Below are 115,343 nucleotides of genomic sequence, written 5' to 3' on the forward strand. Positions count from 1 at the left end.
TTCAAAGACACTGGGGAATGTCTTAAATTAGGGAGGAACAGCTTCGATACATATACTATAAAAGATAGATGTGACCCTCGTGTGAACATAGAGTGAAAGAGAGAGGGAGTTTAAAAAAGGATAGAAAGACAAAAAAATAAGACCATCGTATAAAAGATGGTCAAAGGAAGGGGACAATTTATGTCAATTTAATTAGGGATGGAAGCTATTCAAAGACACTGGGGAATGTCTTAAATTAGGGAGGAACAGCTTCGATACATATACTATAAAAGATAGATGTGACCCCCATGTGAACATAGAGTGAAAGGTATGGGGATTTGAAAAATAGTACATATAAAATTATTGTTGCAAGAGTTGTAGAGTTAAGAGAAAGATAATAGAAAGTTTTTCTGTCATAAAATGAAGTAAAGTTCGAATATAAATAAAAGTTGAAATCTATGAAAAAAAGGATTATGCTCAACTATGTTATGAGAATATAAGGTTTATCCCGCTACTTGTAGGTTCTTAAAAACCTGTATTTATGTGAGGATAGAAGCTTCACTTAATAAAGGGAGTTAGTGATATGAAAGTAACAAAAAGACAAAGTTTGTATAATCGTTTTATACAATTAAACCCACCACAAATATTAGCATTAGGTTTTTTCTGCTTAATTGTGGCCGGAGGTTTGTTATTAAAGTTACCATTCGCAACGAAAGTACATATTAGTTGGGTAGATGCTTTTTTTACAGCAACGTCGGCAGCGACTGTAACGGGTTTAGGAGTAGTAGATACTGCAAGTACGTTTACGATGTTTGGTGAAATTGTTATTATGTTTCTAATTCAAACAGGTGGTTTAGGTCTTATGACAATTGCCATTTTAATTGTTTGGGTACTAGGTAAAAAAATTGGCTTACGCCATCGATTATTAATTGGAGAAGCATTTAATCAAACAAATATAGGTGGTCTTGTAAAATTAGTAAAACGTGTCTTTATTTTTTCTATTTGTATTGAATTCATTGGAGTCATCTTTTTATCGTTTCGCTTTATTCCAGATTTTGGTTTTGGGAAAGGTTTATACTATAGTATTTTCCATGTAATTGCTTCCTATAATAATGCGGGGTTTGCTCTTTGGCCAGATAATTTAACAAGGTATGTAGGAGACCCTATTATTAATATTGGAATTTGTTCCTTAATTGTAATAGGAGGACTCGGTTTTACCGTATTAATTGATATATGGTATAGTCGTAGTTTTCGAAAATTATCACTTCACTCAAAAATAATGATTATTGGAACAGTAGCGCTAAATGTTATAGCAATGATTGTGATTTTTGTATTGGAATATAATAATGTGAAGACGTTAGGGAATTTATCTTTAAATGAAAAGTTATGGGCGTCTTTCTTTCAAGGTATTACACCTCGTACAGCTGGTTTTAATACAGTTGACTATGGAGGGATGGAAGAATCATCTATATTATTTACGATGGTTTTAATGTTTATCGGTGCAGGAAGTGTATCGACGGGTGGAGGTATTAAATTAACGACGTTTGTTATTTTAATTACATCTGTCCTTTCTTTCTTTAGAAAGAAGGAGGAAATTGTTTTATTTCAGCGTACAATTAAAATGTCGACAGTAACGAGAGCGTTAGCAATTGTCGTTGCCAGTCAAATACTTATTTTTACAGCAGTATTTGTATTAATGCTTACAGAAGACTTTAGCTTTATTCAGCTACTATTTGAGACAATTTCAGCATTTGGCACAGTTGGATTAACGATGGGGATTACTGCGAAGCTATCAGCATTTGGAAAATGTATTATTATGTTTGTTATGTTTTGTGGATTAATTGGACCGCTAACACTTGTGTTTTCTTTAGCACGCCCAGCAAAACAAAAAATAAAATATCCATCAGAAGATGTATTTACAGGATAAGGTATCTCGCATAAAGCGAGATACCTTTTTCTTTTTAAAAAAGGGAGAACAATAAACCGATAAGTGCTACACGGAATAAAATCGCGATGAGTGCAGCAATTCCACCAACAATGGCAGCGATACCACCAGTTACAGTAGCTCCGCGATTATAAGCGTAAATTCCTAGTAACACAGAAACAAGACCAAATAGTGTTGGGAAGGTGAAGAGTGATAATATAGATAAGGCAAGAGCGATAAAACCGGCAGTTGATCCAGCGGCAGACGATCTTACATCATCTTTATCTTCTTTCTTATCGTAATCATAATCAATGCGCTGTGGTGCAACTTCAGCTGCATATTCTTCTTTATAGTCACTATAATCACTATCTATTCTATCTCTTTTTTTGTAATCATCAAATTTCTCAGTCAAAGTCATGACTCCTTTCATAACAAGGTTCAATAGTAGTATGTATCTCTTTTTCTTTTTTATCCGAGGATAGGCAGGGAGTAATATCCATGTAGAAGAAAATTGTTTTTTTGAAATAGGAAAAGTTAGTATGACTTCCTCTATTTTGGAAAGTATAAAAAGGAATAATGAGGAAAGGGTGCAGTACATAATGGAACATCCAATTGAAAATTTAATGAAAACAGCGATGACAAATTTAAAAGAGATGGTAGATGTAAATACGATTGTTGGAAGTCCGGTTTCGACAGCTGACGGAAATGTAGTATTAACAGTATCTCAAGTGGCGTTTGGTTTTGGAGCTGGTGGAAGTGACTTTAAAGGGGATTTCATTACTGAAAAACATAATGGTGGACAAGGTCAGCATAAAGAGAATAAGCCAGGGCATCCATTTGGAGGCGGAAGTGGGGCTGGGGTTTCCATTAGTCCCGTTGCTTTTTTAGTAGTTGGTTCTAACGGAGTACAAGTATTGCATCTTAACAGTAGTACACATTTAATTGAAAAAGCTTTAAACACTGTACCAAGTACTGTAGATAAATTTGTGAATGGTCGTCAAAAGTGAACTTGCAATTTTTAGGAATTGTGATATATTAGAAAAAGTGCGCTTTAGGATGATCGGAATAATTGAAATGTAAATATATAATAAGATGTGTGGAATAAGGGAGAGGAATGTATGATTAATATTAAAAACTTAGTAGTTGGCTTATTTATGTTAGTAAGCGGCTTTGTTGTATATGTAATAAAAGAAAAAGCTCCATTCTAAAACAGACAAACCGTTACTGTCTGTTTTTAATTTGTAAAAAATATTGACAAGTTACTGTATTGGTGTTAAAATTTTAATTCGTGTCTCGGTTACAGCTAGTGTAAAGTAAATATCTCTTATGAATACAATACGAAAAGTTTGCGAAAGATCGGGTAATTTTATCAACAACTTTTGTGAACAAACCCTATAAATTGTATTTGTAAGCCATATATGTATACTAGTGAATCAAGGAGCGGTCATTGGAACCGTAATGATGAGAGAGAGGTAGGGCTTTCATCCAGTATATGTTACTTTCCCGTTAGGTGAATATAAAAAAGAGGACTCCTTTTTAAAAGGAGTCCTCTTTCTTTTGTGTGTTATACCATAATGAGAAATGACTTTTAAATACGGTTCTCAACTTGCTGACAAATTTCATCTGTTGTTAAACCATGAGCTGTAATTACCGATCCTTTTATTGATGTATCTGCAATCCCCATCACATTAGAATCTTGCCCAGTTACAACACAACAATCGCAGCCTTGTGCATCATTTTCTGAGTTAAGTGTAACGACTTCATGTCCTTGTTGCTGAAGAGCTTGTTGAACATCTGTTAATGAGTTTTCAACGCCAATTCTAGCCATAATTTTCACCTCCTACCATCTAGTTGCTAGTATGCTCAAGTCTATAGCATATATTTATGAAAAGATGGTAGGAAGTATATATTTGTTTAGTCGTTATAAACACCAGTAAGCATTTGACTAACGAATTGATCGTTTAATGTATCCTGTGCGGAAGAAGGATTAGATTGAATATCGATTGAAGCGATAAAATTATTATGTTCTTTGTTATTCGGTTCTACCTCTACATAATTATCGAATTTACAAAAACCTTTCGTATCCATTAGATCAAATAGTTGTAGCATTTCAACTACCTCTTGTCTCGTTCCTTTAATTTGTACACACGCCATATTTATTTCCTCCTTCATTTTGACAAATTGTTTTTTAAAAATAGGATTATGATTTCGAAATGAAAATTATGAATGTTATTTTTACACAGCACTAATTTTTTTATTTTCCCCCTTTTTCAGCAAAAGTCGTTATATATTCCCGAATTTATAAAATCGGACGTCCGTTTATTGAATACAATAGATTCGTACCTCTTAGAGAAAATCCTTCTTTTAAACAAATATTTTTTTTAGTGGAAATTGGCGAAAAAATTTTTTGACTTTTTGTAAACGTTAACAATGTTGTTAAATCAATATAATTAAAGATGTACGTACGATTAAAAATTAAAAATTTTCTAAAAATTAACTTGATTTATTTAGAAAGGAGAGTAAACTAGGAAACAATAAAAAATTCATAGAACATAGGAGGCGCTTTCCAGTGAACGAACAATGGATTTTCTTAAATGGAGAATTTGTTCCAAAAGACGAAGCAAAAGTTTCAGTATATGATCATGGCTATTTATATGGCGATGGAGTGTTTGAAGGCATTAGAGTTTATAGTGGTAATGTTTTCCGTTTGAGAGAGCATCTTGTCCGGTTATATGAATCAGCGAAATCCATCATGTTAGAAATTCCATATTCGTTAGATGAAGTAACGAATATTGTTGTTGAGACGATTCGACAAAATAAATTATCTAATGGATACATTCGCCTTGTTGTATCGAGAGGAGCAGGAAATCTTGGGTTAGATCCTGATTCTTGTAAGACACCGAATGTAGTAGTAATTGCAGAACAACTATCTTTATTCCCACAAGAATATTATGAAAAGGGGATTCCAGTTGTAACAGTTGCAACGCGCCGAAATCGACCAGATGTTTTATCACCTCAAGTAAAATCTTTAAATTATTTAAACAATATTTTAGTTCGTATTGAAGCGAAATTAGCTGGAGTACAAGAAGCACTTATGTTAAATGACCAAGGATACGTAGCTGAAGGTTCAGGAGATAACGTATTTATTGTAAAAGGAAATAAATTAATTACACCACCAAGTTCTGCTGGAGCGTTAGAAGGTATTACACGAAACGCCATTTTAGAAATCGGCGAAAAACTTGGGTATGACGTAAGAGAAGAGTTATTTACAAGGCACGATGTATATGTAGCTGATGAAGTATTTTTAACAGGAACAGCTGCTGAAGTTATTGCTGTTACGACAGTAGATGGTAGGACGATTGGTTTAGGAAAAACGGGACTACATACGAATCGTTTACTAGAAGAATTCCGTAAATTAGTTGTAGAAGATGGAGAGAAAATTTACGAAGAAAATAAAGTTGGATAATAACTCTTTATGAAATGAGAAAGCGTTGATAGGGAGGAGTAGTTGATTGTGAAGCCTCACAGAGAGTCGGTGGTTGCTGGAAACCGATGGTTCACGTCGACGAACATCGCCCTTGAGTGCTAAGCTGAAGCATTTGGTTAGGCTTAGACGGTAGCTCCGTTATTAGCTAGACTCATTTATGGGTCACTGAGGCAAGAGTATTCTTGCGAAGAAGGGTGGTACCGCGAAATCTTTCGTCCCTTCAGCACATAGCTGGAGTGTGGACGTAGGATTTTTTTTATTTATAAATTTTTTTTAAAGGGGGCTTATAAGAACAATGTCTTCAAAAACGGAAGAGAAACTGGCAACTGGTGCACAGCTATTGTTAGAAGCGCTAGAAAAGGAAGGCGTAGAAGTGATTTTCGGTTATCCGGGTGGTGCCGTTTTACCTCTTTATGATGCGCTTTATGACTGTGAAATTCCGCATATTTTAACAAGGCATGAGCAAGGGGCCATTCATGCAGCTGAAGGGTATGCCAGAATTACTGGAAATCCAGGGGTTGTAATTGCAACAAGCGGGCCTGGTGCTACAAATGTTATTACTGGTCTAGCTGATGCGATGATTGATTCATTGCCACTTGTTGTATTTACAGGGCAAGTAGCAACAACGTTAATTGGAAGTGATGCTTTCCAAGAAGCGGATATTATGGGGCTTACGATGCCAGTGACAAAACATAATTATCAAGTGCGAAAGGCCTCGGATTTACCTCGAATTATTAAAGAAGCATTTCATATCGCTAGAACAGGAAGACCAGGTCCAGTCGTAATTGATCTTCCGAAAGATATGGTAGTAGAACAAGGAGAACGATGTAGTGACGTGCAAATGGATTTACCAGGGTACAACCCTAATTATGAACCGAATCTACTCCAAATAAACAAATTATTACAAGCAATTGAGATTTCAAAAAAACCGTTAATTTTAGCTGGAGCAGGTGTATTGCATGCGAAAGCTTCGAAAGAATTAACAAGTTTTGCTCGTAAATATGAAATTCCTGTTGTGCATACGTTACTTGGTCTTGGTGGTTTTCCGCCAGATGATGGACTATTTCTAGGGATGGGAGGAATGCATGGTTCTTACACAGCCAATATGGCGCTATATGAATGCGACTTACTGATTAATATTGGTGCGAGATTTGATGATCGTCTTACTGGGAATTTAGCTTATTTTGCTAAAGAGGCGACTGTTGCACATATCGATATTGATCCAGCAGAAATCGGAAAAAATGTGCCGACTGAAATTCCTATTGTTGCAAGTGCTAAGCGAGCTTTGAAAGTATTACTTCAACCAGAAGGGAAGAAAGAAAATCATCATGAATGGCTCATTTTATTAAAGGGTAGAAAAGAAAAATATCCACTCTCTTACAAACGAAATTCTGAAAGTATTAAACCTCAATACGCAATTGATATGCTATATGAAATTACGAAAGGAGAAGCGATTGTAACAACAGACGTTGGGCAACATCAAATGTGGGCAGCGCAATATTATTCGTTGAAAAATCCAGATAAATGGGTAACTTCTGGAGGATTAGGAACGATGGGATTCGGATTTCCAGCAGCAATTGGTGCACAAATTGCAAAGCCAGAAGAACTAGTTATTGCAATTGTAGGTGACGCTGGGTTTCAAATGACTCTGCAAGAATTAAGTGTCTTAAAAGAACATTCTTTGCCTGTTAAAGTTTTTATTTTAAATAATGAAGCTTTAGGAATGGTAAGACAATGGCAAGATGAATTTTATAATCAAAGATATTCGCACTCTTTACTATCGTGCCAACCAGATTTCGTCGCTCTTGCGAATGCGTATGGCATAAAAGGAATTCGCATAGATGATCCACTTCTTGCAAAGAAGCAAATACAGCATGCGATTGAATTACAAGAGCCAGTCGTAATTGATTGCCGTGTACTTCAATCAGAAAAGGTAATGCCGATGGTTGCGCCAGGGAAAGGTGTTCACCAAATGGAGGGAGTGGAAAAAAGGTGAAGAGAATTGTTACAGCAACAGTTCGAAATCAAAGTGGTGTGTTAAACCGAATTACAGGTGTTATGACACGAAGACATTTTAATATTGAAAGTATTTCAGTAGGTCATACGGAATCATCGGACATATCGCGGATGACGATTGTTGTACACGTTGAAAATGAACAGCAAGTGGAGCAGTTAATTAAACAACTTCATAAACAAATTGATGTTTTGAAAGTATCAGATATTACAGAAGAAGCAATGATTGCTAGAGAATTGGCACTTATTAAAGTCGCAACGTCTGTAGCAAGAGCAGAATTATATAGTTTAATTGAGCCATTTCGAGCCGCTGTAATAGATGTTGGGAAGGATTCCATAGTTGTGCAAGTAACAGGTACGCAGGAGAAGGTAGAAGCGTTAATTGAATTACTTCGTCCATACGGTTTGAAAGAAATTGCTAGAACAGGTGTAACAGCATTTACGCGTAGTATGAAAAAACAAGATAAGCAAGTTATGTTAATTCAATAATCATTTAAATATAGGGGGAAATGAAAATGGCAAAGGTTTATTATGAGAAAGATGTAACGGTAAATGTATTAAAAGAAAAGAAAGTAGCAATCATCGGATATGGCTCGCAAGGTCATGCGCATGCGCAAAACTTACGTGATAACGGATTTGATGTAGTAGTAGGTTTAAGAAAAGGGAAGTCTTGGGATAAAGCGAAAGAAGATGGATTTTCTGTATATACAGTAGCAGAAGCAGCAAAGCAGGCGGATGTAGTAATGATTTTATTACCTGATGAACTGCAGCCAGAAGTATATGAAGCGGAAATTGCACCAAATTTACAGGCAGGAAATTCTCTCGTTTTTGCACACGGATTTAATGTTCACTTTGATCAAGTGAAACCACCAGCTAATGTAGATGTATTTCTAGTAGCACCAAAAGGTCCAGGACATTTAGTGCGCCGTACGTTTAGTGAGGGCGGTGCGGTTCCAGCACTGTTTGCAGTATATCAAGATGCAACAGGAGTAGCTACTGAAAAGGCACTTTCTTATGCAGATGGAATTGGAGCGACGAGAGCTGGAGTATTAGAAACGACGTTTAAAGAAGAAACAGAAACAGATTTATTTGGCGAGCAAGCAGTACTTTGTGGTGGAGTGACTGCACTTGTAAAAGCAGGGTTTGAAACGCTAGTTGATGCAGGATACCAACCTGAACTTGCATATTTTGAATGTTTACATGAACTGAAACTTATTGTTGATCTTATGTACGAAGGTGGTCTTGAAAATATGAGATATTCTGTTTCAGATACAGCGCAGTGGGGAGACTTCGTATCAGGACCACGTGTTGTTACGGAAGATACGAAGAAAGCGATGGGTGAAGTACTAGCTGAAATTCAAGATGGTACTTTTGCAAGAGGATGGATTGCAGAGCATAAAGCAGGAAGACCAAATTTCCATGCGACAAATGAGAAAGAAAATGAACATGAAATTGAAGTAGTTGGACGTAAATTACGTGAAATGATGCCTTTCGTACAACCGCGTGTAAAGGTAGGGATTAAATAATATGAAGCAGGTTTTGTTCATGGATACGACGCTACGTGATGGCGAACAATCACCAGGAGTGAATTTAAATGAACAAGAGAAATTGCAAATTGCAAGGCAATTAGAGAGACTAGGTATTAATGTCATGGAAGCTGGCTTTGCAGCAGCTTCCGAAGGCGATTTTCAATCGGTAAAGCGCATCGCAAATACCATTCAAAATGCTACAGTTATGAGTTTAGCTAGAGCGAAAGAAAGTGATATTCGAAGAGCATATGAAGCTGTGAAAGGTGCCGTATCTCCTCGTTTACATGTATTTTTAGCTACGAGTGATATTCATATGAAATATAAACTTTGTATGTCAAAAGAAGATGTGTTAGATAGTATTTATCGCTCGGTTACGCTTGGGAGATCTTTATTTCCGACAGTGCAATTTTCTGCAGAAGATGCGACAAGAACATCAAGAGATTTTTTAGCTGAAGCAGTAGAAGTTGCGATTCGTGCAGGAGCGAATGTAATTAATATTCCGGATACAGTTGGATATACGAACCCAGAAGAATACTATTCCTTATTTAAATACTTACAAGAATCCGTTCCTTCATATGAAAAAGCGATTTTCTCTTGTCATTGCCACGATGATCTTGGGATGGCGGTGGCAAATTCGTTAGCTGCGGTTGAAGGTGGAGCACTGCAAGTAGAAGGAACGATTAATGGCATTGGAGAAAGAGCAGGGAATGCCGCACTAGAGGAGGTCGCAGTTGCTCTTCATATTAGAAAAGATTTCTATAAGGCGGAGCCTTCGATGACGCTAAAAGAGATTAAATCGACAAGTACATTAGTAAGTAGGTTAACGGGTATGGTTGTACCGAAAAATAAAGCGATTGTGGGAGCAAATGCTTTCGCTCACGAATCAGGCATTCATCAAGATGGTGTTTTAAAAGAAGTGACAACATATGAAATCATTGAACCAGCACTTATAGGAGAATCTCAAAACCTATTTGTACTTGGCAAACATTCTGGGCGTCACGCATTTACAGAAAAAATGAAAGAACTAGGCTATGAATTTACAAACGAAGAACGCGATGTGGTGTTTGAAGCGTTTAAAAAATTAGCTGATCGTAAAAAGGAAATTACGGAAGAAGATCTACGTGCACTTATGCTTGGCGAAGCAGCTTTTGCAGCGCAGCAATATAACATTACGCAATTGCAAGTACACTTCGTATCGAATAGTACACAGTGTGCGACAGTTGTATTGAAAGATGAGGCGGGAACTATATACGAAGATGCAGCGACTGGTTCTGGAAGTATTGAAGCGATATACAATGCGATTCAAAGAATTTTAGGATTAGAATGTGAATTGGCAGATTATCGCATACAATCTATTACACAAGGTCAAGATGCACTTGCTCATGTTCATGTTGAATTAAAAGAAGGAACGCATCAAGTATCAGGTTTTGGTGTTGCGCAAGACGTATTGGAAGCATCGGCGAGAGCATATGTTCATGCAGCTGGAAAATTGAAATCGTTTATAGCGCTTGTAAAATAAGGGTTTGATAGGTGAGTAAAGCTTTCCTCACCTATCAAAATAAAGTTCTGAAAATTCAGTTAAAAGGAGTGTTAAAATTGGAAAAACGTATCGTTTGTTTAGCTGGTGATGGTGTCGGCCCGGAAATTATGGAAAGTGCAAAGGAAGTATTGCGTATGGTAGAGAGACTATATGGGCATCATTTTCATTTGCAAGATGAGCACTTTGGTGGTGTTGCTATTGATTTAACGGGGCAACCATTACCACAGCGAACACTTGCCGCTTGTTTAGCGAGTGATGCGGTTTTACTTGGGGCAGTTGGTGGACCTCGTTGGGATGGTGCGAAAGAAAGACCGGAGAAAGGATTATTAGCTTTAAGAAAAGGACTTGGTGTATTTGCGAATGTTCGCCCTGTAACGGTAGAAAGCTCAACTTCGCATTTATCCCCATTAAAAAATGCTGATGAAATTGACTTCGTTGTCGTTCGTGAATTAACAGGTGGTATTTATTTTTCTTATCCGAAAGAGCGAACGGAAGAAGTCGCAACGGATACACTTACGTATCATCGTCATGAAATTGAACGTATCGTTTCTTATGCTTTTCAATTAGCGAGTAAGAGATCGAAAAAAGTAACGTCTATTGATAAGGCGAATGTTTTAGAATCTAGTAAATTATGGAGAACTGTTACGGAAGAAGTCGCTCTTCGTTATCCTCATGTTGAGTTAGAGCATATTTTAGTAGATGCAGCTGCTATGGAGTTAATTCGGAACCCAAAGAGATTTGATGTTATCGTAACAGAGAATTTGTTTGGTGATATTTTAAGTGATGAGGCTTCTGTATTAGCAGGGTCATTAGGAATGCTTCCATCAGCGAGTCATGCGGAAAACGGGCCATCTTTATATGAGCCTATTCACGGTTCAGCACCGGATATTGCAGGGAAAAATAAAGTAAATCCAATTGCGATGATGCGTTCGGTTGCGATGATGCTTGGGCAATCATTTGGATTAACGAGAGAAGGATATGCGATTGAAGAGGCAATTTCTGCAGTTCTTCAATCTGGAAAATGTACAGTTGATATTGGGGGAGATGAGACGACAACTTCATTTACGAAGGCGGTTGTTCAAGAGATGGAAGAGCAGGCACTAGTAGGGAGAGGAAGATAATGGGGAAAAGGTTGCTAGATAAACTTTGGGAAAGACATGTAGTTACAACAAATGAAAATGGATTGGATTTATTATATATTGATCTTCATCTCGTTCATGAAGTAACTTCACCGCAAGCCTTTGAAGGCTTGCGGCTTGCAAATCGAACTGTTCGGAGACCGGAATTAACGTTTGCAACGATGGATCATAATATTCCAACGAAAGATGTTTGGAATATTACCGATCGCATTGCGAAGCAGCAATTGGATACACTTCGTGAAAATTGTAAACAATTTGAGGTGCGATTAGCTGATATTGGTGATGAAGAGCAAGGAATCGTTCATGTTATCGGGCCGGAACTTGGACTCACACAACCAGGGAAAACGATTGTTTGTGGTGATAGCCATACAGCAACTCACGGTGCTTTCGGTGCGCTAGCGTTTGGTATTGGTACGAGTGAAGTAGAACATGTATTAGCAACTCAAACGTTGTGGCAACGAAAACCGAAAGCGATGGGGATTGAATTAACAGGAAAGTTACCGAAAGGCGTTTATGCAAAGGATATTATTTTACATCTTCTCTCAAAGTACGGTGTAGCGGTTGGGACTGGGTATGTAATGGAATTCTACGGAGAGACGATTCGTGATATGGGAATGGAGGAGAGAATGACACTTTGTAATATGGCAATTGAAGGAGGAGCGAAAGCAGGCATTATTGCACCGGATGAAAAAACATTTTCTTATGTAAAAGGGCGTAAATATGCACCAAAAGACTATGAATCTTTCACGGAAAAATGTTCGGAGCTTTATACAGATTCAGATGCGATTTATGATTTACATATTTCAATAGATGTTACGAATCTAGCTCCATACGTAACTTGGGGAACAAATCCTAGTATGGGTGTTCCTATTGATGAAAAATTACCAGAAAAGCATAACGAAAATGATGAAAGAGCATTTTCATATATGGGATTGAGCCCTGGACAAAATACGTTTGAAATTCCTGTTAAGCATGTCTTTATTGGTTCTTGTACAAATTCACGTTTATCTGACTTAGAAATTGCTGCATCCGTTGTAAAAGGGAAAAAGGTAAAAGAAGGTGTGCGGGCACTCGTTGTACCAGGATCAAAAAGTGTGAGAGAGCGGGCAATGCAAAAAGGCTTACATCACATATTTGAAGAAGCGGGGTTTGAATGGAGAGAGCCTGGCTGCTCAATGTGCCTTGGGATGAATCCAGATCAAGTACCTGAAGGAGAACATTGTGCGTCTACTTCAAATCGTAATTTTGAAGGAAGGCAAGGGAAAGGGGCAAGAACACATTTAGTAAGTCCAGCTATGGCAGCAGCTGCTGCATTATATGGGCATTTTGTTGATATTAGAAAGGAGAGTTACGATGGAGCCATTTCGTATTCATAAAGGTACTGCCGCAGTACTTATGAATGATAACATTGATACAGATCAAATTATTCCGAAACAATACTTAAAGAGAATTGAAAGGACAGGATTTGGAAAGTATTTATTTGATGAGTGGCGTTACGATAATGAGCGCCATGAAAATCCTAATTTTCCCCTTAATGCACAAGAACGAAAGGGAGCAAGTATATTAATTACAGGTGATAATTTTGGATGCGGTTCTTCAAGAGAGCATGCTCCGTGGGCCCTTGCTGATTATGGTTTCCGCGTTATTATCGCAGGGGGATTTGCAGATATTTTTTATATGAATTGTATGAAAAATGGTATGTTACCGATTGTAATGGATAAAGAGATGCGTGAACAACTTGCTAAAACAAATGCGAGAGATCAAATGGAAGTCGATTTAGAGAATGAAGTCATTACTACAAATATGCACAGGTTTCATTTTACAATCGAGAAAATGTGGAAAGAAAAATTATTAAATGGTCTAGATGAAATTGCCATTACGATGCAATATGAACAAGAAATTGAAGAGTATGAAAGAAAAGTAGCTTTATATTAAGAAATAACGGAATGTTAAAAATGTATTTACATTCAGAATTAACTGTTATATACTATGGAAAAATCAGAGGAGAAAGGGAGTAAGTATTATGAATATCGTACAATCTATTAAAATGCTTACACAACTACATCATCATACATGAAACCCTTGAACCTAACGTGAAAACGTGTAGGCACAAGGGTTATTCCCGTTGTACCTACACTCTACTAAAGAGCCTTGTAGGTATTTTGTCTACAAGGCTCTTTTTATTTTCGGTTTGGGTGAATGGAATGGGCATACATTAGAAAGGGAAGGGCGTGTGAATTCAGATGACAAAGTGGAAGCGGGCAAATCCGAATGGAACGAGAGATTACTTATTTGAAGAATGTACGTTAATTGAAGAAGTGGAACAAAAATTAAGACGTACATTTTTAGAGAGAGGCTATGAGGAAATAAGGACACCTACAATTGAATTTTATGATGTGTTTGCTTTTCAAAATCGGCCGATAGATGAAGAGAAGATGTATAAATTTTTTGATGAAAAGGGACGGATTATCGTGTTACGTCCAGATATGACGATTCCTTTAGCGAGAGTAATTGGAACGCAAAGGTGGGATACGCCTCTTAAGGTGACATATAGTGGAAATGTATTTCGGGCGAATGAGTCTCTGTCTGGAAAATATAATGAAATTGTACAAAGTGGTATTGAAATTATCGGGATTGATAATGTAAGAGCTGAAATTGAATGTGTGATAAGTGTAATGCAAGCACTACAAAGGTTGAAGGTACAATCTTTTACAATCGAAATTGGGCAGGTAGAGTTATATAAATGTATTGTAAAAAAGCTCTCTATTCATGATGAAGAAGAGAGAGTACTTAGAACGTATATAGAAAGCAAAAATTATGCTGCTCTCTCAAATTTTATCGGAGAAAAGAAATTAGATCGGTGCGATGAAACAGTAAAATTACTTGAGAAATTACCAAGGTTATTTGGGAATTTAGAGGTTATTGAGGAAGCAGAAAAACTCGCCTCAAGTAATGAAATGAAAATGGCCATTGCAAGAGTGAAAGAAATATATGAAGCGGTTGAAAGGCTAGGCTATGGGCCTTACATATCCATTGATTTAGGCATGATTCAACATTTGGACTATTATACGGGTATTATTTTCAAAGGGTATATATATGAAATTGGAGAAGAGATTGTTAGTGGTGGAAGATACGATGAGTTAATTGGGAATTTTGGAGAGATGGTGTCAGCGGTTGGCCTCGCGGTGCAAGTAAATCAAATAGTCAAGGCACTTCAAGAGCAACAAGAATCTTATGAACGAGAGCCAATAGATATGATGATACATTATGAATTAAATAGATTAGCGGAAGCTGAAAGGTTAAGAAACTTACTTCGAAAGGACGGGAAGAATGCCCAGTTATCTTTATTCTCTAATTTAAACGACACATTTCAATTTGCAAGAAACAATAAAATAGTAACGGTCGTTGAGGCAAGGAATGAATCATTGGTGGAATATGTATGGAAAGAGAAATGGGTCGTTCAGAAAGAAGGGGAGACTTCATGCGTAACATTCAAATTGCGTTAACGAAAGGAAGATTAGAGAAACATGTTATTCCGCTGTTTGAGAAAATTGGAATTGATTGTTCAGAGCTTAAAGATAAAGGGAGAAAGCTTGTCTTTCAAAGTAAAAATACAAACATTTCATTTATTTTAGTAAAAGCGGTTGATGTTGCTACTTATGTAGAACATGGAGTAGCTGATATTGGGATCGTTGGAAAAGATATTTTAATGGAAAACGAGAAAGATATATATGAAATGTTGGATTTAGGAGTGGGTATGTGTAAATTTTGTGTCGCTTCTATTCCTACGTATAATCCGAAGAGTTACCGAAAGAAACGAATTGCTACGAAATATCCACACATCACTTCCAATTATTTTCACGAAAAGGGAGAAGATGTAGAAATCATAAAAATAGAAGGTTCTGTAGAAATTGCTCCGCTTCTTGGATTAGTAGATGCGATTGTTGATATTGTTGAAACAGGAAAAACACTACAAGAGAATGGGCTCATTGTATTTGAGGAAATGTATTCTATATCCGCTCGAATGATTGTAAATAAGGCAGCTTTAAAAACTAAAAAAGACGAAATATTCAGTATTATAAATATGATGGAGCAAGAAATTTTATCAGGGAAATAGGAGGGCTTACAATGGAGATCATTTATGAAGACTTCAAGGAGGCATTATCCAAAATAAAAGTGTTGCGAGAAAACGCTAATATAATAGAAGAAACTGTTCAAAGAAGTGTAAGGGAAATCGTTCAAAACGTAAGAGAAAGTAAAGATGAGGCTTTATCTTTCTATACAAAAAAGCTTGATGGTGCGGATGTTAAAAATTTTCGTGTAAGTGAAGAAGAAATAAAACAAGCAAGTGCGTTTGTAGAACTTTCTTTTTTAGAGGCGCTACAAGAGGCGAAGAAAAACATTATCTCATATCATGAAAAGCAAAAGAGGCAATCTATGTTTGATTGCGAAAGTGATGGGATAATTAGAGGGCAGCTCATTAGACCGTTAGAAAATGTAGGTGTATATGTGCCAGGCGGGAAGGCATCGTATCCCTCTTCAGTATTAATGAATGTATTGCCAGCCAAACTGGCAGGTGTGAAAAAAATTGTAATGGTAACACCGCCAAGGCAAGGAGGAATTGACCCGCATATATTAACTGCCGCAGGTCTTGCAGGTGTAGATGAAGTTTATATGGCTGGTGGTGCCCAGGCAATCGCTGCTTTAGCGTATGGGACGGAATCGATTCCGAAAGTGGATAAAATAGTTGGACCGGGAAATTTGTACGTCACTTTAGCGAAGCGAGAAGTATACGGAATAGTAAATATCGATATGATTGCTGGGCCATCAGAAATTGTAGTTATCGCTGATGAAACAGGCAATGCCAAATATATCGCTGCTGATTTATTATCGCAAGCAGAACATGACGAGAGGGCAACAGCGATTTGTATTACAACGAATATAGAACTAGCTAAAGAAGTAGGAAGAGAGATAGAAAGACAGTTAGAAACATTACCAAGAAGTGAAATCGCTCGTGAATCAATCAAAAGAAATGGAGCCATTTTTATCGTTTCTTCTTTAGATGAGGCACTAAAGTTATCAAATGAAATTGCTCCAGAACATTTAGAGTTACATATAAAAGAGCCAATGAATGCTCTAGCTTATGTGAAACATGCAGGCTCTATTTTCCTTGGGCCATATGCACCAGAGCCGCTCGGCGATTATTTGGCAGGACCGAATCACGTTTTACCGACAAGTGGAACAGCAAGATTCTTCTCCCCATTATCAGTCGATGATTTCGTAAAAAAATCAAGCTTTCTTTCTTATACAGAGGAAGCGTTAAAAAATGTACAACATCATATTGTAGAACTGGCAAATAAAGAAGGTTTATATGCACACGCAAGAGCAGTCCAAATGAGATTTGAGGAGGAAGAATAATGCGACAGTCGAGTCAAGTACGTGAAACGACAGAAACAAAAATTAAATTAAGTTTGCAGCTTGATGAAAGTGCGAATGTTTCTATTCAAACAGGAGTAGGTTTTTTTGATCATATGCTAACTTTATTTGCAAGGCATGGACGATTTGGTTTACAAATTGAAGCTGAAGGTGACGTGTTTGTCGATGCACATCACACGGTTGAAGATGTTGGAATTGTACTCGGAAATTGCTTGAAAGAAGCATTGCAAAATAAAGAGAGTATTAATAGGTACGGTTCCGCATATGTACCGATGGATGAATCTTTAGGTTTTGTCGCAATTGATATAAGTGGACGTTCCTATAGTGTGTTTCAAGGCGAGTTAACAAATCCGAAATTAGGCGATTTTGACACAGAATTAACGGAAGAGTTTTTTAGAGCAGTTGCTCATGCAGCAAATATTACGTTACACGCTCGTATTTTATACGGGAGTAATACACATCACAAAATTGAAGCTTTATTTAAGGCATTTGGTCGAGCGCTTAGAGAGGCAGTCGAAAAAAATGACAACATTACTGGTGTAAATTCAACGAAGGGGATGTTGTAATTGATTGCTATTGTAGATTATGGGATGGGAAATATTCGTAGTGTGGAACAGGCATTAAAATATATTGGAGCAGAGTATATCGTAACGGATGATAGAGAGGAAATATTGAGAAGTGATGGCGTTATTTTACCAGGAGTAGGGGCATTTCCGAAAGCGATGGACGTTCTAGAAGAAAAAAAATTAGTATTTGTGCTAAAAGAGGTTGGAAATTTAGGGAAACCGTTCCTTGGTATATGTTTAGGTATGCAACTTTTATTTGAAAAAAGTGAGGAATTAAAAGACTGTAGCGGATTAAGTTTATTGCCAGGTGTTATTCGGAAATTAAAAGTGCCTTATAAAATTCCACATATGGGATGGAATGAATTGAAGAAAGAAGGAGAAATACCACTTTGGAATGGAATAGAAGACGGTTCTTTCGTATATTATGTCCACTCTTATTATGCAGATTGTCCAAAGGGAATTGTGTATGGGGCAAGCGAGTATGGGGTGCAAGTACCTGGTTTTGTAGCGAAAGGAAATGTATTTGGAGCGCAGTTTCACCCTGAAAAAAGTGGGGAAGTCGGAATACAAATTTTAAAGAATTTTAAAGGGGTGGTAGAAGCATGGAAATTTTCCCAGCTATCGATTTAAAAGAAGGGCGATGTGTCAGACTTTATCAAGGAGAGTTTAGTAAAGAAACGGTTATGAATGAAGATCCGGTTGCGCAAGCGATCATATTTGAAAAGCTTGGAGCGAAAATATTACACATTGTTGATTTAGACGGTGCAATTGCTGGAGAGTCTTTAAATTTGTTTATCATTGAAAGAATATGCAGGGCGGTACGTATTCCTGTGCAAGTTGGAGGAGGGATTCGATCGCTTGTAGCAGTGGAAAAGTTATTGTTAGCAGGTGTAAAAAAAGTCATTTTAGGAACAGCTGCTCTTTATGATAAGTCATTTTTAGAGGAAGCAGTTCGGCTATATAAAGAGAAAATAATTGTTGGAATTGATGCGAAAAATGGTTTCGTAGCAACGAGAGGTTGGCTTGATGTGTCTGAAATTTCTTATATTCATTTAGCGAAGCAAATGGAGAGTGTAGGTGTTCAAACGATTGTATTTACAGACATCTCGAGAGATGGGACACTTGCAGGACCAAATTTTGAGCAATTAGGGTTACTGCAAAAAAGTGTGGGTATTCGTCTCATTGCCTCTGGAGGAGTGGCGTCTATTCAAGATGTGAAAAGGTTAAATGATATGAATATACATGGTGTTATCATTGGTAAGGCTCTTTACGAGAATACAATTGATTTAGAAGAAGTGCTAGAGGTAACAAAGCTATGTTAGCGAAACGAATTATTCCATGTCTAGATGTGAAAGAAGGGCGAGTCGTAAAGGGTGTAAATTTTATAGGATTACAAGATGTCGGCAATCCTGTTGAAATAGCGGCTTTATATAATAGTGCGGGAGCAGATGAAATTGTATTTTTAGATATTACTGCGACACATGAAGGGCGAAAAACGATGATAGATGTTGTAGAAAAAACTGCCTCAAAAATATTTATTCCTCTTACAGTAGGTGGGGGGATTTCTAATGTTCAAGATATATACAATCTGCTACGAGCCGGTGCGGATAAAATTTCAATTAATTCAGCAGCAGTACGGAATCCAAAACTAATTCAGGAAGGTGCAGAACATTTTGGCTCGCAATGTATTGTTGTAGCAATCGATGCTAGAAAAGTAGCAGAAGGTAAATGGAATGTATACGTAAATGGCGGGAGGGTTGATACAGGAATGGATGCAATCGAATGGGCGAAGCACGCCGTACAATTAGGGGCAGGAGAAATTTTGCTAACGAGTATGGATGCAGATGGAACGAAGGATGGATACGATCTTCAGTTAACAGAAGCAATTTCAAGTAGCGTTTCCGTCCCGGTAATTGCATCAGGAGGATGTGGTCATGCGGATCACATTATAGAGGTATTTAAAAAGACAACAGTCGACGCAGCGCTAGCAGCATCAATCTTTCATTATGGTGAAGAGACTGTGCAGGATGTAAAGAGAAAATTAAGAGAAGCAAACGTTGAGGTGCGACTATGAAGCCTAACTTCTCAAAAGGGTTATTACCAGCAGTGGTGATAGAGGAAGATACAAAAGAAGTTTTAATGCTCGCTTACATGAATGAAGAAGCGTATGAAAAGACGTTAGAAACAAAAAGGACGTGGTTTTATTCTCGCTCAAGACAATCGTTATGGAATAAAGGAGAAACATCGGGCAATATGCAGTATGTTCAATCACTTTATTTAGATTGTGATCAAGATTCAATTGTAGTTGTTGTAAAGCAAGTAGGACCTGCTTGTCATACGGGAGAGAAAACATGTTTTCATTATAAAGTTATATAGGGGGATGAAGATGGAAGATGTCCTTAAATTATTATTTGAAACAATTGAAGACCGAAAGGAAAATCCATTGCCAGAATCATATACAAATTATTTATTTTCAAAAGGAGAAGATAAAATTTTAAAGAAAATTGGGGAAGAGTGCTCTGAAGTGATCATTGCTTCTAAAAATAATGATAAAAAAGAACTAGTAAAAGAAATGGTTGATGTGTTTTATCACTGTTTTGTTCTATTAGCCGAAAAAAACATTTCACTAGAAGATGTTATGGAAGAAGTGAAAGAAAGAAATGGAAAGCTTTCGAGAGTAGGAGAACGAAAAGAAATAGATACGTTATAAGGGGGAATATGTATGAAAGTGGATTATCATCTTCATTTAGAAGAAGGGCCTTATTCAATAGGTTGGCTTGCCAAAATAAATGAAACGCTACAATATTATGAGCCGCTTCAAGAAGAAAGCCATTCTATCGAATGGCTTATGAAGACGCAAGAACGACTGCAAAGACGTGTGAAGGAAGGACCATTTACAGCGAAATGGATTGATTTATATTTAGAAGAGGCATTGCGAAAAGGTATAAAAGAAGTTGGGATTGTGGATCATTTATACCGCTTTCATGAGTCGAAAGTATATTATGAAAAATATGTGAATATTAGTGATTCGAAGCTTGGGCGTTTACAGAAGGAATGGTTAGACCAAGTAAGAGTAGTTTCACTATACGATTTTACAAAGTCGATTGAAGAGGCGAAAGAACGATGGAGTAAAAGAGGCGTTACACTTAAACTTGGAATTGAAGCGGATTATTTTATTGGCTGTGAAGAAGAGCTAAAAGAATTGTTAGCACTAGGAGACTTTGATTATGTAATTGGGTCTGTTCATTTTTTAAACGGCTGGGGGTTTGATAATCCAGATACGAAAGAATATTTTGAGGAGCATGATTTACATATACTATATGATACGTTTTTCAAAACAGTTGAGAGTGCAGTTCGTTCCGAATTATTTGATATTATAGCCCACCTTGATAACATAAAAGTATTTAATTACAGGTTGGATGAGAATGAACAGCTTTCTTATTATAAGAAAATAGCCCGTGCATTAGTAGAAACTAATACCGCAACAGAAATAAATGCGGGATTGTACTATCGTTATCCTGTACGGGAAATGTGCCCGAGTCCACTGTATTTACAAGTGTTAGCTAAACATGGTGTTCCCATTACTATTTCTTCAGATGCTCATTATCCGAATGATTTAGGGAAATACGTAAAAGAAAATGTGCAAACATTACGAAATCATGGTATTACTCATATCGCAACATTTACGAAACGAGCAAGAGTAATGAGACTACTTGAAGAAGAAGTAACAATTATAAAATGACCCACGATTTTTTGATGAAAACCTTCCTTTTTGTTCAAAATAAGAAAGAAAAAAAGGAGGGTAAGAAATGGCGAAACAACAAAATAAACAAAATGTACAAGGTGCACAGCAACAAGCTTATACTTCTGAAACGAATGCTGCATCTCAATCAGTTATTGAGGAGCAAATTAGCGATACAGTTGCAGAAGGAACAATTGATGTAAAGCTCGGAAAAGAATCGCAGGAAAAAGCGTAAGAAGAGGGGGGAGTTGCATCTCCTCTTTTTTCATGGAAAAGTGTCGATTTTCAAAACTATAATCAAATTCCTTGGTTTTTATAAGTGGATTTCTTACAATGAAATATAAGAGATATCTTATTTTCTATAGAAGAGGTGTTAGTAGTGGCAAAAATATTAGTAGCAGGGAAAATTCCAGAAATCGGATTAGAACTATTAAAAGATCATGATGTAGAAATGTATGATAAAGAAGAGTTAATTTCTTTAGATGAATTAACAGAGCGTGTAAAAGATAAAGATGCATTGTTAAGCTTACTTTCTACAAAGGTGACGAAAGAAGTTATAGATGCGGCACCTAATTTAAAGATTGTTGCAAACTATGGTGCTGGCTACGATAATATTGATTACTTGCATGCAGGAGAAAAAGGGATTACGGTAACGAATACACCGAAAGTATCAACTGAAGCGACAGCAGAATTAACATTTGCACTTCTTTTAGCAGCAGCACGTAGAATTCCTGAAGGAGATACGTTATGTCGTACAACTGGATTTAACGGATGGGCGCCATTATTTTTCTTGGGCCGCGAAGTACACGGTAAGACAATTGGAGTTATCGGTCTTGGCGAAATCGGGAAGGCAGTTGCAAAGCGTGCGAAAGCATTTGGAATGAACGTTTTATATACAGGACCGAATCGTAAGCTTGAAGCTGAAGTTGAACTAGAAGCGACATATGTAACATTAGAAGAGCTGTTACAAACGGCAGATTTTATTACAATTAACTGTGCCTATAATCCAAAATTACATCATATGATCGATGAAGAACAGTTTAAAATGATGAAGAAGACAGCATATATTATAAATGCTTCGCGTGGACCAATTATGAATGAATTAGCACTTGCTTATGCATTAAAAACGGAAGGAATTGAAGGAGCGGCTCTTGACGTATTTGAATTTGAACCGAAAATTACGGAAGAACTAAAAGGATTAAAGAATGTGGTGCTTGCTCCTCACGTAGGGAATGCAACATTCGAAACTCGTGATGCGATGGCTGAAATGGCAGTAAGAAATATTTTAGCTGTATTAAACGGTGAAGCCCCTGTAACACCTGTAAATCCAAAAGTATTAGTTACAAAATAAAGTGAGACTTTCATTTGTAAGGCCTCCTGATTAATCAGGTTGTCCGCAAATAGCGGGATAAAAAGAAACCTTCCGAATACGGAAGGTTTTTGTTTTTCTTATTTTTCTTTATTCGCTTTTTTAGACGGTCTTTGTCTAATAAATTGAGATAGCATATACAAAATATATAGTGGAATAGCAATGAATAAGAAAACAGAAAAATTACCGATCCCTGTTTGATACATTGTGATAATGATTCCAACTAAAAATAATGTAATAATGATGCTATATCTTGGAATTGGTACATCTTTTAAACTTGGGATACGAATACGACTCACCATTAAAAATGCGAACGTTACAAAGACTGTAATAAGAACGATTTTGGGAATGGTATGTGAAAATAATGTTAAGAAAGCAACAAGCCCTCCCGCTGCTGTAATCGGTACTCCAGTGAAATATTTCATTGAAGTAGAAGATGGTGTTACATTAAATCGTGCTAAACGATATGCTCCGAAAAGAGGGAATAATCCCGCTATGTATAATCCGATGATTCCGTAGTTTGAGAAAGATGTGTAATACATTAAAACAGCTGGTGCTGCACCAAATGTTACGACATCTGCGAGTGAATCAAGCTCTTTTCCCATTTGTGAATCAACGCGTAATAAACGAGCAACACGACCATCAAGACTATCTAACATCATCCCGATAAGTACTAAAATAGCAGCTGATTTATAATATCCTAAAGATGCATAGCCGATTGATAAAAATCCGCTATATAAATTTCCGAGCGTAAATAAGTTTGGAATAGCTGCTCTATACAAAATCTGATCCCTTGCTTTCTGTAATAAATTCTTAATTAGTGTATGAAAGTTTACTTATTTTATCATACCATAAATTTCTTCCTCATACGAAAGAAATTACCAATTTGTGAAAGATTTCATGGGAGAATGATTTGGAAAATAAGTAGAAAAAGAAGCAACTTTTATAAAGTTGCTTCTTGCACTATTCAAATTTTGTTGTCATCGTTCCGGTTTTATATCGATTGTTAGGATCGAAACGTAATAAATCTCCATAAATGAGTTTATCGGATAATTTTAATTCTGTTTTTGCTTTTTCAATATACGGCTGACATAGTGATATAGCAGCTTCTTCACCTGTATTTCGTTTATAGCACATGTTTTTTGTATAAACATAATCTTCCGAAACAAAACTACCATCACGCATTACCATAAGTGGATCTTTTTCTTTAATAAATAAGTCCGTTCCAAATTCAACGGATTGATTTGTTTTAATCCCAAGTAAATGAAGGAGCGTTGGTTTAATATCAAGTTGACCGGATACTTTAGAAATCGTTTTTCCTTCTTGACCTGGCACATGAATAATGAGAGGGACGCGTTGTAATTGCATAGAATCAAACGGTGTAATAGCGTCTTTCCCAAGGAACTGGGCCATAGCTGCGTTATGGTTTTCAGAAATACCGTAATGATCACCATAAATGACAATAACTGAATTATCATACAGTCCTTCATCTTTTAACTGTTTAATAAATAATTTAAGAGCTTCATCCGTGTAACGAACAGTTGGAAAGTAACGGTTTAAAACACCACTGTCCGAATTAAACTCATCAACATATTGATCTTCTGGATTTAGAAGAAATGGAAAATGGTTTGTTAAAGTGATAAATTTTGTATAGAACGGTTGCGGTAAAGATTTTAACTTTGGAATAGATTGTTCAAAGAACTCTTTATCTTTTAATCCCCAACCAACAGACATTTGTTCCGTACCTACGTAATCATTTAAATTAAAGTAACGGTCATAACCAAGCGCAGGATACATTACGTCACGATTCCAAAACGTTTTATCGTTTGAATGGAACACAGCAGAAGAATATCCGTATTTCTTTAATTGTTCTGGTGTGGCAGTATACTCATTTGTTGCATGAGTAAAGAATACAGAACCACGGTCTAACGGATAAAGTGAATTTTCAACGATAAATTCAGCATCAGAAGTTTTACCTTGTCCCGTTTGATGATAGAAGTTATCGAAATAAAAACTATCTTTAATAAATTCATTTAAAAATGGAGTAATTTCTTTTCCATTTATTTTTTTATTAATAACAAAACTTTGTGTAGATTCCATTGAAATTAAAATTACATTTTTACCTTTTGCAGCTCCAAATAAGTTTTTATCAACTTGCTTATCTTTTGCATCTGTATAGTTTTTAATTTCAGAGAATCCGTCGCCACTTGCGAATACACGTTCAGCCGAAGACTTAGATTGAAGCGTAATATCAAATAGATGATATGTGTATAACCCTAAATTTTTCACGACAGTTTGACGGTCAAATGAGCGTGAGAACATTTGTGGCTTATAAATAACTGAAACAACAATTTGTAGTGCTAATAACGCAGTGACACCGCTAAAGAAAGTTCTCTTCTCAGATCGTGAAAGTGGTGTTTTATCACCAAATGATGGGAATTTACGTGAAATAAACATTAAAATAATTGCATCTGCAAATAAAAGTAATGTTTTGTACGTAAAGAGCTCTTTTATGCTCGTCCCTAAATCAGCCATATTATTTGTTTGGAATAAAACCGGGAAGGTAACGAAATCGTTATAAAACCCATAAAACATTGCATTTCCAAATAAAATAAATGACAGTATAAAACTAATTCCAATTATAATTCGATTTCGATGCTTAGATGCAAATAAAGCTAAACCGAAAAATAAAAGTAACGCAGCTAGTGGATTAATAAACAGCATAAATTCTTCAAAGAAGTTATCAATTTTAATATCAAACGCTAGCTTGTACACAATATATGTTTTAATCCATAATAAAACGACTGCAACGAGTGCAAATCGTAATTTTGGAAACAGATGTTGTAGCATAATATACTCCTCTCCTAGAAAGCATGACAGTTCTTGCGAGCCGTTTTCATTAGCGTCTCACTTTATATATACGAACAGTCTTTTGTTATTATGATTATTATACTATGAGTATCATTATACGAAAATTAAAGAGGGTTGTGGGCTTTTTTTGCAACAATTGAGTAGAAAAAGAGAAGTAGGAGACAATAAAATAGAATTTCTATGCGCGATTATTGTAATTCATTAAATATAGAAAGTATCGCGTAATGGTGCGGAGGTTATAATGCGAAAATTATTTTATCTTATAATGTGCAGTATTTTTATACTCTTTGCTTCACCGATTGTATCAGTAGCTCAGTATGATGCACCTCTTATGGAAGATGCACTTTATTCTGTTTTATTTCCAAAAATAAATAAAGCAATTGAAAAACAATATGGGAGTTTGAAACCTTATCAATGTCCTAAAATTATTAGTTTAAAAAAAGTGTATAGTGGTACATATTTATTTCAAACGGTTATTGAAGTGACGAAGTACGAACAGATTGGTGGGAAAATTGTTCCACCATTTGAAAAAGTAACTATTACGTTTAATAATGAAGAAGGCGAATGGGAAGTAACGAAGATAATAGTAAAGCGCTTACCAAATGATACGAAATTAAACTGTAAAAAAACAATATAAAAAATTGTTTGACAAATAAAATGATCCTTTGGTATTGTTAATAGCAACAATTAGATGTTTGAAAATTAAATAGACTTACCTCATCTACTCTCAAAGGTAGAGGCCGCGATAGGAAAGAGTAAGCTATGGGAGATTTAGTGGAATCTGTGACCATGGGTTGAAAGGGACTATTGCCGAAATATAAGAATAACCACCTTATTCATATATTGGGACTGCATTGAATAAATGTAGTACTGTCATAAGATTTATTTTATGGAGAGCTATTTGGAGATGTTGATGCGGTTTCTTATTTTGAGAAGATAACAACTTGTTTATTTTTTCAATATATATTTTTCCTAATAAGAAACGCGTGTGAACATTGTTCCGCGCGTTTTTTGTCTATCTAAAAGCGTGCTGCAATGAATAGAAGATTGGGGTTATGAGTTTTAGAGGAAATAAGGGAGGAATTCAAATGTATTTACACGGCACAAGCCGAATCAATGGGCAAGGACACTTAGAAATTGGAGGGTGCGATACGACGCAGCTAGCAAAACAATACGGAACACCACTTTATGTATACGATGAAGAGTCTATTCGAGGGAAATGTCGTGCGTTTCATCGTGCTTTTAAAGAAAGTGGTTTCTCTTATCAAGTAGCATATGCAAGCAAGGCGTTCTTGTGCATGGAGATGTGCCGAGTAGCTCGTGAAGAGAACATGTCATTAGATGTTGTTTCGGGTGGGGAATTATATACTGCGCTCCAAGCAGGATTTCCAGCATCACGTATTCATTTTCATGGAAACAATAAAACAGAAGAAGAGATAGTGATGGCTCTTCAGGCGAATATCGGTTGTTTTGTAGTAGATAATTTCTTGGAATTAGAAGTTTTACACGATTTAGCAATGCAACATGGGAAATTTGTAAACATATTAATTCGTGTAACGCCTGGAGTAGAGGCGCACACACATGAATATATTACGACAGGCCAAGAGGATTCAAAATTTGGATTTGGTGTTTCAAATGGTCAAGCGATGCAGGCAATTGGGCTTGCTTTACAAAAATCAAATTATAATGTGTTAGGGATTCATTCACATATCGGATCACAAATATTTGAAACGGCTGGTTTTGTTCGAGCGATTGAAGTTCTTCGTAAATTTTTGGAAGAGGTGAGAGAGCAAACGAACTATGTAGTAAAAGTATTAAATGTAGGCGGAGGATTTGGAATACGCTATACAGAGTCAGATACACCATTAACTCTTGAGACATATGTGCGAGCTGTAACAAGTGCAGTGAGAGAACAATTTACAGTATGTGAATATCCATTGCCAGAAATATGGGTTGAACCAGGTCGTAGTATTGTAGGTGATGCGGGAACGACAATTTATACAGTTGGATCTGTGAAAGAAATTCCTGGCATCCGGAAATATGTATCCGTCGATGGTGGAATGACAGATAACTTAAGACCGGCTTTATATAGCGCTCGTTACGAAGCGATGTTAGCGAATCGAGGAAATGATGAGAATGAGGAACTCGTTTCAATTGCTGGGAAATGCTGTGAGAGTGGAGATATGCTAATTTGGGATATTAATCTACCGAAAGTTGCTTCTTCTGATTTACTAGCAATTTCTTGTACGGGAGCATATGGGTACTCGATGGCGAATAATTATAATCGAATTCGGAGACCAGCCGTCGTCTTTGCGAAATGTGGCACATCGCAAATTGTTGTGGAACGTGAAACGTACGAAAATATCATTGGGAACGATCGCATACGTATTAAAGAGCTTGTTTAAATAAGGAAAAGGAGTTGTTCGAATGGGCAATTCCTTTTTTATAAAGTGAAACTATAATCAGTGGAGGGGGATTGCCCGCAAATAGCGGGATAAAATAAAATAATTAAAATATATCGGAAAACTAGGATTGAAAAAAATCAGAATTGTGATAAAATACAAATACAAAGCTTATCAAGAGAAGCGGAGGGAACTGGCCCGAAGAAGCTCGGCAACCTGCTTATAGAAAGCAAGGTGCTAAATCCAGCAAAATGGAATCCATTTTGAAAGATAAGGTAAAATATATTACCGAACAGTCTTTTCGAAATGGGAAAGATTTTTTTTATGAATAAAAAGGGGGGGCTGTTCGCGTGAGCGTACGGGAACATTTTGATGAAGTATCTGAGAAAATTCAAGCGATGCTTGCTGATATGAAATATGGTTCAATTACAATTGTGGTGCAAGATGGAAAAGTAATTCAATTAGAGAAAAGTGAAAAAGTACGTTTAAAGTGAAAAGCGCTGACTAGAAAAACTAGAGGCGGTTTTAATCTATTTTAATAGATTAAAACCGTCTTTTTGCTTTTACAGGGGGAAAAAACATGTTGACGTATGAAACGTGGGAAGAAAATCGTGTTTCATTTTCAGAGGAAGATGAAACGAAAGGCGCGCTATCCGTATTAAGTTGGGCTTATAAAGAATATAAAGATGAAATTGTATACGCGTGTAGCTTCGGAGTGGAAGGCATGGTTTTACTGCATCTTATAAACCAAGTAAATCCATCTGCTAAAGTTGTATTTTTGGATACAAATGTTCATTTTCAAGAAACGTATGAATTAATTCAAAAAGTAAGAGAACGATTTCCTTCATTAAATATTATAGAAAAACAGCCGGAACTTACACTCGATGAACAAGCGAAGTTGCACGGTGAGAAACTATGGGAAAGCAATCCGAATCTCTGTTGTAAGATTAGGAAGATTTTGCCGTTAGAAAAATCACTTACAGAGGAAAAAGCGTGGATATCGGGCTTAAGAAGGGAACAATCAGAAACGCGTAAGCATACAAAGTTTATAAATCAAGATCATCGTTTTCAATCTATTAAAGTTTGTCCGCTTATTCATTGGACGTGGAAAGAAGTATGGCGATATGTATACAAACATAACTTGCCATACAACCCATTACATGATATTGGATATCCAAGTATCGGGTGTGAGAAGTGTACGTTACCTGTAGGTGCCGGTGGTGATTCAAGAGATGGTAGGTGGACCGGGAAAATGAAAACCGAATGCGGTCTTCATTACCAATAAGATGTATCTTGAAATAAAGCTAAGAGGGGATATAGAAAATGACTACAAGAAACGAATTAATAAATCGTGTAGATGAGACATACGACGTATCACAAATTGAAAAAGAAATTGAATTAGACAACATTGCATTAAGTGATTTAGAACTGCTAGCGACAGGGGGATATAGTCCGCTTACTGGTTTTTTAGGGAAAAAAGACTATGATTCGGTCGTAGAAACGCTTCGTTTAGCAGATGGAAGCGTATGGAGTATACCGATTACATTGTCAGTAACAGAAGAAGTAGCAGAGGGACTGAAAGCTGGAGAGGAAGTAAAACTTGTTAATGACAGAAATATATATGGTGTCATTCAAATAGAAGATATTTTTGCACCTGATAAAGAAAAAGAAGCTTTACTTGTATATAAAACGACGGATGAGGCTCATCCAGGCGTGAAAAAATTATATGAACGACCAGATGTTTATGTTGGAGGAGCTATTACGCTTATAAAACGCTTGGAAAATAAGCAATTTCCTTCTTATCATTTAGACCCAATTGAAACGAGAGAAGAATTTAAAAAACGTGGCTGGAAAACAGTAGTTGGATTTCAAACGAGAAATCCGGTACATCGTGCCCATGAGTATATTCAAAAATCTGCTCTTGAAATTGTAGATGGTCTCTTTTTAAATCCGCTCGTTGGGGAAACAAAGTCAGATGATATTCCTGCTGATGTAAGGATGGAAAGCTACGAAGTGTTGCTTCAAAACTATTATCCGAAAAATTGTGTCTTTTTAGGTGTATTTCCTGCAGCGATGCGCTACGCAGGACCAAGGGAAGCGATATTTCATGCATTGGTAAGAAAGAATTTTGGGTGTACCCACTTTATTGTAGGACGTGATCATGCTGGGGTAGGAGACTATTACGGAACATACGAAGCGCAGGAAATCTTTACGAACTTTACAGTGGAAGAGTTAGGGATTACGCCGCTATTTTTTGAACATAGCTTTTACTGTACGAGATGTGAAGCGATGGCTTCAACGAAAACGTGTCCGCATGGAAAAGAGGACCGTGTCATTTTATCAGGTACAAAAGTAAGAGAAATGTTAAGAAATGGTGAGATTCCGCCAAGTACATTTAGTCGTAAAGAAGTAGTGGAAGTGTTAATTAAAGGTTTGAAAAAAGAAGTAGTAACAGAATAGGGAGAGAACGAGATGGATACGAATATTACTTGGCACACAGCTTCTGTTTCGAAAAATGAGAGAAGAGTGAAGAATGGGCATCATAGTTTTGTAATTTGGTTTACTGGTTTATCAGCTTCGGGTAAATCTACAGTAGCGAATGCGGTTGCTCGTAAACTATTTGAAAAGAATATTGGAAATTATGTGTTAGATGGGGATAATATTCGCCATGGTTTAAATAAAGACTTAGGTTTTTCTGAAAGTGATCGTATGGAGAATATAAGGCGTATTGGCGAAGTGGCGAAGCTATTTGTAGATCAAGGTACTGTTGTTCTTACAGCGTTCATTTCACCATTTCGAGTAGATCGAAAACAAGTTAGGGATCTATTAGCGGCAGATGAGTTTATAGAAGTGTTTGTAAAATGTCCAATTGAAGAGTGTGAAAAACGTGATCCAAAAGGGTTATACAAAAAAGCGAGACAAGGTGATATTAAAGATTTTACAGGTATTGATTCACCGTATGAGGAACCAGATCGAGCGGAATTAATTGTAGAAACGCACAAGTATTCTATTGAAGAATGTGCAGAACAAATCGTGAAGTACTTACAAGAGCGTAGTTTTGTCCCGTTGTTTGCTGGGAAGTAAAACGCCCACCTCAAAATTCGGCTGGAGCAGGCTGTAAATGCCCGATTGGTGAGGGTTGATTAAAGTTTCACTTTATATAGGGGGATTTAAAAATGAGTTATGAAAAAGTATGGGCTAATAATGAAAAATTAAATCAGACTGAGAAAAATAAATTAGCAAAAGATGGTTTGGAAATTTTTAATGATATTCCTTACTATGCGGAAAATGGATTCGAATCTATTCCGAAAGAAGAGTGGGACGCATTTAAATGGGCAGGATTGTATTTGCAAAGACCGAAAGAAGCTGGCTATTTTATGATGCGTGTAAATATTCCTTCAGGGATTATTACAAATGCGCAGGCGGAAGTGCTTGCTTCTATCGCTGAGGATTATGGACGTGATGTAATAGATATTACGACAAGACAGGCGATTCAGTTTCACTGGTTAGAAATTCAGCAAATGCCAGATATTTTTAAAAGATTAGCAAGAGTTGGGTTATCTTCAGCAGGGGCGTGTGGTGATATAACACGTAATATTACAGGTAATCCACTTGCAGGGATTGATGCGAATGAACTGTTTGATACAACGCATATTGTGAAGGAGGTATATGACTATTTCCAACATAATGAAGAGTTTTCTAACTTACCACGTAAATTTAAAATGTCTATTAGTTCTAACGTTTATAACTCGGCAAACGCAGAGATTAACTGTGTTGCATTTACACCTGCTACGAAAGAAATAGATGGTGAGAAAAAAGTTGGTTTTCATATAAAAGTAGGCGGTGGATTATCAGCCCGTCCATATTTAGCTGATGAATTAGATGTGTTCGTTTTACCAGAAGAAGTGAAGGCGGTAGCAATTGGGATTGCTACTATATTCCGTGATTTTGGATATCGCGAGAAACGTCATTTAGCTCGTTTGAAATTTCTTGTTGCAGACTGGGGAGCAGAGAAATTTAAAGAGAAACTAATAGAGTATACAGGACCATTGCAAAGTAAAGGAGAAAGTGCACTTAAAGGATGGAATGCAGGCTATTTTTATGGTGTTCAAGATCAAAAACAAGATGGATTAAAATATGTCGGTTTTAATGTGCCGGTAGGTCGTTTACATGCAAAAGAAATGTTTGAGATTGCAAGAATTGCAAAGCAGTATGGAAATGGACAAATTCGTACGTGTAACTCACAAAACTTCATCATTCCGAATGTTCCACCAGAAAATGTAACGGGTTTATTAAGTGAACCGTTGTTTGAAGCGATATCTGCAAGTCCGAAATCATTTATTGGTCATGCGGTTTCATGTACTGGTATTGAATATTGCAATCTTGCTCTAGTAGAAACGAAAGAAAGATTACGGAAAATTGCAGAATACTTAGATACAGAAATTGCACTTGATGTTCCAGTTCGAATTCATATGGTAGGATGCCCAAATTCATGTGGTCAACGTCAAATTGCTGACATCGGATTACAAGGGGTAAAAATGAAAACGAAGGAAAAAGGGATTGTTGAAGCATTTGAAATATATGTAGGTGGAACGTTGTTAGATGGCGGTGCCTATAATCAAAAGTTAAAAGGGAAAATAGATGGCGAGGATTTACCGGATGTACTCGCATCATTTATAAGTTATTTTAAAGAGAATAAGTTACCTGCCGAAACATTTTATGATTTTGTCGGACGTATTGGTGTAGATACATTGCAAATAGCTTTAAATAACGTGTTAGAAGAAGTAATAGCGTCTTAGGAGGGGCAATATGGATTTATATCGATTTGAAGCTGTGTTAGCGAATAATATCGTTCCGATTGTTGTTGTTGCTCAAAGTGAAGAGCAGGCATTTAAGCTTGCGGAGATTGAGCTTGAAAAGCATTTTTTACCGTTGCCAGAAGTAAAGGAAATCTCCTTATTTGAAAAAAAGAAGATTCGAAAAGGTGCGGCATTTGTTGTTCATGAGTAAATAACATTGAAATACGAACGTATACTAACTTCCATTCATGCATAAGGATGGAAGTTTCATTTTAATAGTAGAAATGAGGAGAGATGATGGGGAAGGTGTATATAGTTGGAGCGGGTCCTGGCGATCCGGATTTAATTACTGTTAAAGGATTGAAATGTATTGAGAAGGCAGATGTTATTTTATATGACCGTCTCGTGAATAAAGAATTGCTTTCATATGCAAAGCCTGAAGCGGATTTAATTTATTGCGGGAAACTCCCGAATTATCACACGATGAAGCAAGAGACAATTAACACATTTCTTATTAAATATGCGAAAAAAGGAAAAGTTGTAACGAGGTTAAAGGGCGGTGATCCATTTGTATTTGGTAGAGGGGGGGAAGAAGCTGAAGCGTTAGCAAAGCAGGGTGTACCATTTGAAATCGTTCCTGGTATTTCAGCTGGAATAGCTGCACCTGCTTATGCCGGTATTCCGGTGACGCATCGTGATGCAAGTGCGAGTTTTGCGGTTGTGACAGGGCATAGAAAAGAAGGTGCTGAAGAGGAAGTGAAGTGGGAAAATTTAGCGAAAGGTGTAGAGACCTTGGCAGTATATATGGGAGTTAGTAATTTGTCCTACATATGCGAACAACTTATGAAGCATGGAAAAGATAAAGGTACACCTGCTGCTATTATTGAACGGGGAACGACGTCTATGCAGCGTACAGTTGTCGGGACGTTAGGGACAATTGTAGATGTTGCGAGAAAAGAACAAATTCAAAATCCGAGTATGATTGTAATTGGAGAAGTTGTCCGTTTTAGAGAGAAAATTCATTGGTTTGAAAAACAAACGGAACAGACTTATCAAGTAAGCGGAGTGTTATAAAATGAAAGCCATCTTATATATATGTCATGGAAGTCGTTTGAGGGCAGCGAAAGAAGAGGCAATTCAATTTATTACGACATGTATGAGCCGTATAGAAGCGACTATTCAAGAAGTGTGTTTTTTAGAGCTGGCGAATCCTTCTATTGAAGAAGGATTTCGTACATGTGCGAAGCGTGGTGCGACAGAGATTATTGCTATTCCTGTTTTCTTATTAGCAGCAGGCCATGTGAAGAATGATATTCCTTTTGAATTACAAAAGTTAAATAATCAATACCCTAATATTAAAGTGACGTATGGTAATCCGTTTGGTGTATCAGAGACACTTATAAAGTCGGTATATAACGGAAGTGGTATTGAAGAATATAAAGATGAAGTAACACTTTTACTCGTTGCAAGGGGTAGTAGCGATCCTGAAACTTTACAAGATATAAATCGGATCGCTACTTTATTTCAAGCAGAAGAAAAAATTGCTAAAGTAGAAGTTTGTTTTTTAGCAGCTGCGGAGCCGAAATTTGAGGAGAAATTAAAGGAAGTTGTAGAGCGAAAAGAAGGGTGTATTATTGTATTACCTTATTTGTTATTTACAGGCTTACTTATGAAACATATTGAGAAAGAAGTGCGTCAATATGAGTTGGATGAGATAAAAATAAGTCCGTATTTAGGAAAAAATGAAGTGGTTCAAGATATGTTAATTCAGAAAACGAAGGAGTTATTGAAGGGAGATTCATATGTATCCACTTACAGTGCAAGTTAATAAGAAACGGGTTGTTGTCATTGGTGGAGGAAAAGTTGCCGGATTTAAAATAATTCCTTTACTCAAACAAGGTGCGGATATAGTAGTAGTAAGTCCAGAATTAGATGTAAATTTAGTGAAACTTGTGGAGGAGAAGAAAATTCGTTGGTATCAAAGAGAGTATGAAAAAAGTGATATTAAAGATGCTTTTTTAGTTGTTGCGGCGAGTAGTGATTCTATATTAAATGAACAAGTTGCTGAAGATGCTGCAAAGAATCAATTGGTAAATGTTATTACGAACCCGGAAAGTGGCAATGTTCACTTTCCGGCAGCGATTCATCGTGGGTTACTTAATATAGCGGTTTCTACCGGAGGAGCAAGTCCAAAACTCGCAAAAAAAATTCGAGATGATATCGCGAATAAATACGATGAAACATACGAAATATATTTAGATTTTTTATATGAAGTAAGGGTGAAGTTAAAAGACTTACAGTTAGAAAAGAAAGAACGGCATATATTACTACAAGAAGTATTGAAATCAGCATATGTGCAAAATGAGGGGAAAAGAGAACAGTTTTTACAAGAATTAGAGGAGAGAGTTCTAAAGAGATAAAAAGTAAATAGCGCTTTACAAGTATAAAAATATAATTTATAATCACAAGTAACTTCAATAGATGAAATCGATGAGCAAGAAGAGTACGTATATTTGATGCGTTCAGAGAGCTGGGATAAGGTGTGAGCCCGGTACGATAAAATATACAGAATGGGCTTGCGAGAGGTATGTTGAACATTGTAGTAGGCAACCCGGGTTCCGCCGTTAAAAGGATAGAGTATCGGAATTATTCCTGTACTTGAACAAGTGGGATTTATCAGTCCAATTGAGGTGGTACCACGGTATTTACATTACATATATCGTCCTCTACATGCATATTTGCGTGTAGGGGACTTTTTTATTTTCTAAAGGAGGTGTGCGAGTATGAAATGAAAGTGTATAATTGTTAAAAGTTTAAATATTCAGAAAAGGGGAATTTATGATGAAAGAAACACAGCAATGGACGTCGAAAATAGGCTTTGTACTCGCAGCAGCCGGAGCAGCAGTAGGTCTTGGTGCGATATGGAAATTTCCATATGTTGCAGGTAATGGCGGGGGAGGCGCATTCTTCCTAGTCTTCTTACTATTAACTTTATTTATTGGGATGCCGCTATTACTAGCAGAATTTGTTATTGGTCGTAGTACACAAAAAGAGGCAGTTACAGCGTATAAAGTATTAGTGCCAAATAGTAAAGTATATCCTTGGATTGGTCGTATGGGAGTTGTAACATGTTTTAGTGTACTCTCTTTCTATAGTGTTGTAGGTGGATGGATTTTACTGTATTTATACTACAGTGTTACAGGTAGTTTCTGGAATGGTGTTGTCGATTATGCGAGTGTGTTTGGTGAGGCGATTTCAAATCCAGTAAGTGCGATTGGAGCGCAATTTATCTTTATGCTTTGTACTATTTTTGTCGTAAGTAAAGGTGTAGAGAAAGGTATAGAAAAGGCAAGTAAGTATATGATGCCATTATTATTTATTTTATTTATCGCGATTATTATTCGTGCGTTGACACTTGATGGTGCTTTTGCTGGAGTAGAGTTCTTCTTAAAACCTGACTTTTCAAAGCTTACAGCAGATACGATTTTATATGCGATGGGACAATCTTTCTTCTCACTAACAGTAGGTGCCTCGGTAATGGTAACGTATAGTTCGTATTTAAAGAAAGAAGAACATTTAGCGAAATCAGCAACATCTATTGTAAGTTTAACTGTTTTCGTTACAGTACTTGCGGGATTAGCGATTTTCCCAGCGATTTTCGCATTAGGAGTTAAACCGACGGAAGGACCGGGATTACTGTTTATCGTCCTTCCAGCCGTATTTGCAAAAATACCATTTGGACAATTTTTCTTTATTATGTTTTTAATTTTATTCTTCTTTGCGACTTTAACATCAGCTATTTCAATGCTTGAAATTGTAGTAGCATCTGTTGCGAAAGGTAATGAAAAGAAGCGTCCTTCAGCATCATTATTAATTGGTATTCTTATTTTTGCAGTTGGAATTCCGTCAGCATTATCGTTTGGAATTATGAGTGATGTGAAAATATTTGGGAAAACATTCTTTGATTTCGTCGACTTCTCGGTAAGTAATGTTTTGCTGCCGCTAGGGGTACTAGCTATTTCGCTATTTGTACCAAATAAAATGAGTAAAGAGTTATTAATGAAAGAATTAGAAGTTACGGAAACGAAAGGGAAGACGTTATTTAACATTTGGTTCTTCTTGCTTCGTTATGTTATTCCAGTAACTGTAATTATCGTATTTTTAAATGCGATAGGTGTATTTAAAATGTTTGCATAATAAAAAGACGGAGATTTCTCCGTCTTTTTATTATGTTGTAGAAGTATTTAATAAGCGATTATATGCTTTATAAGCTGTGACAACTGCGATGAAAGAACCGATTAAAAACAATGCTGAGCCGCCAAATGTAAATAACCGGCCAATATACGTTTCTCTAGCTTCTTCTATTTTTTGTTGTAATTGTGTATCCATCTTTGATCACCCCGTAAACGATAGGCATTTAGTTATAGTCTATGTAGAATGCCTATAGTGTGTGAAGTGTAAAGAAAAAACTCGGTATGCACCGAGTTTTTTATAATCCGATATATGAAGATGGATCAACTGCGTTTGTCTTGCCGACATTCCATTCTCCAAGGTGAAGTTCGAAGTGTAAATGTTGCCCGTATGATTGGCCAGTATTCCCCATGAATCCAAGTTGAGTGCCTTGTTTTACAGTTTGTCCATTTGATACAGAACGGCTACTCATATGTGCATATACTGTCGTGTATGTCTTTCCGTTTATACGGTGAGATAAGTACACAACATTTCCGTAACTAGATGAGAATTCCGAGCGGATAACTACACCATCTGCAGCAGCAATAATTGGAACCGTTCCTGAAGCGGCAATATCGATACCTTTATGGTTATCTAAAGAACGTGTACCAAACCCAGAAGTTTTTGATCCAGCTGCTGGTTTAATAAAGCCGCCAGTATTTGTATCGTGTGGCGGTGAAGCTGCTTGAGCTTTTTGAGCAGATGTAGTAGCTTGTTTAGCTTCTTCTGCCTTGCGGGCTTCCTCGGCTTTACGAGCCTCTTCTGCACGTTTTTCTTCTTCAATTGCTTTTTGAACAGCTTGACGCTGATTTTCTAAAATGCCTTTTGCTTCTTCTAGTCCTTCAATCTCTGAATCTACTTTTGCTACTTTCGTATGTAGATCATTAATAAATGATTGTTGCTGTTGCTGGTTTGTTTGTAGCTCTTGTTGTTTTTGGATTAATTTTTGTTCGGCCTCTTTTAGTTGTTGTTCTTTTTTCTCAACAGCCTCTTTTTCTGTCGCCACAGCATTTTGATCAGTTGTTTGTTTTTTCACAATATCTGTATCATTGTTTAAAATTAAACTGACGGAGTACATATTATCAATAAGGTCAGCAATGTTTGCAGAGTTTGTTAATACCTCTGTAATGATGTTTGTACGTGGTTTTTCTTGCATAGATTGTAATCGTTGTTTAATAACTTCCTGACGCGTATCTATGTTTGTTTGTAATTGTTCTATATGTTTCTTTTTGTCAGCAATTACTTGTTGTGTTTTGCTAATTTCTTTTTTTGTATCGTTTAATTCAGCCTCGTTTTTATTAATAGAAGTAGTTAATTCGTCGATTTTTTTCTGTAATTCTTGAATTTCTTTTTCTATTTGTTCTTTCTCAGCTGATTTATTTTGTAAGTCATTTTGTTTGCCGTCTAATTCTGATTGTATATTAGATAATTTATCTTGATTTGTTTCAGCGTATACGGGTGAAAGTAATGGGGAAGCAAAAATCGTTCCTGCTGCTAAAACACTAAACGCTGCAAATTTCTTTTTCATGGTTGTCTGGCTCCTTTCCCTATGAATGTTATATATCATAAGAAGAAGTGTGTCTATCGTTGTAATCATAATGTAAAGAAAATTTTATAAAATTGCTAAGTTTTGTCGGAATTTATCATTTTTCAACAGTAATTGTCATGAAAGTTATATTTTATTACATACGAAATAAAGGTATATTTAGGTATTTTTATAAAATAAAGGAATAAACAGAATTGTTGTATATAGCGAAAAATTATGTAGGGAGTCAATTAAACACTAGTAAGGAATCGTTCTCATGTTAGGTTTTCTGACATGGGTTTTATTTTTGTCAAGAAAATTATTTGCGTTCGGGAAAAGTTATTTTGTTGTCAGATTTAATTTTTTGATTTATGATTTTTAACAGGGACAAAATGTAGTGAATTGTCGAATAATATATAATACTCTTAATTTCTTAGTTTTATAGAGATAGAATGAGGGATAGAGTGATACATCGAAGAGGGGGTTACAACAAATATGAAAAGAATAGGACTTGCATGGCAAATATTAATAGGTCTTGCGTTAGGTATTGCAGTTGGTGCGATTTTCTTTGATAATCCAGCAGTTGCGAAGTACTTACAACCAATTGGTGATGTTTTCATCCGATTAATTAAAATGATCGTTGTACCGATTGTTGTAGCAAGTATTGTTGTTGGGGTTGCTGGTGTTGGCGATGTTAAGAAGTTAGGTCGACTAGGCGGAAAAACAATTATTTACTTTGAAATTATTACAACACTTGCAATTGTAGTGGGTCTATTAATAGCGAACATTTTCCAACCTGGAAAAGGCGTTGATATGGATAAGTTAACAAAAACAGATATTTCTAAATATACACATACGACAGAGCAAGTACAAAGTCATTCGTTTGCGGATACGTTTGTAAATATTGTTCCGACGAACATTATGAAATCATTAGCTGATGGTGATATGCTTGCTATTATTTTCTTCTCTGTATTATTTGGTTTAGGTGTAGCAGCAATTGGTGAACGTGGTAAACCAGTTCTACAATTTTTCCAAGGTGTAGCAGACGCAATGTTTTACGTAACGAACCAAGTTATGAAGTTTGCACCATTTGGTGTATTCGCATTAATTGGTGTTACAGTTTCTACATTCGGTTTAGCTTCATTAATTCCGTTAGGGAAATTACTAATTGTAGTATACGGAGCGATGATCTTCTTCGTTGTAGTTGTCTTAGGACTTACAGCGAAAATATTTGGAATTAACATTTTCCAATTCTTTAAGATTTTAAAAGACGAGCTGATCTTAGCGTATTCTACAGCAAGTTCAGAAACAGTTTTACCGAAAATCATGGAGAAAATGGAAAAGTTCGGTTGTCCGAAAGCAATTACATCTTTCGTTATTCCGACAGGTTATTCATTTAACTTAGATGGATCAACTTTATATCAAGCAATTGCGGCTATTTTCTTAGCACAAATGTACGGTATTGATTTATCTATTTCTCAACAAATTACATTATTACTTGTATTAATGGTTACATCAAAAGGTATCGCAGGTGTACCGGGCGTATCATTCGTTGTATTATTAGCAACGCTTGGTACAGTAGGTATTCCAGCAGAAGGTTTAGCCTTTATTGCAGGTATTGACCGTATTCTAGATATGGCTCGTACAGCAGTTAACGTTGTAGGTAACTCTTTAGCAGCTGTAGTTATGTCTAAGTGGGAAGGTCAATATGACGCTGAAAAAGGACAAGCCTATTTAAAAGAGATATCTGAAAAGGGTCAAGCAGCTTAATTATAATATGAACAAGCTCTCACATAATATATGTGGGAGCTTTTCTATATATAGAAGAGGAGCGGGCGTAATGAAACGTAAATATGGTGACGGTTCTTCGTGGAAGCGACTAATAGAGAAGGATTATATGGTTAAGCAGGTAGAAGAGGGCATGCTAGGAATACTGGACATAAAAAAGGTGAGAGAACCTAGTTATAAAGAATATGATGGTAAAGAAATTTGTATCGCAGGTAATGAGTATACGTGGATTCAGTATTTCATAAAAGGGAAAAACTTTGCGATTACAGCTATGTTAGATAATAAGGGGAATTTAGTACAATATTATATTGATGTGACGAAAGAATACGAAATAGACGACCGGGGTTTACCGTATTTTGATGATTTATATTTAGATGTAGTGCTATTGCCGAATGGTAAGATGTATGTATTGGATGAAGATGAGTTAGAGGACGCTTATAAAAATAGTGATGTTACAAAGGAAGAATATGAATTAGCCTGGCAAACAACGAAATGGATCATGGAAGCGATAAACAATAGTGAATTTTATTGGATTTCAATATTAGATAAAGAAATCGAAAAGTTAAAATGATTGGTGTATTCATATTTTTGTATAATTACCAAAAAAATCTATACAAAAAATAATTGACTTTTGTTTTGTAAGCGAGTAAAGTTAGGGAAGAAATTATTATTTAAAAATAAATATGAAACCTTCTTATAAAGAGAGGCGGAGGGACTGGCCCTACGATGCCTCGGCAGCGGACTCGATTTTAGAGTGCTGTGCCAAATCCAGCAAGCATGTGCTTGAAAGATGAGAAGAGCGTTCCTTATAGATGTATAAGACCTCTTCTCGTTGGAAGAGGTCTTTTGTTATTCATTAGAAAAAAGGTTGAAACTAGGGAGAGATGGTACTTTGAAAGAAACGAGAGGAAATGGTTTAGCTTTATTACCACTTGGGATATTTTTAGCGCTATTTATTGGTTCTGGAATTATTACGGGTGATTTCTATAAATTGCCGATACTTGTAGCGATTTCAATTGCTGTAGGAATTGCTTTGGTGATGAATCGTAAAGAAAGTTTTAATGTGAAAGTAGAAAGATTCGCTAAAGGTGCAGGAAATCCGGATATTATGATTATGGTATTAATTTTTGTACTTGCAGGTGCATTTTCTGAAACAGCAAAAGGAATGGGCGGAGTAGACTCAACTGTTAATTTAGCGTTAACTATTTTGCCACCAGGATTTATCGTAGCTGGAATTTTTGTTATAGGTGCATTTATTTCATTAGCGATGGGAACTTCAATGGGAACAATTGCAGCGTTAGCACCGATTGCTGTAGGTATTAGTGGACAAACAGATATCTCAATTGCACTTACGATGGCTACTGTTGTTGGTGGAGCGATGTTTGGTGATAATTTATCATTTATTTCAGATACAACAATCGCAGCTGTTCGTTCGCAAGGAACAGAAATGAAAGATAAGTTTAAAACGAACTTTTTAATTGTATTGCCAGCTGCTATTATTACAATTGTACTATTAGTAATAATTACTTCAGGAAGTGATACGCAGGTTAAAGCTCATAGTTTTGATTGGATAAAGATTTTACCGTATGCAGGAGTACTTATTACCGCGCTACTTGGCTGGAATGTACTTATTGTGTTAACTGGTGGAACTGTATTATCTGGCGCTATCGGTCTTATAGATGGAAGTTACACGTTGGAGAGTTTCTTTAAAAGTGTAACGACTGGAATGGGCGGTATGATGGAGTTAGTATTACTTGCTATTTTAATCGGAGGTATGGTTGAACTAATTCAATATAATGGTGGGATTCAATATTTAATGAATCTTTTAACGCGTAATATTCGTTCGAAAAAAGGCGCAGAGTTCGGTATTGCTGGTTTAGTGAGTATGACGAATATGTGTACAGCGAATAATACGATTTCAATTATCTTTACAGGCCCGCTTGCGAAAAACATTGCAGATCAATATGAAATTGATCCCCGTAAATCAGCAAGTGTATTAGACCTTTTCTCATGTTGTGTGCAAGGATTAATTCCGTATGGTGCTCAAATGTTAACTGCGGCAGGGTTTGCTGCTTTATCTCCGATTGAACTGTTACCGTATGCATTTTATCCAATTTTAGTTGGGGTATGTGGAATTGTTTCGATTTTGATTGGATTTCCGAAGTTTTCGAAAGTGGCGGAGAAAAAAGAGTATCATAAAACAGCATAATTTAATATGAATGATAACTTTAGTAATTGAAACCGTGCAGAGAATATTCTCTGCACGGTTTTTTTATGTGTGGTAAAAGAGTGAATCATCCTATTCTACCTTATGTTTTTTACAGAAGGCTGAATGTATCTCGGTCTTAAGTCTGAGTTGAAAACGGTTCTTAAGCTCGTTATGGAAAAATGAAAAAATAGTTAAGATAAGAGTATCAAATCGAAGGGAGGCAAGCACAAGATGAAACAATTTCTAGCGTTTATCGCGGCCGGTATTTTGGCTTTAATTGCTCTTGGTAGTCTTGCTGGTATTGTAGGATTCGCAATCGGAGCAGGAGTTGTGTACTGGAGCTATAAATCATTTGTGCGAGCTAAATCATTTTTTGGAAAGCTAGCTTGGGGCATTGTTGGTTTAATCGGTTTATCCATTGCACTTTCTCATTCACCAGCATTAATTGGTATCGCTGCATTGGTAGTTTTGTACTACGGATACCGTGAATGGAAAAAAGAAAAAGATGTAGTTGTTGATTCAGCTTCAGAAAGTTCTAAACCATATAGCAACTTTGAAGATGAGTGGAATAAATTAATGAAAAACTAAAACAATAAACCAATAAAACAATAAATTATAAATAAAGTAGAAGAGAGGAAGATTTATAATGAAACAATCTTTATTCGGACGTGTACGCGATGCAATTTTAGCTGATTTTCATAATGTGTTAGATGAGAAAGAAAGAAAAAATCCAATTGCAATGTTAAACCAATATTTACGCGATAGTGAGCGTGAAATAACAAAAATTGAGAAGTTAATTCAGCGTCATAAAACATTAAAATCTAACTTCGCTCGTGAGCTTGAGCAAGCACGCTATTTTGTTAACAAAAGATCAAAGCAAGCTATCATTGCTCAAGAAGCAGGCGAATTACAACTGCATGAACGTGCATTAGAAGAAGTGGCGTATTATGAAGGGCAAGTAACTCGCTTAGAAGAAATGTATGCTGGTGTTGTAGAGCAAATTGATGAGTTAGAGCGTCGTCTTTCAGAAATGAAAAATAAATTAAAAGAAATGAACGCAAAGCGTATGGAATTAATGGCTCGTGAAAATATGGCGCATGCAAACCGCCGTATGAATACTGCTATTCATAAAATGGATGAAAATAATCCGTTCTTACGATTCGAAGAAATTGAAGATCACATTCGTGACATAGAGCTTCGTATAAATGAAGAGCATGAGCGTGATACATTTGATATGAAAATTGCAAAGCTTGAGCGTGAAATGAAAGAGAAAAATGAAGTATCGTTAACGAAAGAAGTAACAAAATAATTGTAGTATATTATAAAACAGGCTTATGATATAGTGATAGGAGAAAAGGTGTTGGAAAGCAATGCCTTTTCTTCTATGTATATGTGACAAGGAGGGGGGAGCTGAAATGAAGAAGCGCTTTTCAAAAACACAATTAATGGGGATGCTCCTCATCATATTTGGATTCGGTCTATTTCTTGATATGATACTTGGACATTTTGAACCAGGTGGTCTAATTTTTGCATTTATTATGCTTATGTTTGGAAGACATTATCGAAAGAAGAATCGTTACGTAAGAGGGAATGTATTTTTATTTGTCGGTGGTATAGTATTCTTATTCTTCTTATTTTCATCAGCAGCGTTTGTACTTGTCGTATTTGCTTGTTTAGCTTTAATTGGTTATCAACTGATTCAACAAGGACATCAGCAAAAAGTAATGAAAGTTGAAATTAAAGAAAAGGGATATATAGATGAAGAAAAACAAATATATCGTACAGAACCGTATATAAAAAATATGTTCGTAGGTAATGTACGAATGATGGATCATATTTATGAACTTGAAGATATTAATGTCCAATATGGTGCTTGTGATGTCGAGATTGATTTAACAACTGCTATGATTCCGGAGGGGGAAACGGTAATTGTTATTCGAGGTGTCGTTGGTAACATTCGTTTATATGTACCGTATGATATTGAATTGTCTTTAAATCATTCTGTAATTGTTGGGCGAGTACTCCTGCCAGGGCATGAAGAAACAGGTTTTAATCGTAATGTTACATTTAGAACAGAACAGTATAAAGAAGCTCCTCGTCGTATAAAAATCATTTCTTCACTTGTAGTAGGTGATACGGAAGTGAGGAAAGTATAATGAAAAAACAAAAAAATATTTCGTGGATGTATATTCGTTATTCGATGTTATCCTCAGTGAGTATCGCACTTATTTGTACAATTGTGTACGTATGGAAAAGCGAGCAACAAGTTTATGATTTATTATGGGAAGAATCCATCGCTTCTGTTCCAATTGGCTTGTTTATTATGAGCACAAGTCTCCTTATCGGGGGGATTATAGGATATGCAATCGGCTATTATATTGAGCAGCGTATACAAGGATTAAATACGTTTCTATTTGAAGTAGAACGAGGGAATTTTCCGAACGATGTTTCATTTACTGCGGATGATGAATTCCATGAAGTGGAACGAAAAGTAATCGGCCTTGCTCGTCGATTAGAGGAGCAAGCGGGATTATTTCAAAAAGTAACGAATGAACGAGCCCATTGGAATGAAGAGATGAGGCAAGAGGCGATTTCTCAAGAAAGGCATAGATTAGCAAGGGAACTGCATGATTCAGTAAGTCAGCAGCTTTTTGCAATGTCGATGATGATGTCAGCCATTAATGAACAAGTAGCTGAAATTCCAGACACGACAAAAAAACAATTACAACTTGTTGAAAATATGGTCGTAAATGCACAATCAGAAATGAGAGCATTGCTCTTACATCTACGCCCAGTACAGTTAGAAGGTAAGAAGTTAACAGAGGGTATAGAAGAATTATTAACAGAACTGTCTAGAAAGCAACATATGAAAATTGAATGGTTAATTGAGCCAATTGAATTAAAAAAAGGTGTAGAAGATCATTTATTCCGTATTGTACAAGAAGCTCTATCAAACACGTTACGACATGCGAAGGCAAAGAAAACGGAAGTACGTCTTCGTAAAATAGATCAATATGCGATTTTAAAAATTATTGATGACGGTGTTGGCTTTGAAGTGGGAGTGAATAAAGCGGGTTCATACGGTTTACGATCAATGCAAGAGCGTGTTCATGAAATTGGTGGAACATTAAAAGTACTTAGCTTTCCGGCAAAAGGTACGCAAATTGAAGTGAAAGTGCCAATTATGATTGAGAAAGGGGGAGAATCATGATAAAAGTATTACTAGTTGATGATCATGAAATGGTTCGAATGGGAGTATCAGCATATTTATCAACGCAGCCAGATATTGAAGTAGTTGGTGAAGCTGAAAATGGAAGAAAAGGTTCAGAGCTAGCGTTGCAATTAAGACCAGATATTATTTTAATGGATCTTGTTATGGATGAAATGGACGGGGTTGAAGCGACACGTGCTATTATTCAAGAATGGCCAGAAGCGAAAATTGTAGTTGTAACGAGCTTTTTAGATGATGAAAAGCTATATCCTGTTATCGAGGCAGGAGCGACAAGTTATTTATTAAAAACATCCCGAGCAAGTGATATTGCAGACGCTGTAAGAGCTACTTATGATGGAGAAACGGTATTAGAGCCGAAAGTTACTGGCAAAATGATGTCTCGTATGCGCCAGAAAAAAGAACAACCTTTACATGAGGAGTTAACAGAAAGAGAGTCTGAAATTTTGTTATTAATTGCAGAGGGGAAAAGTAATCAAGAGATTGCAGATGAGTTATTTATTGCCCTCAAAACAGTAAAGACACATGTGAGTAACATATTAAATAAGCTAAATGTAAGTGATCGTACACAGGCGGTTATTTATGCATTTAGACATCAATTAACGAAATGATAAAGTGAAACTTTAATCAGTGGGGGTTATTCCTACTGATTATTGGCCTTCACCAATCGGGCTTTTACGGGCAGTTATCTCCCGCTTACCTTCCTCGTATTCGCTGAATTTTGAGGGGGGAGTCTTACTGCCCGTTAATGCGGGGGAAAGTGAAATTTTAATCAGCGGGGGAGATTCCTCGCTGATTATTAGCTTGCATCAATTTGGATTTGGCAGTAAAATCGTTGCATCTTTTTATTGACGATAAATAATGTAAGCGTTATCATAAAGTTGTTAACAGTACATACAGAGGGGAGAATGTATATGTTAGTTCAAACTATATTCGGAATGGATAAGTCTAAAAAATTAGGGGACTATGTGAACGCATTACAAGCGCTTTGTGAACAATATAATGTTGAAACAGATAAAATTGCAATTATTGAGGCGACAGAAGAGTATTATTTATTTTTAGTAAAGCAAGAAGATTGCTATGATGTTGTCAAAGTAGAAACAGTTGATACAAATATTGAATATTATACGAAAGCGTATAAAATAAGCAGTTTTAATCATACTGCTTATCAAATGTAAAAAAACTCCCTTTCGGGAGTTTTTTTAGGATGCTTTTGCTTCGCTGGATTCCGTTAGTAGGGGAACTTTTTTCGCACCGCTTAGCTTAGCGATAGTAAGGCCGATAAGAGCTCCGGCTAATGCTGGTACTAGCCAGCCTATTCCTTCATTATATAAAGGGATAAATTCAAAATAGGGTGTGATAAATGAAACTGGAATACCGCCTTGTTTTAATCCGTCAAATACGCTCACAACTGCTGCCCCGAATAAAGCACCTACATAAACAGATCGATAACCGCCGAAATATTTATGTAGTAACGATAGGAGAACGAGTACAATCGCAATTGGATATACAACAAGTAGAATTGGAATAGAGATGGCGATAATTTTTGTTAAACCTAAGTTAGCAACTAGTAACCCTAATGCGCAAATGATACTCGCGAATGCTTTATATGAGAATGTAGTCAATAATGTTGCGAAATATTGACTGCATGCAGATACGAGTCCAACGCATGTCGTTAAGCAAGCGAGTGTAACGATAAGAGACAATAGAAGAAGACCATATGGACCGAATAGTTGTTGTACGATAACAGTAAGTAGCTGTCCACCATTTTTTGCGTATCCGAGAGAGACGCTAGTCGCACCGAGCCAGCCAAGTGCACCATATACAAGTACGAGTCCGGTAGCGGCAATAAATCCTGCTTTTGCTGTTGCAATGGCAATGGTTTTACGATCATTCACACCTTTAGAGCGAATGGCATTTACAACGATAATTCCGAATGCAAGTGCTGAAATAGTGTCCATTGTTAAGTAGCCTTCCATAAAGCCTTTGAAGATTGGAGAAGTTTGATACTCTTGCATTGCTGGTCCTGATTGCCCAAGTGGTGTAAATACGCTTTTAACAAACAATAAGAAAATAGAGAGTAATAAAATAGGTGTTAATACATTTCCAATACGATCAACAAGTTTAGATGGATTCAAACTCAGCCAAAATACGATAGTAAAGAAGATGATTGTATATACAAATAGCACTAGGCTGCTAGAGCGGATTGTTTCTGGCAAGAAAGAACTAACCCCCATTTCATAAGCGACATTTGCAACACGTGGGATGCCCATGGATGGACCGATGGCAATGTATACAACTACTGTAAAGAAAATTCCGAATAATGGATGAACATGACTTGCAAGTTGCTGCATTCCATTTCCTGATAGAGAAATTGCGATAACAGTAAGTAGTGGTAAGCCAACTCCTGTTAGTAAAAATCCAATCATTGCAGGCCAAAAGTTTTCACCTGCATTTTGTCCAAGCATGGGAGGGAAAATTAAATTACCTGCCCCAAAAAATAAAGAAAATAGCATAAGACCTGTGAAAAAAATATGTTTTTTTGATACAGTGTTCATTGTTTTTTTTCCTCCTTTTTTAAAATTCATTTGTAAGAACACAAAAAACTCGCCCCTAAAGAAAGGGACGAGTTATATTTACCCGCGATACCACCCTAATTTATACATGTAGAAATAAATCTATATGTATACGGCTTTGCAACGTACAACATGATACGTGTTCCTTGTAACGGGGGACAGCCGGTAAGAACTTACTGTAACATTCGGTTCTACTTCTCGGAGATGATTTTCGGCTACGCACTGAACGTTGGCTTTCAGCAAATCGCCAACTCTCTGGGGAACAGTCCTATAACGTACTCGTTCTCGTCAATGAATTTTAGTTCAAGTATTCTGACAGTATTGTCACATGTTTTTTTTTGAAAGTCAATATGTTTTTTTGAAAGATATATGTATATGCGGAAATATCGAAGATGATATTTGTTATTGTGAAGGAAATGATGAAGTGTAAAACAGGCGTGAATAGTTGTAGAGAAATGTAAAATTTGTAGAGAAAGTTGATATTTATAGGAGTAAAGAAGGTATTAATAGAATTTACAGAGAATAATAAAACAATCCACTTGCTGGAAAGAACAAACCAAAAGAGGTGACTGAAATGCTTGCGATGGGAGTATTATTTGGCATTATTGCTATAATTGGTTTTATGTGGTTATATTATTCGCGTTCGTTTAAACAAGCAGAAGTTTTACTCTTTCAAAAAGGTAGTTTGTTGACAAATCAGTCTAGATATTTAGTATGTCCGAAGTGTGGGAGTGCACAGGCCAGAAGTGGAGGATATCAAGAGTGTTGCAAAATTAGATTATGAAAGAAGGAAGCCTCACATTCATTTGTGAGGCTTCCTTCCTTACAATTTCCTGCCGCTCCAAATTGTCCACCGATCTCTTTCAATAATAGGAGAGATGTTTTGTAATGCGATTTGGATATGATGTAGAAGTTGAGCAAGCTCATGATCTGTTAATTCGTATAGAATGGATCGTCCGGTTCGAGGAGATAAGTCTTGTAGTAATGCTTCTACAGAATCGTGTATTTTTCGTACTTCCCATTGTGTTTGCGAAGGGAACACGTGAAGAGAATGCTTTTGTAATTCTTGCTGTATAGTAGCAGTTTTTGGTCTTCTTTTTGATTCGATTTCAATGAGTTTTGGAAATACCGAGAAAAAATATCCGCGAATGTGTTCAGGGCTTCCTGGAATTGTACAATCTTCAATGGTTCGATCTTGTAAAATAAGTACACCGTTTTTCTTTAATATACGAGAAGCTTCACGTAAAAATGTAGGAATGTCTTGTAAATGATGAATAACTGCGCGCGAAATAACTATGTCGAATGTTTCATTAGGATATGGGATGCTATGTGCATCACCGTGAATGAATGAAATGTTTGGGAAGCCGCTACAATTTTCTTTTGCTGCTTGTAATATCTCTTTTGAAAAATCAAGTCCAACAACATTTTTGGCTCCCATAAAAGCAAGTTCTTTCGTGTAAATACCACCGCCGCAGCCTATGTCAATTATTTGTTTGTTTTGTATATCTGTAATGCTTTTTATCATTTCCTCCCAAGAAACATGGGCATTTCTAGTTGCATATGTGTACTTATTATTTGCATCATGAAAATTAATGGACATTGTAAAATCCTCCCTTCAGTGTATAGTATAGCTTATTTAATATGATCTCATGTTTTTGTTTCTTATATGAAGGTTATAAGGATTTCTTATTAGAAAAGAGGGATTGAGTTGAAAGTGAAGTATGTAATGGTTTTATGTTTGATTTTATTAGCATCGTGTGGTCAAGCAGAGCAAAAGAAAGAAACGAAACAAGTAGAGGAGACGGTGAATGAAGTGGAAGAAACAATAGGGATAACTGTTATACAAAAAAAACATAAAGAGAAAAAGTTACAGGAGTCAGAAGTTAAGGCCGTAATAGATATTATAAATAATGCGGAAAAACAAGAAATAACAGGTAGCTTTGGTGAACCTGAATATGAAATACAAATTAGTAGAGATGGGAAAAAAGAAACGTATTATGCATGGTTAAGAGGAGAAGAGCGACGAGGGTGGCTACAATATAAGAAGGCAATGTACATGTTGAACGAAAAAGATACGGAAAAACTTTTGTCTATATTTCCAAAGATTCTAGAACAAAAAGAAGATGAGATACAGGTTGATCCTTTAACAGAAGTAACGAAAAAAGATTTGCAGATTACAGCGTTTCATATTAAAGCAGGGGATCAAAAAATGAATTATAAGGTACGTTATACAATTTCGCAATCACTTTACAACAAGTTAGCAAAGGAACAAGAATATTATTTGCAATTGATTTTCCCGGAAAAGGTTCAAAAATTAATTGGAGCAAAAGAGAGTGAAATGATTTCAGGTGAAAAAGTAAAGGAAGGGTATAAACAGTATGAATTGAATGTTACTGTTCCGATGAAAGATGCTTCATTATCACAATTAAAAGCATTAGAAACATATTATGAAAATTATGATTTGAAAATATTAAATAATAAAAAAGAAAAAATAGGCGTTTTTCAAAATATCATTCAAATTGTTAAAGAGTATGGTGAAAAAATGGATTTACAAAGATAAAGTGAATAGGAAAGTCTATATGGACTTTCCTAGGAAATGATAATAGAGAGGGGAGAGAATCCCCTCTCTATTACTTTGCTTTTGCAGATGGCTCATTTATGGATTTTCGTGTAATAAGAAATGAAATCATAAGAGCGGATAGAATAATAAGAGCGATGAATAAGTGATTTGGCAACCAATCTAATAATAATAGGTAGCTAACGGTATAAAAAATAAGAGTTGAGGCTAAGAAAGAGAGAGCACCTATAATGAGAGATTGTAATTTCATTTGTATCTACCTCCTTTCATTTGTATTTTTGTCTAAAAATGGATGATATAAACATTATTTCTAAGAAAAGAAAAAAATGTGTCATAATAGAGAATAGAATAAACTGAAATGGGTGCATATAGCCCATTTCAATAAGATAAAGGAGAGGGACATGAGAAATAATAAAAAAGGATTATGGGGAATTATTGTTGCAATAGGGTTATTTTTACTATCTAAGCTAAAGTGGGTATTCGCAATCTTTAAATTAGCAAAGTTTTCAACTGTATTTAGTATGTTTCTATCACTTGGTGCATACGCAGTTATATATGGTTGGAAATTTGGAGTAGCACTTGTTTATTTGTTATTTGTTCATGAAATGGGTCATTTATGGGCGGCAAGAAGAAAAGGGATACCTACATCACCGGCAATCTTCATTCCATTTATGGGGGCTCTTATTGGAATGAAAGAGATGCCGAAAAACGCAAAAGATGAAGCGTATATTGCTTATATGGGGCCTCTTTTCGGATTACTTTCATTTTTACCAGCTATTCCACTTTATATGATCACAAAAGAGCCGTTTTGGGCACTTGTTATTTTGCTTGGAAGTATGATTAATTTCTTTAATTTAATTCCCGTTTCACCGCTAGATGGTGGCCGAATTATTTCAGTGGTAAGTACGAAAATTTGGGGGGCAGGGCTTGTTTTATTGCTAGGCTATTCAATTTACTTTAAAAGTATTTTGGGAGGATTTATTTTCATTATCGGCTGTATGGAACTATATAGAGTAATAAAGAGAGATGAGCCGATTAAAGAATTAGGTTATAGAATTGATGGAATGAAAGAATATGTTGCTAAGCTTGAAGAGGAACTAAAAGAAACTGGTGCTGTGCATCGGACTATATACATGATGCATCATGAGATGAATGTATTAAGACAAAGAGAGCATGAAAAAGAATTAAAAACAGGGGAACTTCAAAGAATGGAAGTGCTAGAGCATCTTTTTCCGAAGTTTGAGCCGCTAGATTATGTTCCATATGAGGATGAAAAAGACGAGTATACAATTCACATCAGAGAGGCATTTGAAGTAGCGGAAAGACAATTAAATGAATGGGAAAAAGAAAAAGTACAAAAAGAAAACTATTATAAAGTTGATGCGAAAACGAAATGGACAGTATTCGCTTGTTATATCGGATTAATAGCTATACTTGGTTATACAGCTTATGAAGGTTATATTGTTTTACAGGAGCATTTGCCAAGGCGAAATGTGTAGAAAAATAGTGTCGAAATGATAGGAAGAATTTAAACAGGAATTGTATTTCTACGAGCGAATGATACAAGTGAAACACTCTATTGTAATATTCATAGTAGAAAAGGAGTTCTGTATATGAGGAAATTGCTAAGTGTGTTCAGCATTATAATCGTGATGATCATTGCGAGTTATAGTCTTATGAAAGTGCTATTACATTATGCGAATAAGCCCGCTGGGGTAAATACAATAGCTCAAATAGAAGCGGTACAAGAAGAGACAAAAGTGCTTGATTTTATTCGTACGACACATGAAAGTTATAATAATTTCTTAAATCATGGTAAGGCAGAGAATTATACAGACGGGGACTGGAACCATTTAAAGAAATGGTTTCAAGAACAAGAATCATCTTTAAAAAACATACATACAGAAATAAAAAATGAAAAGATCAAACGTGATGTAAATAGAAGTTATGAAATTGTAAAAAAAGGTGTGGAGCTTCAAAATATTGAGTATGTAGTTTATGCCCATCGTGTATACCATGACTTAGATATTATCGTAAATAAATATAGAGGTGAAACGAATATCTGGGGGTATACAGAATTTGGAGATGGGAAATATATAAGGGGAATTGAACAAGCAATACAGTCCAAATAATAAGCTAGCTAGCATTCTAGTTGGCTTATTTTCTTTTTGTAAGTGCAATGTTCATATATTTTTCACAAAAACACCGTGTTAATAGTGATTAAAATCACAATGTGTATAATACAATTCAGTTAAACTAAAAACAGTTAAGGAAATAGAGGAGTGGGATACAATGTTAAGTGCAAAAACAATTGAAATCGTAAAATCAACAGTACCATTATTACAAGAAAAAGGCGTTGAAATTACAACGAGATTTTATCAAATTTTATTTGAGGAACATCCGGAGTTATTGAATATTTTCAACCACACGAATCAGAAAAAGGGAAGACAACAACAAGCGTTAGCAAATGCTGTTTATGCAGCTGCGATGTACATTGATAATTTAGAAGCAATTATTCCAGTTGTAAAACAAATTGGTCATAAGCATAGAAGTTTAGGTATTAAAGCGGAACATTATCCGATTGTGGGTACATGTTTACTACGAGCGATTAAAGAGGTCGCAGGTGCACCTGATGAAGTTTTAAATGCATGGGGAGAAGCGTATGGAGTCATTGCTGATGCATTCATTAGCATTGAAGCAGAGATGTATGAAGAGGCTGCACATAAAGAAGGTGGATGGAAAGATTTCCGAAACTTTGTAGTTGTTAAAAAAGTGAAAGAAAGTGACGTTATTACATCATTTTATTTAAAACCTGAAGATGGCGGGAAAGTTTCTTCATTCATCCCAGGACAATATGTAACAATTCAAATAAATATTGAAGGTGAAACATATACACATAATCGTCAATATAGCTTATCTGATGCTCCTGGAAAAGAATATTATCGGATTAGTGTAAAAAAAGAAGAAGGTGTAGATACACCAGGTGGTAAAGTATCTAATTACTTACATGATCATGTAGGGGAAGGAGATATTCTGCCAGTAAGTGCACCAGCGGGAGATTTCGTATTAAATATGGATTCAACAGTACCAGTTGTACTAATTAGTGGTGGAGTAGGTATTACACCGATGATGAGTATGCTAAATACGTTAATTGAACAAGACTCAAAACGTAATGTATATTTTGTTCATGCAGCGATAAATAGTACTACACATGCGATGAAAGAACACGTTAAGGCAGTAGACAATGAATACGAACAAGTTAAAGCATACACTTGCTATTCTGCGCCGACTGAAAAAGATTTGGAAATGAAAAACTTTGATAAAGAAGGATTCATTGAAGGTGAATGGTTACAAACCATTATTCCGACAACTGAAGCAGAATTTTATTTCTGTGGTCCAGTGCCATTTATGAAGCATATAAATACTGCACTAATTGATTTAGGTGTGAAACAAGAGCATATTCATTATGAATTTTTTGGTCCAGCAGTAAGCTTACAATAGGGTGAGCTTGAATAAGCAAAAAACGAGGTATTATTTTACCTCGTTTTTTATTTGTTCTCTTAACAGCCGATTTACTGTTTCACGGCGTATACCTATCAGTTGACCAATTTCAGTTTGCGTTAATATTTCATATATAGGAATGTCACCTAAATATAGTGTGAACCACTCTTGTAAACGATGAAGACGTTCTTTCGGAGAGACAGTAGACAATTGGTCAATCCGCTGTTGCATCATTCTTAGTTTCGATTGTAATTGCATAGCGATGTCGGCATATGATTTAGGGTTTGCTTGAAGTCTATCGTACCATTCGCTACTAGTAATCGGTTCAACTTCTGTTTTTATTAAAGCAATAGCGGTACCGTGATATTCCTTCGGTGAAATTAAAGAATGGTGAGGTATCGTTTCACCTGGAACGATAATGTTGAATAGAAATGGTGTTCCGTCTTCTTCTAGCCGAACCACTTTTAATAAACCTGTTTTTATAAAATATAAAGGACCATCCTCGCCTTGACGGAATAGTACATCTCCTTTGTGTAGAATCAATGTTAGCCCCCCATTTAAACATTTCTATTTCTTCTATTTTAGCGTATATGTATAAAGATAATATGCTATTTGAACAGCAATTTCATTGACGAAATGTATGCTATTACAGTAGTATACTATTTAGTGTGTAATAGTACTAGCAATGAATACGCTGTAGGGGGTTTAGTATATTGTTAGATGCGATGAAGATGACGGATGTGAGAATACCAGCGAATGCTATCATTCATGTAGAAGAGATGAAAGGTGGAGTCGTTCTATCCGTTGAAATAGACGGCCAAATTATTTATACGATGGCCTATGATGAAGAAACAGATAGTTATGCTGAATTATATGATCGAAACGATAAGAGGGCGTGCCAAGTACATGAAGACTTTATGGGATGGTCACTTCTTCACTAAAAAGATGTCAATATGACATCTTTTTTTATTGAATCGATAGATTATACAAGGAAATGAAATAAAAGGATAAAATTTGTAATAAATGATTTTGCATTGTTAGCACTTTGTAACTGCATGCGAACTGTTTTTTCGCTATCATAAAGATAACAGTCGCAGCTATAGGAGTGATCAACTTGAAGAAGGTACATATTTCAAATTTTATGCTATTAAGTGTTTGTTTAGTTTTATTTGTTCTCCTAGGAGCTTTTTTATATTCATGTGTATAAAAAAACGCATTCTAGAAAGAACGCGTTATAAAAGTGAAGTAATGATTAATCTAGTTCCAAGAATTATTAATGTGATACGTAATAAATTAATTACGGCATTACCGCTTAATTTTGTATTAATATAAGCCCCGATTTTTCCGCCAATCCATGCACCAGGAATAAGAATTAATGCATAAGTCCAGCTAACATTTCCAAGAGAGATGTGAGTTGCAGAACTTACAATTGCTGATAAAAATACGATAAACATCGAAGTTGCCACAGCAATGTGTGCTGGGAATGCAAAAAGAAGCATCATCGCTGGAACAAGTAAGGCACCGCCACCAATTCCAAATAATCCAGATATAAACCCAACTATAAAGGCGATAAAGATAGCAAGAAACGGTGGGAATTGATAGTGTACAGTATTTCCTTTGTTATCTGTAAAAGACCGCTTAATGACAGACATATTTGATAAGGAAAGAGGTTTTAATTTGTCTCGTAGCATAAGAAGAATGGATACGAAAATAAGGAAAATCCCAAAATATAAAGAAAATGTATCTTGGTTTAAAAATTTATTTGCCCATGATCCGATAATACCACCAGGGCCACTCCCGATAAATAAAATAAGTCCACTTTTATAATCCACCCGTTTATGCTTCATATACGTAAGGGTAGAAGCCAGTCCTGTAAAAACGACTGTTACCATAGAAGTTCCTACTGCGAGTTGTGGTGATAAACTGTGTAATCCAATTAATAACGGAACGATAATAATTCCGCCCCCAAGCCCTACTAGGCTCCCAACGGTCCCAGCGATTAATCCGATGAAAAGTAACATGATGTATTCCAAAATTGCCAACTCCTCTATATAACTTATCCATCAATCATTATACACGCTTTTTAATAAGAAATAGGCTTGTTCACAAAAAAGTCGTCTTCCTAGAAAAATAAGGAAGACGACTTTTGATTAAAAGATTAAGTGTAATAAGTAGTAAAATAACGCAGCTAATGAAGCTGAAATAGGAAGTGTAATAACCCAAGTAATTAACATGCGTTTTGCAGTTCCCCATTTTACACCTTTCACACGATGAGAAGCACCAACCCCTAAAATAGAAGAAGAGATAACGTGCGTTGTACTAACTGGCAAGTGAATGAATGTTGCACCGAAAATAACAAGTGATGATGATAAATCAGCAGCTACACCATTTACAGGACGAATTTTCATAATTTGTCCACCGACAGTTTTAATAATTTTCCATCCACCGACAGAAGTACCAAGACCCATTGCAATTGCACAAGATAATTGTACCCAGAACGGGATGTCGCTAGAAGTATGATAGTTATTGGCCATAAGAGCCATCGTAATGATTCCCATTGCTTTTTGTGCATCATTTGTACCATGTGTATAAGCTTGTAATGCTGCAGTGAAAATCTGGAATATACGGAAGTTTTTATTCGTTTTCGTTAAGTTAAAGTTTTTAAAGACCACTTTAAAAATACTGTATACGATATAACCAATAACAAAAGCGATAATCGGTGAAATGATTAAAGCTTCAAGAATTTTAATGAATCCTTTAAGGTTTAATGAACTAATACCAGCAGCAGCAATAGCTGCACCTGCGATTGAGCCAATAATTGCATGCGAAGAACTACTTGGGATACCGTAGTACCAAGTAATTAAGTTCCAAGCTATCGCCGCAAGTAAAGCAGCTAAAATTACAAGAGAACCATTTTGTAAAGCAAATGGGTCAACGATATCTTTTGTAATCGTTTTTGCTACACCTGTAAATGTCATTGCACCTAAAAAGTTCATAATAGCTGCCATAATAATTGCATGTCTAGGCTTTAGAGCTTTCGTTGAAACAGCCGTTGCAATAGCGTTTGCTGTATCGTGAAATCCATTGATAAAGTCAAAAGCTAAAGCGCAAATGACTACTAAAACGGTCAGTATCAAGAGTGTATCCATGATCAAACTCCTTACGCGTTCTTCATAATAATTGTTTCTAATACGTTTGCAACGCTTTGGCAGCTATCAGCTACTTCTTCAAGCTCTTCGTAAATCTCTTTGTATTGAATAATCTTAATCGGATCTTTTTCACGAGAGAATAAGTGTTTAATCGCATGACGACGAATATCATCGCATTGTGATTCGTAATCCTTAATCTTAATCGCGTTCGTACGAATGTCGACCAACTTCTTTTTAGACAGTAGTTCAACAGAGTTTGCAATTTCAATTGCACATTGATTAATTGCTTCTACGAATTTAATCATGTATTCATCAGCTTCTGTAATAGAATACATTTCGAACAGACCAGCACTGTGATCTAATCCGTCTAATACATCATCCATACTCATTGCAAGTTGTAGGATGTCCTCACGTTCAATAGGAGTAATAAACGCTTTGTTTAGCTCCATAATGATTTCGTGAATAAATGAGTCACCTTTTGACTCATATTCTTTCATGCGCATAGAAAACTCTTTTAAATCGCTAGCATTTTTAATTTTATACTCCACGAAAAATTGCGCGCCTTCTTTTAAATTTTCAGAAACATTCATTAACATTTCAGAAAATTTATCTTTTTTTGATTTAAAGACCATTATTAGTTACCCCCACAAAAGTAATATATGTAAAATATATTGGCTAGTCAATTCTAACAAAAAACTGTCGTTTTTTAAAACATTTTATCGAAAAGTTTACAAAAACTTAACATAACTCTCATTGTTGTATTAATAATATTAATAATCGATATTGAATATCTTACTTGTAGAATGTCCTTTTCTTGCAAAAAGTATGAATGTGAAAGAAAAGCTTTACACTATAGGAAGGACTACGTTATTATAATAAATTTAAAAGGAGGTATATTCTTCCTTTTGAAAAGAAGAGTGTAAACAAACGAAGGAAGTGAACGAATGAAATTGAAGAACACTCACTTAAAAAAAACGCTTGAGTGGTTCAATAAGAGGAAGAAACTACGCAATTCATTAATTGTATTGGGCAGTTTACTCGTTACTCTATTTATTGCTATAAATATAATAATTTCCATTCAAGACATATCTGAATTAAAACAAGCTGTTCCGCAACCGACTTTAATTTATGATGCAAACAATGAAGTTGCGACTAAATTGGCTTCTTCTAAAACAGAAGGCGTAAAAAGGAAAGATATTCCTAACATTATGGTTCAGGCAATTGTTGCAGTAGAAGATAAGGAGTTTTTTAACCATCACGGTATTTACTATAGTGGAATTATAAGTGCGGTTTTTAAAAATATTACAGCAGGAGAAGTTGTAGCAGGGGGAAGTACAATTACACAACAACTTGCGAAAAATGTATTTTTGACACAAGACCGCACGTTCTCACGTAAAATAAAAGAATATTTTCTAACTAAAAAAATAGAACGTACTTATACAAAAGATGAAATTATTGAAATGTATATGAATCAAATTTATTTTGGTGAAGGGGCTTGGGGTATAAAAAGAGCAGCTAAATCTTATTTTGATAAAGATGTAAAAGATTTATCAATTTCAGAAGCTGCAACGATTGCGGGCTTGATTAAAGCGCCGTCTGCGTATTCGCCTTATAAAAACTTTAATAAATCAATTGAACGACGTAATGTCGTATTAAGTTTAATGAAAGAGCAAGGGTATATTTCTGAAGAACAGTACAATAAAGAAAAAGAGTCCGGTCTTGTATTAAAACGTGGTGTTGATGATAAATACAAAGGTAAATATTCTCAATATGTAGACTATATTGTTAGAGAAGCAATGGACAAGTACGAATTAACACAAAATGAGATTTTAGCAGGTGGTTATCGTATTTATACAGAGCTTGATTCGAAAAAACAACAGGCTGTAGAAGATGTTGTGAATAATGATAACTATTTTAAAGATAGTGGTTCAGATCAGCTCATGCAAACAGGAGTGGTCCTTGTGAATCCAAAAACTGGTGGTGTTCCAGCTTTAGTTGGAGGCAGAGGGCCGTATCAGTTTTTACAATTTAACCATGCTACTCAATTAAAAAGGCAACCAGGTTCAACGTTAAAGCCTCTTGCTGTATATGTACCAGCGTTAGAACAAGGGTATGAAGTATACGATATATTAAAAGATGAACCATTTAGTATTAAAGAATACGAACCGAAAAATAGTGATCTTACCTTCCATGGTAATGTGACAATGTATGAAGCGGTGGCAAAGTCGTATAATGTTTCAGCAGTTTGGCTGTTAGAACAAATAGGATTAGATAAAGGATTGAAATCTTTAGAGAGATTTGGTATTCCAATAGTGCCAGAAGATCGTACGTATCCGATTGCTTTAGGCGGAATGCATGTAGGTACATCTCCATTTGTAATGGCCCAAGCATATAGTACATTTGCAAATGATGGTGTTCAAGTGGAGGCTCATGCAATTAGAGAAATTCAAAACGCTGAAGGTGAAACGATTGGGAAATGGTATAAGAAAGAGACGCGGGTGACGAGTGAAAAAATTGCTCAAAAGATGACATATTTATTAAAAGGTGTTGTCGAAAAGGGAACAGGTGAAAAAGCGAAAGTTAATAATGTTGATACGGCGGGTAAGACAGGTACTACTCAAATTGTAAATGGTCCAAGCAATGGTGCAAAGGATTCATGGTTTGTTGGATATACGCCAGATTTAGTAGGTGCGATTTGGGTAGGATATGATAAAACAGATAGCGAGCATTATGTTCCAGGAGGGAGTCAAATTACGACGACGATGTTCCGGGATATCATGAAAAAAGCAAATGCAAATCCAGCTCAAAAAGCATTCCAGTTATCGCTAATACCAGAGGCTGACTACAAAAAACAATTGCAAACAATCGAAGAGGAAAAACGAAGAAAAGAAGAAGAGAAGAGAAGGAAAGAACAGGAACAACAAAGAAAACAAGAGCAGCAAGAGTGGTTTGATAAAGTGAAAGAGTGGATTCCATCACTTTGGTAAAAGAAGAAAGAGGCGAATAACGAAATCCGCCTCTTTTTCGTATGAAAAATAAAGTGAAACTTCAATCATTAAGGGATGTTTATTCACCGCTAATGATTAGCCCATACCAATTGGGAAATGATATTACTCGTTTAGTATAATGTTCGTACTGCCAGAGGATTGAGAATCATATGTGATAATGATTTTGCCTTTACTAATAGGTTCGTAAGGTAATTCTTCTTCATAACTACCATTATTTTCATTATGGATAGAAAGCGTGATTTCATCAATTTCTTTATTTATATACTGATCTTTAATCGTTTCAGCAATTTGAAGTAGCGTTTCGTAACTAGAAGCTTTCGTAATAAGCATTCCTTTTATAACCTTTTTTTCATTATTTGCTGCATTGGAATAAGGGATGTTACTTTGTTTTGTATACAAAAGCTTGTATGGAACTGTTTTTCTCTCTGCTTTTGATATAGTGGAATATTTTAGAGTTAAAAAAAATCCTACACATAAAATAATGCATACCATAAGAGCAACCCAGATGCGTATCAGTGACATAACTCTCATTTTCATCCCTCTTTCATATCTTTGACTTCACTATTTATCATACAAAATGAGGATTAAGATAGAGTAAATTTGAGGTAAAGAAACGTAAAGAAGGAGCACTTATCCTCCCAAATAAGTGCTCCTTTCTATATAAAAAGAGAAATTTAATTTACAGTCAAATGATGCATATTATTATAAATACGCTTATTTAGTGAAAATTAGTAAATTCGGAAAACAGATAGTGTTGCTGTTGTATCACCTGTGTTAGGAATAGAAATAGTATTTGCTGTAGGTTGTACAGCGATTGTTGTACCAGCTTGTAAAGTAACGATTGTAGAGAAAGAAACAGCACTACCGATAACGTTAGTTGAAAAATTACGAGTAGGTGGTTGACCATTGAAGGAAATACCGAATCCAAACGGTGAAGAGCCTGGGAAAGTTGTAGACGCTGAGAAATTAATATCATATACGCCTGTTTCTAAAACTGTTAAAGTATCTGCAGTATCGTTGAAAGTGATATTATTTAATTCAAAAACTTGATTGAATTGGATGTTTGTTCCAGGAAATATAGTTTGTGCGTTGGAGTTTCCGATGGACGCGATAGGTACAGGAATTGGAGTACCCGCTGGACCTGTCGCACCAGTAGCACCTTGAGAGCCTGCTGGCCCTTGAGAGCCCGCCGGTCCTTGGGCACCAGTAAGCCCCTTGAGTCCTACTAGCACCTCCTCCAAGGCAATCTGATCCGTATTGAACTAGGAATAGTTTGGATCTCTGTTATGAGTTTAACTAATTTGTCGATAGTACAACAATCTACTTTAAATAACTTAGCAAGCTTTGTAGCTCAACGTACAATGCTCCGCATGAGAAAGGTGTTGTTCTTAAAATAGTTAATAGATTAGCGATAATAGAATTTCCAATTTGTTTTTGTGCTGGAGACAAATCTAAGCAATTGAGGAATTTTTGTAGGTTATTTAGGGCAGCAATCAAGTTATCGATATTATTTTGAGAAGGTTTTTGAAAGACAGCTTGAATAGCTTGACTAAGAGCTTGAAGAAGTCTAACGAATTCTGTAAGTTCGGACTTAGAGATGTTAATATGACTACAGGCTCTGACTTCGCAACAATCATTACCATAAAATACTTTTCCTTTATTTATATTGTTTATCCTTTCATTCCTTTCTTTCATAGAATCAATAGTCGTTACTATATATTAAGATGAGATTTATACTAAATTCGTGATGGACAAACTACTATTTCTAAAAAAATAAGAAGTTTGCCTACCGAGCAAGAACAATTAAGAAATAGAGAAAAATTCATATCATTTCAAGAAGATTAAGTGAAAATAAAAAACTACAAACCAATTGTTATATATTACGTAACAATTGGTTTGCAGTTTGTAGAACAGTCCATCATTTGTATTGTTTCATTCTTTCATGGTTTGTTTTAGATAAAGTTGGAATAGAAATAGTGAAAGTTGTACCGGCTTGATTACTAGTCATTTTTAATGTACCGTTATGATTTTGAATAATTTTCTTTGTTACTGATAGGCCCAGTCCTGTTCCTGAATCTTTTGTTGAGAAGAATGGATCAAAGATATATTCTTGAATAGCTGGAGGAATACCAGTTCCATTATCTGTGAAAGTAATCCGAACGAAGTTATCTAGGCGATAACTAGTGATTTGAATAGAAAGAGGTTTTTCACCTTGAGCATCAACGGCGTTTTGAAATAGGTTTAAAAACACTTGAACAAGTTCATGGCGATCAATATGGACTAAAATATCATCTAATTCATTAGAAAAATTATAATCAATTGAAATGTTATGCAAAAAGACCTCACTTGCTAGTAGCTGTTGAATATATTCACGTAAAAATGTATTAATGGGAAACGGTTCTCTTTTAAATTCGCGTGTTTTCGATATAGATAAAAATTGTGTAATAATACTATTTGCACGATCTAATTCAGGAATAAGTAAGTGTTTAAATAATTCTTTATTGGATGGAGATACACTCTCTTGTAAAAACTGTAAGTATCCCCGTACTGTTGTAAGTGGGTTGCGTACTTCATGTGCAATCCCGGCGGCAATTCGTCCTGCTAATGAAAATTTCTCTGCATCACGTTCTGTGTTTAAATAATGAAAAACGCTAATAACTCTAAAAATCTCTCCATTATAATCGCGAATAATTCGATTATTAATAATGCCATAGTTTTTGTCTAAAACCTCTTCATTATATATTTCGGTTCCTGTTTTTAAGGTTTCAATAGCTTTAATTTTTTCTTCAGGTAAGTTAAGTAATTGTTGAATTGGCTTTCCAATTATTTCGTTTCGTATTACACCAAAATCATCTGCAGCAGCTTGATTACATAATGTAATATTCCCTTTATTATCAATAAAGGTTACATGATGTGAAAAAGCATCAAAAATATGAACAAAGTGTTTTTCAAGTTGTTCAAATAAAAATAATGAATCGCAAGTAAGTTGAAAATCAGCTTCTTTATTCTCTTTTCGTATGTTTTGAATGGAATGATTTGTTCTTGTTTTCTTTATTTGCAAACCAATATGTGGATTTTTATATGTGAAATGATGCGGCAATTGATTCACAAGTTCTTCATAAAAACGTACTTTATTTTCTAGTTCTTCTATTCGTTTTTCATGAGATAAAATATCATCGGTTGGAAGCATAAATAAATAACCCCTCAATTTAAAAATTCTTCCATTTAGTATATCATATTTTTATACGGATACTCTTAAAGAAAGAGTTACTTAATGAATTTGATTGTCCAAGATGATTGGGAAATCAGTAGAATGAATATAAGATGAAAACTGAAAGGGAGGAATATGATTGTTTTTCATTGGAGTGACAGGGTGGGGAGATCATGATTCTTTATATATAGATCCCTATGAAAATAAAAATAAATTACGAACATACAGTGAACATTTTCCTATTGTCGAAGTGGATAGTTCATTTTATGCGATGCAACCGGCACGAAATTATACGAAATGGGCGATGGAAACACCGACAGACTTTTCTTTTGTCGTAAAAGCGTATCAAGGAATGACAGGGCATATGAAAGGAGAAACTCCTTTTTCTACGTTTGATGAGATGTTTGATGTGTATAAACAATCGATTCTTCCTTTAATAGAAGCGAATAAATTAAAAATAATTTTATTTCAATATCCACCATGGTTTGATTGCAAAAAGAAAAATGTAGATTTCCTTCGATATACGAAAGAGAAAATGGAAGGTTTACCGTGTGCGATAGAGTTTCGAAATCAAACATGGTTTTATCCAGAAATGAGAGATAAAACGCTACAATTTTTAGAGAAAGAAAAATGGATTCATACAATTTGTGATGAACCGCAAGCGGGAATTGGTTCGGTTCCACTCGTATTAGAGGCGACGGATTCGGATATAACATTAATCCGCTTTCATGGTCGAAACGTTCATGGCTGGCTGGATAAAGGGGAAAATTGGAGGGCGGTTCGCTGTTTATATCGCTACAACAATAAAGAATTGGAAGAATGGGTAGAACGACTAGAGCAACTAAAAAAGAAGACAAAGGACATATACGTATTATTTAATAATAATTCGGGCGGGGATGCAGCGGATAATGCGAAACAACTTATGAAAATGATGAACATTACATATGGTGAGCCAAAGCCTGAGCAATTAAATTTATTTGAACGATGATAAAACAAGAAAGGCACTGTACAAACAGGGGGAATGTACAGTGCCTTTCTATATGAAAAAGAGGGGTAACAATGTTACTGAGCGTTTGGTTGATTCATCAATTGTTGGCTTCATAATAAATGATAATGGTTATCATTATCATTGTCAATGGTTTTTCGGAAAATAAGTAAAATTTTTTTGTATTTTAAATAGCAATAAAAAAAGAACAGCATTAATGCTGTTCTTTTCCGTTAATAAATTGTTGTAAATCAAAAGGAGTTATCGCTTGGATAAATTCTTTTGAGATAAGTGTTTGAACGAGAGTGCTCTCAGAAATGCTAGCACCTGTTTTCTTTTCATAAGCTTGTTTTAATAAATCGAGTTTTTCAGCCGTTTCTTGCGGTAATTCAATTGTAAGTGTGTTCATAATTTCTCCCCCTTATTATTAGAGTACCATTACAATATAAGAGAGACAAGAAAAGAAAAGAGAATATGAAACATAAAAAAGGTTACCATTTTTTAAATGGTAACCTTTTTTATGTATAAGAGGTATTAAGCGATACCGATATACTTTAAAGTTTTTGATGGAGTACTATGATCAAAGAAGTGTTGTAAAAATGCAATGTCAACACCTGATTTGTATGCACAATAGCCCCAAGTTTTTCGAAGTGTATGTGAGCTAATCCCTTCTAATCCAACTTCTTTTGCAGCTTTGTTTAAAATGTACCATGCATGTTGTCTCGTAATAGATTTTGTTCCTTTTTGAGACTTTAATAATGGCTCATTGCGTTTCCAAGTTTTACGTTCTTTCATGTAGTCTTCGATTGCGTGCTGTAAGTCTTCATTTACAGCAAACCATTTATGTTTCTTTACTTTTTCATTGTAAAATAAAATGGAATGGCGAACATTTTCGTTTTCATCGATGACATCGCTAACTTTTAATTGTAAGATTTCGCTTACTTTTAAGCCAGAATTTACGGCTAATACGAATAATAAGCCATCACGTTTCGAAGATTGTAAAAGTATATTTTTGATAGTTTCTAATTGTTTTTCACTTTGAATAGGTTGTCCTGCTTGTTTCATTTCACGCACTCTCCTCTTTTATATGTGTAAAGGAAAGGATTAACTTGTTTCTTACTATAAAGGGAGAGTGTGAATTTCATGTGAACTCCTAGTGAAATTAAGACAAATTATTTGACTTCTTTTACATTTGGTAAATTAAAATAGAATACAACGCTATTATTCGTATTATATACACCGTACTTGGCATGATGGAGATCTAAAATGTTTTTTACAATAGATAACCCGAGACCGGTACCACCAGTATGACGACTACGTGATGCATCTAAACGATAGAAGCGATCCCAAATTTTTTCAAGACTTTCTTCTGGGATAGGATTTCCTGTATTCTCGATTTCGACTTTTACTGTATCTTTGGTTTCTATAACAGAGACTTTTATTCTTTCTCCATCGGGCGTATAGCGAATTGCATTGCTAAGTAAGTTCACAACTACTTGCTCAATACGACTACGATTCGCTTTAACAAATATAGAAGTGTCTGCATCGACGTCCACTTGTAACTGCTTTTCCTCCATACTAAATAATAACTTTGTATGGATTTGCTGAATTAATTCACCGATTGAGAATGTTGTCATTTCTAGTTTGTACGTACCCGATTCTAGTTTTGCTAATTCTAACATTTCAACAATAAGTCTGTTCATATTTTCTGTTTCTTCTAAAATAACATCTGTATAATACGTTGTATCTTTACTAACACCATCTTGAATCCCTTCTGCGAAACTTCTAATTACACTAAGTGGTGTTTTTAATTCGTGGGATACACCAGAAATGAATTCTTTCCTCGTCTTCTCTAATTGACGTTCACGTTCAATATCTTGTTGTAATTTTGTATTGGCAACATTTAATCGATCAATTCTGTCTTTTAAGTTTACAGATAATGTATTGATACTGCCGGAAAGTCCGCCAATTTCATCGTCTGCTGTAACAGGTAGTTTCTCGCTAAAATCAAAATTAGCCATTTTCTTTGTAACGCGATTAATCTTAATTAATGGTTTCACAATAATTTTTGAATAGTAGAAGGATAATAAAATAATCACGAGAAACACAATGATTAAGGCATAGACATAATAATCTTTTAAAACGAGCATCGCTTCATTAACAGGTTGCAAAGATACTATCGCAAAGGCGTACTCTGTAATTTTTCCGTTTTCAATAATAGGTTTTACAAAGATACGATTTTTTAAATTTTCGCCAGCATCTATGGGATATATGATTAGTTGATTTGAATTGAAAATCCCTTGTCTAATAGTGTTTGCAAAGGATTGAACAGCTTGTAATGTTTCAAAATCATTTGCAAGACGGACCTCGGCCTTGGAAGGAAGCTGTAATTTAGATATTACACCCTCAAAGTCCACCGTAGTAAATCCTTGTTGTTTATATCGGTTTGTAAGTCTGTTTTTAGATGGATTTTCACCAATTAATTGCATATCGGAAGTAATATTTCCATTGCTCCACTGATTATAATTTGTTTTTAATAATATTGGTGTAATTATATTACCGTGTAAGAATCCAAAGACGGATAGTATTCCATCTTTTTTTAAACCTAAATTTTCAAATTTATTATATTCTTCAGGTGTTAAAATATTGTTGAGTGGAATGGAATACGTTGTATCGTTAGGACCAATTACATCAATGTAGTAATTGGTGTCACTTTTAATAATGCCATTAGAATCTAAAAATTGCATTTCAGCATTTGTTTTATCATGAAATTCTTGTTTTAGTTTTCTAATTTCCTCATAACTTTTGCCGCTTTTTTCGTAATTATCTACGAATTTTTCAAAGGCAGTTTGAACGGTTTTTACTTTTTTATTAATATAAAATTTCTCTAAAAATAGAGACTGTCCTAGGAAAAAGAGGAGGAATATGATTGTAAATAATGTTGATGTTAATAAAAATAGTTTAAAGACGATACTTCTGTTTTTCACTGCTTCACCTCTTATGAGAAATACTGTAAATGATTTCACTTTATTATAACAAACGTGACAAGAAAGTAGAGGGAGAAATCTGTCTCTTTCTAAAGTAGTTTTTTATAAAAAGTCACATAAAAAGAACTCGACAGACGTATGACGAGTTCTTTAATGTATTATTGTTGAATTGCTGCATCTAAAGCGATTTCAATCATCTCGTTAAATGTAGTTTGACGTTCTTCAGATGTTGTTTCTTCACCAGTGAAGATGTGATCGCTTACTGTTAATACAGATAATGCATTTACACCATATTTCGCTGCTAATGTGTAAAGAGCAGTTGTTTCCATCTCTACTGCTAATACACCGTAATCTGCAAGTTTTTTAACCATGTCCATGCTTTCACGATAAAAAACATCTGCTGTTAAAACGTTACCAACACGAACGTGTAATCCTTTTTCAGTTCCTGCATCGTAAGCTTTCTTTAAAAGGTCAAAGTTTGCAGCTGGTGCAAAATCAAAACCTGGGAATGTTAAACGGTTCATATTCGAATCAGTACAAGCTGTCATTGCAATAATAACGTCACGTACTTTTACGTCCTTTTGAATTGCACCGCAAGTCCCAACACGAATTAAATTTTTAACTCCGTAGCTTTGGATTAGTTCGTTTACATAAATAGAAATAGAAGGAACACCCATACCTGTACCTTGAACAGATACACGTTTTCCTTTATAAGTTCCAGTGAAACCTAACATACCACGCACGTTATTATAGCAAGTAACGTCCTCTAGAAATGTTTCAGCGATATATTTTGCGCGTAATGGATCACCAGGTAATAGAATAGATTCAGCGATTTCGCCTTGTTTTGCTTCAATATGTACACTCATGAAAAGTCCTCCTTATAATGTATTGATAGAAATCAATATCATTTGCATTATACACTACGAATCCGTTCAATTAAAATCTTTTTAATTATTTGTAATATGTGCAAAAGAGGAGGATTTCATAAATCATAATCTAGAATATATATGAAAGAAGTTTTGTATAAACAGAGACAATAAAAATGGTAGGTGATTTTTTGAAAAATCTTGTCATTGGACTTGTAGCTTTGGTACTTATTGTGGCGGGAGGATTTTACATAAAAAAGTATCAGGAAACCGTAGAGACGGTAGGAGGTGTTCAAGAAGTAAAATGGGATGTATCAAATGGAAAAGGAAATGATAAAGTAGATATTTTGTTTCAATTACTAAATAAAAAGAATAATGAGGTTCGTGGTGTAAATGATCAAATTCGGGCAGTTATTGTAGATGAACAGTTAAAACATATACAACAGATTAAACCTACATTTGCAGGGAATGGATCATATAAGTTATCTTCCAAAATAGCGAAAGATGAAGCGTATACAATATTTTTATATGAAGACAAAAATAAGTCAGTAGAATCATTCGCGAAGACAGATTTTGGGAGAGAAAAAGAAGAAAAAAATAAGAAGAAGGTGAACCTGCCAGTCGATAGTGTACTTACAAAAAAAATTGGAGAGCATGAAGTTTCTCTTTTATTCGGTGCATTACATCCGAATGAGCCGGTGACGTTAACATTTCAGTTTCAAGCAAAAAAGGGTGAAAAATTGAAATTACATTCAGAGAGAGGAGAAGAGGAAACTCTTTATATCGTAGATGAAACGAGGGAAAACTTTTTATACGCTATGCCTGTTGATACGGATGAGCAATTACAGTATCGTATTACATTTCCTGCCCAAGGCACGTATAAACTGTGGGGAACTTTTTATATAAATGGTAAGAAATATGAGAAGGATTTTATCGTACAAGTTCAAAAAAGAAAAAACAGCTAAATTTTTAGCTGTTTTTTCTTTTTCCTATTAGTTTTGTTACAGAGAGCATCGTAATTGGTAAAGAATGATTCTTCCTAAATGCTAAATATTTACCGCTCCATGCTGGTTTGTATTTCTCTTTAAAATGTCGTAATCCGCTGAAACTATACGTATAACGAACGTTATTAAAGATTGCAGCAGCAACTCTTTCAGACCAAAATGATTGTGTTGATAACCCAACATTGGAAAGTGGCGCCATACCAATATTAAAGGAGTGATATTCATTTTCTTTTGCCCATTGGAATAAGTGGATGAAAATTGCGTCCATAATTCCACTAGGTGCATCTGGATAATAGCGCATTAAATCAACAGACAATGATCCGTTTTGATATACGGGCATAAAGGTTGTGAATGCGATAATCTTTCCATCCGCATCAGATAATGTAGCGATAGGAGCACGGCTAATATATTCACGATCGAAGTATCCGAGTGAAAAACCTTTCTCTTTTTTTCCACCGAGCCATGCATCAGAAACTTTCCGTAACTCTTCGAATAATTCGTCTGAGAATGGCGGCTGATGAATAGAGAATGTATAGCCTTCTCTTTCAAAACGATTGAAAGTCGCTCGCATACCAGCGCGTTTCTTTCCTGTTATTGTAAATGTATTTAAATCAACGACAGCTTCTTCACCAAGTTTAAAGAAGTTATAACCAAAATCATGATATAAACTCATCCATTTACTTTCGATTTGATAAAATACACAAATGTATCCAAATCGATCAGCTTCAGCTAAAAACTCTTGCAACACATTACGATAGGAGGAAGGGTCACCAATTGGATCACCTAATACAACAAGACGTTTTCCAGTTATGGAGAAGAGAAGGAGCGCTTTCCCATCACTGCTAAAGAAGAATTGTTTATCTCCTAAATAACCTAAATGACTAAGTACATTTCCACCGTGTTCATCTAAGAAGTTTTGTAACCTTTTATCATTTGCTGGTTGCCCGGGAAATTCATTTCGATAACGATTGGCAATGAGTGAGCCAATTAGTAAAAAAGTAGGAACGAAAAAGGCAGCTGCTAATGCACTTCGTTTCACTTGGGTAATATTACGAACGACGAAATCAGGTTTAAAAGCTTCTTTTGCACCTGCAAATAAAATACCTAAGTTTTTATATAAATATAACGTTACAAGTAAGAATATAAAAACTTTTACGATATCAGAAAGTGAGACTTCCATTTTCTCGCGTACGAATCTTTTACGAAGCATATATAATACAGCGAGTACGATTAACAAAATAAATGTTTCTTCAATATCAATTCCTTTTAGCGTATTAAAGATAGCGGCTCCAATTAAAGAAATAATTGTCATATAATAAGAACGTTTTGTTCCGTAATATATTCCCCTTGAAAGGATTAGAAGGAGAATACCGAATGTTAGCGATAAGCTAAAAGAAAACTGAATCAGATGCTTTGGAGCTAAAATATGTAAGGCGTGTGCCCGGTTTATACTTGTTGGTAAAATAGTCGATAAAATAACCATTAAGCCAGCAAATACTGTTAAAGCAGCAGATGCCCATGAACCTAATTTCCCTAGAAAGTCACGCTGCAAAGTCCATATAACGCCAGTGGTTTCTAATGCAGGCGCAATAAAAGGTTTATCTTCAAACTTTTTAATGGCCACTCCTGTCATTTCGAAAGCCGCAAAAATGAGACCAAGGCAGAATGGTAAAATGTAATAGACGAGGCGATATAATAACATAGCAGGCAGTAAAACACCTGTATCAATGCCGTATTGTCCTAGTCCAGTTAAGAAGACAAGGTCAAATGAACCAAGCCCACCAGGGACAAGACTAACGACGCCAGCTAAGGCAGCAATTACATATACACCTAAAAACTTTTGAAAGTCAACTTCAATTCCAAACAGTATTAAAATGACGTACATAACGATACCAGCAGATACCCATTCGACTAATGAAACTAATGAGTATAAAACAGTTGGATTTTTCTCTTCCTCTTCTTGTCCTTCGGTTTGCGTTGTTTTTCTATTTTTAAGTTTAGAAAAGCCGATGTATATAGGGACGAAAAGGGCAAAGAAGATAAGGACAGGCCATAACCACGGTTTTTCATGCAAAATAAATCTTGTGTCTAATATTCCGATAAGACCGAGGAATGAAAGTATGGCTAATCCGTTAATAAAGGCAGTCGTCATCCAGGCAATACTTTTAATAAGCTTGCTATTTTCTTTTATGTATGGACGATAAAGCATTGTTCGTACACCAGCTCCAACGAGGCCACCAAATCCAATAAAACCATTTAAAGTATTCGCAATCCATGAGATACGGAAAATCTTTTGGACAGGTATATCAGCTTTTAAGTAACGAAGCATAACATAATCATAAAAGAACATCGTTGATACAGCGAATGCACCAAGTGTAATTGCTAAAAAGACTCCTCCAGTTGGAATGTTTTTAATTGTATCAATCGCTTCTAAAAAAGAAATGCCCGCTAATTCTTTTTTTGCTTGAAAGAATACAATTGTTAATACAACAAATGGGAAGATAATTTTCCCGATTTGTAAGAAACGTTTCCATGAAAACGACATAAATACAACTCTCCTTGTATAAGAAAACTGAGACAATAATATTATTATGACAAACTTCAAGAAAAATAAAAAGGTAAATTCCTGTATAGGTAAGCTATTTTTTATATAGGTATATTTAAAAGAATATTTCGTTTATCAGAAAGTTAAGTTAAAATGGAGTGAAAGAAGGAAGAGAGGGGAAGTATATGATTATAATAGGTTATGCGGGGCATGAGTTAGAGAAAGCAAAACCTAATACATCAGAAGATTTTTTTAACAGATCTGAAGTGACATATATATTAAATGATAAAGAGAAAACTTTTTCAGTTTTATACGTTCGCTATTTTGAAGAAGTTATACAAGAAATTACTCCTTTTGAAGGAAATCCAGTGTGTAAAGTAGAAGAACAAGACATATATTTACGGGATATTGTAGCGATATGTTGTTTAGTGAAAGATAAGGAGCTCCGTGCGCAAAAACGTTTATATTTAAATAATATAGAAGAATTTCAACAATATTTTGATGAGAGAACAGTGTTGAAAGTACAAGAAATATTGGCTGAATTACATAAAAATAAAAGAATAGAAATAGCGTGAAATGGAAAGGGAGAGGGAAGAAATGTCTAATTTGATGGTTGAAAATCAAACAGAACAAGTTTCTATATTTTTAGAAGATGCGATTACTTTGATAACCAATTATGTAAATTATCATACGTTGCCTTTTTTATTAGAAGAGACACCAGCTGGGAACGAGCAATATTATAAAGGGTTATTAGCATCAATGAGACGTCTTCTCGTTTTTTGCGAAGAAGGACATGATGCATGTTTTGTTTTGCTGAATAGCCAGCCATTTCGAAAAACAGCAGCTGAAAAAATTTTATATAAGATATATCATCAAGTAATTGCAGAGTTTTTTTCCCCGAAGAGTGATCATTGGTATGAAAATAGTCGATCTGCATATACAGGAAAAAATTCTATCGTTTTTCAACAAACACCACCTTCATCTATAGAGCAAGTGATGAAGAATTTAGAAGGTAAATTTCAATTGATGCGTGAAGAACTAGAATATTATGAGACAGATTACCAAACGAAGATGTTACACAAATACTAATTAAGGAAAAGAAGCTAAGGAGACTTAGCTTCTTTTCCTTTTGTACAGTTATATAAGGGATTTTCATTGAATATATTTAAGTGGATAGCAATAAGGAGGTGTAACATGAGTCAGCAAGGTGTATTTACAGATTACTTTCATGAAGTAGAAAGTTGGTGTGAAAGTGTTCTTCACGTATTAGATAGCCGCGCAATGGAAGTGTATGATGTCCATATGCTTGCTTATAAAATTCAGACATTATTAGAGCGTATGAAAGAGCATGAGTACGAAACGGATGCGGAGTTTATGTATGAAATAAGCGATGATGTAGAACATATTCAACATCATCTGCAGGAAGTATTTATGCAAGAAGAGGAATATGAACTATATGAAAGAGGGGATAGTGAACGAGCTGTTCCAATTGGAGGGCATACACTCCCGCCATTACCTTATCCATATAACGCGTTAGAGCCGTATATTTCTAGAGAAATTATGATGTTACACCATGATAAACATCATCGTAGTTATGTAGAAGGGTTAAATAAAGCAGAGAAGATGATGGAGGAAGCGAGAAAAACCAATCAATTTGATTTAATTAAGCATTGGGAACGAGAAGCGGCTTTTCATGGATCAGGACATTATTTACACACGATATTTTGGAATAACATGAAAAAAGATGGTGGTGGAAGTCCAAGAGGGGTTTTTTCACAACAAATTGAACAAGATTTTGGGAGCTTTTTACGTTTTCAAAAACATTTTACGGAAGCAGCCTCTAAAGTAGAAGGTTCAGGCTGGGCGATTCTCGTTTGGGTCCCCCGATCTGGAAGGTTAGAAATTTTGCAGAGTACACTTCATCAATTGTTTACACAATGGGATACGATACCGCTCCTTGTACTAGATGTATGGGAACATGCGTATTATTTACAATACCAAAATCGAAAAGATGAATATATTAAAAACTGGTGGAATGTTGTGAATTGGCCTGATGTAGAAAAAAGATTTGAAACTGCGAAACAAATTGAATGGACACCATATTAGACGCAAATTTCTTGCGTCTTTTTTAATGGGAGCAGAAGGAAGATTTCGTTCATATTTTAAAAGGCCAAGCATACACTTGTACAAAAAGTGCCAAAAGGACGTGGGGGGAAATATGAGACGAATTTGTGTAATCATTACGCTTCTTATTATGTACGCAAGCGTTATGCTGATTCCTACATATGCAAAGATGAACAGTAATGTTAGCGCTCGAAATGCTGTATTAATGGAGCAAAGTTCTGGTCGTGTATTATACGGAAAAGCAGAACATGAGCCACAAAAAATTGCTAGTATAACAAAAATTATGACAGCCTTGTTAGCTGCTGAATCAGGAAAAATGAAAGAAATGGTATCAGTTAGTAATGAAGCAGTCAGGGTGGAAGGATCGGCGATTTATTTAAAACCTGGACAAAAAGTGAAGCTAGAGGATTTAGTATACGGACTTATGCTTAGATCAGGTAATGACGCAGCGCAAGTAATTGCTGAAAATGTAGGAGGGAGTATAGAGGGGTTCGTATATTTAATGAATGAAAAGGCGAAACAAATTGGAATGAAAGATACTCACTTCTCAAATCCTCATGGTTTGGATGGAGATGGCTCTCATTATTCTTCGGCTTATGATATGGCACTGTTAACGAAATATGCAATGGGGAACGAGACCTTTAAGAAAATTTTTGGCACAAAAACGTATAAATCAAATTCATGGGATTATCCGTGGAAAAATAAACATAAGCTTGTGACATCCTATTATGAATTTGCAACAGGTGGGAAAACAGGTTTTACGAAAAAAGCAGGACGAACGCTTGTTACAACGGCATCAAAAGATGGACTAGATTTAATTGTCGTGACTTTGAGTGCTTCTAGTGATTGGGATGATCATATGAATCTATTTGACAAAGGGTTTGAACGTTTTAAGCAAACAAAAGTTTTAGGACAAGGAGCGCTTGCTGAAATAAATGAAAAGAAATATGCCAATCATGTTTATACGAAAAATAGTTTTTCGGTACCGTTAACTGAAGAAGAAAAAAAGAACGTAGTATTAAAAGTTGAACTCGATAAAAGTGCAAAACTTACGGATGGAGTAAAGGTTGGGAAGACAGACATTTATGTTGGTAATGAAAAAGTCGGAGAACGGAATTTATTTTATAGTAAACGGAAGTTAGTAGCTGCAACGGGTATGTACTGGAACAATGTGAAGGAAATTTTTTCTTACATGATAGGTGTTGGGAACGATGGTTAATCTCGTCTGGGCAGCGATGGCGGTCATAGGGATTGTGTATGCCATGATAAACGGAACGATGGAAGAAGTAACGAAAGCTGTATTTGACGGGTCAAAAGATGCGGTAACGATTTGCATAGGGCTTATTAGCGTTTTAGTATTTTGGCTTGGCTTAATGAAAATTGCAGAGGAAGCAGGGTTGTTAAAAAAGTTAGTTACACTTTTTATGCCGATAGTAAAAAGGTTGTTTCCAGAAATACCGAAGGATCATCCGTCAATGGGATTTATTCTATCGAATATGATGGCGAACTTTTTTGGACTAGGTAATGCAGCAACCCCTCTTGGTATTAAAGCGATGGAACAACTGAAAGAATTAAATGGAGGGAAGGATTCGGCCAGTCGCTCTATGGTGACGTTTCTAGCATTAAATACATCAGCTATTACTTTAATTCCTACTACCGTCATTTCGATTCGAATGACTTATGAATCAGCAAATCCTACTGAAATTGTTGGGGTAACATTCATTGCACAAGTGCTCTCTATGATTGGGGCAATTTGGATTGACCGCTATTTTTACCGAAGAAGGAGTAGAAAGGGGCGGAAAAAATGAGTATTGTAAATACAATTTCATTATGGGTAATCCCTTGTGTAATTGGTTTTATCCTTTTATATGGCACGATAAAGAAAGTCCCAACGTATGAATCGTTCGTTGAGGGAGGAAAAGAAGGGATTCAAATTGCAGTTTCCATTTTACCGTTTATGGTTGGAATGCTTGTATCCATTTCTATTTTTCGGGCATCAGGTGCTTTAGATGCGATGATATCTGTAATGAAGCCGATGTTAGATTTAATTCATGTCCCAGCAGAAATCGTTCCACTTGCGCTTATACGTCCAATTTCGGGTTCTGCTGGTTTAAGTATTACGACTGATTTAATTGCAACATATGGACCAGATTCGTTTATTGGGAGATTAGCTTCTACGATGCAAGGGAGTACAGATACGACTTTTTATATTTTAACAGTATACTTCGGAGCTGTTGGGATTAGAAAAATGGGGGATGCATTAAAAGTAGGCCTTTTTGCAGATTTAATCGGGATTATTTGCTCAATTGTGTTTGTTTCTTTATTGTTTCAGTAATACTATTCATTTTTTAGGCTATTTCGCTTATAATACGTATACGACCACTATTAAGGTGTAGCTTAATAGTGGTTTTTTTATGCAGTATTTTTGACAAAATGATGAACTTTTATTGTGAGAAATATGAAAAATATGGACAATAATAAAGGATAAAAACATGATTTGCCCTTTATATGTTTAATATCATCGCTATGTTGTTTAAGTGAGACGAGGCGAACAGTCGTAAAACGTATGCGGTTGCCAAGTCTTTCTAATGTAAGGTAAGATAAATTCGAGGTGAAAAAAAGAAATGGAACGATTACAAAAAGTGATTGCACAAGCAGGTATTGCATCGAGAAGAAAGGCTGAGGAATTAATTCAGCAAGGAAAAGTGAAAGTTAATGGAAAAATAGTGAAGGAGTTAGGAACAAAAGTAACTCCTCAAGATAAAGTAGAAGTAAATAACATCCCTCTTGAAAAAGAAGAACCTGTTTATTTTTTACTATATAAACCAACTGGCGTAATTTCAAGTGTATCAGATGATAAAGGAAGAAATGTTGTAACAGACTTTTTCCCTGAAATTACACAACGTTTATTCCCAATCGGACGCTTAGATTATGATACGTCTGGCGTATTATTAATGACAAACGATGGGGACTTCGCTAATGTATTAATGCACCCGAGATATAAAGTTGAAAAAACATATGTTGCAAAAATAAAAGGGCCATTAACAGGTGAGAAAATTCGCATGTTAGAACGAGGTGTTACATTAGAAGACGGGAAGACAGCACCAGCAAATGTGAAAATTATTTCTTGGGACAAGCGTAAAGAGATGGCGATTGTACAATTAACAATTCACGAAGGCCGTAACCGTCAAGTACGTCGTATGTTTGAAGCGTTAGACTGTAAAGTAGTGAAATTAAAACGTGAACGTTATGCCTTTTTAGAAGTGGGTAGTTTGCGACCTGGTGATGCAAGAGAATTGACACCACATGAGGTAAAACAATTACGCGCGCTTGCATCTACAAAGCCAAGATAAGCTATAGAGTTAAAATTTCACCAGTGGAGTGCTCTGCTGGTGATTTATTCAATATAATATTTACAGAAAAGAATACATACCATTTACCGAGGAGAGGGGAGACAAGATGAAGAAAAATCGCTTATTATTTCGTGTTATCATTCTGCTCATTTTAAGCGGTGCTGTAGGATTTACCCTTTATCAAGGGTTTTTCACTGATAAAGAGAAAATGCAAATTGGGAAAGAAGCACCTAATTTTGTTGTGACGGATTTGGAAGGAAAGAAAATTGAATTAAAGGACTTAAAGGGTAAAGGTGTATTTTTAAACTTTTGGGGAACTTGGTGTAAACCTTGTGAAAAAGAAATGCCTTATATGAATGAATTATATCCAAAGTATAAAGAAAAAGGCGTTGAAATTATTGCGTTAGATGCAGATGAAACAGATATTGCTGTTAAGAACTTTGTGAAACAATATGATTTGAAATTCCCAGTTGCCATTGATAAAGGAACAAAAATCATAGGCACATATGGAGTAGGTCCATTACCGACAAGCTTTTTGATTGATAAAGATGGAAAAGTAGTGGAGCAAATTATAGGTGAACAAACGAAAGAACAGTTAGAAGGCTATTTAAAGAAAATTACTCCGTAATAAAGAAAGCCTTTACATAAGAGGTGCATGTCTATAGCGCCTCTGATTTAAAAATTCTGAGTATTGCGGTAACTTGAGGTTAGAATATACAATAGTACATATAGATACAGGGGCGGTGAGAGTGTTGAAAGAAATTAAATGTGAGTGTGGACATGTTAATCCGATAGGAACCATTTTTTGTGAAGCTTGTGGGAAACCATTTGAAAGCAATGAAAATGTAAAACTATTGGATATGCGCTATGAGGGGAGTGCGCGGAGATCTCTCACGCAAACAAAAACGATAGTCGATAAAATTTGGAGCTTTTTCTCTTCTGTAAAAGTAGGTGTATGGCTAATCGTAATAACTTTAGCTGCATCAGCGATAGGAACAATTTTTCCGCAAGAAATGTACATAACGCCAGGAATTGCACCAGCTGAATATTATAAACAGGAATACGGATTTTTAGGGCAATTATACTATCAATTAGGATTTAATAATTTATACGGTTCATGGTGGTACATGATTTTAATTGCTTCTATCGGTACTTCACTTGTGATATGTAGTTTAGACCGTGTTATTCCCCTTTATAAAGCTTTAAAAAAACAAGGGGTAAAAAGACATCCTAGCTTTTTAAAGAGACAAAGATTATACGGGACTGGTACTCCGCAAGATGGTGACTTGGAAAGAGTGCAAAAGAATTTAAAGAAAAGAAACTATAACGTGAAAGTGGAAGACGGAAACGTTTTAGCGGAAAAGGGACGTTTCTCACGTTGGGGTCCATATGTAAATCATATCGGCCTTATTATCTTTTTATTCGGTGCGATGCTTCGTTTTTTACCGAGTATGTACGTAGACGAAGCTCTTTGGTTACGTGATGGTGAAACGAAAGAAGTACCAGGGACGGATGGTCAATACTATTTAAAAAATGAGAAGTTTATAAAAGAAGTTTATGATAAAAGTAAGGATAAGGAAGTTTTTGATGAAGCGATAGACCGTGTTGGGGATAAAATGATTGCGAAAAACTTCCAAACGAATGCAGTATTATATAAAGCGGTAGGCGAAAATATAGCAGGGCAAAAACCGAAATTAGAAAAAGTAAAAGAAGCGGAAATTCGCGTGAATGAGCCATTGAAATTTGATCAATTTGCAGTGTATCAAGTGGATTATAAAGAAAGTGAATTTAAAAGTATGTCCTTCCACTTGCAAAACAAAGAAAATAATCAAAAGTGGGGACCAATTAAAGTAGATTTAGCGAATCCAACAGAAAAATACGATTTAGGAAATGGTTATTCTTTAGAACTATTAAGCTATTTTCCAGATTTTTATTTTGATGAGAATGGAAAACCGAATACAAAAACAAAATTACCAAACAACCCTGCATTCGTATTTAAAATGTTTACGCCTGAGACGCCAGATGGTGAAGTGAGTTTCGTTGGTATTCAGCAAAATATAGAAGCAGATGGAAACAACAAATATAAAATGTCATTTGCAGGTGTTGAAATGCAAAATGCGACAGCTCTAACGGTTAGGAAAGATTTAACGCTTTGGATTCTTGGTATTGGAGGATTTATATTTATGGTTGGTGTCATTCAAGGTATGTATTGGAATCATCGCCGTATTTGGATACAACGTGTTAATGATGAATGGTGGATTGCAGGACATACGAATAAAAATTGGTTCGGTTTAAAGAAAGATATTGAAAGAATACTAGAAGGTACAGCAATTCCACAGCCAAATGATAAAGTAATTGATAAAAAAATTAGTTAAGGTGGGGAAACGATATGGTGCAAATAAGTAGTAACTTTCTCTTTACCGCATTTATTTTATATTTAATAGCAACTCTATTTTTTGGGGGAGCAATTAAAGAAAAGGGTCATAAATGGGCAAATGTAGGAATAACGATTACAATTTTAGGATTTATAGCACAAACAGTATATTTTGTTACAAGGTGGATTGCATCAGGTCATGCGCCAGTTAGTAACTTTTTCGAATTCGGTACGTTTTTCGGTATGATGCTTGTCGGAGCATTTATTGTAATGTATTTTATGTACCGCGTAAGTATAATTGGACTATTTGCATTACCAGTTGCTCTTTTATTAATTGCCTATGCAAGTATGTTCCCGAGGGAAATATCCCCGCTTATCCCATCTTTAAAAAGTAACTGGTTACACATTCACGTGACGACTGCAGCAGCAGGACAAGCAATTTTAGCAATTAGTTTTATTACGGGCGTTATGTATTTATTGAAAAATGTAGATCAATCAACGAGAAGTAAACGTACATTTTGGTTAGAAACGGTAGTGTTCACACTTGTTTGTACAGTTGGATTTATTGCGGTAACGACAGTATTCTCCAGTATGAAATATGAAGCTAAGTTTCAATGGATTGATAAAAATGAACAACAAGTCGAGATGAAGTATAATCTCCCAGCTTTAGTTGGACCACATGAAGGGAAGTTACTGACAGAAAATAAATTAGAACCGACAGTCGAAGTTCCAGCGATTGTAAATGCGAAAAAATTAAATACTGTTATTTGGTCAGTAATAGTTGGAACACTACTTTATGTTGTATTAAGACTTGTTTTACGTAAACGAGTATCAGCGGCACTTCAGCCACTAGTAAAGAATACGAATAGTGATTTATTAGATGAAATTGGATATCGATCTATTGCAATTGGATTCCCAGTTTTCACATTAGGTGCGCTAATTTTTGCGATGATTTGGGCTCAAATAGCATGGACGCGTTTTTGGGGGTGGGATCCGAAAGAGGTTTGGGCACTTATAACGTGGCTCTTTTATGCGGCAGTATTACATTTACGATTATCTAAAGGATGGCATGGGGAAAAATCAGCGTGGCTTGCAGTAATTGGTTTTGCGATCATTATGTTTAACTTTATTGTAGTGAACTTAATCATTGCGGGTTTACATTCATATGCATAGAGAAATAAAATAGGAGAGTGTATGTCACTTTCCTATTTTATTTTTGTCAAATTTTCTTCTTTTTTGAGAAAAACATGACAAAGTAGCGGTTGATTTTGTAAAATGATGTCGAGGACATAATATACTGTTCAAATAAAATACATAGTTTTGGAAAAAAATTGAACAAACTTTATTATTCTTGTGAAGCATAATAGTGGGAAGTGAAACATTTAGAGGAGTGCTTAAATAACCGAGAATAGCGCAACATAATAGTGTAGAAGGGTAGGTGTGAACCGCTGATGTGAAAATATGCAGCGGGTAGAAATGGAAAATGAATTTAGAATTTTAATTGTAGACGATGAGGATCGCATTCGTCGTTTATTGAAAATGTACTTAGAAAGAGAGCAATACACAATTGAGGAAGCAGATAATGGTGATACAGCTTTAGAAATGGCGTTGCAAAATGATTATGATTTAATCTTATTGGATCTTATGATGCCTGGTAAAGATGGTATCGAAGTGTGCAAAGGGGTTCGTGAGAAAAAAGCGACACCAATTATTATGTTGACGGCAAAAGGTGAAGAAGTAAATCGGGTACAAGGATTTGAAGTTGGAACGGATGATTATATTGTAAAACCATTTAGCCCACGTGAAGTAGTGCTTCGTGTGAAAGCGGTGTTACGTCGTGCTGTACCAACAACATTCTTTACACAAGATACAACGACGAAAGATGTTACTGTGTTCCCGCACTTAACAATTGATAACGATGCACATCGTGTTACTGCAGATGGTAATGAAGTGAACTTAACGCCGAAAGAATATGAATTACTATTATTCTTAGCGAAAGCTCCTGATAAGGTATTCGATCGAGAGCAATTGTTGAAAGAAGTATGGCAATATGAATTCTTCGGAGATTTACGTACAGTGGATACGCATGTAAAGCGTTTACGTGAGAAATTAAGTAAAAAATCACCAGATGCTGCGAAGATGATTGTTACCGTTTGGGGCGTAGGTTACAAGTTTGAGGTTGTGAACGACTGATGCTTTGGAGAAGTGTAGTAGGGAAGTTATGGATGACCATATTACTTCTCGTTTCGTTTGTTCTTGGATTTGTTGCGATTTTACTTTCACAGTTTTTTAGAACGTATTATGTTGATATGAGTGAAGCTAGGCTTCAGAAAGTTGCAACAAGTGTTTCAGAGTTAATTGAAGAAGGTGCTGATGTAAAAACGATTGAGAATATCGCGTATAAATTCTCTGACCCACTTTCAAGAATCATTATTGTAGAAGATGGTAAGGAGATTTCATCTTCTCCGAAACAAGAAGGATTAGTTACGCTAACAATAGATGATTTAAAAGAAGATAAAGAATTAGCTGCTGTTTTTAAAGATAAAAAAGAAATTAAAAACAACATAAGAAAAGCTTCTAATAGTAGGAAGAATAAAAATACTGAAAATGATATTATGATTGTCGGAAAACCGGTGCAATCAAAAAATCAAAGTGCAGTGTTCGTATATGAATCTTTACAAGTACCAATACAAGGTATGGAGAGAACGACTGATTTTATTTTCTTATCGGCTGGGATTGCGATTATATTAACAACCTTCTTTGCGTTCTTCTTATCTACTCGAATTACCGCACCGCTTCGTAAAATGCGTGAGGTTGCTTTTGAGGTGGCACGTGGGAAGTTTGATGCAAAGGCCCCTATGGTATCTCAGGATGAAATTGGTGAGCTTGCAACGGCCTTAAATCAAATGGGTAAACAGTTGAAGTTTAATATGAATGCTTTGCAGCAAGAAAAAGAACAGTTAGCTAGTATTTTGAGTAGTATGGCAGATGGAGTTATTACGTTAAATCAAGAAGGTGAAGTCGTAGTTATTAATCCACCGGCTGAAAATTTCTTACAAGTTTGGCAAGAAGAAAAAGAGATAGAGCTAAGTAAAAAACTACCTTCTGAACTTGTGGAACTATTCCATCGCGTTGTAGAAAGTGAGCAACAACAAGTTGTTGAAATTAATTTGCAAAAAGGTAACTACGTAGTTCTTATGACGCCGCTTTACAATCAAACGAAAATTCGTGGGGCTGTAGCAGTGTTGCGTGATATGACGGAAGAACGCCGTCTTGAGAAGATGCGTCAAGACTTTATTGCCAATGTATCACATGAACTTCGTACACCAATGGTCATGCTTCAAGGGTATAGTGAAGCGATTTTAGATGATATTGTGCAAACGAAAGAGGAAATTAATGAGTTTGTTCAAATCATTTATGATGAATCCGTTCGTTTAGGTAAACTTGTAAATGAATTATTAGATTTAGCTCGTATGGAAAGTGGCCACGTAGAGTTACATATTGGTGAAGTAGATATTCATCCATTTGTCGAAAAGATTGGCCGTAAATTCCAAGGGATTGCAAAGGATAAAGAAGTTGAACTAACAGTAGATTTCCAAAGTCCAATTGAACAATATCCGTTTGATGCAGACCGCATGGAACAGGTGTTGACGAATTTAATTGATAATGCAATTCGTCATACGAATGCAGGTGGACATGTTGCACTTGTAATTCATACGGAAAATAATGGTCTTACTTTCGAAGTGCAAGATTCAGGTGCTGGTATTCCAGAAGAAGATATTCCATTCTTGTTTGATCGTTTTTACAAAGCTGATAAAGCAAGAACACGCGGGAAAAAGGGTGGAACAGGACTCGGGCTTGCGATTGCTAAAAATATTGTTCAAGGCCATGATGGGAAAATTTCTGTCTCAAGTGTTGTTGGAGAAGGAACTACATTCTCTGTATATTTGCCGAATCGTATAATTTAGATATATGTTTTTAAAGTTAATAATAAATAAAGTTCTACTGTTTTTTATTTTTTTGTAAAATCAATTAAATAAATTATAGTAGAACTTTTTTCTATCTTAGTCGAATTAAGAATAACGAGAGAGGTGCTGTGAAGAAATGAAATTATATACGAAAACAGGAGATAAAGGGAAAACAAGTGTAATAGGTGGCAGGGTGGATAAAGATAATATTCGTGTAGAAGCATATGGCACGATAGATGAGGCGAATTCTCATATTGGATATGCGATGACTAAGCTACAAGGCGGGGCATTTGGAGATATTTACAATGAACTTGAAAATATTCAACATGAACTATTTGATTGCGGGGGAGATTTGGCGATAGTGGAGGAGAAAATCCCTTATAAAGTAACGATCGAAATGGTCGAAAGCTTAGAAAGAAGGATTGATTTGTATATAGAAGAAGCGCCACCATTAGAACGCTTTATTTTACCAGGTGGTAGCGAGGCATCGGCTACTATTCATATTGCACGTACTGTTGTAAGAAGAGCAGAGCGCTCTATCGTGTCGTTGAAAAAAGAAGTGGAAATAAATGAAGTTGTTCTAAAGTATGTAAATAGATTATCTGATTATTTGTTTGCAGTAGCTAGAGTAATAAATACTCGATTACAAGTAAAAGATGTGGAGTATAACCGTAGCGCATTAGTTTTTCGTGATAAGAAAGAGAAGGAAGTGGAGTAATTCACTTTCTTTTTTTGTATACTTTTTTCTGTAATATACCAAAATAGAGAAGGTATGGTGGTAATTAGAAAACGGAGGATGTATATGAAAGTGTTAAAATGTAGCGTCATGTTATTGACTGTACTGTTTTTATCTCAATTACATGTTTACGCAGAAGAAAATCGATGGACATGGCCTGTGGAAGGACAGATAAGTGATTATTTTGGGACAAGGCATGGAAAACACTACGGTATTGATATAGCTGCACCGATCGGAGCACCTGTGGCAGCTATTCAAGATGGTAAGGTGACAAAGTCTTATTATTCAAATAGTTATGGGAACGTTGTATTTATTAAACATGGAGAATATGAGGCTGTGTATGCACATTTAAATAAGAGACACGTAGTTCAAGGGGATTATATTTCAAAAGGAGAAATAATTGGAGAAGTAGGAAACACAGGAGAATCACGAGGTGCACATTTACATTTAGAACTTCATCAAGGAAGATGGACGATGGCGAAAAAGAATGCAATGAATCCATTACTTGTTTTAAATGAACAAAGAAATGAAGTTGTTTCTTCCTCATTATATGTCGTACAAAAAGGGGATACTTTAGTTAATATTGCACGGAAATTTAGTATGACACTTAAGGAAATAAAAGCAAAAAATGGATTGCAGCAAGAGCGAATTTATCCAAATCAACAATTATACGTAAAGTAAAGAAGAGCTAGTTTAACTAGCTCTTCTTTTACCAAAAAATAAAGACACATATAAATCCAGAAATAGCTAAGTAGCTATATAAGTAAAAAACTTTTGTTCTTGTTTTTTCTTTTGTTCGAAACAGTACAATAGTCGGTTCAATTAAACCGATTGTCAAACAAAGTAAGCCAAGAAGCATACAACCAATCGAAAGAGAGTACAGGGCGATTTGTGGTGCTTGAAATGGAATCATCCATTTTAATAAAAATGCAATAAGTGCAGTGTAACAAATGCTGCCGATGTATTTATTCAACGGTGTATTAGAACGAAAACCAGGAAGTTTTTTTAAGAAAGAGCGAGAAACAACTTCTGTTTGTAAAGATGTATGCTCTTCGATAATTTTTTGAGCTTCTTTTCCTTTTTGGAAAAGGGATAATATCCAGTTACGCTCACCTTGAAAAATAAATTGAGAAGTTGTCAAATAGTGATCAACCTTCACTTTATTCCAACTCTTCCATGGATGACGCTCGCACAATTTTAATTTACTTTCTGTTTTTTTATCATACTGATAAATACTGATGCCATCTTCATCGAAAGCAGCATAGTATGTCTCGCTTGAGAATGTGCCTAAATCAATTGGACAGTAGAAAAGTAATTCTTTTTTTAAGTAAAAGTATTCTTTTCTTAAGTTTTTTTTCATTGCTTCTCGAATAGAGTGTCTTTTATCTTTCTTCATGACATTTCCTCCATAACTCAGAAAATGTTCTTATCTTAACAATTCAACATCTTATCACTTTTCATTATATATGACTAGGGAATTCAAAAGAGAAATGCCTAATAATAAAAAATATGGGGTGTATTGTAAAATATTTTGCAATTATTAATAGGTTATAAAAAATAAATAACTAATTTTAAATAAGTTACAATTTTTTAGTTCACAATGTTATTAGGTTGTTGTATAATGAAGGGGAAAATAGAATATCGGTCTATCTTCGGGGCAGGGTGAAAATCCCGACCGGCGGTGATGAACTATTTATGATTTCGTTCTAAGCCCGCGAGCCGTTAAGGCAGGATTTGGTGTGATTCCAAAGCCGACAGTATAGTCTGGATGGGAGAAGATGGAGGTTCAAGCGTTCAAAAAAGATAGGAATTTGAACGTCTGTTTGATGTGCCTTAAATTCTCCCTTTGTGTAAAACACAAAGGGTTTTTTCATTCTATGAAAAAATAGGCATAGCAGAACCTTTCCACTTTCCATGAGATGATCGATGGAAAAGGAGAGAGAACGATGAAACAAAAAAACAGTGTAGTACAGATGGTGAGTGTAGCAATGCTAAGTAGTATTGCATATTTACTAATGATGTTGGATTTCCCGTTCCCAGGGCTTCCGCCATTTTTAAAAATTGATTTTAGTGATGTGCCAGCTCTAATTGCTGCAATTATTTTTGGACCAATTGCGGGGATAATTGTAGAGGGAATAAAGAATATTTTACATTACGGGATTCAAGGAAGTTTAATAGGAGTACCAGTTGGAGAAATTGCAAACTTTATTGCAGGATGTTTATTTATTGGACCAGCAGCTTTCTTATTTAGAAAGTATCGTACTGTAAAGAGTTTAACGACAGGACTAATGTTAGGGACAATTACAATGGCGCTAATTATGAGTGTATTAAACTATATCATCATATTCCCAGCTTACACTTGGTTTTTAAATGCACCTGCTATGTCTAGTGAGGCTATAAGAACGACTGTTGTAACAGCGATCTTACCGTTTAATTTAATTAAAGGAATTGTAGTAACAATTGTATTTGTAGCATTATTCTCACGCCTGAAAGTATGGGTGTTTGCAAAAATGAAAAATGCATAACATATAAAATAAAACCATTAGTAGTGTGAAACTACTAATGGTTTTTTGTTAAGTAGAATGAAAATAGGGAACAAAAAATGCCCCTCATCAATATGAGGGGCATTTTTTGAAGTTAATAAAAGACTATTCGAATTTTAAAGCGTCGCCGTCAAATGATTCGTCAGCAACTTTAATTGAGTCAGTTGGACAACCTTCGAATGCGTCCATCATATCTTCAATTAATACATCTGGAATTTCAACGATACCTTGGTTATCATCTAATGTTACAAATGCAATACCTTCATCATCATAGTCATAAATGTCTGGTGCAGCAGCGCCGCAAGCACCACATGCGATACAAGTATCTTTATCAACGATTGTATATTTTGCCATCTTTTTTCCCTCCTGATAATATGTATGTGAAAAGCTCGCCATAAAAATTATAACCTTATTGTAAAACGGTTTGTAAAACTTTTCAACATAAAATTATAATGATAATGCTTATCAATTAGAGTGTCAACTTATTTTTGAATTATGTCATAAGATTTTCAAAATATGTAAATGTTATTTCGTTTGGTACAATAGAGTATGTACAAGCATATGGTACCGATATGATAAGGTTAATGAGTAACAGTAGACGTTGTAATCATATTGAAAAAGAATTAAGTTAAATTGGAAAGGGGAAGCGGTAATGCAACTACAATATACTTTATTGTATTGTTTAAAACAATTGAATGGCGAAAGGACCGTTTCTTCTATTTATTATTTATTAAAAGGAAAGAGGTCATCGCAAACATTACAAGATGGGAATATGTTTCAAATTTCTTTTTTGTTTGGGATTTATAAATCTTTGAATAGAGCTGATTATGATCAAGAAGTTGCAAAGTTGGTACAAACGGATTTAGTTCAATCTATACATGAAAATACATACGTAGTAACGACTGCTGGTAACATGCAATTAAACAAATGGAAAGATGACTTTGCTTTTCCGACGTGTTTACATGGTTTACACTATGGTGAGATAGGTGAAACGTTTTGGAAGAGATTATCATTAATCGTTCAAACCATTTCGAATTTACAACAGGTGAATACGAAATTTATTCCAATTCAGCAAGATACAGAAATAATGATGTGGGTGAAACGTTTTCTCACTGGAATACCATATATGAGAAGTGAATTGGCTAAAAGGTTGTGGAAGGAGATGTATACTCTTTTACAAAAAAATAAACCATTAGAGGCGACAATCGTAACATATCGCTTAACGGGCTATAAACGCATCGGTTGTACGTTGCAACAATTAGCAGAAATTACGAAACAAGATGTATTTCGAGTGTATTTTTTATTTTGGGGTACAATTCATTTCATTATTCAAGAAGTTCGTAATAAAGAAAGTGAGTTTCCGTTATTAGCTGAAATTATATCTTATCCAAATGAGAAGGCTGATTTATTTAGCATATCTACGAAAAAAACATATAATCTTTGGAGACAAGGACGCTTTCTGGAAGAAATAGCAACAATTCGGAATTTGAAGGTTGCAACGATAGAAGATCATTTTGTAGAAATCGCTTTACGAGAAAAAGAATTTTCAATTGAGATGTTTATGGAGAAAGACAAAATAGATAAAGTAAAAGAAGTAATTGAGACATTACAAACACGTAAGTTACGTGTCTTGAAACAAGCGGTTGGGGAAGAGATATCTTATTTTGAAGTCCGTCTTGTATTGGCACGGATGGAGGGTATAAATGAAACTTGAGGAATATTTATATAAGTGGTTTGGATATTCTGAATTTCGTCAAGGACAAAAAGAAGTTATTACAGACTTATTAGAAGGAAAAGATGTTATAGCGATGCTTCCGACTGGAAGAGGGAAATCTATGTGCTATCAACTCCCAGGGCTAATGCAAGAAGGAACAGTGCTTGTTGTATCACCACTATTATCTTTAATGGAAGATCAAGTTACACAATTAAAGTATGTTGTGAAAAATCGAGTGATTGCATTTAATAGTTTTCGGACATTAAGTGAAAAAAGAGAAGCGATGAAAAAATTGGCTTTTTATAAATTTATTTTTGTGTCTCCAGAAATGTTGCAATCGGATTTATTAATAAGAGAATTGAAGAAAATTCATATTTCAATGTTTGTTGTGGATGAGGCCCATTGTATTTCGCAGTGGGGGTATGATTTTAGACCGGATTATAAAAAATTAAACGTAGTAATCGAGAACATTGGATCTCCTACGGTACTAGCATTAACAGCGACAGCGACAAAGGATGTACTGCAAGATATAGCAGAGAGTTTAAGTTTAAAGAATGTCTCGCAGCATGCATACTCTATTGATCGTCCAAATATTGCAATGGAAGTGCAATTTGTAGAGACGATAGAAGAGAAGAAAGAAGCACTTTTGGAACATGTGATGTATTTACAGGGGCCAGGGATTGTATATTGTTCAAGTAGAGCATGGACAGAACGTTTAACGGAATATTTAAGAGGAAAAGGCTGTACTGGTGTGGCTTTTTATCATGGTGGTATGGAACATGAAGAGCGTATGTTAATTCAACAGCAATTTATGAATGACCAATTGCAAATTGTAATATGCACAAGTGCTTTTGGTATGGGAGTAAATAAGTCGAATACGAGATATATTATTCATTTCCATTATCCGACTAATATAGCTTCCTACTTACAAGAAATCGGAAGAGCTGGAAGAGATGGCGAACCGAGTATAGCCTTTTTATTATGTAGTCCGTTGGATCACGATTTGCCAATTTCAATTATTGAAGATGAATTGCCAAGTAAGTCGCAAATACAATTTTTATTTTCTTTACTACAAGAAAGAATGTTTCAAACGAAAGAATTACCAATAGAAGATGTAGAAGAAATTTGTTATAATGCAGCAAGATTTAATGAACAATATTGGCGTTTCATCCGCTATCATCTCGAACGGCTTGGGATCATACAACGGCGAAAACTAATATTAGAGAGCTTGTCAGATGAAATCATGAACAGATTAATAGCTGAAGTAGAAATAAGATTGCGTAATAAATATAGTGAGCTAGAAAACATGAAGTCATGGATACAAGTTAAAGGATGTAGGCGTGAATATGTACTTCAACAGTTCGGTTATAGAAAAGAGACAGAGTTGAAAAATTGCTGCGATTATTGTGGTATTACAAAAACGGAGTATAAAAAAAGACGAGCGCAACAATCCGATTTCGACTATAATTGGGAAACAGAGTTACAAAAGCTTTTCGGCCTAGAGAAGATGGAGGAATGATGAACATTCAAAGGCATAATGTTGAAGATATGAGTCCGAAAGAAATAAGGCTGAATCTGTATATAACACAGCTAATTATTATTGGTATTGGTTGTTTGCTAGCATATATATTATTTCGAGATACAAAAGAAGTTTTTAGTCTTTGGAAGTGGGAACCTGTACGAATACTTATAGTAGGTAGTTTATTAGCGATTGGTATTGTGTTATTAGATTATGTTGCAATGCGAGTATTTCCAGAGTCTTGGTTTGATGATGGTGGTATTAACGATAAGATGTTTCAAGGAATGTCAGTTATGCATTTACTCGTTATTACGTTCGTTATTGGCTTTGCAGAAGAATTTTTATTTAGAGGTGTAATGCAGACTCATTTCGGAATTATAATAGCAAGTTTAGTATTTGCAGTCTTACATATTCGGTATATAACAAAGCCATTTTTGTTTTGTTTCGTATGTTTTATTAGTTTTGTCTTTGGTTATGTATTTGAATGGACAGGGAATTTATTTATAACAATCTTTGCACACTTTCTTGTTGATTTTATAATGGGACTCCAACTAAGAAAATAAATGGAAGGTGGTGGTGAACAACATGAGGAAACGAATTCCTGATTTTGAAGAGGAATTAGAAGTTGAGCAAGTGGAAGAAGATGAAAGTTTACCGCCGCGAAGTGAACTTCATAGAAATAAAGAGAAAAAGCAAAAGTTTAAAATGAATCACATTTTTGTCCGAGTATTAACGTGTCTATTCATATTACTACCAATTAGTATTTTATGGTATACGGATAAATATATTCAGGTGAAAAGTGATAGTAGTAATGCTGGTAAAAGTGCGTTTGAAGTAATTTTTTTTGATTCAGCCAAATCTGAAACTCAGAAACAATCTGAGAAGGTGGTAACGCATACTGTGAAAAAGGGAGAAACTTTAGAAAGTATAGCGAAGCAATATTTTTCAGATGAAAGTGGGATTGAAGTTATTAAAAAGTATAATAACTTAGAAGAAGATGAAGTGAGTGCAGGTCAAGAATTAAAAATTCCGATAAAAGATAAGTCCGTAAAACAAGAGAGCTAGTAAACTAAGCAATTCGTAGCTTGTTATAAAAACTGAGGATTATCTTTATGAGTAGGGAAGTAAAAATATGATATGGATTACAATATTAAGTACTCTCATATGTATAGGTATAATATTTCTTCTTGTAATGTATAAAGAAGCGATGCGTAATACGGTATTGGAACATACTTTAGAATTTAAAGAATTTCCGCAAAGTTTTCAACAGATGAATATGTTTTTTATTTCTGATATTCATAGAAGAGTCGTTTCAGATTCGTTAATTGAGCGAATAAAGGGAAAAGTAGATCTCGTTATTATTGGTGGTGATTTAGCGGAAAAGGGCGTACCTTTATCAAAAATCTCTGCAAACATTCAAAAGTTAAGAGCGATAGCTCCTGTATATTTTGTATGGGGAAATAATGACTATGAGATTGAATACCATGAATTAGATGCGTTGCTATTAGAAAATAATGTGAAAGTTTTAGATAATACAAGAGTTGTATTTGAATCTGAGTTAGGAGAGAAAATTTGCTTACTCGGTGTAGATGATGTTGGATTGGAACGTGATCGTTTAGACTTAGCATTGGCTGATTGTAAAGAAGAGGGATTTCGTATTTTAATTAGTCACAACCCTGATATAATAAAAAAAATGTCTGGAAAAGAACAAATTTCACTTGTGTTAAGTGGACATACACATGGAGGACAGATTCGATTATTCCCATCTGAAAAATATTTAAAAGGTGGCGTATATAATCATTCAAATACGACTCTCTTTGTTAGTAATGGATACGGAACAACATTGATTCCACTTCGTTTTCGAGCACCTGCTCAAACACATATTATTACGTTATGTGGAGGGAAATGATGCCAACTCTAAATGGAAAATATAATATAAAAGCTGTTTCGAATATTATTGGAGTTCAACCGAGTACGCTTCGTGCATGGGAAAGGCGATATCAGATTATTGCCCCAAAGCGGAATCAAGCTGGGCATCGATTATATACAGAAGAGCATATTCGAATTTTGAAATGGTTAATGGAGAAGGTTTCTTCCGGTATGATGATTGGACAAGCAGTGCAGTTATTAGAAGGGAATCGTTTGCAGAGTAATGCCCAAAAAGAAATACATTACGATAAAGAAGTTGTTTTAGTGGACGATTTACTACAAGCTTTGTTAGAATTTGATGAAATTACAACTTCTGCATTAATAAATGAGGCTTTTAGTATTTATTCAACAGAAAAAGTTATCACCGGTATTATTCTTCAAGTGACAAACAAATTGTTGACACTAAAAAATAACAATGAGATTGCAATGACGCAATTCCAATATGCCGTATCATTTTTACAAACTCGTCTAGGAATGGTGTATCATAATGCTTCAACGTTTTCTTCCATACACAAAGTAATTGTGTTAGAAAATAATACATTGAAAGGATTTATTTTCTCAATGTATTTACGTTTAAAAGGATATGAGGCGATACATATTAGGACAAGTTTAGAGGGAGATGGCATGTTATTAGCGGTTGAGCAAATACAGCCAAAATATTTATTTGTCTCTTTTGAAAATGGCCTAGAACTGAAAAGGGCGATGAATGTTGGGGATTTATTGCAAGAAAAAAATGAGAACCTTTCTGTTGGGGTTATAGGGGAAATAAGCGCTCGAGATCAGTTGAACATTCAAACAATCCTAATCGGCGATACGAAAGAAGAATGGGATGAATGGTTAAAAATGTTAGAATAGTTGTTCGGAAAGAACCATCTATTTTCTATTTCATATAATAAAAATTAGATTCAATGGTTACGTAGGGAGGGTATGAGATGAGGCTGGAACGATTAAATTATAATAAGATAAAAATTTTCCTAACATTTGATGATTTATCTGAACGAGGATTAACGAAAGAGGATTTATGGAGAAATGCACCGAAAGTACAGCAACTATTTCGTGATATGATGCAAGAAGCAAATAAAGAATTAGGATTTGAAGCAGATGGTCCGATTGCAGTTGAAGTATTTTCTCTACAAGCACAAGGCATGGTTGTAATAGTAACGAAGGAAAATCAAGAAGTGGATACAGATGATGAGTTCCGTGACGAGTTTATTGAAATGCAAGTGACTCTAGATGAGAGCGAGCACATACTTTATGAGTTTGCTACACTAGACGACGTAATTAACCTGTCGAATCGCTTATATAACCTTGGTGTAACTGGCGGAAAGTTATATACGTGGGATGGGCGTTTCTATCTTTGGATGGAAGAAGAAGAGCAAATACAATTATTGAAGGCGGATTTTATAGCTATTTTAGCAGAATACGGTAATCCGTCTACGGCAACCATTTACCGTGTAATGGAGTATGGTAAAGAATTAATGGCTTCTCAAGCAATTGAACAAGTATACAATTACTTTGTGAAAAAGCAAAACCTCAGCTAATATAACATAGCTGGGGTTTTGTATTTTATTTGGATAAGAGGAGTAAGGCTAGGGTCAATTATAAATATTTAAACAAACGTTTTCTTAATTAAATATACCGTTTCGCGACGCTGTATTCGAGTGAGATAAAAAATATTTAAATATTTAAGTATTTTACTTTTCTAAAAGCAATAAAAGGACTATAATAATAGTGAAAACGCTTGCAATACGAAATAAGTTGTATATATTTGTTAGCGTTTTCTATTGCATTCCAAATTTAACGGTGTATACTAGGCAATGAAGGTTTACTAAACAAGTGAAATTACAGGGGGTTTACTTACTATGGTAGCCGAAAAGGGAACTCAAACAAAAACACAACAACAAAGGGAACAACATTTTGAACTATTGAATTCGACACAAATTGTTATTAGTGAAGCATTAGAAAAATTGGGTTATCCAAACGAAGTATATGAATTATTAAAAGAACCAATTCGTATGATGACAGTGAAAATACCAGTTCGTATGGATGACGGGACTGTTAAAATATTTACAGGATATCGTGCGCAACATAATGATGCTGTTGGTCCAACGAAAGGTGGAATTCGCTTCCATCCGAATGTAACAGAAAATGAAGTGAAAGCACTTTCGATCTGGATGAGTTTAAAATGTGGTATTGTTGATTTACCGTATGGTGGAGGTAAAGGTGGAATTATCTGTGACCCACGTGAAATGTCATTCCGTGAATTAGAAAGACTAAGCCGCGGTTATGTACGAGCAATTAGCCAAATCGTTGGTCCTACAAAAGATATTCCGGCTCCAGACGTATTTACAAACTCTCAAATTATGGCATGGATGATGGATGAGTATAGCCGTATTGATGAATTTAATTCACCAGGATTTATTACAGGTAAGCCACTTGTATTAGGTGGATCACACGGACGTGAAACAGCAACAGCGAAAGGTGTAACAATTTGTATTCGCGAAGCTGCAAAAAAACGCGACATTGATATTAAAGGTGCGCGTGTTGTTGTTCAAGGGTTCGGTAATGCGGGTAGCTTCTTAGCTAAATTTATGCATGATGCAGGTGCGAAAGTAATTGCAATTTCAGATGCTTACGGTGCATTACATGATCCAAATGGATTAGATATTGATTATTTATTAGACCGTCGTGATAGCTTTGGTACAGTAACAAAACTATTTAATAATACAATTTCAAACAAAGAATTGTTAGAACTTGATTGCGATATTTTAGTTCCAGCTGCAATTGAGAATCAAATTACAGAAGAAAATGCTAATAATATTAAAGCAAAAATTGTTGTTGAAGCTGCAAATGGTCCAACAACTTTAGAAGCAACTAAAATTTTAACAGATCGCGGAATTTTACTTGTTCCAGACGTATTAGCAAGTGCTGGTGGAGTTACAGTATCTTACTTTGAGTGGGTACAAAATAACCAAGGTTACTACTGGACAGAAGAAGAAGTAGAACAACGCTTAGAAAAAGTAATGGTAAGATCATTTGATTCTATTTATGAAACAGCACAAGTTCGTAAAGTGAACATGCGCTTAGCAGCTTATATGGTTGGTGTTCGTAAAATGGCTGAAGCAAGTCGCTTCAGAGGTTGGGTATAATATTATATCATGAAAAAACGTGATTCCTTTCGAGGGAATCACGTTTTTTTGTTGGAGTATTAGTGTGAGGTGTTGTATATGGAAAATGAAATGATGGAACGAGTAGAACAATTAGAAGAAAAGGTTAAGAGGTTAGAGGGAGAACTCTCAAGAACGATGAAAGCCCGAAAAACAAGTGTCGTTCGGATGTTCGGAGAAGGCTTATTGTTTTTAATATTTGGTGTGGTTGTAGTAGGGCCGATTATCGCTGTTATATTCACGATTATTACTTGGCTTGTTGAAAAATAAAATAAAAAAATAAAAGAACGCTTGTTCCGTACGAACAAACGTGCTATACTCTCCTTAGATAAACAAAACGGAAATGATTTTAAGGAGAGATAAATGATGAAAATGACAGTAGACCAAAGATTTATGATGCCAGCAGATGTTGTAGAACGAGTGGAAGTATTACGAAACAAACAAAGTAAGCGTGGCACATTATTACAATCAGTAAATGAATTTTTCGGCTTAGATACGAAAGAAGATTGTGTTTGGTTTTACGGTTTTTATGGAGTCGCTGTAAGTATTTTGTTATTTATGGTGTTCACATCAAATATTTTCGATTTTCTCTTCGTGTAAGAAATATGCGATAAGGACATTGCTACCGAATACATATATAAGGAAGGAAGGTAATTTTCTAAAGCGGGAGTTGGTAGTAATGGCGATGTTTCCTATAGAGCGTAACTATATTGGATATGGAAGTTCACGACCGGGAATTCCTCTTTCTAAAGTAAGGTTTATTGTAAGTCATGATACAGGGAATCCTGGTAGCAATGCAATAGGAAATCGGGATTACTTTAATGAAATACAACCGAAAGCTTCGGCCCATACATTTATAGATGACAAAACAATATTGGAAATTGTTCCTATAAATGAAGTTGCGTATCATGTTCGATATGGTGTGTCGACGGATAATGACTTATATGGTTATGATGCGAATAAGGCTGCCATTGGTGTGGAACTTTGTTATGGCGGTGATGTTAACTTTTGGGAAGCGTATACGCGTTTTACATGGTATCATGCTTATTTATGTCAAAACTTTGGCTTGAATCCGAAAAAAGATATCGTATCACATAAAACACTTGATCCAGCTAGAAAGATTGATCCTGAAAATGTATTAGGGAAACAAGGTATTAAATTTCAACAGTTTTTAGCAGATGTCTATCGGATGTACGTTTCGTTTAGATGACAAACGTATGAAAAATGAATACAATAAAGATAGGTGCCTACTGTTGTAAGTAGGTTTTTTCTTGTTTTTATAAATAGTGCAGAGGTAGAAGACTAGGAGTGAACCGAGTATGCAGAAAGAAACAGCTATCATAATTGGAGGCGGTCCGTGCGGATTAGCAGCAGCAATTTCGTTGCAAAAGGTAGGAATTAATCCGTTAGTAATTGAAAAAGGAAACATTGTAAATGCGATTTATAATTATCCAACTCATCAAACATTTTTCTCCTCTAGTGAAAAATTAGAAATTGGTGAAGTAGCTTTTATTACCGAAAACCGTAAGCCAGTTCGAAATCAAGCACTTGCGTATTATCGCGAAGTAGTAAAGCGTAAATCTGTACGCATAAATGCTTTCGAACGAGTAGAGAAAGTTCAAAAAGATGGAGAAGTTTTTAAGGTTGAGACGACGAAACGTGACGGACATAAAGAAATATATATAGCGAAATATATTGTTGTAGCCACTGGATATTATGACAATCCAAATTATATGAATGTTCCAGGTGAGGAACTGAAGAAAGTAGCTCACTATTTTAAAGAAGGACATCCTTATTTTGATCGAGATGTAGTAGTTATAGGTGGAAAAAACTCAAGTATAGACGCTGCGTTGGAACTTGTTAAAGCAGGAGCGCGTGTAACGGTACTGTATCGTGGAAGTGAGTACTCGCCGAGCATTAAGCCGTGGATTTTACCGGAATTTGAGGCGTTAGTACGAAACGGTACAATTCAAATGCATTTTGGGGCTCATGTGAAAGAAATTACTGAACATACATTAACGTATACCGTTGATGACGGGGCATTTACAATCCAAAATGATTTTGTATTTGCGATGACGGGTTACCATCCTGATCATAGTTTCTTAACGGAGATGGGCGTTCGAATTGATGAAGAAACTGGGCGTCCGATTTATACAGAGGATAGAATGGAAACAAACACTGAAAATATTTTCATTGCAGGTGTAATTGCCGCTGGGAATAATGCAAATGAAATATTTATCGAGAACGGTAGATTTCATGGAGATGCGATTGCGCAAACCATTGCGTCGAGAGAAAAATAAAAAGAAGCTGTCGAAAAATTCGACAGCTTTTTTTATTCGTGCATAAACATATTTTGGATTGTTTCATGTGATTTTGTATTCTCTAATGCGACTAGTAATTTAATACGTGCTTTTTGAGCGTTTAAGCCGTATGTGAATATAACGCCCATATCTTTTAATTGTTTGCCGCCACCTTCATATGAATATACGTCTTGAACGATACCATTGAAGCAACGTGAAACTAATACGACTGGAATTCCTTTGCTTATTAATCGTTCTAAACTAGGGAGTGTACGTGGAGGCAAATTACCTTGTCCAAGCGCTTCAATGACAATTCCGTCAACTGGAAGGTTTTCAATTGCTGCTAACAATGTATCATCCATACCAGCATATGCTTTTAGAACAACTACGTTTTTAGAGATGTTATTTACTGTATACGTTTCATGATGTACTAAAGCGTGATGGAAGACAACACCACGTTTTGTTACCATTCCAATTGGTCCATATTGTGGACTCTGGAATGTTGCAACATTACTTGTATGTGTTTTCGTTACATTTGTAGCGCAATGAATTTCGTCGTTTAATACGACTAGAACACCTTTTTCTGCAGCTTCATTACTGCTAGCTACTTTTACAGCTGATAAGAAGTTATATAGACCATCAGCACCTAATTCATTACTAGAACGCATTGCGCCTGTTACTACGATTGGAATAGTTGCTTTGACTGTTAAATCTAGGAAATATGCGGTTTCTTCTAATGTATCCGTACCATGCGTAATGACTACGCCATGAATGTTGTCTTGTTTTACTCTTTCATCAATGATGACTTGTAATTGTAACATCTCGCTTGGTGTCATATGAGGAGATGGTAGATGGAACACATCTTCAACGATTAAATCAACATCGCCTTCTAAATCAGGAATGAATTTTAAAAGAGGATTTTTTTCTCCTGGTTGTACGACCCCAGTTTCTTTATCTTCCTCCATTGCAATTGTTCCACCTGTGTGTAAAACTAGGATTCTTTTCAATGCTTATACCCCTTTCAAGTTGAAAAATACATTTAGAACATAACATGTTTTGAGTAAATTCGACAATGAAAATGTATAAAAGCATGCTTGGAATATGACAATAAATTTAATTGCGCTATGTACGTTGTATAAAATCATGAAATGTAATGTGTAAGTATATGGTGGGAAGGAGTGGATATCTTGAAGAAGGTGGAGAAAATTATCATTCGTATATTAATAATTCAATTTATTTGTCTTTGTATTGTGCAATTGTTATTTATACATAAGTCATCAATAAAATATCTATCTAAAATTGTTTATTATGAAGGTGTCGTCGCGAAAAATAAAGAAGAAATCTTACAGGTGAGTAGGTAGTTTTCGTTTTCTTCTAGGAAGGATTATGCTACAATAATTGAGGATTTAATGACGTGAAGCAAATGAGAAGAAGCAGGGATGAATACCTGCTTTTCGTTTTGTTTTATAAGTGAAAAAATGAGGTGTTACAATGGATAAACGAATTTCAATTGCTATAGATGGTCCAGCGGCTGCTGGAAAAAGTACAGTTGCAAAAGTTGTGGCAAAGAAGCTTTCTTACGTTTATATTGATACAGGCGCAATGTACCGTGCTATTACATATGCAGCCCTTGAACAAAAAGTGGATATTGAAAATGAAGAAAAGCTAATGGAAGTTGTAAAAAATGTGAATATTGAATTTCAACAAGGAGAAAATACACAACTTGTATTTTTAAATGGACAAGATGTTTCGGAAGTTATTCGTACGCCTGATGTGACGAATCGAGTATCTATTGTGGCAAAGCATCGTCTTGTTCGTGAAGAAATGGTTCGTCGTCAACAAGAATTAGCGGAAAAAGGCGGCGTTGTAATGGATGGCCGTGATATTGGTACACATGTGTTACCAGATGCTGAAGTGAAAATCTTTATGCTTGCTTCTGTAGAAGAAAGAGCGGAAAGAAGACATTTAGAAAATATAAATAAAGGTTTCGATTCTAATTTAGAGCAGTTACAAGAAGAAATTGCTCAGCGTGATAAATTGGATTCAGAACGCGAAGTTTCTCCTCTAAAAAAGGCTGATGATGCATTGGAATTAGATACAACTTCTTTATCAATTGAAGAAGTCGTCCAAAAAATTATGGGTATTGTTTCAGGAGTATTTGCGAAATAAAGAAAGGGGATTATCCTCTTTCTTTTTTTGTTTGTATAGAAATGTAAAGGATACGTGAATTGTGAGTCTCTTTCCTTGACAAATGAGCCGATTTATAAGAAGTTAGTTAAAGAGGAATAAAACTGTCAGAATATATTCGCTATTATATTTCAAAACATACTTTCTTCAAGATGATTTTGCTGTATACTATTTATATAGGATTAATATATTTTCTTATGAATGCTATTGAAAAAGAGTATGTGATGATAAATTCTTAAACATGCAAATGAAAACATTTGTTTTCATTTCGTATATACATAAAAATGCTTTGTCAATTCTGTAGGGAGGTATTTCCATGGTAGAGAAAATGAATGAAGAAGTTATGGATTCAAAAGAATTACAAGTTGGTGACGTTGTTACAGGTTCTGTAACGAAGGTTGAAGAAAAACAAGTGCTTGTAAATGTTGGATACAAAACAGATGGCGTAATTCCAATTAGTGAATTAGCTAACGTTCATATTGAAAAAGCAAGCGATGTTGTAGAATTAGATCAAACACTAGAATTGAAAATTATTAAATTAGAAGAAGATGATCTTGTTTTATCTAAACGTGCTGTTGATGCAGAAAAAGCATGGGTAGAATTACAAGAGAAATTTACTTCTGGTCATGTATTTGATGTTACTGTAAAAGATATCGTGAATGGTGGATTAGTTGTGGACCTAGGCGTTCGTGGTTTTATCCCAGCTTCACTTGTAGAAGTACATTATGTAGAAGACTTTTCTGACTATAAAGGAAAAACATTAGCGGTAAAAATTGTTGAATTAGACCGCGAAAAAAATCGTGTAATCCTTTCGCATAAAGCGGTAGTAGAATTAGAACTAGATTCTAAGAAAAAAGAAGCAATCTCTTCGTTAAAAGAAGGGGATATTGTTGAAGGAACAGTACAACGATTAACGGATTTTGGTGCTTTCGTTAACGTTGGTGGTGTGGACGGTTTAGTTCACATTTCGCAAATTTCACACGAACGTGTGGAGCAACCATCTGAAGTGCTAGAGCAAGGTCAAAAGGTAAAGGTAAAGGTGCTATCTGTTGATGCTGATACGCAACGTATCTCTTTATCAATTAAAGCAGCTCAGCCGGGACCTTGGGAAAATGTTGCTGGTGAAATAAAAGCTGGTGATATTCGTGAGGGAGTAGTAAAACGTCTAGTTACATTCGGTGCTTTCGTTGAAATTTTACCTGGCGTTGAAGGGCTTGTGCACGTATCTCAAATTGCAAATCGTCACGTGAAAAATCCAAATGAAGTATTGGAAATGGGACAAGAAGTAAAAGTGAAAGTACTTGAAGTACATGTAGCGGAAAAACGTATTTCTTTAAGTATAAAAGAAGCACTTGAAGAAAATAATGTAACAGAAGATTATAGCAAATATGAGCCAAATGCTGATTCTGCTACTTTCCAATTAAGTGATATTATTGGTGAACAACTGAAAAAATTAAAGAAATAAAGAGGGGTACGAGTGGTAAGGGCAAAACGTAAATTAGATCATATTGAATATGCTCTTTCTACTGGTCAGTCTCGTACGCATGGCTTTCATGATATTGATTTTGTGCATCAAAGCTTGCCAAATTCAAGTTATGATACTATAACATGTGAAACAAAAATCGGCGAACTTTCACTAAGTTCGCCGATTTTTATCAATGCGATGACTGGTGGTGGAGGAGAGCAAACGTTACATATTAATGAGCAACTAGCATATGTAGCGAAACATCATAATCTCGCTATGGCTGTAGGTTCGCAAATGGCAGCGTTAAAAGATGAGCGTGAGGCGGCTTCTTATAAGGTCGTTAGAAAGATAAATCCAAATGGGATTTTCTTTGCGAATTTAGGTAGTGAGGCAACTGTCGAACAGGCAGAGCGTGCCGTTGATATGATTGAAGCAAACGCACTACAAATTCATTTAAACGTTATACAAGAGTTAACGATGCCTGAAGGAGATCGTGATTTTACGGGGGTACTTCAGCGGATTGAACAAATTGTTTTAAAGAGTAAAATTCCTGTCATTGTAAAAGAAGTTGGATTTGGGATGAGTAAGGAAACAGTGCAACAGTTAGTGAGTATAGGTGTAACGGCAATTGATATTGGTGGACAAGGTGGTACAAATTTTGCTGCTGTTGAAAATGAAAGAAGACAGCGAATGCTTTCTTATTTTAATAACTGGGGCATACAAACAACTACCTCGATTATTGAAGCAACCTCTACAAATAACAACCTCTCTTTTATTGCATCTGGGGGCATACAAACAGCGCTTGACGTGGCGAAGGCAATCGCATTAGGGGCGAATACAACCGCATTTGCTGGATACTTTTTACGTATTTTAATGCAAGATGGTATCGAGAAGTTAGTGGATGAAATTGATCTTTTACATACAGATTTAAAATTTATTATGACAGCTCTTGGTGCGAAGACGATAGAAGAGTTGCAATCTGTACCTCTTGTTGTAAAGGGCGAAACGTATCATTGGTTAATGCAGCGTGGTATTGATACAACGCATTATAGTAGGAGATAAAAAACCAACCGAACGGTTGGTTTTTTGTTTTCTATTCTTTTTTGTAATATAAAGTAGGGAACGGAATTAGTATTCTATAAAAAACAGACGTTTAATAAGATTAATTGTATATAAAAATATTATTCGGCGGAATTTGCAATTGAAAAAGAGGTTGCAAAAATGAAAAAATATAGAAGAGGTGATGCTGAATTATTAGAGAGAGCTTAAATTTCCTATGGGAAATAGGTGAAGGTGAAATTATGTCATGAGAAGATTAGCATATAAAATATTATTTCAATATAAATAAAAATCATTAAAATAATTATGAAAAAAGACGGTTTCGGACAATGTCGAAACCGTCTTTTTGTATGTTTAGTGCTGATTTTGCTTGCGAGCTTGCTCCGGTGTATCAAGACTTGTTGCACCAGGATATTGAAGTGATTGGTCGCGATCCGATTCAACGCGGCGTGATTCTCTTAGTTTTCGTTCTTGGCGATCTTTACCCATTGTGAATAGCACCTCCTTATTAAAAGTGTTGCTGTTATATGAAAAAACTATGCGTAAAGAAAGGGGGATTAACTTTCATAAAAAGTTCCCATAATGGAAAACATAGGAGGTGAAATGATGGATGGGAGTACTTTTTATTTTGTAGCTTGGATAGGGTGGGTTATCGTAACTTTCTTTATGAAAAAGGAATCTATTCGATGGAAGTTAAGTGCTTGTATATTGATTTTTATAATTTGCTCTCCGTTACATATAACGATTGCTTCATTCACGGTATCAATAAATGCTCTTTTACTTTGTATTATTTCTTTTATAGGGATTACGCTATATTCTATTTGGAAAAAAATATATACCTTACTTTCGGCGCTTATTATTGCAATGTTATATACAAGTTTTCATTTGTTAGAAGTATATGACCCGATTTGGATTGTGGTGGATAGGTTGTTTCTGTTAAGTGGTGCCCTTGTGTATGCATCAGTTTTATTGCATGGAGATCGTTTCCTGCGATTATGTTCTTTATATATAGGGATGTTGCAAGGAGAGTTGTTAGTGACACTTATTTTTCGGAAACTAAACTTCCCTTATGATTACGGTAGTTTAGCGTTTTTTGATATCATCGCCGTTTCTACATTGTTTATGACAATTTTATTTTGGATTGCAAAAGTATCAGTATACATGGAACAGTTTAAGCGGAAAACACGTAAAAGAAGGGCGAGGGTAATACATGACTGAATATACACCAGCCATTTTATGTGGCGTAATAGCAGGGACGGTAACGAGAGTGTTAATGCTTCGCACGGATACGCGGCAATATCCAACGAGGCTTCATGGGAAAATTATTCATATTGCGATGGGGTTAATTGCCGCAGCCTTAGGAGCGATTGCAATCCCGTCTATTTTGAAAAAAGATTTTTCTGCCATTACATTTCTTACGTTAGCAGCGACGCAATTTCGTGATGTGCGTAATATGGAAAGAAATACGCTTCAACAATTAGATGGATATGAGCTCGTACCGCGTGGAAATACATACATTGAAGGAATTGCATTAGTTTTTGAAAGTCGCAACTATTTGGCGATGTTAACGTCGTTTGCAACGACGTTTGCGTATATAGGGTTCCATTCATGGATTGCTGGAGTAATTATGGCTATAATAGCATTTTTTATTGCGAAAAAATTAATGTCAGGCAAAAGGTTACATGATCTTGTTGATATCGAGCATGTACCGCTTCGCTTTGAAGGAGCGGGGCTTTATATTGATAATATTTATATTATGAATATTGGATTGCCGGCAAGGCAAGAAGAAATTATGAAATATGGAATGGGTTTTATTTTAAAACCGAAATCAATTGATGCGATGGTTACAATTGCAAATTTAGGACAACGGCAAGCTATTTTACATGATGTCTCTGTTGCTCTAGGGATATATAGGGATTCAGGTACACCAGCACTTGTACCGTTAGCGAAGCGTGATTTAGAAGATGGAAGAGTTGGCATCTTTGTCTTGCCGCAAGACCAAGATGCCGAGAAAGCGATAGGTGTCATAGGGAATGTGCCAACGCTAGAAAGTGCCGTTCATATGTCATCGGAAGCCCCGAAAGGAAGGGGAGATAAAAGATGATGTTAGAAAGTGTTATTCTCGCAGTAATTACAACGACACCGGAAAAGTTTGCAGGTGGAGCTCCGTTATTTACTTGTGAGACGAAAGAGGAACTAGAATTTGTTGCAAATAATTTAGAGGCGATATTAGATGGTATTGCGCATCGCTTACAAGAGAATGTATATATTATTGTGAAACATTAGCAACGTGTGTTATAATATGAGGTGTTTTGATACGTTGAGAAATATTCTGGAATGCAAATCCCTTCTTGCACAAAGAAGGGTTTTTTACATAATAAACAGAAGCAAGTTGAAAGGATGAAAGTATATGCCGAAACCAGTAATAGCAATAGTAGGCCGCCCGAACGTAGGAAAATCTACTATTTTCAATAGAATTGTTGGAGAAAGAGTTTCAATCGTAGAAGATATACCAGGTATAACGCGAGACCGTATTTATAGTGCGGGAGAATGGTTAAATCATGAGTTTAACATTATTGATACAGGTGGAATTGATATTGGAGACGAGCCGTTCTTGACACAAATTCGTCAACAGGCGGAAGTAGCGATTGATGAAGCAGATGTTATCATTTTTATGACGAATGGTCGCGATGGTGTAACTGCAGCAGATGAAGAAGTTGCTAAAATTTTATATCGTTCTAAAAAACCTATTGTACTTGCGGTAAATAAGGTTGATAATCCAGAAATGCGTAGTGACATTTATGATTTCTATGCATTAGGATTCGGTGAGCCATTCCCGATTTCAGGTACACACGGTTTAGGACTTGGTGATTTGTTAGATGAAGCTGCAAATCATTTTCCGAAGATTGAAGAAGAAGCGTATGACGATGAAACAATCCGTTTCTCTTTAATTGGACGTCCAAACGTAGGGAAATCATCACTTGTAAATGCACTTCTTGGTCAAGAACGTGTAATTGTAAGTAATATAGCAGGAACGACACGTGATGCTGTCGATACACCATATAGCAAAGATGGTCAAGATTATGTAATTATCGATACAGCTGGTATGCGTAAAAAAGGGAAAGTATACGAAAGCACAGAAAAATATAGTGTACTTCGTGCGCTTAGAGCGATTGAACGTTCTGACGTTGTTTTAGTCGTTTTAGACGGAGAAGAAGGAATTATTGAACAGGATAAAAAAATTGCTGGATATGCTCATGATTCAGGACGAGCTGTTATTATCGTTGTAAACAAATGGGATGCAGTGAAAAAAGATGAGAAAACAATGAAAGCATTTGAAGAAAATATTCGTGCTCATTTCCAATTCTTGGACTATGCACCGATTGTATTCTTATCTGCGAAAACGAAAAAACGTACACAAACATTGTTACCAGTTATTAATGAAGTAAATGAAAGTCATAGTATCCGTGTACAAACGAATGTATTAAATGATGTAATTATGGATGCTGTAGCGATGAATCCAACGCCGACTCATAATGGTAGCCGTCTGAAGATCTTCTATGCGACACAGGTTGCGGTAAAACCACCGACATTTGTTGTGTTTGTAAACGATACAGAATTAATGCACTTTTCATATGAGCGCTTCTTAAAGAATCGTTTACGTGAAGCGTTCGGTTTTGTAGGAACACCGATTCACATTATCGCTAGAGCAAGAGACTAATGGAGAGGATGTGATTTTATGACAAAAATCACAGTAATAGGAGCAGGTAGCTGGGGAACAGCGTTAGCGATGGTATTAGCTGACAATGGACATGATGTACGTATTTGGGGAAATCGTTCTGAACTTATGGATGAGATTAATGCGAAACATGAGAATAGTCGATATCTTCCAGGAATTACATTGCCAAGCACAATCGTAGCCTACTCTTCTTTAGAAGAAGCATTAGTAGATGTAAATACAGTACTGTTAGTAGTACCGACGAAAGCGTACAGAGATGTATTACAAGAGATGAAAGAAATTGTTACAGAACCAGTTACGTGGATTCATGCAAGTAAAGGGATCGAACCAGGTACGTCAAAACGTATTTCGGAAGTGATTGAGGAAGAAATTCCAGAGAACTTGATTAAAGATGTTGTTGTACTGTCTGGACCGAGTCATGCTGAAGAAGTCGGCTTACGTCAAGCGACAACTGTTACATCGGCAGCGAAGCGTATGGAAGCGGCTGAGGAAGTACAAGATTTGTTTATGAATAGCTACTTCCGTGTATACACAAATCCTGATATTGTTGGAGTTGAGCTTGGTGGTGCGTTAAAAAATATTATCGCATTAGCTGCAGGGATAACGGATGGTCTTGGATTAGGTGATAATGCGAAAGCGGCATTAATGACACGTGGTTTAACGGAAATTGCTCGTTTAGGAAGAAAAATGGGCGGAAATCCTTTAACGTTCGCTGGTCTAACTGGTATGGGAGACTTGATAGTAACTTGTACAAGTGTTCATAGCCGAAATTGGCGTGCTGGAAATATGCTCGGAAAAGGGCACTCTTTAGAAGAAGTGTTAGAAAGTATGGGGATGGTTGTAGAAGGCGTAAGAACAACGAAAGCTGCTCATGAATTGGCAGAGAAGATGGAAGTTGAAATGCCGATTACAGCTGCTTTATATGACGTGTTGTTCAATGGGAATGATGTAAAGGATGCAGTAGGCTCATTGATGGGACGCGTTCGAAAACATGAAGTGGAAGCTATACCTGATTTACTTTAAATAAAAGCGACAGAAGTACAATTTGTACTCCTGTCGCTTTTTTATTTTTTGATTGGGTCTTTTCACCATTTTTTTATTTTTGCATAGGATGAAGTGTAACTTGAGGAGAGGGTGAAAAGAATGGATAATAACATTTTTAATAATATTGAGAAGGAAGCGAAAGTGAACAAAGAGGATATTTTTAAATTAGCGTCATCTGTACAAAATGCGAATTTACGTGATGAAACTGTGCTTCGTCAATTGATTCATCAAGTAGCTCTTATGGCAGGACGTGAGGTGCCGAAAGAGCAAGAGGATCAAATTGTAAAAGCGATTATTAACAATAATATGCCAGCAGATTTTGGCTCGTTAAGCAAAATGTTTAAAAAATAAATTATGAGAAACAAAGAGATTGTAGATTGCATATGATAGCCATGAAAGAATGGGAATAGAGCTGGTAAGGGCATATTTGGTCAACCGAAGCGCAAAATAATGCGCTTCGGTTTTATTTTTGTACATAAATTTTGTTAATTTGCATTAAAATGATGAATTGTATTTGTTTAAAGATTTTAATTTGTTAAAATAGTATAAAAATAGATTGAAAGTAAAGGGGTGTATATATGTCAGAAGGGCTTATAAAAATGTGGTTTTCCTTAGGGGCAATGGGATTTATGTTTGTTGCAGTAGTTTTTATTTTATTAAGTAGGCATAAAATGAAAAATAAATTTCTGAAAGGGATTACAGCGTTAGTAGCGTACACCCTCATGATTGTGTCGGGTATTGTTATTTTTCTTGTTGTATTTAGTGGACCTGTGGAGCAGTAAGAGGAGTGTATCTCAAAATGTTACATAAGGAGTAAGTTATACTAGCGTGAAAAGGTGATTGTTAGTGAAAAAAATCCATATTATTTTAATATTTTGTTGCATCAGCGTTTTAACAGGGTGTATGTATCCGAAAGAAAATATGAAACAAAATGCTGTTCCTTATGAAGATCAGTTACAAGTTGTTCAAAAAGCTATTACGACATATAAGGAACAAAATGGTGGGATATTGCCAATTAAAACGCGTGATATGAGTACACCTATTTATCAAAAGTATCCAATCGATTTTCAAAAAATTGCTCCGCGCTACATACAAGAAGCACCAGGGAATGCGTATGAAAGTGGAGGGGTATACCAATACGTATTAATAGATGTTGAAACAAATCCGACCGTAAAGTTAATTGATATAAGGATGGTTGAACAAATTCAGGAATTATCATTAAAATTGAGGATGTACCGTGATGAACATAGATATCCACCGTTTAAAAAAGTAATTTCAGACGGGGTATATGAATTGGATTACAAAAAACTAGGATATAAAGATGTACCGCAAGTGACAAGTCCGTATTCTGGTAAAGGACTTCCTTTTGTAATCAATGAAAAAGGAGAAGTATTTGTTGACTACAGAATCGACTTATATGAAGTGTTAAAAAAAAATGAAGGGCAATTTAAGGAAGGAGAAGATATTCGAAATATACTATCGAAAGACTCCCCATTTGTTCCCGCATATTCTTTACCGTATACGGTGAAGGACGGAGAACCAATTTTTTTTAAATCATAAGTCATGAACCTTTCTTTTAGCGAATAAGTTCTAGAAGAAAGGTTTTTTATGTTATACAACTTGTGATGCAAACAAAAAGTATTTTTTAAATAGTCATATGAAATTGGACAAAATTATTTGATATATTGTCCGAACTTCTAGAATACCATTATATTATATCAGATATTATAGGCAACGTTAGAGAAGGTATTAGTTGACTATATACGCGGAATTATTCCCAAAAATTTTGAGGGAGGGAATCACTTGGAAAAGGTAGATATTTTTAAAGATATTGCGGAACGCACAGGCGGTGATATTTATTTTGGAGTTGTAGGAGCTGTTCGAACAGGGAAATCAACATTCATTAAAAAATTTATGGAACTTGTTGTTATTCCGAACATTGAGAATGAATCTGACCGCCAAAGAGCGCAGGATGAACTGCCTCAAAGTGCTGCTGGTCGTACAATCATGACGACGGAACCGAAGTTTGTTCCAAACCAAGCGGTTTCTATCGAAGTAGATGAAGGACTTGAAGTAAATATTCGATTAGTAGATTGTGTTGGATATACGGTTCCAGGAGCAAAAGGCTATGAAGATGAGAATGGCCCGCGTATGATTAATACTCCTTGGTATGAAGAGCCTATTCCATTCCATGAAGCTGCAGAAATTGGCACGCGCAAAGTAATTCAAGAACATTCAACAATTGGTGTTGTAATTACAACGGATGGAACGATTGGCGAAATACCAAGAAGAGATTATATAGAGGCAGAAGAACGCGTTGTAAATGAGTTAAAAGAAGTTGGAAAGCCTTTCATTATGATTATCAATACTGTACAGCCGTATCATCCGGATACAGAGCAATTACGCCAAAGTTTATCTGAAGAATATGATATACCAGTAATTGCGATGAGTGTAGAGAGTTTAAGAGAAACAGATGTATATAATGTACTTCGAGAAGCGTTATTTGAGTTCCCAGTATTAGAGGTGAATGTAAACCTTCCTAGTTGGGTAATGGTGCTAAATGAAGGGCATTGGTTACGCAAAAGTTATCAAGAAGCAGTTCAAGAGACTGTGAAGGATATAAAACGTCTTCGTGATGTGGACCGTGTCGTTTGGCAGTTTAGTCAATATGAATTTATTGATCGGGCAAGTCTAGCTGGCATTGATATGGGGCAAGGTGTGGCAGAGATTGATTTATATGCGCCAGATGAATTGTACGATCAAATTTTAAAAGAAGTAGTAGGGGTAGAAATTCGAGGGAAAGATCATTTACTGAAGCTTATGCTCGACTTATCTCATGCGAAAATAGAATATGATCAAGTGGCGGATGCCCTGCGTATGGTAAAGCAAACAGGATATGGTGTAGCAGCACCTGCACTAGCTGATATGAGCTTAGATGAGCCGGAAATCATACGTCACGGTTCAAGGTTTGGTGTGAAATTAAAAGCGGTAGCTCCATCTATTCATATGATTAAAGTAGATGTTGAATCGACGTTTGAGCCGATTATTGGTACTGAAAAGCAAAGTGAAGAATTAGTTCGTTATTTAATGCAAGATTTTGAAGATGATCCATTATCAATTTGGAATTCCGATATATTCGGACGTTCGCTTAGCTCTATTGTTCGAGAAGGAATTCAAGCAAAACTATCTTTAATGCCAGAAAATGCTAGATATAAATTAAAAGAAACACTAGAAAGAATTATTAATGAAGGATCTGGCGGATTAATTGCGATTATATTATAAGAAAAAATCCCTCTCATTGTAGAGGGATTTTTTTATTTTTTACGTATGGAATAGAAAAATAAACAGTCATTATCTAATACATTGTTGTAAATTGTCAAGTTTCATCAGATTTTCACATTTTAAGAGTAACAATTTCCTTAAAAATATTGAATTATAAAGGAGAATCGTATAATATAGGCGTTGATAATGATTTATCTACATCTTTGTAGTATAGAATTTGTAAAAATTGCCTACAAATGAAAGTAAGACTCATTTTATGATCATTATACAGTCTTATCTTTGGGAGGAGGTGAATGGCATGAACAAGACAGATTTAATCAATGCTGTTGCAGAAGCAAGTTCCCTTTCTAAAAAGGACGCAACAAAAGCAGTAGACGCTGTTTTTGATTCTATCTTAGAAGCTTTAAAACAAGGTGATAAAGTACAATTGATCGGATTCGGTAACTTCGAAGTTCGTGAGCGTGCGGCTCGTAAAGGTCGTAACCCACAAACAGGTGAGGAGATTGAAATCGCTGCAAGTAAAGTACCTGCATTCAAACCTGGTAAAGCGTTAAAAGATGCGGTTAAATAATCCTTACATATTAACAGGGAAGAAGAGTTTCCTTTTTGGGAACTCTTCTTTTTGCTTTTAAAAACATAAATATGCTAGAATGTGTTCGTATCACTTTTAGGTTTTCGGGAGGGCTAGCGGATGGCAAAAGTTAATTTAGAACAAATTGAACACGCAGTACGCCTTATTTTAGAGGCAATCGGAGATGACCCAAATCGTGAGGGAGTACTTGATACACCGAAGCGCGTTGCAAAAATGTACGCAGAAGTGTTCTCGGGGATGCATGAAGATCCAAAAGAGCATTTGCATAAAGTATTCGGAGAAGATCACGAAGAGCTTGTACTAGTAAAAGATATACCATTTTATTCGATGTGTGAGCATCATCTAGTTCCATTCTATGGAGTTGCTCACGTTGCATATATTCCGCAAGGCGGAAAGGTGACGGGGTTAAGTAAATTAGCTCGTACTGTAGATACAATTGCACGTCGTCCACAACTACAAGAACGTATTACATCAACAGTGGCTAATTCTATCATGGAAGTACTAGAGCCGCATGGTGTAATGGTAGTAGTAGAAGCAGAACATATGTGTATGACGATGCGTGGTGTGAAAAAACCAGGTGCGAAAACGATAACGACGGCAGTACGTGGTGTGCTTGAAAATGATGCTGCAGCGCGTAGTGAAATTTTATCTTTTATTAAAACGAAGTAAAGAAAAGCGGGAAACTGCTTTTCTTTTTTTTACAAGTAAATAAATGATATAGTGTTAGTTGGGCAGAGTGAGAATAGAAAGATTGCTTACATCAATGGAAGGTGTAGCCAAGTTTTGGTTATAGAAAATAGAATGTATGTGTTATAATAAGTTTTATGAATTAGAAAACAAGGGTGATTTTTTGTGTGTGACATCTACGGAGGGTATGCGGGTATAAAAGAGAAATTGATGGAGAAATTACGCCATCCTTATTTTATAAACTATATTGAAGAACCATGTATTGATGAAGAGAAAATAGCATTGTTATATGGAGCTTTAAAAAGTGAAAATTTACATATAGAACAAATTGAGCATTATGTAGTAACGATTATGCTTGTGCAAATTGCGCTTGATACACATGAAAGAGTATCAAACAAAGCGGGGGAAGAAGCGATTGAATCGCATAAACGCCGCCAGTTAACAGTACTTGCAGGTGATTACTATAGTGGGCTATATTATTACTTATTGTCTATGAATCGTGATATTGTTTTAATTCGCGCGCTTGCTGAAGGAATTAAAGAGATTAATGAACATAAAATTATGCTATACCAAAAAGCGCATGACAAGATGGATAACATAATGGAGAGTGTAGTAACGATTGAATCTGCGCTCCTTCAAAAAACATGTGATCATTTCCATTTATCACATTGGAAACCATTTATAACGTATGTATTAGGGAAAAATCGTCTCCAAAAAGAATGTCAACTGTATGCTGATAAACAACATTCACCTGTTTTTCAAGCAGTGCAAGAGGCTTTAGGGGATAAAGCTGATGCAGAAACAGTTATTAATGAATGGATGATGGAATTACGAAAGAAAGAAGATCAATTTTTAGAAGATCACACAGACATAAGTGAAATAAATTCTGTGTTAAGAGATAAATCGAAGACATAAGCAATTTTACATTGGAAGAAGGTACGAGCATGCAACAATCAAAAGAAGAAAGAGTACATGATGTATTTGAGAAAATTTCAGATAAATACGATGTGATGAATTCTGTAATTAGTTTTCAAAGACATAAAGCATGGCGTAAAGAGACGATGCGTATTATGGATGTAAAACCTGGCAGTAAAGCGCTTGATGTGTGCTGCGGGACAGCGGATTGGACAATTGCGCTAGCAGGAGCTGTAGGTGAGCAGGGGAAGGTTGTTGGCCTAGACTTCAGTGAAAACATGTTATCTGTCGGTAAACAAAAGGTAGAGGCGTTACAATTAAAACAAGTAGAACTTCTACATGGAAATGCAATGGAACTTCCATTTGAAGATCATACATTTGATTATGTAACGATTGGATTTGGTTTACGTAACGTACCAGATTATTTACACGTATTAAAAGAAATGACACGTGTAGTAAAACCAGGTGGTAAAGTAATCTGCCTAGAAACATCGCAACCAACAATGATTGGTTTTCGACAAGGGTATATTTTATACTTTAAATATATCATGCCGTTATTTGGAAAGATGTTTGCGAAAAGCTATAAAGAATATTCATGGCTTCAAGAATCCGCTAGTACATTCCCAGGGATGAAAGAATTGGCTCAAATGTTTGAGGAAGCTGGACTTGAACGTGTACAAGTGAAACCATTTACTTTTGGAGTAGCAGCGATGCATTTAGGTATGAAACCAGAATCAAAATAGAAAAAAGAAGTTTTAGGTTAAGGTGAACAATATGAAGTTACAACTTATGTACTCTTTTTTACGATCGGATATTAATGTAATAGAAAAAGAATTAAAAAAGACAGTTGCTTCTGAACAGCCATTAGTAGAAGAGGCGGCATTACAACTCATTGAAGCTGGTGGGAAGCGAATTCGTCCTGTATTCGTGTTGCTTGCAGGGAAATTCGGGGATTATAAGTTAGACGCAATTAAGCACGTCGCTGTTGCGTTGGAACTTATTCATATGGCTTCTCTCGTTCACGATGACGTTATTGATGCAGCGTTTTTACGACGCGGTAGTGCGACTGTGAATGCGAAATGGGGAGATCGTATTGCAATGTATACAGGAGATTATCTGTTTGCTAAGTCTCTTGAATGTGTAACAAATATCGAAATTCCAGAGGCGCATCAGGCACTGTCGCATACAATTTTAGAAGTATGTAAAGGTGAAATTGAACAAATTAAAGATAAATATAACTATGACCAAAATTTACGAACGTATTTAAGAAGGATAAAGCGAAAAACAGCATTATTAATTGCTGCGAGTTGTCAGCTAGGGGCGATTGCTGCTGGTGCTAATCGTGATATGGTAAATCGTTTGTTTTGGTATGGGTATTTCGTAGGAATGTCTTATCAAATTATTGATGACATTTTAGATTTCGTTTCAACAGAAGAGAAACTTGGAAAACCTGCTGGTGGTGACTTACTACAAGGAAATATTACGCTGCCTGCTTTATATGCGATGGAAGATCCAATACTCCGCAAGAAAATCACTTCTGTACATGAAAATACAACAGCAAGTGAAATGAAAGAAATTATTGATGCTGTAAAAAATAGTACAGCTATTGATCAAGCATTTGCGTTTAGCGAACGTTATTTACATAAAGCATTGGAAATAATAAAACCACTCCCACGTGGGCAAGCAAAGTATGCATTACAAAATGTTGCAAAGTATATTGGAAAACGAAAATTTTAGTGTTTATTCTAAAAAATAAAATAATCTCTCTATTTCAAAACTATTGCACAATTGTGATAAGGGTGTTAATATGTGTGTGGGGATATACAATTACATACATAATTCAGAAGTGGAGAGATTTTTTATGGAAAAAACATTTCTAATGGTAAAACCAGACGGTGTACAACGTGCCTTCATTGGGGAAATTGTAGCTCGTTTTGAGAAAAAGGGCTTTCAATTAGTTGGTGCAAAATTAATGCAAGTCACTCCGGAAATTGCTGGACAACACTACGGTGAGCATAAGGAAAAACCTTTCTTTGGTGAATTAGTAGACTTTATTACATCTGGACCTGTATTTGCAATGGTATGGCAAGGTGAAGGTGTAGTAGATACAGCTCGTAATATGATGGGTAAAACAAGACCACATGAAGCGGCTCCTGGAACAATTCGTGGAGATTTCGGTGTAACTGTTGCGAAAAACATTATCCACGGTTCTGATTCTTTAGAAAGCGCAGAGCGCGAGATTGCTATTTTCTTTAAAGAAGAAGAATTGGTAGACTACTCAAAATTAATGAATGAATGGATTTACTAATTATTTTGAAATAATTTGTAAACGCTTTAATCACTGTGATAATAGTAAAAAGTGCAAGAAGAATAGGGGTATTCTTCTTGCACTTTTTTTATTTGGATTAGTTACGAAGTTAGAGCGGTTATGATATATTGATATGTAAAGTAAAAGGCCT

At 35.5% G+C, this 115,343-nt stretch carries 126 protein-coding genes, 1 pseudogene, 4 riboswitches and 3 other annotated features; of the genes and pseudogenes, 100 read left to right on the top strand and 27 right to left on the bottom strand.

Annotation, left to right across the window (positions count from 1 at the left end; genetic code table 11):
• Window positions 1-562 precede the first annotated feature (562 nt).
• The gene (locus tag JDS98_RS03780; protein ID WP_098710936.1) at window positions 563-1,906 is read left to right on the top strand and encodes a TrkH family potassium uptake protein; all 1,344 of its coding nucleotides are present in this window, start codon (window positions 563-565) and stop codon (window positions 1,904-1,906) included.
• 34 nt (window positions 1,907-1,940) lie between these two features.
• On the opposite strand, the gene JDS98_RS03785 is transcribed toward JDS98_RS03780, so the two are convergent.
• Window positions 1,941-2,333, bottom strand: a complete 393-nt coding sequence (locus JDS98_RS03785) for a hypothetical protein (protein ID WP_002038267.1) — start codon at window positions 2,331-2,333, stop codon at window positions 1,941-1,943.
• A gap of 109 nt (window positions 2,334-2,442) precedes the next feature.
• Here JDS98_RS03785 and ytfJ point away from each other — a divergent pair, with 109 nt between their 5' ends.
• Together ytfJ and JDS98_RS03795 are read left to right on the top strand one after the other, a co-directional pair.
• Window positions 2,443-2,910, top strand: coding sequence for a GerW family sporulation protein (gene ytfJ / locus JDS98_RS03790; protein WP_002038268.1), 468 nt, complete (start codon window positions 2,443-2,445; stop codon window positions 2,908-2,910).
• A gap of 111 nt (window positions 2,911-3,021) precedes the next feature.
• Window positions 3,022-3,111 (top strand): hypothetical protein, encoded by a 90-nt coding sequence (locus JDS98_RS03795; protein WP_000608227.1) that lies wholly within the window; start codon window positions 3,022-3,024, stop codon window positions 3,109-3,111.
• 380 nt (window positions 3,112-3,491) lie between these two features.
• Here the strand turns inward: JDS98_RS03795 and JDS98_RS03800 are convergent, their stop codons facing one another.
• Entirely contained in the window at window positions 3,492-3,731 is a 240-nt protein-coding gene (locus JDS98_RS03800; RefSeq protein ID WP_000101014.1) for a YkuS family protein, read from the bottom strand.
• Between the two features lie 86 nt (window positions 3,732-3,817).
• On the bottom strand, window positions 3,818-4,057 hold the full coding sequence (locus tag JDS98_RS03805; protein ID WP_000752506.1) for a DUF3911 family protein: 240 nt from the start codon (window positions 4,055-4,057) through the stop codon (window positions 3,818-3,820).
• Window positions 4,058-4,116: 59 nt separating this feature from the next.
• On the opposite strand from JDS98_RS03805, the pseudogene JDS98_RS30540 reads away from it, so the two are divergent.
• From JDS98_RS30540 to JDS98_RS03910, 21 genes and pseudogenes are all read left to right on the top strand, one after another.
• Window positions 4,117-4,314: pseudogene (locus JDS98_RS30540) on the top strand (hypothetical protein).
• 158 nt (window positions 4,315-4,472) lie between these two features.
• Entirely contained in the window at window positions 4,473-5,369 is an 897-nt protein-coding gene (gene ilvE, locus JDS98_RS03815; RefSeq protein ID WP_001005499.1) for a branched-chain-amino-acid transaminase, read from the top strand.
• A gap of 16 nt (window positions 5,370-5,385) precedes the next feature.
• Window positions 5,386-5,613: a binding site (T-box leader), on the top strand.
• A gap of 72 nt (window positions 5,614-5,685) precedes the next feature.
• Entirely contained in the window at window positions 5,686-7,386 is a 1,701-nt protein-coding gene (gene ilvB, locus JDS98_RS03820) for an acetolactate synthase large subunit (RefSeq protein ID WP_199633577.1), read from the top strand.
• Entirely contained in the window at window positions 7,383-7,892 is a 510-nt protein-coding gene (gene ilvN, locus JDS98_RS03825; RefSeq protein ID WP_000822948.1) for an acetolactate synthase small subunit, read from the top strand. The genes ilvB and ilvN overlap by 4 nt, the downstream gene beginning before the upstream one ends.
• Window positions 7,893-7,918: 26 nt before the next feature.
• A complete protein-coding gene (ilvC, locus tag JDS98_RS03830) occupies window positions 7,919-8,929 on the top strand; it encodes a ketol-acid reductoisomerase (RefSeq protein ID WP_199633578.1) in 1,011 nt (336 codons plus the stop codon).
• 1 nt (window position 8,930) lies between these two features.
• Window positions 8,931-10,451: a 2-isopropylmalate synthase gene (gene leuA, locus JDS98_RS03835; RefSeq protein ID WP_199633579.1), complete on the top strand. Its 1,521-nt coding sequence runs from the start codon at window positions 8,931-8,933 to the stop codon at window positions 10,449-10,451.
• Window positions 10,452-10,528: 77 nt separating this feature from the next.
• On the top strand, window positions 10,529-11,593 hold the full coding sequence (leuB, locus tag JDS98_RS03840; RefSeq protein ID WP_087970652.1) for a 3-isopropylmalate dehydrogenase: 1,065 nt from the start codon (window positions 10,529-10,531) through the stop codon (window positions 11,591-11,593).
• On the top strand, window positions 11,593-12,987 hold the full coding sequence (gene leuC / locus JDS98_RS03845; RefSeq protein ID WP_000520120.1) for a 3-isopropylmalate dehydratase large subunit: 1,395 nt from the start codon (window positions 11,593-11,595) through the stop codon (window positions 12,985-12,987). Before leuB ends, leuC begins: the two co-directional genes overlap by 1 nt.
• The gene (gene leuD, locus JDS98_RS03850) at window positions 12,965-13,546 is read left to right on the top strand and encodes a 3-isopropylmalate dehydratase small subunit (RefSeq protein WP_098710935.1); all 582 of its coding nucleotides are present in this window, start codon (window positions 12,965-12,967) and stop codon (window positions 13,544-13,546) included. Before leuC ends, leuD begins: the two co-directional genes overlap by 23 nt.
• 308 nt (window positions 13,547-13,854) lie before the next feature.
• Entirely contained in the window at window positions 13,855-15,117 is a 1,263-nt protein-coding gene (locus JDS98_RS03855; protein ID WP_000170307.1) for an ATP phosphoribosyltransferase regulatory subunit, read from the top strand.
• Window positions 15,093-15,728 carry an ATP phosphoribosyltransferase gene (hisG, locus tag JDS98_RS03860; protein WP_001244463.1) on the top strand — a complete coding sequence of 212 codons (636 nt, stop codon included), beginning with the start codon at window positions 15,093-15,095 and terminating at the stop codon, window positions 15,726-15,728. Before JDS98_RS03855 ends, hisG begins: the two co-directional genes overlap by 25 nt.
• 11 nt (window positions 15,729-15,739) lie before the next feature.
• Window positions 15,740-17,029, top strand: a complete 1,290-nt coding sequence (hisD, locus tag JDS98_RS03865) for a histidinol dehydrogenase (RefSeq protein ID WP_098710934.1) — start codon at window positions 15,740-15,742, stop codon at window positions 17,027-17,029.
• On the top strand, window positions 17,029-17,613 hold the full coding sequence (gene hisB / locus JDS98_RS03870; protein WP_097959609.1) for an imidazoleglycerol-phosphate dehydratase HisB: 585 nt from the start codon (window positions 17,029-17,031) through the stop codon (window positions 17,611-17,613). The genes hisD and hisB overlap by 1 nt, the downstream gene beginning before the upstream one ends.
• Entirely contained in the window at window positions 17,614-18,243 is a 630-nt protein-coding gene (gene hisH / locus JDS98_RS03875) for an imidazole glycerol phosphate synthase subunit HisH (RefSeq protein WP_000560641.1), read from the top strand.
• A complete protein-coding gene (gene hisA, locus JDS98_RS03880; RefSeq protein WP_000402303.1) occupies window positions 18,216-18,935 on the top strand; it encodes a 1-(5-phosphoribosyl)-5-[(5-phosphoribosylamino)methylideneamino]imidazole-4-carboxamide isomerase in 720 nt (239 codons plus the stop codon). Before hisH ends, hisA begins: the two co-directional genes overlap by 28 nt.
• Window positions 18,929-19,687, top strand: coding sequence for an imidazole glycerol phosphate synthase subunit HisF (gene hisF, locus JDS98_RS03885; protein ID WP_098138231.1), 759 nt, complete (start codon window positions 18,929-18,931; stop codon window positions 19,685-19,687). The genes hisA and hisF overlap by 7 nt, the downstream gene beginning before the upstream one ends.
• Window positions 19,684-19,989, top strand: coding sequence for a phosphoribosyl-AMP cyclohydrolase (gene hisI / locus JDS98_RS03890; protein WP_000803970.1), 306 nt, complete (start codon window positions 19,684-19,686; stop codon window positions 19,987-19,989). Before hisF ends, hisI begins: the two co-directional genes overlap by 4 nt.
• A 10-nt stretch (window positions 19,990-19,999) precedes the next feature.
• A complete protein-coding gene (hisE, locus tag JDS98_RS03895; RefSeq protein WP_000390406.1) occupies window positions 20,000-20,323 on the top strand; it encodes a phosphoribosyl-ATP diphosphatase in 324 nt (107 codons plus the stop codon).
• Window positions 20,324-20,335: 12 nt separating this feature from the next.
• Window positions 20,336-21,355: a histidinol phosphate phosphatase domain-containing protein gene (locus JDS98_RS03900; protein ID WP_097954460.1), complete on the top strand. Its 1,020-nt coding sequence runs from the start codon at window positions 20,336-20,338 to the stop codon at window positions 21,353-21,355.
• Window positions 21,356-21,422: 67 nt separating this feature from the next.
• A complete protein-coding gene (locus tag JDS98_RS03905; protein WP_001118878.1) occupies window positions 21,423-21,590 on the top strand; it encodes a YozQ family protein in 168 nt (55 codons plus the stop codon).
• 144 nt (window positions 21,591-21,734) lie between these two features.
• On the top strand, window positions 21,735-22,706 hold the full coding sequence (locus JDS98_RS03910; protein WP_098710933.1) for a 2-hydroxyacid dehydrogenase family protein: 972 nt from the start codon (window positions 21,735-21,737) through the stop codon (window positions 22,704-22,706).
• Between the two features lie 98 nt (window positions 22,707-22,804).
• Here JDS98_RS03910 and pssA read toward each other — a convergent pair whose 3' ends face one another.
• Together pssA and JDS98_RS03920 are read right to left on the bottom strand one after the other, a co-directional pair.
• On the bottom strand, window positions 22,805-23,506 hold the full coding sequence (pssA, locus tag JDS98_RS03915) for a CDP-diacylglycerol--serine O-phosphatidyltransferase (protein WP_000285424.1): 702 nt from the start codon (window positions 23,504-23,506) through the stop codon (window positions 22,805-22,807).
• A gap of 181 nt (window positions 23,507-23,687) precedes the next feature.
• Entirely contained in the window at window positions 23,688-25,574 is a 1,887-nt protein-coding gene (locus JDS98_RS03920) for an LTA synthase family protein (RefSeq protein ID WP_000939071.1), read from the bottom strand.
• A gap of 262 nt (window positions 25,575-25,836) precedes the next feature.
• Between JDS98_RS03920 and JDS98_RS03925 the strand changes: the two genes are divergently transcribed.
• The 12 genes from JDS98_RS03925 to JDS98_RS03980 all read left to right on the top strand — a co-directional run bounded on the left by JDS98_RS03925 (window position 25,837) and on the right by JDS98_RS03980 (window position 36,993).
• A complete protein-coding gene (locus JDS98_RS03925; protein WP_098710932.1) occupies window positions 25,837-26,232 on the top strand; it encodes a DUF3888 domain-containing protein in 396 nt (131 codons plus the stop codon).
• An 89-nt stretch (window positions 26,233-26,321) separates the two neighbouring features.
• Window positions 26,322-26,503, top strand: a riboswitch (Lysine riboswitch).
• A gap of 180 nt (window positions 26,504-26,683) precedes the next feature.
• Window positions 26,684-28,000, top strand: coding sequence for a diaminopimelate decarboxylase (lysA, locus tag JDS98_RS03930; protein WP_098138227.1), 1,317 nt, complete (start codon window positions 26,684-26,686; stop codon window positions 27,998-28,000).
• Between the two features lie 165 nt (window positions 28,001-28,165).
• A riboswitch (SAM riboswitch) is annotated at window positions 28,166-28,274 on the top strand.
• Window positions 28,275-28,347: 73 nt separating this feature from the next.
• Entirely contained in the window at window positions 28,348-28,491 is a 144-nt protein-coding gene (locus tag JDS98_RS03935) for a YezD family protein (RefSeq protein ID WP_000116159.1), read from the top strand.
• An 86-nt stretch (window positions 28,492-28,577) separates the two neighbouring features.
• A complete protein-coding gene (locus tag JDS98_RS03940) occupies window positions 28,578-29,282 on the top strand; it encodes a phosphoadenylyl-sulfate reductase (RefSeq protein ID WP_000959007.1) in 705 nt (234 codons plus the stop codon).
• A gap of 38 nt (window positions 29,283-29,320) precedes the next feature.
• On the top strand, window positions 29,321-30,457 hold the full coding sequence (gene sat, locus JDS98_RS03945) for a sulfate adenylyltransferase (protein ID WP_199633580.1): 1,137 nt from the start codon (window positions 29,321-29,323) through the stop codon (window positions 30,455-30,457).
• 12 nt (window positions 30,458-30,469) lie between these two features.
• A complete protein-coding gene (gene cysC / locus JDS98_RS03950) occupies window positions 30,470-31,081 on the top strand; it encodes an adenylyl-sulfate kinase (RefSeq protein WP_000380522.1) in 612 nt (203 codons plus the stop codon).
• 92 nt (window positions 31,082-31,173) lie between these two features.
• Window positions 31,174-32,796 carry a nitrite/sulfite reductase gene (locus tag JDS98_RS03955; protein ID WP_000119600.1) on the top strand — a complete coding sequence of 541 codons (1,623 nt, stop codon included), beginning with the start codon at window positions 31,174-31,176 and terminating at the stop codon, window positions 32,794-32,796.
• Window positions 32,797-32,806: 10 nt separating this feature from the next.
• Entirely contained in the window at window positions 32,807-33,007 is a 201-nt protein-coding gene (locus JDS98_RS03960) for a DUF3906 family protein (protein ID WP_000366906.1), read from the top strand.
• A gap of 86 nt (window positions 33,008-33,093) precedes the next feature.
• The gene (gene cobA, locus JDS98_RS03965) at window positions 33,094-33,870 is read left to right on the top strand and encodes a uroporphyrinogen-III C-methyltransferase (protein ID WP_097959615.1); all 777 of its coding nucleotides are present in this window, start codon (window positions 33,094-33,096) and stop codon (window positions 33,868-33,870) included.
• A 1-nt stretch (window position 33,871) separates the two neighbouring features.
• On the top strand, window positions 33,872-34,624 hold the full coding sequence (locus tag JDS98_RS03970; RefSeq protein WP_097959616.1) for a sirohydrochlorin chelatase: 753 nt from the start codon (window positions 33,872-33,874) through the stop codon (window positions 34,622-34,624).
• The gene (locus JDS98_RS03975; protein WP_000283323.1) at window positions 34,599-35,216 is read left to right on the top strand and encodes an NAD(P)-binding protein; all 618 of its coding nucleotides are present in this window, start codon (window positions 34,599-34,601) and stop codon (window positions 35,214-35,216) included. Before JDS98_RS03970 ends, JDS98_RS03975 begins: the two co-directional genes overlap by 26 nt.
• 61 nt (window positions 35,217-35,277) lie before the next feature.
• Window positions 35,278-35,526, top strand: a binding site (T-box leader).
• Between the two features lie 111 nt (window positions 35,527-35,637).
• On the top strand, window positions 35,638-36,993 hold the full coding sequence (locus JDS98_RS03980) for a sodium-dependent transporter (RefSeq protein ID WP_000665454.1): 1,356 nt from the start codon (window positions 35,638-35,640) through the stop codon (window positions 36,991-36,993).
• A gap of 30 nt (window positions 36,994-37,023) precedes the next feature.
• On the opposite strand, the gene JDS98_RS03985 is transcribed toward JDS98_RS03980, so the two are convergent.
• Window positions 37,024-37,185 carry a hypothetical protein gene (locus JDS98_RS03985; protein ID WP_000380942.1) on the bottom strand — a complete coding sequence of 54 codons (162 nt, stop codon included), beginning with the start codon at window positions 37,183-37,185 and terminating at the stop codon, window positions 37,024-37,026.
• 100 nt (window positions 37,186-37,285) lie between these two features.
• Window positions 37,286-38,554, bottom strand: a complete 1,269-nt coding sequence (locus JDS98_RS03990) for a murein hydrolase activator EnvC family protein (protein ID WP_199633581.1) — start codon at window positions 38,552-38,554, stop codon at window positions 37,286-37,288.
• 492 nt (window positions 38,555-39,046) lie between these two features.
• Between JDS98_RS03990 and gltP the strand changes: the two genes are divergently transcribed.
• The 9 genes from gltP (at window position 39,047) to JDS98_RS04035 (ending at window position 46,955) form a co-directional block, all read left to right on the top strand.
• Window positions 39,047-40,321 (top strand): glutamate/aspartate:proton symporter GltP, encoded by a 1,275-nt coding sequence (gene gltP / locus JDS98_RS03995; protein ID WP_000821124.1) that lies wholly within the window; start codon window positions 39,047-39,049, stop codon window positions 40,319-40,321.
• A 70-nt stretch (window positions 40,322-40,391) separates the two neighbouring features.
• A complete protein-coding gene (locus JDS98_RS04000) occupies window positions 40,392-40,910 on the top strand; it encodes a ribonuclease FAU-1 family protein (protein WP_000824636.1) in 519 nt (172 codons plus the stop codon).
• Between the two features lie 120 nt (window positions 40,911-41,030).
• Window positions 41,031-41,136, top strand: a riboswitch (SAM riboswitch).
• A gap of 95 nt (window positions 41,137-41,231) precedes the next feature.
• On the top strand, window positions 41,232-42,548 hold the full coding sequence (locus tag JDS98_RS04005) for a Na+/H+ antiporter NhaC family protein (RefSeq protein WP_000665472.1): 1,317 nt from the start codon (window positions 41,232-41,234) through the stop codon (window positions 42,546-42,548).
• A 231-nt stretch (window positions 42,549-42,779) separates the two neighbouring features.
• Window positions 42,780-43,136 carry a lmo0954 family membrane protein gene (locus JDS98_RS04010; protein ID WP_000808637.1) on the top strand — a complete coding sequence of 119 codons (357 nt, stop codon included), beginning with the start codon at window positions 42,780-42,782 and terminating at the stop codon, window positions 43,134-43,136.
• A gap of 58 nt (window positions 43,137-43,194) precedes the next feature.
• Window positions 43,195-43,857, top strand: coding sequence for a PspA/IM30 family protein (locus JDS98_RS04015; protein ID WP_000814140.1), 663 nt, complete (start codon window positions 43,195-43,197; stop codon window positions 43,855-43,857).
• A gap of 106 nt (window positions 43,858-43,963) precedes the next feature.
• Window positions 43,964-44,704, top strand: coding sequence for a cell wall-active antibiotics response protein LiaF (liaF, locus tag JDS98_RS04020; protein ID WP_000745642.1), 741 nt, complete (start codon window positions 43,964-43,966; stop codon window positions 44,702-44,704).
• Window positions 44,704-45,759, top strand: a complete 1,056-nt coding sequence (locus JDS98_RS04025; protein ID WP_000744314.1) for a sensor histidine kinase — start codon at window positions 44,704-44,706, stop codon at window positions 45,757-45,759. The genes liaF and JDS98_RS04025 overlap by 1 nt, the downstream gene beginning before the upstream one ends.
• Window positions 45,756-46,388, top strand: a complete 633-nt coding sequence (locus tag JDS98_RS04030; RefSeq protein WP_000598709.1) for a response regulator — start codon at window positions 45,756-45,758, stop codon at window positions 46,386-46,388. The genes JDS98_RS04025 and JDS98_RS04030 overlap by 4 nt, the downstream gene beginning before the upstream one ends.
• Window positions 46,389-46,616: 228 nt before the next feature.
• Entirely contained in the window at window positions 46,617-46,955 is a 339-nt protein-coding gene (locus JDS98_RS04035; RefSeq protein WP_131202359.1) for a DUF3922 domain-containing protein, read from the top strand.
• A 24-nt stretch (window positions 46,956-46,979) separates the two neighbouring features.
• Here JDS98_RS04035 and brnQ3 read toward each other — a convergent pair whose 3' ends face one another.
• Window positions 46,980-48,335 (bottom strand): branched-chain amino acid transport system II carrier protein BrnQ3, encoded by a 1,356-nt coding sequence (gene brnQ3 / locus JDS98_RS04040; protein ID WP_199633582.1) that lies wholly within the window; start codon window positions 48,333-48,335, stop codon window positions 46,980-46,982.
• 60 nt (window positions 48,336-48,395) lie between these two features.
• Window positions 48,396-48,654: a binding site (T-box leader), on the bottom strand.
• Window positions 48,655-48,927: 273 nt separating this feature from the next.
• On the opposite strand from brnQ3, the gene JDS98_RS04045 reads away from it, so the two are divergent.
• Window positions 48,928-49,137 carry a hypothetical protein gene (locus JDS98_RS04045; RefSeq protein WP_000880630.1) on the top strand — a complete coding sequence of 70 codons (210 nt, stop codon included), beginning with the start codon at window positions 48,928-48,930 and terminating at the stop codon, window positions 49,135-49,137.
• Window positions 49,138-49,176: 39 nt separating this feature from the next.
• Here JDS98_RS04045 and JDS98_RS04050 read toward each other — a convergent pair whose 3' ends face one another.
• Window positions 49,177-49,953 (bottom strand): class I SAM-dependent methyltransferase, encoded by a 777-nt coding sequence (locus tag JDS98_RS04050; RefSeq protein WP_199633583.1) that lies wholly within the window; start codon window positions 49,951-49,953, stop codon window positions 49,177-49,179.
• A 108-nt stretch (window positions 49,954-50,061) separates the two neighbouring features.
• On the opposite strand from JDS98_RS04050, the gene JDS98_RS04055 reads away from it, so the two are divergent.
• Window positions 50,062-50,913: a YhfM domain-containing protein gene (locus JDS98_RS04055; RefSeq protein WP_199633584.1), complete on the top strand. Its 852-nt coding sequence runs from the start codon at window positions 50,062-50,064 to the stop codon at window positions 50,911-50,913.
• Window positions 50,914-50,983: 70 nt separating this feature from the next.
• Here JDS98_RS04055 and JDS98_RS04060 read toward each other — a convergent pair whose 3' ends face one another.
• Window positions 50,984-51,181 (bottom strand): hypothetical protein, encoded by a 198-nt coding sequence (locus JDS98_RS04060; protein ID WP_000776283.1) that lies wholly within the window; start codon window positions 51,179-51,181, stop codon window positions 50,984-50,986.
• Between the two features lie 151 nt (window positions 51,182-51,332).
• On the opposite strand from JDS98_RS04060, the gene JDS98_RS04065 reads away from it, so the two are divergent.
• The 3 genes from JDS98_RS04065 (at window position 51,333) to hmpA (ending at window position 54,432) form a co-directional block, all read left to right on the top strand.
• The gene (locus JDS98_RS04065) at window positions 51,333-52,430 is read left to right on the top strand and encodes a site-2 protease family protein (protein WP_087949110.1); all 1,098 of its coding nucleotides are present in this window, start codon (window positions 51,333-51,335) and stop codon (window positions 52,428-52,430) included.
• Between the two features lie 114 nt (window positions 52,431-52,544).
• Entirely contained in the window at window positions 52,545-53,063 is a 519-nt protein-coding gene (locus tag JDS98_RS04070; RefSeq protein WP_098138218.1) for a hypothetical protein, read from the top strand.
• 160 nt (window positions 53,064-53,223) lie between these two features.
• Window positions 53,224-54,432: an NO-inducible flavohemoprotein gene (gene hmpA, locus JDS98_RS04075; protein ID WP_199633585.1), complete on the top strand. Its 1,209-nt coding sequence runs from the start codon at window positions 53,224-53,226 to the stop codon at window positions 54,430-54,432.
• Window positions 54,433-54,462: 30 nt separating this feature from the next.
• Here the strand turns inward: hmpA and JDS98_RS04080 are convergent, their stop codons facing one another.
• Window positions 54,463-54,975 carry a Crp/Fnr family transcriptional regulator gene (locus JDS98_RS04080; RefSeq protein ID WP_000600584.1) on the bottom strand — a complete coding sequence of 171 codons (513 nt, stop codon included), beginning with the start codon at window positions 54,973-54,975 and terminating at the stop codon, window positions 54,463-54,465.
• Window positions 54,976-55,145: 170 nt separating this feature from the next.
• On the opposite strand from JDS98_RS04080, the gene JDS98_RS04085 reads away from it, so the two are divergent.
• Window positions 55,146-55,373 (top strand): hypothetical protein, encoded by a 228-nt coding sequence (locus JDS98_RS04085; protein WP_000883006.1) that lies wholly within the window; start codon window positions 55,146-55,148, stop codon window positions 55,371-55,373.
• 291 nt (window positions 55,374-55,664) lie between these two features.
• On the opposite strand, the gene JDS98_RS04090 is transcribed toward JDS98_RS04085, so the two are convergent.
• From JDS98_RS04090 to JDS98_RS04100, 3 genes are all read right to left on the bottom strand, one after another.
• A complete protein-coding gene (locus tag JDS98_RS04090; RefSeq protein WP_000455752.1) occupies window positions 55,665-56,465 on the bottom strand; it encodes a sulfite exporter TauE/SafE family protein in 801 nt (266 codons plus the stop codon).
• A 117-nt stretch (window positions 56,466-56,582) separates the two neighbouring features.
• The gene (locus tag JDS98_RS04095; protein WP_000380277.1) at window positions 56,583-57,581 is read right to left on the bottom strand and encodes an inorganic phosphate transporter; all 999 of its coding nucleotides are present in this window, start codon (window positions 57,579-57,581) and stop codon (window positions 56,583-56,585) included.
• An 11-nt stretch (window positions 57,582-57,592) separates the two neighbouring features.
• The gene (locus JDS98_RS04100; RefSeq protein ID WP_000231446.1) at window positions 57,593-58,213 is read right to left on the bottom strand and encodes a DUF47 domain-containing protein; all 621 of its coding nucleotides are present in this window, start codon (window positions 58,211-58,213) and stop codon (window positions 57,593-57,595) included.
• Between the two features lie 312 nt (window positions 58,214-58,525).
• On the opposite strand from JDS98_RS04100, the gene JDS98_RS04105 reads away from it, so the two are divergent.
• Window positions 58,526-60,568 (top strand): transglycosylase domain-containing protein, encoded by a 2,043-nt coding sequence (locus JDS98_RS04105; RefSeq protein WP_098106615.1) that lies wholly within the window; start codon window positions 58,526-58,528, stop codon window positions 60,566-60,568.
• Window positions 60,569-60,691: 123 nt separating this feature from the next.
• Here JDS98_RS04105 and JDS98_RS04110 read toward each other — a convergent pair whose 3' ends face one another.
• The 4 genes from JDS98_RS04110 to JDS98_RS04120 form a co-directional block, all read right to left on the bottom strand.
• Complete coding sequence (locus JDS98_RS04110) at window positions 60,692-61,120, bottom strand: hypothetical protein (protein ID WP_001265581.1); 429 nt, start codon at window positions 61,118-61,120, stop codon at window positions 60,692-60,694.
• 197 nt (window positions 61,121-61,317) lie between these two features.
• Window positions 61,318-61,821, bottom strand: coding sequence for a Gly-Xaa-Xaa repeat protein (locus JDS98_RS30675; protein ID WP_371399103.1), 504 nt, complete (start codon window positions 61,819-61,821; stop codon window positions 61,318-61,320).
• An 88-nt stretch (window positions 61,822-61,909) separates the two neighbouring features.
• Window positions 61,910-62,284 (bottom strand): collagen-like repeat preface domain-containing protein, encoded by a 375-nt coding sequence (locus JDS98_RS30680; protein WP_371410945.1) that lies wholly within the window; start codon window positions 62,282-62,284, stop codon window positions 61,910-61,912.
• Between the two features lie 223 nt (window positions 62,285-62,507).
• Complete coding sequence (locus JDS98_RS04120) at window positions 62,508-63,779, bottom strand: PAS domain-containing sensor histidine kinase (RefSeq protein ID WP_000938019.1); 1,272 nt, start codon at window positions 63,777-63,779, stop codon at window positions 62,508-62,510.
• A gap of 160 nt (window positions 63,780-63,939) precedes the next feature.
• Here JDS98_RS04120 and JDS98_RS04125 point away from each other — a divergent pair, with 160 nt between their 5' ends.
• Complete coding sequence (locus JDS98_RS04125) at window positions 63,940-64,788, top strand: DUF72 domain-containing protein (RefSeq protein ID WP_000465099.1); 849 nt, start codon at window positions 63,940-63,942, stop codon at window positions 64,786-64,788.
• 211 nt (window positions 64,789-64,999) lie between these two features.
• On the opposite strand, the gene JDS98_RS04130 is transcribed toward JDS98_RS04125, so the two are convergent.
• From JDS98_RS04130 to deoD, 4 genes are all read right to left on the bottom strand, one after another.
• A complete protein-coding gene (locus JDS98_RS04130; protein ID WP_001094863.1) occupies window positions 65,000-65,194 on the bottom strand; it encodes a DUF3924 domain-containing protein in 195 nt (64 codons plus the stop codon).
• A gap of 125 nt (window positions 65,195-65,319) precedes the next feature.
• Window positions 65,320-65,850 (bottom strand): tyrosine-type recombinase/integrase, encoded by a 531-nt coding sequence (locus tag JDS98_RS04135; protein WP_000806240.1) that lies wholly within the window; start codon window positions 65,848-65,850, stop codon window positions 65,320-65,322.
• Between the two features lie 107 nt (window positions 65,851-65,957).
• Window positions 65,958-67,772 (bottom strand): sensor histidine kinase, encoded by a 1,815-nt coding sequence (locus tag JDS98_RS04140; protein WP_199633586.1) that lies wholly within the window; start codon window positions 67,770-67,772, stop codon window positions 65,958-65,960.
• Window positions 67,773-67,930: 158 nt separating this feature from the next.
• Window positions 67,931-68,638: a purine-nucleoside phosphorylase gene (deoD, locus tag JDS98_RS04145; protein WP_000110704.1), complete on the bottom strand. Its 708-nt coding sequence runs from the start codon at window positions 68,636-68,638 to the stop codon at window positions 67,931-67,933.
• Window positions 68,639-68,814: 176 nt separating this feature from the next.
• Here deoD and JDS98_RS04150 point away from each other — a divergent pair, with 176 nt between their 5' ends.
• Window positions 68,815-69,603: a hypothetical protein gene (locus JDS98_RS04150; protein ID WP_141523542.1), complete on the top strand. Its 789-nt coding sequence runs from the start codon at window positions 68,815-68,817 to the stop codon at window positions 69,601-69,603.
• Between the two features lie 4 nt (window positions 69,604-69,607).
• Here the strand turns inward: JDS98_RS04150 and mprF are convergent, their stop codons facing one another.
• A complete protein-coding gene (gene mprF, locus JDS98_RS04155) occupies window positions 69,608-72,187 on the bottom strand; it encodes a bifunctional lysylphosphatidylglycerol flippase/synthetase MprF (protein ID WP_098911354.1) in 2,580 nt (859 codons plus the stop codon).
• Between the two features lie 185 nt (window positions 72,188-72,372).
• Here mprF and JDS98_RS04160 point away from each other — a divergent pair, with 185 nt between their 5' ends.
• The 14 genes from JDS98_RS04160 to JDS98_RS04225 all read left to right on the top strand — a co-directional run bounded on the left by JDS98_RS04160 (window position 72,373) and on the right by JDS98_RS04225 (window position 85,423).
• Window positions 72,373-72,762: a hypothetical protein gene (locus tag JDS98_RS04160; protein ID WP_000583780.1), complete on the top strand. Its 390-nt coding sequence runs from the start codon at window positions 72,373-72,375 to the stop codon at window positions 72,760-72,762.
• Window positions 72,763-72,784: 22 nt separating this feature from the next.
• Window positions 72,785-73,276 (top strand): YpuI family protein, encoded by a 492-nt coding sequence (locus JDS98_RS04165; RefSeq protein ID WP_000067560.1) that lies wholly within the window; start codon window positions 72,785-72,787, stop codon window positions 73,274-73,276.
• A 105-nt stretch (window positions 73,277-73,381) separates the two neighbouring features.
• Window positions 73,382-74,293, top strand: a complete 912-nt coding sequence (locus JDS98_RS04170) for a superoxide dismutase (protein ID WP_052943499.1) — start codon at window positions 73,382-73,384, stop codon at window positions 74,291-74,293.
• A 112-nt stretch (window positions 74,294-74,405) separates the two neighbouring features.
• Window positions 74,406-75,530 (top strand): D-alanyl-D-alanine carboxypeptidase DacB, encoded by a 1,125-nt coding sequence (dacB, locus tag JDS98_RS04175; RefSeq protein WP_098911353.1) that lies wholly within the window; start codon window positions 74,406-74,408, stop codon window positions 75,528-75,530.
• Window positions 75,523-76,119: a spore maturation protein SpmA gene (gene spmA, locus JDS98_RS04180; protein WP_000247802.1), complete on the top strand. Its 597-nt coding sequence runs from the start codon at window positions 75,523-75,525 to the stop codon at window positions 76,117-76,119. The genes dacB and spmA overlap by 8 nt, the downstream gene beginning before the upstream one ends.
• Window positions 76,116-76,646, top strand: a complete 531-nt coding sequence (spmB, locus tag JDS98_RS04185; RefSeq protein ID WP_000029515.1) for a spore maturation protein SpmB — start codon at window positions 76,116-76,118, stop codon at window positions 76,644-76,646. Before spmA ends, spmB begins: the two co-directional genes overlap by 4 nt.
• A 289-nt stretch (window positions 76,647-76,935) precedes the next feature.
• Entirely contained in the window at window positions 76,936-77,664 is a 729-nt protein-coding gene (rluB, locus tag JDS98_RS04190; RefSeq protein WP_000440550.1) for a 23S rRNA pseudouridine(2605) synthase RluB, read from the top strand.
• Between the two features lie 106 nt (window positions 77,665-77,770).
• Window positions 77,771-78,292, top strand: coding sequence for a thiol-disulfide oxidoreductase ResA (gene resA, locus JDS98_RS04195; protein ID WP_000742208.1), 522 nt, complete (start codon window positions 77,771-77,773; stop codon window positions 78,290-78,292).
• Window positions 78,293-78,413: 121 nt separating this feature from the next.
• Window positions 78,414-80,039 (top strand): cytochrome c biogenesis protein ResB, encoded by a 1,626-nt coding sequence (resB, locus tag JDS98_RS04200; protein ID WP_000910514.1) that lies wholly within the window; start codon window positions 78,414-78,416, stop codon window positions 80,037-80,039.
• A gap of 14 nt (window positions 80,040-80,053) precedes the next feature.
• Window positions 80,054-81,211 carry a cytochrome c biogenesis protein ResC gene (resC, locus tag JDS98_RS04205; RefSeq protein WP_000250078.1) on the top strand — a complete coding sequence of 386 codons (1,158 nt, stop codon included), beginning with the start codon at window positions 80,054-80,056 and terminating at the stop codon, window positions 81,209-81,211.
• Between the two features lie 303 nt (window positions 81,212-81,514).
• Complete coding sequence (gene resD / locus JDS98_RS04210) at window positions 81,515-82,231, top strand: DNA-binding response regulator ResD (protein WP_000426665.1); 717 nt, start codon at window positions 81,515-81,517, stop codon at window positions 82,229-82,231.
• Window positions 82,231-84,006 (top strand): sensor histidine kinase ResE, encoded by a 1,776-nt coding sequence (gene resE / locus JDS98_RS04215; RefSeq protein ID WP_000964658.1) that lies wholly within the window; start codon window positions 82,231-82,233, stop codon window positions 84,004-84,006. The genes resD and resE overlap by 1 nt, the downstream gene beginning before the upstream one ends.
• Before the next feature lie 136 nt (window positions 84,007-84,142).
• A complete protein-coding gene (locus JDS98_RS04220) occupies window positions 84,143-84,724 on the top strand; it encodes a cob(I)yrinic acid a,c-diamide adenosyltransferase (protein WP_000781255.1) in 582 nt (193 codons plus the stop codon).
• A gap of 84 nt (window positions 84,725-84,808) precedes the next feature.
• Complete coding sequence (locus JDS98_RS04225; protein ID WP_000866132.1) at window positions 84,809-85,423, top strand: peptidoglycan DD-metalloendopeptidase family protein; 615 nt, start codon at window positions 84,809-84,811, stop codon at window positions 85,421-85,423.
• Window positions 85,424-85,451: 28 nt separating this feature from the next.
• Here JDS98_RS04225 and JDS98_RS04230 read toward each other — a convergent pair whose 3' ends face one another.
• Complete coding sequence (locus JDS98_RS04230) at window positions 85,452-86,138, bottom strand: hypothetical protein (protein WP_000710843.1); 687 nt, start codon at window positions 86,136-86,138, stop codon at window positions 85,452-85,454.
• 248 nt (window positions 86,139-86,386) lie between these two features.
• Window positions 86,387-86,526: riboswitch (FMN riboswitch) on the top strand.
• Window positions 86,527-86,688: 162 nt separating this feature from the next.
• Between JDS98_RS04230 and JDS98_RS04235 the strand changes: the two genes are divergently transcribed.
• Window positions 86,689-87,267: an ECF transporter S component gene (locus JDS98_RS04235; RefSeq protein ID WP_199633587.1), complete on the top strand. Its 579-nt coding sequence runs from the start codon at window positions 86,689-86,691 to the stop codon at window positions 87,265-87,267.
• Between the two features lie 123 nt (window positions 87,268-87,390).
• Here the strand turns inward: JDS98_RS04235 and JDS98_RS04240 are convergent, their stop codons facing one another.
• Window positions 87,391-87,639, bottom strand: a complete 249-nt coding sequence (locus JDS98_RS04240) for a ferredoxin (protein WP_001151993.1) — start codon at window positions 87,637-87,639, stop codon at window positions 87,391-87,393.
• Between the two features lie 298 nt (window positions 87,640-87,937).
• Between JDS98_RS04240 and JDS98_RS04245 the strand changes: the two genes are divergently transcribed.
• The 12 genes from JDS98_RS04245 (at window position 87,938) to JDS98_RS04300 (ending at window position 97,914) form a co-directional block, all read left to right on the top strand.
• The gene (locus tag JDS98_RS04245) at window positions 87,938-88,999 is read left to right on the top strand and encodes a YpbB family protein (RefSeq protein ID WP_001176982.1); all 1,062 of its coding nucleotides are present in this window, start codon (window positions 87,938-87,940) and stop codon (window positions 88,997-88,999) included.
• Window positions 88,989-90,518: a RecQ family ATP-dependent DNA helicase gene (locus JDS98_RS04250; RefSeq protein ID WP_000762984.1), complete on the top strand. Its 1,530-nt coding sequence runs from the start codon at window positions 88,989-88,991 to the stop codon at window positions 90,516-90,518. Before JDS98_RS04245 ends, JDS98_RS04250 begins: the two co-directional genes overlap by 11 nt.
• Entirely contained in the window at window positions 90,518-91,081 is a 564-nt protein-coding gene (locus JDS98_RS04255; protein ID WP_001025774.1) for a CPBP family intramembrane glutamic endopeptidase, read from the top strand. Before JDS98_RS04250 ends, JDS98_RS04255 begins: the two co-directional genes overlap by 1 nt.
• Window positions 91,082-91,103: 22 nt before the next feature.
• On the top strand, window positions 91,104-91,583 hold the full coding sequence (locus tag JDS98_RS04260) for a LysM peptidoglycan-binding domain-containing protein (RefSeq protein ID WP_001231536.1): 480 nt from the start codon (window positions 91,104-91,106) through the stop codon (window positions 91,581-91,583).
• Between the two features lie 67 nt (window positions 91,584-91,650).
• Window positions 91,651-92,427 (top strand): metallophosphoesterase, encoded by a 777-nt coding sequence (locus JDS98_RS04265; protein WP_000637912.1) that lies wholly within the window; start codon window positions 91,651-91,653, stop codon window positions 92,425-92,427.
• On the top strand, window positions 92,427-93,302 hold the full coding sequence (locus JDS98_RS04270) for a MerR family transcriptional regulator (RefSeq protein ID WP_001142656.1): 876 nt from the start codon (window positions 92,427-92,429) through the stop codon (window positions 93,300-93,302). Before JDS98_RS04265 ends, JDS98_RS04270 begins: the two co-directional genes overlap by 1 nt.
• A gap of 77 nt (window positions 93,303-93,379) precedes the next feature.
• Window positions 93,380-93,988: a genetic competence negative regulator gene (locus JDS98_RS04275; RefSeq protein ID WP_001235404.1), complete on the top strand. Its 609-nt coding sequence runs from the start codon at window positions 93,380-93,382 to the stop codon at window positions 93,986-93,988.
• Between the two features lie 321 nt (window positions 93,989-94,309).
• Entirely contained in the window at window positions 94,310-95,596 is a 1,287-nt protein-coding gene (gene gudB / locus JDS98_RS04280) for an NAD-specific glutamate dehydrogenase (protein ID WP_000225171.1), read from the top strand.
• Window positions 95,597-95,674: 78 nt separating this feature from the next.
• The gene (locus tag JDS98_RS04285; protein WP_000426776.1) at window positions 95,675-95,884 is read left to right on the top strand and encodes a hypothetical protein; all 210 of its coding nucleotides are present in this window, start codon (window positions 95,675-95,677) and stop codon (window positions 95,882-95,884) included.
• A 93-nt stretch (window positions 95,885-95,977) separates the two neighbouring features.
• Complete coding sequence (locus JDS98_RS04290) at window positions 95,978-96,214, top strand: DUF3961 domain-containing protein (protein ID WP_015000291.1); 237 nt, start codon at window positions 95,978-95,980, stop codon at window positions 96,212-96,214.
• A gap of 79 nt (window positions 96,215-96,293) precedes the next feature.
• Window positions 96,294-96,824: a peptidoglycan recognition protein family protein gene (locus JDS98_RS04295; protein WP_001240651.1), complete on the top strand. Its 531-nt coding sequence runs from the start codon at window positions 96,294-96,296 to the stop codon at window positions 96,822-96,824.
• Window positions 96,825-96,933: 109 nt separating this feature from the next.
• A complete protein-coding gene (locus JDS98_RS04300) occupies window positions 96,934-97,914 on the top strand; it encodes a YpdA family putative bacillithiol disulfide reductase (protein WP_001168501.1) in 981 nt (326 codons plus the stop codon).
• Window positions 97,915-97,946: 32 nt separating this feature from the next.
• On the opposite strand, the gene ansA is transcribed toward JDS98_RS04300, so the two are convergent.
• Entirely contained in the window at window positions 97,947-98,921 is a 975-nt protein-coding gene (gene ansA / locus JDS98_RS04305) for an asparaginase (RefSeq protein WP_000822002.1), read from the bottom strand.
• A gap of 180 nt (window positions 98,922-99,101) precedes the next feature.
• Between ansA and JDS98_RS04310 the strand changes: the two genes are divergently transcribed.
• The 4 genes from JDS98_RS04310 to JDS98_RS04325 all read left to right on the top strand — a co-directional run bounded on the left by JDS98_RS04310 (window position 99,102) and on the right by JDS98_RS04325 (window position 102,628).
• Window positions 99,102-99,275 (top strand): DUF5359 family protein, encoded by a 174-nt coding sequence (locus JDS98_RS04310; protein WP_000754949.1) that lies wholly within the window; start codon window positions 99,102-99,104, stop codon window positions 99,273-99,275.
• Between the two features lie 130 nt (window positions 99,276-99,405).
• A complete protein-coding gene (cmk, locus tag JDS98_RS04315) occupies window positions 99,406-100,083 on the top strand; it encodes a (d)CMP kinase (RefSeq protein ID WP_000361259.1) in 678 nt (225 codons plus the stop codon).
• A 334-nt stretch (window positions 100,084-100,417) separates the two neighbouring features.
• Window positions 100,418-101,566: a 30S ribosomal protein S1 gene (gene rpsA / locus JDS98_RS04320; protein WP_000229553.1), complete on the top strand. Its 1,149-nt coding sequence runs from the start codon at window positions 100,418-100,420 to the stop codon at window positions 101,564-101,566.
• 12 nt (window positions 101,567-101,578) lie between these two features.
• Window positions 101,579-102,628, top strand: coding sequence for a type 2 isopentenyl-diphosphate Delta-isomerase (locus tag JDS98_RS04325; RefSeq protein WP_000251049.1), 1,050 nt, complete (start codon window positions 101,579-101,581; stop codon window positions 102,626-102,628).
• Between the two features lie 351 nt (window positions 102,629-102,979).
• Here JDS98_RS04325 and JDS98_RS04330 read toward each other — a convergent pair whose 3' ends face one another.
• Window positions 102,980-103,114, bottom strand: a complete 135-nt coding sequence (locus JDS98_RS04330) for a YpzI family protein (RefSeq protein WP_000513901.1) — start codon at window positions 103,112-103,114, stop codon at window positions 102,980-102,982.
• Window positions 103,115-103,231: 117 nt separating this feature from the next.
• On the opposite strand from JDS98_RS04330, the gene JDS98_RS04335 reads away from it, so the two are divergent.
• The 15 genes from JDS98_RS04335 (at window position 103,232) to ndk (ending at window position 115,192) form a co-directional block, all read left to right on the top strand.
• Window positions 103,232-103,843: a YphA family membrane protein gene (locus JDS98_RS04335; RefSeq protein WP_098911347.1), complete on the top strand. Its 612-nt coding sequence runs from the start codon at window positions 103,232-103,234 to the stop codon at window positions 103,841-103,843.
• Window positions 103,836-104,729, top strand: a complete 894-nt coding sequence (locus JDS98_RS04340; RefSeq protein WP_000141591.1) for a YIEGIA family protein — start codon at window positions 103,836-103,838, stop codon at window positions 104,727-104,729. The genes JDS98_RS04335 and JDS98_RS04340 overlap by 8 nt, the downstream gene beginning before the upstream one ends.
• Window positions 104,726-104,911, top strand: a complete 186-nt coding sequence (locus tag JDS98_RS04345) for a capping complex subunit for YIEGIA (protein ID WP_000979055.1) — start codon at window positions 104,726-104,728, stop codon at window positions 104,909-104,911. The genes JDS98_RS04340 and JDS98_RS04345 overlap by 4 nt, the downstream gene beginning before the upstream one ends.
• Before the next feature lie 124 nt (window positions 104,912-105,035).
• Window positions 105,036-106,346 carry a ribosome biogenesis GTPase Der gene (gene der, locus JDS98_RS04350; protein ID WP_001125887.1) on the top strand — a complete coding sequence of 437 codons (1,311 nt, stop codon included), beginning with the start codon at window positions 105,036-105,038 and terminating at the stop codon, window positions 106,344-106,346.
• 18 nt (window positions 106,347-106,364) lie between these two features.
• Complete coding sequence (locus JDS98_RS04355) at window positions 106,365-107,387, top strand: NAD(P)H-dependent glycerol-3-phosphate dehydrogenase (RefSeq protein WP_000161758.1); 1,023 nt, start codon at window positions 106,365-106,367, stop codon at window positions 107,385-107,387.
• Window positions 107,388-107,507: 120 nt separating this feature from the next.
• Entirely contained in the window at window positions 107,508-107,759 is a 252-nt protein-coding gene (locus JDS98_RS04360) for a stage VI sporulation protein F (RefSeq protein ID WP_000369753.1), read from the top strand.
• A 227-nt stretch (window positions 107,760-107,986) separates the two neighbouring features.
• Window positions 107,987-108,190 (top strand): DUF2768 domain-containing protein, encoded by a 204-nt coding sequence (locus tag JDS98_RS04365; RefSeq protein WP_001289001.1) that lies wholly within the window; start codon window positions 107,987-107,989, stop codon window positions 108,188-108,190.
• 64 nt (window positions 108,191-108,254) lie between these two features.
• Window positions 108,255-108,968, top strand: a complete 714-nt coding sequence (locus JDS98_RS04370; RefSeq protein WP_000719829.1) for a hypothetical protein — start codon at window positions 108,255-108,257, stop codon at window positions 108,966-108,968.
• A 243-nt stretch (window positions 108,969-109,211) separates the two neighbouring features.
• Window positions 109,212-110,690: a stage IV sporulation protein A gene (gene spoIVA / locus JDS98_RS04375; protein ID WP_000416518.1), complete on the top strand. Its 1,479-nt coding sequence runs from the start codon at window positions 109,212-109,214 to the stop codon at window positions 110,688-110,690.
• Window positions 110,691-110,988: 298 nt separating this feature from the next.
• Window positions 110,989-111,261 carry an HU family DNA-binding protein gene (locus JDS98_RS04380; RefSeq protein ID WP_001043860.1) on the top strand — a complete coding sequence of 91 codons (273 nt, stop codon included), beginning with the start codon at window positions 110,989-110,991 and terminating at the stop codon, window positions 111,259-111,261.
• A 120-nt stretch (window positions 111,262-111,381) separates the two neighbouring features.
• The gene (gene folE, locus JDS98_RS04385; protein WP_001151479.1) at window positions 111,382-111,951 is read left to right on the top strand and encodes a GTP cyclohydrolase I FolE; all 570 of its coding nucleotides are present in this window, start codon (window positions 111,382-111,384) and stop codon (window positions 111,949-111,951) included.
• A gap of 183 nt (window positions 111,952-112,134) precedes the next feature.
• The gene (locus tag JDS98_RS04390) at window positions 112,135-112,884 is read left to right on the top strand and encodes a heptaprenyl diphosphate synthase component 1 (protein WP_000332836.1); all 750 of its coding nucleotides are present in this window, start codon (window positions 112,135-112,137) and stop codon (window positions 112,882-112,884) included.
• A 29-nt stretch (window positions 112,885-112,913) separates the two neighbouring features.
• Window positions 112,914-113,627 carry a 2-heptaprenyl-1,4-naphthoquinone methyltransferase gene (gene menG / locus JDS98_RS04395; RefSeq protein ID WP_001187664.1) on the top strand — a complete coding sequence of 238 codons (714 nt, stop codon included), beginning with the start codon at window positions 112,914-112,916 and terminating at the stop codon, window positions 113,625-113,627.
• A gap of 31 nt (window positions 113,628-113,658) precedes the next feature.
• A complete protein-coding gene (hepT, locus tag JDS98_RS04400) occupies window positions 113,659-114,621 on the top strand; it encodes a heptaprenyl diphosphate synthase component II (RefSeq protein ID WP_000776088.1) in 963 nt (320 codons plus the stop codon).
• 124 nt (window positions 114,622-114,745) lie between these two features.
• Entirely contained in the window at window positions 114,746-115,192 is a 447-nt protein-coding gene (gene ndk / locus JDS98_RS04405) for a nucleoside-diphosphate kinase (RefSeq protein ID WP_000415890.1), read from the top strand.
• The last annotated feature ends 151 nt before the right edge of the window (window positions 115,193-115,343 follow it).

The organism is Bacillus cereus group sp. N11 (genome assembly GCF_016483605.1).
GTDB lineage: Bacteria > Bacillota > Bacilli > Bacillales > Bacillaceae_G > Bacillus_A > Bacillus_A toyonensis.

What these genes read in the sequence shown, in the direction of transcription:
- JDS98_RS04100 (WP_000231446.1), bottom strand. Translation starts at nt 58,213, where the DNA reads ATGGTCTTTAAATCAAAAAAAGATAAATTTTCTGAAATGTTAATGAAT.
- JDS98_RS03925 (WP_098710932.1), top strand. Translation starts at nt 25,837, where the DNA reads ATGCGAAAATTATTTTATCTTATAATGTGCAGTATTTTTATACTCTTT.
- JDS98_RS30680 (WP_371410945.1), bottom strand. Translation starts at nt 62,284, where the DNA reads ATGAAAGAAAGGAATGAAAGGATAAACAATATAAATAAAGGAAAAGTA.
- rpsA (WP_000229553.1), top strand. Translation starts at nt 100,418, where the DNA reads ATGGTAGAGAAAATGAATGAAGAAGTTATGGATTCAAAAGAATTACAA.
- leuD (WP_098710935.1), top strand. Translation starts at nt 12,965, where the DNA reads ATGGAGCCATTTCGTATTCATAAAGGTACTGCCGCAGTACTTATGAAT.
- JDS98_RS04380 (WP_001043860.1), top strand. Translation starts at nt 110,989, where the DNA reads ATGAACAAGACAGATTTAATCAATGCTGTTGCAGAAGCAAGTTCCCTT.
- JDS98_RS04030 (WP_000598709.1), top strand. Translation starts at nt 45,756, where the DNA reads ATGATAAAAGTATTACTAGTTGATGATCATGAAATGGTTCGAATGGGA.
- JDS98_RS03970 (WP_097959616.1), top strand. Translation starts at nt 33,872, where the DNA reads ATGAAAGCCATCTTATATATATGTCATGGAAGTCGTTTGAGGGCAGCG.
- hisI (WP_000803970.1), top strand. Translation starts at nt 19,684, where the DNA reads ATGAAGCCTAACTTCTCAAAAGGGTTATTACCAGCAGTGGTGATAGAG.
- JDS98_RS04105 (WP_098106615.1), top strand. Translation starts at nt 58,526, where the DNA reads ATGAAATTGAAGAACACTCACTTAAAAAAAACGCTTGAGTGGTTCAAT.
- hisD (WP_098710934.1), top strand. Translation starts at nt 15,740, where the DNA reads ATGGAGATCATTTATGAAGACTTCAAGGAGGCATTATCCAAAATAAAA.
- ytfJ (WP_002038268.1), top strand. Translation starts at nt 2,443, where the DNA reads ATGACTTCCTCTATTTTGGAAAGTATAAAAAGGAATAATGAGGAAAGG.
- JDS98_RS03940 (WP_000959007.1), top strand. Translation starts at nt 28,578, where the DNA reads ATGTTGACGTATGAAACGTGGGAAGAAAATCGTGTTTCATTTTCAGAG.
- cmk (WP_000361259.1), top strand. Translation starts at nt 99,406, where the DNA reads ATGGATAAACGAATTTCAATTGCTATAGATGGTCCAGCGGCTGCTGGA.
- mprF (WP_098911354.1), bottom strand. Translation starts at nt 72,187, where the DNA reads ATGTCGTTTTCATGGAAACGTTTCTTACAAATCGGGAAAATTATCTTC.
- menG (WP_001187664.1), top strand. Translation starts at nt 112,914, where the DNA reads ATGCAACAATCAAAAGAAGAAAGAGTACATGATGTATTTGAGAAAATT.
- spmA (WP_000247802.1), top strand. Translation starts at nt 75,523, where the DNA reads ATGGTTAATCTCGTCTGGGCAGCGATGGCGGTCATAGGGATTGTGTAT.
- hisG (WP_001244463.1), top strand. Translation starts at nt 15,093, where the DNA reads ATGCGTAACATTCAAATTGCGTTAACGAAAGGAAGATTAGAGAAACAT.
- hisF (WP_098138231.1), top strand. Translation starts at nt 18,929, where the DNA reads ATGTTAGCGAAACGAATTATTCCATGTCTAGATGTGAAAGAAGGGCGA.
- JDS98_RS04265 (WP_000637912.1), top strand. Translation starts at nt 91,651, where the DNA reads ATGATATGGATTACAATATTAAGTACTCTCATATGTATAGGTATAATA.
- JDS98_RS03785 (WP_002038267.1), bottom strand. Translation starts at nt 2,333, where the DNA reads ATGAAAGGAGTCATGACTTTGACTGAGAAATTTGATGATTACAAAAAA.
- JDS98_RS03780 (WP_098710936.1), top strand. Translation starts at nt 563, where the DNA reads ATGAAAGTAACAAAAAGACAAAGTTTGTATAATCGTTTTATACAATTA.
- gudB (WP_000225171.1), top strand. Translation starts at nt 94,310, where the DNA reads ATGGTAGCCGAAAAGGGAACTCAAACAAAAACACAACAACAAAGGGAA.
- hisB (WP_097959609.1), top strand. Translation starts at nt 17,029, where the DNA reads ATGCGACAGTCGAGTCAAGTACGTGAAACGACAGAAACAAAAATTAAA.
- der (WP_001125887.1), top strand. Translation starts at nt 105,036, where the DNA reads ATGCCGAAACCAGTAATAGCAATAGTAGGCCGCCCGAACGTAGGAAAA.
- leuC (WP_000520120.1), top strand. Translation starts at nt 11,593, where the DNA reads ATGGGGAAAAGGTTGCTAGATAAACTTTGGGAAAGACATGTAGTTACA.
- JDS98_RS04245 (WP_001176982.1), top strand. Translation starts at nt 87,938, where the DNA reads ATGCAACTACAATATACTTTATTGTATTGTTTAAAACAATTGAATGGC.
- JDS98_RS04095 (WP_000380277.1), bottom strand. Translation starts at nt 57,581, where the DNA reads ATGGATACACTCTTGATACTGACCGTTTTAGTAGTCATTTGCGCTTTA.
- JDS98_RS04250 (WP_000762984.1), top strand. Translation starts at nt 88,989, where the DNA reads ATGAAACTTGAGGAATATTTATATAAGTGGTTTGGATATTCTGAATTT.
- JDS98_RS04285 (WP_000426776.1), top strand. Translation starts at nt 95,675, where the DNA reads ATGGAAAATGAAATGATGGAACGAGTAGAACAATTAGAAGAAAAGGTT.
- JDS98_RS04060 (WP_000776283.1), bottom strand. Translation starts at nt 51,181, where the DNA reads ATGAAATTACAATCTCTCATTATAGGTGCTCTCTCTTTCTTAGCCTCA.
- resA (WP_000742208.1), top strand. Translation starts at nt 77,771, where the DNA reads ATGAAGAAAAATCGCTTATTATTTCGTGTTATCATTCTGCTCATTTTA.
- JDS98_RS04235 (WP_199633587.1), top strand. Translation starts at nt 86,689, where the DNA reads ATGAAACAAAAAAACAGTGTAGTACAGATGGTGAGTGTAGCAATGCTA.
- JDS98_RS04010 (WP_000808637.1), top strand. Translation starts at nt 42,780, where the DNA reads ATGAAACAATTTCTAGCGTTTATCGCGGCCGGTATTTTGGCTTTAATT.
- deoD (WP_000110704.1), bottom strand. Translation starts at nt 68,638, where the DNA reads ATGAGTGTACATATTGAAGCAAAACAAGGCGAAATCGCTGAATCTATT.
- JDS98_RS03990 (WP_199633581.1), bottom strand. Translation starts at nt 38,554, where the DNA reads ATGAAAAAGAAATTTGCAGCGTTTAGTGTTTTAGCAGCAGGAACGATT.
- JDS98_RS04135 (WP_000806240.1), bottom strand. Translation starts at nt 65,850, where the DNA reads ATGAAACAAGCAGGACAACCTATTCAAAGTGAAAAACAATTAGAAACT.
- JDS98_RS04130 (WP_001094863.1), bottom strand. Translation starts at nt 65,194, where the DNA reads ATGAACACACTTACAATTGAATTACCGCAAGAAACGGCTGAAAAACTC.
- ndk (WP_000415890.1), top strand. Translation starts at nt 114,746, where the DNA reads ATGGAAAAAACATTTCTAATGGTAAAACCAGACGGTGTACAACGTGCC.
- JDS98_RS04220 (WP_000781255.1), top strand. Translation starts at nt 84,143, where the DNA reads ATGAAATTATATACGAAAACAGGAGATAAAGGGAAAACAAGTGTAATA.
- JDS98_RS04275 (WP_001235404.1), top strand. Translation starts at nt 93,380, where the DNA reads ATGAGGCTGGAACGATTAAATTATAATAAGATAAAAATTTTCCTAACA.
- ilvC (WP_199633578.1), top strand. Translation starts at nt 7,919, where the DNA reads ATGGCAAAGGTTTATTATGAGAAAGATGTAACGGTAAATGTATTAAAA.
- JDS98_RS04110 (WP_001265581.1), bottom strand. Translation starts at nt 61,120, where the DNA reads ATGAGAGTTATGTCACTGATACGCATCTGGGTTGCTCTTATGGTATGC.
- JDS98_RS04365 (WP_001289001.1), top strand. Translation starts at nt 107,987, where the DNA reads ATGTCAGAAGGGCTTATAAAAATGTGGTTTTCCTTAGGGGCAATGGGA.
- JDS98_RS04355 (WP_000161758.1), top strand. Translation starts at nt 106,365, where the DNA reads ATGACAAAAATCACAGTAATAGGAGCAGGTAGCTGGGGAACAGCGTTA.
- JDS98_RS04270 (WP_001142656.1), top strand. Translation starts at nt 92,427, where the DNA reads ATGCCAACTCTAAATGGAAAATATAATATAAAAGCTGTTTCGAATATT.
- spmB (WP_000029515.1), top strand. Translation starts at nt 76,116, where the DNA reads ATGAGTATTGTAAATACAATTTCATTATGGGTAATCCCTTGTGTAATT.
- JDS98_RS04330 (WP_000513901.1), bottom strand. Translation starts at nt 103,114, where the DNA reads ATGGGTAAAGATCGCCAAGAACGAAAACTAAGAGAATCACGCCGCGTT.
- ilvB (WP_199633577.1), top strand. Translation starts at nt 5,686, where the DNA reads ATGTCTTCAAAAACGGAAGAGAAACTGGCAACTGGTGCACAGCTATTG.
- resC (WP_000250078.1), top strand. Translation starts at nt 80,054, where the DNA reads ATGGTGCAAATAAGTAGTAACTTTCTCTTTACCGCATTTATTTTATAT.
- JDS98_RS03955 (WP_000119600.1), top strand. Translation starts at nt 31,174, where the DNA reads ATGAGTTATGAAAAAGTATGGGCTAATAATGAAAAATTAAATCAGACT.
- sat (WP_199633580.1), top strand. Translation starts at nt 29,321, where the DNA reads ATGACTACAAGAAACGAATTAATAAATCGTGTAGATGAGACATACGAC.
- JDS98_RS04230 (WP_000710843.1), bottom strand. Translation starts at nt 86,138, where the DNA reads ATGAAGAAAGATAAAAGACACTCTATTCGAGAAGCAATGAAAAAAAAC.
- JDS98_RS03980 (WP_000665454.1), top strand. Translation starts at nt 35,638, where the DNA reads ATGAAAGAAACACAGCAATGGACGTCGAAAATAGGCTTTGTACTCGCA.
- JDS98_RS04225 (WP_000866132.1), top strand. Translation starts at nt 84,809, where the DNA reads ATGAAAGTGTTAAAATGTAGCGTCATGTTATTGACTGTACTGTTTTTA.
- liaF (WP_000745642.1), top strand. Translation starts at nt 43,964, where the DNA reads ATGAAGAAGCGCTTTTCAAAAACACAATTAATGGGGATGCTCCTCATC.
- JDS98_RS03975 (WP_000283323.1), top strand. Translation starts at nt 34,599, where the DNA reads ATGTATCCACTTACAGTGCAAGTTAATAAGAAACGGGTTGTTGTCATT.
- hisA (WP_000402303.1), top strand. Translation starts at nt 18,216, where the DNA reads ATGGAAATTTTCCCAGCTATCGATTTAAAAGAAGGGCGATGTGTCAGA.
- lysA (WP_098138227.1), top strand. Translation starts at nt 26,684, where the DNA reads ATGTATTTACACGGCACAAGCCGAATCAATGGGCAAGGACACTTAGAA.
- hepT (WP_000776088.1), top strand. Translation starts at nt 113,659, where the DNA reads ATGAAGTTACAACTTATGTACTCTTTTTTACGATCGGATATTAATGTA.
- JDS98_RS04015 (WP_000814140.1), top strand. Translation starts at nt 43,195, where the DNA reads ATGAAACAATCTTTATTCGGACGTGTACGCGATGCAATTTTAGCTGAT.
- JDS98_RS03900 (WP_097954460.1), top strand. Translation starts at nt 20,336, where the DNA reads ATGAAAGTGGATTATCATCTTCATTTAGAAGAAGGGCCTTATTCAATA.
- JDS98_RS04065 (WP_087949110.1), top strand. Translation starts at nt 51,333, where the DNA reads ATGAGAAATAATAAAAAAGGATTATGGGGAATTATTGTTGCAATAGGG.
- JDS98_RS04345 (WP_000979055.1), top strand. Translation starts at nt 104,726, where the DNA reads ATGATGTTAGAAAGTGTTATTCTCGCAGTAATTACAACGACACCGGAA.
- JDS98_RS04120 (WP_000938019.1), bottom strand. Translation starts at nt 63,779, where the DNA reads ATGCTTCCAACCGATGATATTTTATCTCATGAAAAACGAATAGAAGAA.
- JDS98_RS04070 (WP_098138218.1), top strand. Translation starts at nt 52,545, where the DNA reads ATGAGGAAATTGCTAAGTGTGTTCAGCATTATAATCGTGATGATCATT.
- JDS98_RS03805 (WP_000752506.1), bottom strand. Translation starts at nt 4,057, where the DNA reads ATGGCGTGTGTACAAATTAAAGGAACGAGACAAGAGGTAGTTGAAATG.
- JDS98_RS04300 (WP_001168501.1), top strand. Translation starts at nt 96,934, where the DNA reads ATGCAGAAAGAAACAGCTATCATAATTGGAGGCGGTCCGTGCGGATTA.
- JDS98_RS04335 (WP_098911347.1), top strand. Translation starts at nt 103,232, where the DNA reads ATGGATGGGAGTACTTTTTATTTTGTAGCTTGGATAGGGTGGGTTATC.
- JDS98_RS03920 (WP_000939071.1), bottom strand. Translation starts at nt 25,574, where the DNA reads ATGCTACAACATCTGTTTCCAAAATTACGATTTGCACTCGTTGCAGTC.
- JDS98_RS03855 (WP_000170307.1), top strand. Translation starts at nt 13,855, where the DNA reads ATGACAAAGTGGAAGCGGGCAAATCCGAATGGAACGAGAGATTACTTA.
- JDS98_RS04260 (WP_001231536.1), top strand. Translation starts at nt 91,104, where the DNA reads ATGAGGAAACGAATTCCTGATTTTGAAGAGGAATTAGAAGTTGAGCAA.
- brnQ3 (WP_199633582.1), bottom strand. Translation starts at nt 48,335, where the DNA reads ATGAACACTGTATCAAAAAAACATATTTTTTTCACAGGTCTTATGCTA.
- hmpA (WP_199633585.1), top strand. Translation starts at nt 53,224, where the DNA reads ATGTTAAGTGCAAAAACAATTGAAATCGTAAAATCAACAGTACCATTA.
- JDS98_RS04340 (WP_000141591.1), top strand. Translation starts at nt 103,836, where the DNA reads ATGACTGAATATACACCAGCCATTTTATGTGGCGTAATAGCAGGGACG.
- leuA (WP_199633579.1), top strand. Translation starts at nt 8,931, where the DNA reads ATGAAGCAGGTTTTGTTCATGGATACGACGCTACGTGATGGCGAACAA.
- resE (WP_000964658.1), top strand. Translation starts at nt 82,231, where the DNA reads ATGCTTTGGAGAAGTGTAGTAGGGAAGTTATGGATGACCATATTACTT.
- JDS98_RS03800 (WP_000101014.1), bottom strand. Translation starts at nt 3,731, where the DNA reads ATGGCTAGAATTGGCGTTGAAAACTCATTAACAGATGTTCAACAAGCT.
- dacB (WP_098911353.1), top strand. Translation starts at nt 74,406, where the DNA reads ATGAGACGAATTTGTGTAATCATTACGCTTCTTATTATGTACGCAAGC.
- JDS98_RS04045 (WP_000880630.1), top strand. Translation starts at nt 48,928, where the DNA reads ATGCTTGCGATGGGAGTATTATTTGGCATTATTGCTATAATTGGTTTT.
- JDS98_RS03985 (WP_000380942.1), bottom strand. Translation starts at nt 37,185, where the DNA reads ATGGATACACAATTACAACAAAAAATAGAAGAAGCTAGAGAAACGTAT.
- JDS98_RS04255 (WP_001025774.1), top strand. Translation starts at nt 90,518, where the DNA reads ATGAACATTCAAAGGCATAATGTTGAAGATATGAGTCCGAAAGAAATA.
- gltP (WP_000821124.1), top strand. Translation starts at nt 39,047, where the DNA reads ATGAAAAGAATAGGACTTGCATGGCAAATATTAATAGGTCTTGCGTTA.
- JDS98_RS03960 (WP_000366906.1), top strand. Translation starts at nt 32,807, where the DNA reads ATGGATTTATATCGATTTGAAGCTGTGTTAGCGAATAATATCGTTCCG.
- cobA (WP_097959615.1), top strand. Translation starts at nt 33,094, where the DNA reads ATGGGGAAGGTGTATATAGTTGGAGCGGGTCCTGGCGATCCGGATTTA.
- resD (WP_000426665.1), top strand. Translation starts at nt 81,515, where the DNA reads ATGGAAAATGAATTTAGAATTTTAATTGTAGACGATGAGGATCGCATT.
- JDS98_RS04000 (WP_000824636.1), top strand. Translation starts at nt 40,392, where the DNA reads ATGAAACGTAAATATGGTGACGGTTCTTCGTGGAAGCGACTAATAGAG.
- JDS98_RS03905 (WP_001118878.1), top strand. Translation starts at nt 21,423, where the DNA reads ATGGCGAAACAACAAAATAAACAAAATGTACAAGGTGCACAGCAACAA.
- JDS98_RS04290 (WP_015000291.1), top strand. Translation starts at nt 95,978, where the DNA reads ATGATGAAAATGACAGTAGACCAAAGATTTATGATGCCAGCAGATGTT.
- JDS98_RS04160 (WP_000583780.1), top strand. Translation starts at nt 72,373, where the DNA reads ATGATTATAATAGGTTATGCGGGGCATGAGTTAGAGAAAGCAAAACCT.
- JDS98_RS04025 (WP_000744314.1), top strand. Translation starts at nt 44,704, where the DNA reads ATGAAAAAACAAAAAAATATTTCGTGGATGTATATTCGTTATTCGATG.
- JDS98_RS04240 (WP_001151993.1), bottom strand. Translation starts at nt 87,639, where the DNA reads ATGGCAAAATATACAATCGTTGATAAAGATACTTGTATCGCATGTGGT.
- hisE (WP_000390406.1), top strand. Translation starts at nt 20,000, where the DNA reads ATGGAAGATGTCCTTAAATTATTATTTGAAACAATTGAAGACCGAAAG.
- JDS98_RS04150 (WP_141523542.1), top strand. Translation starts at nt 68,815, where the DNA reads ATGGTAGGTGATTTTTTGAAAAATCTTGTCATTGGACTTGTAGCTTTG.
- JDS98_RS03795 (WP_000608227.1), top strand. Translation starts at nt 3,022, where the DNA reads ATGATTAATATTAAAAACTTAGTAGTTGGCTTATTTATGTTAGTAAGC.
- cysC (WP_000380522.1), top strand. Translation starts at nt 30,470, where the DNA reads ATGGATACGAATATTACTTGGCACACAGCTTCTGTTTCGAAAAATGAG.
- rluB (WP_000440550.1), top strand. Translation starts at nt 76,936, where the DNA reads ATGGAACGATTACAAAAAGTGATTGCACAAGCAGGTATTGCATCGAGA.
- JDS98_RS04050 (WP_199633583.1), bottom strand. Translation starts at nt 49,953, where the DNA reads ATGTCCATTAATTTTCATGATGCAAATAATAAGTACACATATGCAACT.
- folE (WP_001151479.1), top strand. Translation starts at nt 111,382, where the DNA reads ATGGCAAAAGTTAATTTAGAACAAATTGAACACGCAGTACGCCTTATT.
- JDS98_RS04165 (WP_000067560.1), top strand. Translation starts at nt 72,785, where the DNA reads ATGTCTAATTTGATGGTTGAAAATCAAACAGAACAAGTTTCTATATTT.
- JDS98_RS04295 (WP_001240651.1), top strand. Translation starts at nt 96,294, where the DNA reads ATGGCGATGTTTCCTATAGAGCGTAACTATATTGGATATGGAAGTTCA.
- JDS98_RS04170 (WP_052943499.1), top strand. Translation starts at nt 73,382, where the DNA reads ATGAGTCAGCAAGGTGTATTTACAGATTACTTTCATGAAGTAGAAAGT.
- JDS98_RS04360 (WP_000369753.1), top strand. Translation starts at nt 107,508, where the DNA reads ATGGATAATAACATTTTTAATAATATTGAGAAGGAAGCGAAAGTGAAC.